The organism is Pseudomonas sp. NPDC085632, assembly GCF_044541255.1.
Classification (GTDB): domain Bacteria; phylum Pseudomonadota; class Gammaproteobacteria; order Pseudomonadales; family Pseudomonadaceae; genus Aquipseudomonas.
The window spans coordinates 1-104,966 of the sequence record NZ_JBITSX010000015.1; the positions used below are offsets into that span (position 1 = coordinate 1).

Below are 104,966 nucleotides of genomic sequence, written 5' to 3' on the forward strand. Positions count from 1 at the left end.
CAACGGATATCGGACTCCGGTAGCAATGGAAGCCTTGGCAGCATGAGAAATGACCTAAACCCTATAACCGTGTCCAGTATCGTTTGACCAGATCACCCCAGCCCTCTCCCCCCAAGGGGGCGAGGGGGAAAGGGAGCCGATCTTCATGTCATTCAAAACCTGAGTTCGGCTCGGTATTTCAGATCACGCCGATGCTTTCAAACCCTGAGTTCGGCTCGGTATTTCAGGTCGGTGTACCTCGAACAGACACCTCGGTCAGTCCCCTCTCCCTCTGGGCGGTCCGACGTTTCGGGAGGGTTAGGGTGAGGGGCTTCTAAAAGGCTCACCGTCGAGGCAATTCGATCACCACCTTCAACCCGCCCCACTCACTCTCGCCCAACACCAGCAACCCGCCCCAGGTCTCGACAATGTCGCGCACAATCCCCAATCCCAGGCCATGCCCGTGGGTCTGCTCATCCAGCCGCGTGCCGCGACTGAACACCTCTGAGCGCTGCTCTTCGGGAATCCCCGGGCCGTCATCCTCCACGCTCAGGGCAAAGCCATCCGTACGCTCGATCACGCTCAAGCGCACTTCGGCATCCGCCCATTTGCAGGCGTTATCCAGGAGATTCCCCAACAGTTCGAGCAAATCCTCACGATCCCACGGCAGTTGCAACCCTGCCGGCGCGACATAACTCAGCGCCAGATGCTCGCCATGAATCATGTTCAACGTCGCCAGCAACCCCGGCAGCTCCGCATCGCAATCAAACAGCGCACCCGGTAACGCATCACCGGACAGCCGCGCACGGTTCAATTCGCGATTAAGCCGTTGCTGCACCTGCTCCAGTTGTTCCTTGAGGACCTTGCGCAACTCGGGATGCGCATCGAGTTTTTCGCTGGACGCCAGGCTCAACAACACCGCCAACGGCGTTTTCAACGCATGCCCGAGATTACCCAAGGCATTGCGTGAACGCTTGAGGCTGTCTTCGGTGTGGGCAAGCAAATGGTTGATCTGCGCCACCAGCGGTTCCAGTTCCACCGGCACCTGTTCATCGAGTTGTGAACGCTGGCCCTGCTGCAGTTGCGCAATCTGTTCACGGGCCTTTTCCAGTGGTTTCAAGGCGCGACGCACGGTCAGCCGTTGCAGCAGCAGAATCAACAGCAACGCCGCCAGCCCCAGGCCCAGCCCGATCTGGCGCATGCGCTGAAAGCTCTCGCGCACAGGCGTGTAATCCTGCGCGACGCTGATCGAAATCGATTGGCCCAGGCGTCGATAGTCCGAACGCAGCACCAGCAATTGCTGACCGTCCGGCCCCAGTTGCAGATTGCTGTGCAGACCGGGATGGTCGAGCAGCGGCAGGTCCTGATCCCACAACGAACGCGAGCGCCAATGGCTGTCGGCAAAGTCGATCCGGAAGTAGTGCCCGGAAAACGGTCGCTGATAGGCCGGCGACAAATGCCGCTCATCCAGTTGCAGCCCCTGCGGCCCGCGCACCAATGCCACCAGCAGACTTTCGCTGTCGTTGCGCAGACCGGCTTCGAGGTAGCGCTGTAAACCCACTTCGAACAACCACAGGCTGGTTTGCGCCACTACCACGCCAACGATCACCATCACGCTGATCAAACCCAGGCTCAAGCGGCGCTGGATCGACCTCACGAAGCTTGCCCGCCGAACAGGTAACCCTGGCCGCGACGGGTTTCGATCACACTTTTGCCGAGCTTGCGCCGCAGGTGATTGACGTGCACTTCGAGCACGTTGGAGTCGCGCTCGGTTTCACCGTCGTAGAGGTGTTCGGCAAGGTGGCTTTTGGAAAGGATCTGCTCCGGGTGCAGCATAAAATAACGCAGCAGACGGAATTCGGCGGCGGTCAGTTGAATGTCGGCGCCGTCGCGCACTACGCACTGGCGGCCCTCGTCCAAATGCAGACCGGCAGCCTTCAAAGTCGGCTGATTGGCCTGGCCTTTGGAACGGCGCAGCAGCGATTGAATACGCAGTTGCAGCTCTTCAGGGTGGAACGGTTTGGTCAGATAATCGTCAGCGCCGGCCTTCAGGCCCTCGATGCGTTCGGCCCAGGAATCACGCGCCGTAAGGATCAGCACTGGAATCGCCAGACCACCGGCGCGCCACTGCGCCAGCACTTCAAGCCCCGGCACACCCGGCAGGCCGAGGTCGAGAATGATCAGGTCATACGGCTCGCTGCTGCCCTGATACAGCGCATCGCGGCCGTCGGCCAGCCAATCGACTGCATAGCCCTGGCGCTGCAGGCCGGCGAGCAATTCGTCGGCCAGCGGTACGTGGTCTTCCACCAATAGCAAACGCATCGATCAATCTTCCTTGTCTTTCACCAGTTCACCGGTATCGGCCTTCAAGTGCAGCTCACGGGCGACACCTTCGACGGTCAGCAACTCGACTTCATAAATGTAGACGTCGTGTTTTTCTTCCAGCTCGACTTCCAGCAATTTTGCGCCGGGATAGCGATCCATCGCCTGCTGCAGCACTTGCTCCAGCGGCAGGATCACGCCCTGCTTGCGCAGATTCAGGGCTTCGTCCGGACCGAGGTCACGGGCCATGGCCGTTGAGCAACACATCACCAGCGCCAACGCCGTGCGGCGGGTGACGCGAACATTAACCTTCATTACGTATCCTGATGATCCTTGAGAACCTGCCCAGTCACCGCGTCTAATTCCAGATCCCACTCCAGCCCCTGCGGATCACGCATTTCGATCTGGTAGATGTACTTGCCGTACTGCTCTTCCAGCTCGGTGTCGGTGATCGTCGAACCCGGGTGTTTTTCCAGCGCTTTGGCGTTGAGCTTCTCGAAGGAGACGATAGTACCAGCGTCGCGCAGGCGCAGGGCTTCGTCAGGGCCGAGATCGCGGGCATGGGCGAGGCTGGCAGTGAAGCCAATGATCGCGGCAATGGACAGGGCAGTCAGGGTTTTCATGGTGTCTCCGTATTTTTATGTGTTGCTTTACGGTGGGCACCTTAACGGGATGAACTTAACTGAAACTGAATTGCCATCATTGCTCCAGCGCAACACATGCCCCCGTGTAGGATTTTGTAACATGTGCTTATAATTGTTCGCTTGCTAACGATCGAGACCGGTATGACCGCCATCCACATCAAATTCCCCGCCCTCACCCTCAAGGCCGGCCCACGCGCCATGGCGCGCATTCGTGCCCAGGGCTTGAACGCCGCCGACGTCGGCACCCTGCCAGGCGCTGCCGGTGGGCCGAAGGCGTTGGGGATTCAGGGACTGGATCTGGCATTGTTCGGTGAATGGCTGCCGGGCGCGCCGCGCGAGCGTTCGCTGATCGGCGCCTCGGTCGGTTCCTGGCGCTTCGCCAGTGCCTGCTTGCCGGACGCCGCCGAAGGCATCCGCCGCCTCGGCCATCTGTACGCCGAGCAGAACTTCAACAAAGGCGTGACCATGGCCGAGATCAGTCAGAGCTCGCAGCGCATGCTCAACGACCTGCTCGACGGCCGCGACGCGAGCATCCTCGACAACGCGCATTACCGTCTGAACATCATGGTGGTGAAAAGTCAGGGGCGTCTGGCCGATGACCATCGCGGGCGACTGGGTCTGGCACTGGGCTCGGTGATTGCCGACAATCTGCGCGGCCGTGCACGGCTGTCGCGACACTTCGAACGGCTGATCATCCACGACCCGCGCCTCGCCCCGCCGGTCAATGCGCTGAACGATTTCCCGTCGCGCTTCGTCGCCCTGAATGCCGGCAATTTGCGTCAGGCCTTGTTGGCCTCGGGATCGATCCCGATGGTCATGGAAGGCGTGCGCGACCTCCCGGGCGCCGGCGCCGGTACGTTCCGCGACGGTGGTCTGCTCGACTATCACCTCGACCTGCCCTACAGCGGTGACGGCATCGTGCTCTATCCGCACTTCACCGACCGGGTCATTCCAGGTTGGTTCGACAAGACCCTGCCGTGGCGCAAGGCCTCGGTGGAGCGCTTGCAGGACGTGCTGCTGCTCGCGCCATCCAAGGAATATCTGGCGCGCCTGCCCTACGGCAAACTGCCCGACCGCAACGACTTCAAACGCTTCATGGGTGATGCACCGAGCCGGCAGAAATACTGGCACGCGGCGATGGACGAGAGCCGCCGCCTGGGCGATGAGTTCCTTGAACTGACTGCCAATGGTCGCCTCGCCGAGCGCTTGCTGACCCTTTAGTCAGCACGGCCAAACACAAGCTGGTAAACTCGCCGCCTGCCCGAATCGCTGCGGCGAACACCATCTGAACAGAGCCGAAAATACCGTGGAAATCTTCAAGGAATTTACTTTCGAATCCGCCCACCGCCTGCCGCACGTCCCGGACGGCCACAAGTGCGGACGTCTGCACGGTCACTCGTTCAAAGTGGCGCTTCACCTCAGCGGCGACCTCGATCCGCACACCGGCTGGATCCGCGACTTCTCCGAAATCAAGGCGATCTTCAAGCCGTTGTACGAGCGTCTCGATCACAACTACCTGAACGATATTCCCGGTCTGGAAAACCCGACCAGTGAAGTGCTGGCCAAATTCATCTGGAATGAAATGAAGCCATTGCTGCCGGAATTGAGCGCGATCCGTATTCACGAAACGTGCACCAGCGGTTGCATCTATCGCGGTGAGTAATTTCTGAGAACCTAACTATCCCTGTGGGAGCGAGCCTGCTCGCGAAAGCGGTTTGCCAGTCGACATTGATGTCGACTGGCACACCCTCTTCGCGAGCAGGCTCGCTCCCACAAGTAAACAGTGTTTTGCCAGAGAACAGCCCGCGAGGCTGTTTTTTTACGCCTATGCTTTTTGGCTCCCACCCGCCAAGAGGACAGGCCGATGACAGACTGGCTGCTGGATCAGGTCTTTGATTTCAATGGCCGACAGGTACGCTACGCCGTGCGCGGCGACGGCCCGCCGCTGGTGTTCGTGCATGGCACGCCGTTTTCGTCATATGTGTGGCACCGGATCGCGCCGCACTTTTTTGCCACGCATCGCGTGCATTACTTTGATCTGCTCGGTTACGGGCGCTCCGGGCAACCCGACGCGGACGTTTCTCTCGGCGTGCAAAACCAGCTGCTGGCGCAGTTACTCGACCACTGGAATATTCAAACCCCCGACGTCGTCGCTCACGACTTTGGCGGCGCCACCGTGCTGCGCGCGCACCTGCTCAATGGCAAGGATTATCGCAGCCTGACACTGATCGACCCGGTCGCGCTGACGCCGTGGGGTTCGCCCTTCGTACAACACGTGCGCCAGCATGAAGCGGCCTTCAGTGGCCTGCCCGACTACATCCAGCGCGCCATCGTGCCGACTTATATTCGCGGGGCGATCCACCGCGATATTCCTGAGGACGAACTCGCGCCCTACGTACAACCGTGGCTGGGCGATCCGGGGCAAGCGGCGTTCTATCGACAGATTGCGCAGATGGATGAGCGCTACACGCTGGAAGCTCAACCGCTGTACCCGACGATTCGCTGCCCGGTGCAGATTCTCTGGGGCGAAGAGGATCAGTGGATCCCCATCGAACGTGGCCGTGCCTTACACAAAATGATCCCGGGCTCGCAATTCCACGCCATCGCCAACGCCGGGCACCTCGTCCAGGAAGACGCCCCGGAAGCCATCGTCGCCGCCCTGCTGCGTTTTCTCTGAGCCAACAGCCATCCCTTGCGGGCGCGAGCCTGCTCGCGAAAGCGGAATATCAGCCACTGCAGATGTCGCCTGACACGCCGCCTTCGCGAGCAGGCTCGCTCCCACATTGGGCCTGAGTGCATTCAGGTGCACCGCTTTCGCGCCAATCCGCGCGACTCGTCTATACATAACCCGCGCCAACCGGCATTTGGCACGACCACTGCAACCCTTCCCCGCGTCTCCTCCACTCCTGCAAGGACCGCACCATGACGCAGAACGCTACCGGCAACGATTACCCCCTCAGCGAAGTCCCGATGCATGCGCGTAAAGGCCTGGCCTCCACGGCGATGGTGTTACTGGGCTTCACGTTTTTTACCGCGACCATGTTCGCCGGCGGCAAGCTCGGTGTGGCGTTCAACTTCGGCGAGATGATGGCGGTGATCGTCGTCGGCAATCTGCTGCTCGGTCTGTATGCGGCGGGCCTCGGCTATATCGCATTCAAGAGCGGCCTCAACTCGGTGCTGATGGGGCGTTTCTGTTTCGGTGAAATCGGCAGCAAACTCAGCGACCTGATCCTCGGTTTCACCCAGATCGGCTGGTATGCCTGGGGCACCGCGACCGCTGCCGTGGTAATCGGCAAATACTTCAATCTTGACGAAGGCACGGTGCTTGGTTTGATGGTGCTGTTCGGCCTGATGTTCTGCGCCACCGCCTACGTCGGTTATCGCGGGCTGGAGATTCTGTCGTACATCGCCGTGCCGGCGATGATGTTGCTGCTGATGCTGTCGATGTGGGTGGCGACGGTGAAAGTCGGCGGTTTCGAAGGCTTGCTCAGTGTGGTGCCGAGCGGTTCGCTGGACTGGTCAACGGCGATCACCCTGGTGTTTGGCACCTTCGTCAGTGGCGCTACGCAAGCGACCAACTGGACGCGCTTCTCGCGCTCGGCGCGCGTTGCGGTGCTGGCCAGTCTGATCGGTTTTTTCATCGGCAATGGCCTGATGGTATTGATCGGCGCGTACGGCGCCATCGTCTACCAACAACCCGACGTGGTTGAAGTGCTGCTGTTGCAAGGTTTCGCCATGGCCGCGATGGCCATGCTGTTGCTGAACATCTGGAGCACCCAGGACAACACCATCTACAACTTCGCCGTCGCCGGTTGCAACCTGCTGCGCACCGGCCGACGCAAAACCGTGACCCTTGCCGGCGCAGTGATCGGCACCCTGCTCGCCTTGCTCGGTATGTACGACATGCTGGTGCCGTACCTGATTCTGCTCGGCACGGTAATTCCGCCGATTGGCGGGGTGATCATGGCGGACTTTTTCTACCGCTGGCGCGGGCACTATCCGCGTCTGGCCGACGCACGGTTGCCGGCGTTCAACTGGCCGGGCCTCGGGGCCTATGCGGTCGGCACCGTCGCCGCGTTCAGCTCACCGTGGGTCGCGCCGCTGGTAGGGATCGCCGCTGCCGCGCTAACGTATGTCATCGTCACCGGCGTGCTCGGCGCTCGCCGCGCGACCGCGCCACTACAAGACCTATAAAAAAGGATTCGCCTGATGCACATCATCAACGCCCGTTTGCGCAACCAGGAAGGTTTGCACGAATTGCACCTTGAAGACGGCCTGATCCGCAGCATCGCCCGGCAGACCGAAGCGCCGACCCTCGGCCGGGATGACCTCGACGCCGGCGGTAATCTGGTGGTACCGCCCTTCGTCGAGCCGCACATTCACCTCGACGCCACCCTCACCGCCGGCGAGCCGCGCTGGAACATGAGCGGCACATTGTTCGAAGGCATCGAATGCTGGGGCGAACGCAAGGTCACCATCACCGAAGAAGACACCAAGACCCGCGCCAAGAAAACCATTCAGACCCTGGCCGCCCACGGCATCCAGCACGTGCGCACCCACGTCGACGTCACCGACCCGCAACTCACCGCGCTCAAAGCCATGCTCGAAGTGCGCGAGGAAAGCCGTCACCTGATCGATCTGCAAATCGTCGCATTCCCGCAGGAAGGCATCGAGTCGTTTCGCAACGGTCGCGAGTTGATGGAAGAAGCGATCCGCATGGGCGCGGACGTGGTCGGCGGCATTCCGCATTTCGAGTACACCCGCGATCAGGGCGTCAGTTCGGTGAAGTTCCTGATGGACCTGGCCGAGCGCACCGGTTGTCTGGTCGACGTACATTGCGATGAGACCGACGACCCGCATTCACGCTTCCTCGAAGTATTGGCCGAAGAGGCGCGCAGCCGCGACATGGGCGCTCTCGTCACCGCCAGCCACACCACGGCGATGGGCTCTTACGACAACGCCTACTGCGCGAAACTGTTCCGCCTGCTCGGGCATTCCGGGATCAGTTTTGTCTCCTGCCCGACCGAAAGCATCCACTTGCAAGGGCGCTTCGACAACTTCCCGAAACGCCGTGGCGTGACCCGCGTGAATGAGCTGCTCGAAGCCGGGATGAACGTGTGTTTCGGCCAGGACTCGATCGTCGATCCATGGTATCCGCTGGGCAACGGCAACATCCTGCGTGTGCTCGAAGCCGGGCTGCACATCTGCCATATGCTCGGTTACCGCAACCTGCAAAGTGCGCTGGATCTGGTCACCGACAACAGTGCCAAAGCGATGCACTTGGGCGAGCGTTATGGCCTGGAACAGGGACGTCCGGCGAATCTGCTGATTCTGTCGGCGGACAGCGATTACGAGGTGATCCGCAGTCAGGGCTTGCCGTTGTATTCGATTCGCGGTGGCAAGGTGTTGATGAAGCGGCAGATGCCGGTGGTGGAATTCAGTGCTGAGCCGAGCTGAGACTTGTGTTGAGGCCGATGGCCCCATCGCTGGCAAGCCAGACTCCCACAGGGTTTGATGCTGAACACAAAACTGAGTACAGCCACTCCTACAGGGTTATGTGTTTGAACATACTATTTGTGTTCACCACAAAACCCTGTGGGAGTCTGGCTTGCCAGCGATGGCGGTTTTGAATTCAGCCCATCAGCCGTGCCATACCCAACAATCTGACCCGCACTAATTCTCCGTCCGCCTCTTCCAGCAAAATCGGCGCCGTGCCACCGGGCATGACCACTTGCACTTCTCCCGCCGCGACCCAACCCACTCGCCACGCCGCGCAAGCCACCGCACTGGCGCTGGTCCCGGATGAAGCCGTCGGCCCTTCGCCACGCTCGAACACCCGGGCGAGGATTCGCTGCGGCGACTCCAGCACCGCCCATTGCAGATTGACGCCCGCCGGGCACGGATCACCGCCACCGGTGGGCATGGCGTAGGCGATTGCAGTCAACCCTTCGCTCAGGGCGGATTCACGCATCGGCTCGTTGCTCGGCAATGCCGCTACGTCGGCGAGCAGGGTTACGCAATGCGGGTTGCCGATGCGCACGAACTGGCTGTGCGCCCACTCGGAATCAAGTTGTGCCAAGGGCGCGACGTGGCTCACGTCCCGACCGTTGAACTGAAGGCTTCCAACCACCTGCGCGCCCACGGCATCCGGCCCGAATCGCGGTTGGCCGAGGTCCAGCCAAAAAACTTGAACGCCGTCGACTTCCGCCGGTTTTACCGAGGTTTCCACGGCCTCGCCCTTGTCGTGATGCACGCGCAACAACGCGCCCTCTTCCGGCATCAAGCCTTGCTCGGTCAGCGCCTGCGAGAAAATCGTCAGGCCATTGCCACTGCGCTCGGCGAGGGTGCCGTCGGTGTTGACGATCAGTACGTCGAACGGCGGCGACGCCTGGAACGGACCGATCAGCAGACCGTCGCTGCGGTGGGATTTGCTGTTCACCGGCCGCTGGCCTTCGGGCCAGTCACAGCAGAGTTTGATTGCTGCTGCGCTCCACGACTGACGCGACGAGGCGCATTCGGTGGCGCTGGCGGGCAAGGCAATGCCCCCGGCGCGCAGTGCCTGCGGCGAAATCACCCCGTAGATATTGCCCCGAGCATCGTAGAACTGCGTCATCACCGCCCCTTGCTGTTAAATCGCCTGAAGCCTCCACTGTAAAACGCAATCCCTTGTAGGAGCGAGCTTGCTCGCGAAAGCGGTGGGGCAGCCGATATTTTTTTCAGCTGACACTGCGCCTTCGCGAGCAAGCTCGCTCCCACAGGTTAGGATGTCGTCTGCGAATCCCCGAACACCCGCGATCGAACCTCGACGCCCTATCACTGTCCTTCGGGGACGCGAAGTTTTTTGCCAAGGATCGATATGACCAGCCTCACCCCCCAAGACACCTTCGTCCCCGGACGCCTGCAACAGATGTCCACGCGCATCGCCTTTTTCATCGCCGGGCTCGGCATTGCCGCGTGGGCGCCCTTGGTGCCGTACGCCAAGGCCCGTGCCGGACTGGATGAAGGCACGTTGGGGTTATTGCTGTTGTGCCTCGGCGTCGGTTCGATTCTGGCGATGCCGCTGGCGGGGATTCTGGCCACACGCTTCGGCTGTCGGCGTGTCGCCACCGGTGGCACATTGCTGATCTGCGCGGCGCTGCCATTGCTGGCCACGGTGTCGTCGATACCGGCGCTGATCGCCACGCTGTTCATGTTCGGCGCAGGCCTCGGTACGGTGGATTCGACCGTAAACCTGCAAGCGGTGATCGTCGAACGCGCCAGCGGCAAGAACATGATGTCGGGCTTTCACGGTTTGTTCAGTCTCGGCGGGATTGTCGGCGCGGCGGGCGTCAGTGCCTTGCTCGGCCTGGGTTTGACACCACTGGCCGCCATGCTGGTGGTGGTTGTCGTGCTGATCGCAGCATTGTTCAAATGCGTGCCGCACATGTTGCCCTACGGCAGTGAAAGCTCGGGCCCGGCATTCGCCATCCCGCACGGCATCGTGCTGTTTATCGGCGGGATGTGCTTCATCGTGTTCCTGACCGAAGGCGCGGCACTGGACTGGAGCGCAGTGTTTTTGGCGCAGGAACGCGGGATCGACACGGCGTACGCGGGGTTGGGTTACGCGGCGTTTGCCCTGACCATGACGGCCGGACGCTTGATGGGTGATCGGATTGTGCGGATGGTCGGTGCAACGCGGATCATTTTGTTTGGTGGTCTGTTGGCGGCTGCCGGTCTGTTTCTGGCGACGTTCGCGCCGAGCTGGGAAGCGGCATTGGTCGGTTACGCGCTGGTCGGTGCGGGTTGTTCGAACATCGTGCCGGTGCTGTACACAGCAGTGGGCAAGCAAACGGTGATGCCGGAAAGCATCGCGGTGCCGGCGATTACCACTTTGGGGTATGCAGGGATTCTGGCAGGGCCGGCGGTGATCGGTTTTGTCGCCCATGCCAGTAGCTTGAGTTTTGCCTTTGGCTTGATGGCGGTACTGTTGGTCGCGGTGGCCATCGGCGGTAAGACATTGAAAGTATGAAGATAAGCGCGACACCTGTCAGGTTTGACAGTAGACAGGCCTTGACCCTTTGAATCATGGTGATTTCCAGCCCCGCGGAAATGGAAATCTGTCATGAACATTCGAATTGGATCGGCTGTTGCACTTATCGCTTTTCTCCAGGGATGCGCCTCCGTCAATCGATACGACTGGGGCGAAGGCGAAGCCAATTTTGCTCCCGCCAAGCGGCTGGCCAATGCCAACGGACGTTATGCGCATTGGCAAGCCATTGGCCGTGTCGAAGTTGAAGGCGGCATGACCTGCTCCGGTACGCTCATTGACACACGAGAACCCGGTACTGTGTCGAATCCGGCTTATGTTCTGACCTCCGGACACTGCACACACCCGGAGACAGGCAATAACGAGGTCATCGTCAATCAGCCTGCAAAGGGTCGGGTTACGTTCAATTATTTTTTCGACACACAGCCGCACAGTCGCTCTTATGCGGTCAGCCGGATTGGCTGGAGCACGCTGCGTGGCCAGGACATCTCTATCGTTGAACTTGAACAGCCTCTGGCACAGTTGATCAGCGACGGTATCGAGCCTCTGAAACTGGCGCATGCCCCCTTGCCCCCCGAAGAAAACATTCTGATCACCGGCGCGCCCGTGGACGGCTTCATTCAGCGAATGGCATGCAAACAGGAACATTCGGCAGCGGTCATCGAAGGCCCGTGGCGATGGGTTGGACAATCGAGCAACCGTTGCCTCGATGTTGTCAGTGGATTATCCGGCTCACCATTGCTTGCGCGTTATACCAATGAAGTCGTGGGTGTGTTGGGCACTACCACGCGCGGAAGTGGCCGTAATCGATGTAACAAGGGCGCTCCCTGCGAAGTCGTTGCCGGGCAGGTGAACAAGCGAACTGACACCAACTACGCCTCCACAACCGAAGGCCTGGGTGCTTGCTTCACCAAGGGGCGTTTCGATCCGCGTCCGGGTAACTGCCCGCTGGGAGCGGCATGGTCCTTTCCGACACCATTGCAAAATAGTGATTACATCAAAGTCGAGCGTGACGAGCACGGACAGGTGGTGCCATGGCAGTGGGTACAAACCTTCGCATTGAGCGCTCCCTACTACCGCTATCGCTATACGCGCACGCTGGACGAATGCCAGTCACTTGCGGGGTACAGTCCACCCCAAGCCGCTCAGGCGGGTTCCGAGAATCAGTTGAGTCGTGAACTCAAAGAAGGTGCGGGGCTATATTTTCTCTGCCTGATTGGCCAACAGCAGCCTACGGACGTGCCAAAACAATCGGATGGAAAAAACCCCAGCGTCTATTGGCGGTGGTTTCTGGAAGCACCAGCGCCGTTGGCACCGACGTATACAATCGAATGGGTGGGTGGCGATGACTACGATGTCAGGGTTTTTCCGGTTTTCCCGGATCTGGATACCTTTCAACTTCAATACAAGTCCGGGCAGCCCGGGAGCATCAACTGCAATGACGGGCAGGGATTCCAACGCGTAACGCCCTCCACCGGCGTGTTCCATGTCTCCCTTGCAAATGGCCGGCAGAGCATTTGCCTCAAGGGCGCAGATCTGGCGGGCAATCCCGGACCCGTTATCAACTTTCTGATTCCCGAATAGCCTGAGAGCGCTTTTTGCTGAACCAGTGGAAACCGGTTCAGCAATGGCTTGAGCCTTAGAAACCTACGCTGGCCTGCACAAAGAACGTGCGCGGCGCGCCGACGTACATCCCCGAGTTGTTGTCGCTGGAGCGGGTGAAGTACTGCTTGTCGAAGATATTTTTCACCCCGGCACCCAACTTCAGGTTCGACACCTGCGGCCCGAAGTCATAACCCCCGCGCACGTTCCAGGTCACGTAACCCGGGATATCGCCATACTGCCCGTCCGCCGTGCCTTCGGTGATGTAGTTGCCGTTGAAACTGCCGTCGGCATTCACACCGGTGCCCGGCGAGCGCTGTTTCGACTGGGCAAAACCGTCGATGTTGTAGGTCCAGCGATTGATGTCATAACGCAAACCGACGGTCGCCACCTGCCGCGAATAGAACGGCAGATCACGGCCCTTGAAGCCCGGAATCTCGCCTTCATAAGTAGCGCGGGTGTAGGTGAAGCCAGCGTTGGCGGTCAAGCCGTCGAGACGCGGATCCAGCGCTGCCATGTCGTAGTGCACAGAGGCTTCGATGCCCTGGTGCTTGGTCGCACCGAGGTTGGTCCAGCCCACGTCATTGCTGATGTATTGCAGCTCGTCGTCGAAGTCGATGTAGAACAGCGTCACTTCACCGCCCCACACATCATCGTTGTAGCGCGTACCGATCTCGTAGGTCTTGGCCTTTTCCGGCTCCAGACCGTTGGCGGTCTGATCACCCGAACCGCCCTGACCGAGCTGGAAATACTGCAGGCTGCCGAACGAGGTTTCGTAGTTGGCGAACAGTTTCCACGCGTCCGACAGGTGATACATCACGCTCAGCGCCGGCAACGGTTCGTTGCTCTCGATGCTGCGGTTTTTCGCCTGTACCGGTTTGCCGGCCGTGTCGAGCACCGCGCGGTCATGCCAGTCGGTGCTGATGTGTTCGAAGCGAATGCCCGGGGTGATGGTCCAGTTGCCGACATCGATTTTGTTATCGATGTAAACCGAGTTGGCCTCGGTGCCGCCGGTGCGGTCCTGGAATATGTGGCCATCAGAGGTCGGCGTGAGCACCGGCTGGTTGTTGACCAGCGCCACGCGGCTCGATGATTCGTGCATCGCCTCTTTCAGGTAGCGATAACCGACGCTGACTTCCTGGGTAGTCGGGCCGACATCAAAAACCCGCGACACCCGTGGCTCGATACCCAGGGTGTAGTAGGAGCGCGGGTATGAGCTGAGGGTTTTCTGGTCGCGGGCGGCAATGGTGCTGCCACGGAAGCTGTCGGTGTAATAGGTGAGGATTTCCGCTTGGGTGCGCTCGTCGATCTGGCGGATCCACTTGAACGACACGTCTTTGCGCCGACCGGTGAATTGGTCGTAGTCGCGCACCGAGTCATACGGTTTGTCGTCGTACTGTTTCTGCGTCAGACCGCCGGGCATGTCGGCCGTGGCGTCGTAGTAGTGGAAGTTGAGGCTGAAATCGTCCTGATCGGTCGGCGCCCAATGAGTCTTGAGCAGCACGTCATCGATGTCATTGCCGTTGTTGCGCTCGCGGTAGCCGTTGCCGTTGACGCCGGAATACAGCAACGCCACGCCCATGCCATTGTCGGCAGTGCCGCCGAGGAACGCGGTGTCGATGTGTTTCCAGCCACCGTACTGGGTGGTTTCCAGCGTGGTGCCGATTTCACCGGTGGCTTTTTCCGGGATCGCGCGGGTGACGAAGTTGATCACGCCACCGACGTTCTGCGGCCCATAACGCACCGAACCGGCGCCGCGCACCACGTCAATGCTGTCGAGGTTGCCCGAAGAAATCGGTGCCATCGACAGTTGCGGCTGGCCGTAAGGGGCAAACGCCGCCGGCACACCATCGATCAACACGGTGGAGCGCGGCGACAGACGCGAAGTCAGACCGCGCACGCCGACGTTCAGGGAAATATCGCTGCCGCCGGTACCGTTGGAGTCCTGCACCTGCACACCCGGCACGCGCTTGAGCACGTCACTGACGTTCATTGCGCCCTGCTCGACCATCGCTTCGCGGCGGATCACCGTACGCGCACCCGGATGGTTCTGCACCACGGCAGCGTTGGCATCACCGAGCCAGTCGCCGACCACTTTGATGTCGGTCACGCCCAGTTCCAGCGGACCGTTGCTGGCGGCGGAAGTCGCGGCCGGCGACAGCGTTACCGAACCTTCGTTGATCTGATAATCCAGACCGCTGCCCTGCAGCAATTGGCGCAAGGCCTGCTCCGGCGAGATATCGCCATCGACCGCCGGGGCCTGTTTGCCGGCAACCAGATCCGGGCTGAAAAACACCTGAAGTGAAGTCTGCTGGCCCAGTTCGCTCAAGGCCTGACCCAGCGGCTGCGCGCGGATATGAATGGCTTCAGCCGCGAACGCCAGCGGCATCGCGGCGCTGACCGCCAGCGCCAGAGCGAGCGGCAGCCAAGGGGATTTTTTGTTGTTGGCAGGGGTGTTTTTCACGTCGTACGTAGTCCTGTGGATCGCAAGAGTGTGCGGCTGTTAATGCAAACCAGTTGCAGTTGAACAGGAAGACGATGAACTCGAAAAAAACCTGAATTTTATTTTGCGATTATTTCCTGACTGCCATCGGCAAGGGTGCGAACGGCCACCGGCAGGATGCTCGGCAAGGCTTTGAGCAAGGCATCGGTGTTGTCGGATTTGAACACGCTGGTCAGGCGCAGACTGGCCACTGCCGGATTGGCAACGGTCAGCGGCTTCTCACGATAACGCGACACTTCGGCGGCGACTTCACTGAGGCTGGCGTTGTTGAACACCAGTTTGCCGCTGCGCCACGCTGTGAGTTCCGCCGGATTGACCGCATAGGCCGTGGCGACTTTGCCTTGCGCATCGACATGGGTGCCGAGGCCTGCGGTCAGGTTGATGAATTCGTTATCCGGCGAGTTGTGGCCCTGCACCTTGACCGTGCCCTGCTCCACCGCCACGCGGGTTTGCGTGACATCGCGGCGTACATCGAAACGCGTGCCGGTGACCGTGACCTTGCCGCTGCCGGCCTCGACCACGAACGGTCGCGCAGTATCGTGCGCAACGCTGAACATCGCTTCGCCTTCGCTTAAATCAATGACCCGACGATCCTTTTCAAAACGCACCTGCAAGCGGCTGCGACTGTTCAGATCGATCACCGAACCGTCCGGCAGCGCCACATGTTTACGCTCGCCCAACGCTGTGGCGAATTCGGCGCTGTAGCCGCCCGGATGATTCAAGCCACTGAACAAGCCCAGCCCGAGCGCCACCGCCAGCACACTCGCGGCCACGGCATAACGCAACAACGGACGGCGATGGCGACGGTTCGGCGGGGTTTCAGCAAGGGCTTTGAGGCGTGGCGCCGGGAGCAGATCGGCTGCCGACCACAAGCCTTGCAGCAACTGAAATTCGTCACGGTGCTGCGAATGTTCATTCAGCCAGGCGTCAAAGCGCTGCTGCTCGTCGGCACTGATGGCCGGCTCCTGCAAACGCACAAACCAGCGAGCCGCGTCATCGCGCACCGATGTTTGCCCGCACGCGCAATCACGCGTATCCATCATGGAATGTCCTGTTGGGCTGGGGATGAAATGTCGCAGCGGCTCATGACTGCAACCCGTCGAGGCGATCACGCAGATGCCGCAGGGTGCGGATCATATACTTTTCGACCATGTTCTTGGACAGTCCCAGGCGTTCGGCGATTTCGGCCTGAGTCAGGCCTTCGATCTTCTGCCAGACAAAAATCTTCCGACAATTGACCGGCAACTCGCTGAGCGCCCGTTCGATGGAGTCAGCCAACTGGATCGCATGCATGTAATGCTCCGGGTCGCCGGATGACGATTCACTGTGATCAAGGGCCTGTGACTCCATGGCGCCGCGCCGATCCTCACGCCGATAACCGTCGACCGCAATATTGCGCGCGGTCTGGTGCAAATACGCCCGTGGCTGCTGCACCGCCGCCGAATCGGACTCAAGCACCCGCACAAAGGTGTCGTGCGCCAGATCCTCGGCCTGCGCGCGATTGCGCAGGCGACGAGTCCAGGTGCCGATCAACTCTTCGTAATGCTCGAAAAAGCCGGGTCTGCGGGGACGCATGGGGGTTTGGGCGGCGTGCTGAGGAAAGGGGTGTGAATAGTAATGCTTCGTATTAAGGCGAGGCAATGCATTCCTTGCGGTACCGACGAAGTCGACCGATCGTTATCGCCAAACCCAAAAAGCCTCTTCCAAAAAAGCAAGAGGCTTTGAACGATCTGTCAATTTCAAGCGGCCTGGTCGTGGAAATCCCGAGCGGTGTTTGCTGCCTGTCGCTGACGCGCAACCATCAACGCGACAAAGCTCACCAGTGCCGCCGCCAGCAGGTAGTACGCCGCCATCATCGGGTCACCGGTGTGGCGATACAGCAAGGTCACCAACGTCGGGGTAAAACTGCCGAACAGCACTACCGAACTGGCGTAGGCCACGCTGATCCCGGTCGAGCGCACGGCCACCGGGAACAACTCCGCCAATGCCGCCGATGCCGGTCCGGCGTACAGCACCATTAACATCGCGAGACCCGCCTGCAACAGCATCAATCCGCTGTCCTGCGGATTCTGCTTGAGCGCCAGGAATGCCGGATACGCCAGCAACAACACCCCTAGCGCCCCGAGCAACATGACGTTGTACCGCCCCCAACGATCCGACAACCAGCCGCCCAATGGGCTGAGCAAGGTAATGAAACCGACCAGGGTAATGCCGTAATAAGCCTTTCCGGCATCAAGATTGAGCATGGCCTGGGCGTAAGCCGGCATAAAGTTGATCAACTGGGTGCACACCGTCCACAGGGCAACGAATGCGATGCCCAACACAAGGCTGCGCCAATGCTGGAGGATTGCTTTCGCGGGGACTTCGATACCCTGTCGGGCGTGAGCCTGGAATGCGCTGCTTTCATCAATGGTGCGACGCACGTATACGCCGACGAAGTAGATCAGCACCCCCAGGACAAACGGCACACGCCATCCCCAACTGCCCAGCTGCTCAGGCGTCAAAACGGTCGCCAGGATGCTCGCAAACAGGCCACACAATAAAAACGAGCCTGCTTGTGCCACCTGCTGGATCGAGGTGAAAAAGCCTCGCCGCGAGGCCGGTGCCGATTCGCACAGGTAGGCCAGCGCGCTGCCAATTTCGCCACCCGCCGCCAGCCCTTGAACAATCCGCGCCGCCACCAGCAGCACCGTGGCGCCATAGCCCAGCACACTATAGCCAGGACAAAAAGCAATCAGCACAGTGCCGACAGCCATCATGTTCATGGTCAGGATCAACGCTTTCTTGCGTCCGTGGCGATCGGCGTAGCGGCCGATGAGAAACGCACCAAGCGGTCGCGCCACAAAACCCACCGCCAGGGTGACGAAGGTCGCCAGCAGCGACATCAGTTGATCCTGGGCAGGAAAAAAAGTCTTGGCGATGTGCAGGGAAAAGATCGCGAACAAGGTGAAATCGAACCATTCCAGGGTCGTGCCTATTCCTACAGCCAGCAGTATCCTGCGCTGCTGCCGCGGCGAATCCATATGCTTCATGGCGATGCTCTTCCAGACGTAGACGCGCAGGCCCGCGCGCACGGAATGCTTGGGTGCGGATGAGCACCAGACCCGTTCAGGCCTGGTGCACGGTCACTCCCGCAGGCTTACTGGACGCTGAACAGGCGCGAAGTGCGCTCCCATTCGCGTACGGTCTGATAGTCAGCATGGAGCACATTGCTGTCGGCATGGCTCATGAAGACGATACCGGGGCTGGAGAACAAGTCGACCGTCTTGACCACGGCGTCCCCTTCTTTTGGCGCACGCTGCAGCCAGGCTTTGCTCTTGAGGGTCTTGAGCAACTCTTCGTAGGAGGAACGAGTGACAACACCTTCCTGGCTGGAGATGAACTGCACCTGCCACAGCGGGTAATGGTGACCCTGCTGCGCATCGACAATGGAGTCGATGGCCGACTCCCCTTCCCTGACCAGCTTGCCCACCAGATCCAGCTGACTGGCGCCGACCGCGTAGTTGGCCGCCGGACGATTGAGCCCCCCCGACAGACGCGAGGCACATTCGATCAAGGTCGGGCCTGCCTCGGTCACGATCAACTCGGTGTGGTTGGCACCGTAGCGGATACCCAAGGCATTCAGTACGCCGTGGACGTACTCGACGATCTCCTTCATTTCGGGCGACGTCGGGTCGAACAGCACGGCACGGTCATAGATCCAGCCACCGTCCGGTGCCGGCAGCTTGTCGGCGCGCCAGATCTCGGTGATCACATGCTTGCCATGGCCGCTGACGCCATTGATGAAATACTCCGGCCCTACCAGCAAGCGCTGCGCCAGCACCGCATCATTGCGCTCGCCCAATTGATTGACGGTGCCGAAGAGCTTGTCGAAGCTGTCGACGAGCTCACTTTGATCGGCGCAGAAGGTCACCGAGTCGGTCCCGGCACTGGCCTGAGGCTTGATGACCACCGGCCAGCTGCCACTGGCGGCCCACTGACTCAGCCCATCGCGGTCACGGGCCAGATAGTGATCCATGCTGCGCAGGCCAACAGCCTTGAGGCGCTCGTGCATGGTGTATTTGTCGCGACGCGCCAGGCTGGTGGAGGGATCGTTGCCCGGCAGTTGCAAGGCCGCGGCGAGCAGGTCAGCGACAATCACCCCGCTCTCGGTGCCCGGCAACACGGCGCTCGGGTGCAAAGCGTTGATTTCATTGGCCAGGCGCTGGATATCACCGTGGTACTCGAAGTGCGCTATGTATTCGTCCTTGTGGTAGGTGCGCAGGTAGTACTCCGGCGGATTGGGTGAACTGCTCACGTGAATGCACTTCCAGCCAGACTCGGCCATCAGCGCCGGCAATTGTGAGCCTGATGAATAACCATCGACTACAACGAGGATTTTTTCCTTGGCTTGTGTCATTTGCTGTCTCCCTTGAATTTCATCCATGTGCCAAACACCGTAACCAGAGCGATCACGGAACAGCCCAAAGCAGAGGTCATCGACCACTGGATTCGGGCATCAAATACTTGAAAGACGTAAGTGAGCAACGGCGCCCACGCCAGCAACGCCGCCACGGTAAAGGGTTCCGAAAGAAGGATGCCGCGCTGCAGCAGCCACAACGGAATGATGACCCCGAGCAGCGTCGCAATGGCCAGGCCACCCAATTGCGTACTTGAGGCAAACGCGAAGCCGGGACCGCTCCAGGCAAGCACCGCCGCGACGATGATCAGCAAGTAGAACCGATGCGCCATGATCCGTGTGGCAGTCCAGTTGCGCTCGCCCAATTGTTTGGTCGCGATGGTGTTCAGCGCTTGGGATGCACCGCCGGCCGCGGCGGCGGCGAGGCCGATAATGGTGTCGCTGAAGTTGATCGGGCGAATCCCCGCCAGCCCCACCAGGGACGCCCACGCCAGCAACGCTGTGCCGGAAAGAATGCCCGCCGCGACCGCGTAGGTGTAAAGCGGCAACTGACGCCGCCGAACTATGCGCTCCAGCAGAATCGTGCTCACCGGCCCAAGCCCGCCCATGATGGCGCTGACGATGGCGGGTTCGATGTAGCGCAGGGCATAGAAGTAGCCGATCCAGTTCAGGGCGCTGGTGAAGTTCAGGACGGTCAGCGGGCCGGCAGCATCGGCACCGATTGCCAAGCCCTTGGTACCGGAACTCAGCAATAACCGCGACAGAAAGAAGCCGCTGGTGATTACAAAACTCCAGAACAGAAAGGTGAACGGATGCAGTTGCTGCAGCAGGTTGCCCGAGAACACCGCGTTGGCGTTGGCCAGAATCAGAAAGGCCACCACATACAGAATGCCGGCCCGCACCACACCACGGCTGACAGGCGTAGCCATGCCAGTAAGGCTGACTTCAGGCTTGTTCATTGACGGTCTTCTCCATGAATACACTCAGCGGGTCTTCCCGGTAATCAGCGAACGGGCCGCGATCGCGAAAACCTGCGCGGCGGTAGAGCGAAATAGCCTCCGGCTGGCTGACCCCGGTCTCCAGCAACAAGGTACGGGCACCATTGCGATGGGCGAGCTGTTCAAGCCGCTTGAGCAACCGCGCACCCACGCCACGTCGACGGGCATTGTCGGCGACAAACATGCGCTTGAGTTCTGCCTGCCCTTCGCCGATCGCCACCACCGCTCCGCAACCCAGCACTTCGCCGCTATCCAACTCGCGGGCGACCACGAAGCTCACCCCCGGAGCCTTGAGCTGTGCGACGTCGAGCATGTGCACGCTTTCATCCGGGTACAGGGAACGCGCGTAATCTTCCGAGCGTTGAAGCAGCTCGGCGGTCTGCAATTCCTCGGGGTCACCCTCGTCGATGCTGTAGCCAGTCTGCCCGGTGGCCGGCGGCGATGCGTAATCCTCCAGCACCATGGCAGCGCCTTTTTCGCCGATCATCAGGGATGCGGCGTTGGTATTGCCCGACACCATCGTCGGCATGATCGACGCGTCGATCACCCGCAAACCGTCGAGACCGCGCACGCGTAACCGATGATCAACCACGGCCAGCTCATCGTTGCCCATGCGGCAGGTACCCACGGGGTGATAAGAGGTGTCGCCCTGAGTACGGGCATACGCCAGCAATTCTTCATCGCTGGCGACCTGGGTGCCGGGGGACAACTCGTGATCACAGTAGGGCTGCAGGGCCGCTTGGGCAGCAATGTCACGGATAATGCGCATGCCCGCAATCATCCGCCGGCGGTCATCCTCATGTTCAAGGAAGCGCGACTCGATGACCGGTGCCTCGCCAGGGTCACTGGAGCAAATGTGAATACTGCCGGTGGATTCGGGCCGCAACGGATACAGGCCCACGGTCATGCCGGGCAAGGTGTCCAGACGACGACTGGAACCAGGGCCGTAACTGGCCGGGGCGAAATGAAACTGCAAGTCTGGCCGCGGCTCTTCCTCGCGTGATTTGACGAAGCCATGGCCCAGAGCAATCGGCAAACTGAGTACGCCGCGACGGCGAAAGACGTAGTTGAGCGTTTCCCTGAACAACGCGAAACCACGGGTGCGTTCGTTGAAGGTGATTTTCTGGCGAATGCGCCACTTCAGTCGGGACGCGAAGTGATCGCGGAAGTTCTCACCCACGCCAGGCAGCGCATGTCGCAGCGGTACGCCGGCCTTCTCCAGGACCGCTGGCGCACCAATGCCGGACAACTCGAGCAACTGAGGCGACTGGATGACACCGGCACTGAGGATCACCTCACGCCGGGCCGTGGCCGATTGCAACGTGCCCTTGAGGTACTCCACACCAACACAGCGCTTGCCTTCCAGACGCAGTTTTTGCACCGCGGCCTCGGTTATCACCGTCAGGTTTGCCCGCTTGCGCGCCGGCAACAGGTAGCGGCCATAAGCCGAGGAACGACGGCCCTGATCATGGTTGACCTGGTAATAGCCAAAGCCCTCCTGATCGCCGCTGTTGTAGTCGCGATTGCGTCGATACCCGGCTTCGCCGGCTGCCGCCAGAAAGGCATCGCACAACTCGTCATATTCGCGTGGCAATGCCACATGAATCGGCCCGTCCTGGCCACGACTCTCGCCGCTGACGTCCACGCTCGACTCCAGGCGTTTGAAGTACGGCAACACTTCCTCCCAGGTCCAGCCCGGGTTGCCTTGACTGGCCCACTCGTCATAGTCCTCGCGCTGACCCCGGACAAAGATCATCCCGTTGATCAGGTTCGATCCGCCCAACAGGCGCCCCCGGGGAATCTGCAGACGGCGTCCACCCAGCGTCGGGTCCGGGCGGGTCTCGAAGCACCAGTCATATTTCGGATTACCCATCAGCAGCACTTCACCGACGGGGATCGACAGCAATGGACTGCGGCGTTCGGCCCCCGCCTCCAGCAGCAGTACCTTGGTCGCCGGGTCCTCACTCAAGCGTGCAGCCAATACGCAGCCAGCCGCGCCGGCGCCGACGATGATGTAGTCATACTCGCTCATGCCCGTCGGTTCCTGTCCTGATTGTCGGCGGTGCGCGCACCGATGGTGGTGCGATGCAGCAGGCGACGATATTTGTCGTCATACACCGTGGCCTTGTGCATGGCGCTGCGGTTGTCCCAAAGAATGATGTCGCCCGGGGTCCAGCGATGCCGATAGGTGAATCGCGGCTGCACCGAGAACTCCTGCAGGAACGTCACCAGTGGCGCACTTTCCTCCAGCGGCAAACCTTCGATCCGCCACGGCACGTTGCCGCCGGCATACAGCGCCTTGCGCCCACTGACTTCATGGCGACGCACCAGCGGTTGCGGCACGTCGATCCACTCAGCCAGTTCCTGGGGAGATGGCGCAGGCCGGTCGGGGTAGTTGTAGGGCCGTGACTGAGTCCGGCTGATGACCACCTTGAGGTGTTCGATACGATCCTTGACCGCTTCCGGCAATGCTTCATAAGCGGCAAACATATTGGCGAACCACGTGTCGCCGCCTTCCGGCGGGATTTCCAGCGCATGCAGCATCGATCCGGCTGGCGGCACGTCCAGATAATGGCCATCGGTGTGCCAGACCCGACCGCTGACCGGCGAGCCGATCAGTTTTCCATCCTTGGTAATGTTCGACAGGATGAGGATTTCCGGCTGGGTCTGTTCGCTGAACTGCGAACGGGTATAGCTGACCAGCTCACCAAAATTGCGGCTGAACGCCAGTTGCTGATCGGGACTCATCGACTGGCCGCGAAACAGCAGGATGGTGCTGCTGATCCAGGCGTTGTAAAGCGCTTCGATCGTGTCGTCACTGAGCCTGGCATTGACGTCGATGCCACGGACTTCGGTGCCGATAAACTCAGTAACGGGGACTAACTCAAGCATGCTGCCTCCTTGGTCTTCATGGGATCAGACTTCCGTGCTGACCGTGTCTTACACCGCGATATCGTTGTCGACGATCCAGCGGTTCATCTCCACCAACTGGATCAGCAGATGCGCGGGACTGGCGCCGCCCGGCAGCATCGAAGCATTGAGCTGGTTCGCGGCGATCTGCTCGATCAGTGCGCTGAGACGCGGGGTGTCGAACATCCAGGCAATCGGCGATTTGGGATCAGTCGCGATCCAGCGCGCTTCGCTGATGAGTGCCCGGTCATATTCAGAGTCCTGAATGTGCGGGTACGCGCTTTTCTTCCGATTCAAGGTAGTCGGCGGCAGGATGTCGTGCATGGCAGCCTTGAGCAAACCTTTCACGCCGCCACGGGATTTCATTTCCCACGGCACGTTCCATACGTACTGGATCAGTTCCGGATCGCAGAATGGCACGCGCACTTCCAGGCCTTGCGACATGCTCATGCGTTCCTTGCGATCCAGGATCACCGACAACGGGCCGGACATGCCGAGGAACAGCACCTCGCGCATGCGCGCCGCGTCGCCGCTTTCGCCAGGCAGGCGTGGCACCTGACTCAGCCAATAGTCGTAACGGGCACGTTCGTCCTCTGCCACGCGCTGTGCACTGATCAGGCTCGGCGACAGATAGTGGGCCAGCTTCGGGCCATCGCCCAGCCACGGGAACTGAGGACGGGCCAGCAGTTCGGGTTTGAAATAATAAGGGTAGCCGCCGAAGATCTCGTCGGCAGCCTCGCCAGTCAGCGCCACGGAGCAATTGCCGCGCATGCGTTCGAACAGCAGGTACATCGAGGCATCGAACTGCCCCCAGCCAGGCAGGCCGCGGGCCTTGCGCGTAGCCGGAATGACGCCGAGCAGATCCTGCATGGTTGCACTGAGTGTCGTGTGACGGGTACCCATGTATTCGGCGGCCAGCGCGGCGAAAGGTGCATCGATGTCAGGCCGCAGTTCGGTGGAGGTGAAGGCATCCTCGTCACTGTCGAACTTCAGGCAGAAGGTATCGAGTGCTGCGCCGCCGCCCTGGCTTGCCAGTTGCTTCATGACCAGCGCGGCGACCGACGTGGAATCGATGCCGCCGGACAACATCGCCGCGCAAGGCACTTCATGCACGTACTGGCGCGCCACGACGCCTTCAAGCAGTTCGCGGACGCGGTCCTTGGTCTGCTCGAAATCATCGGTATGCGCGGCGCTTTCCAGTTTCCAGTAACGATGCAATTCATGCCCACGTTCGTCAAAGGTCAGCACACTGGCGGGAGGCAACTCGCGCAAGCCTTGCAACGGGGTTTCGCCAGGCAACGCCATGCGCGGCTGAAGCACGATGGCCAGCGCGCTCGTGTCCAGCCGGGCGGTAAAGTGGGGATGGGCTTTGATGGCGGTAGGTACGCTGCCAAAAATGACACCGCCGTCACGCAGGGTGTAGTAAAGCGGTTGCAAGCCGAGGCGGTCTCGCGCCAGCAATAATCGGCGCTTCTGGCCGTCCCAGATCGCGATGGCAAACATGCCTTCGAGGCGTTCAACGAACCCGACACCCCACTGGGCATAGGCACGGCGAATGATTTCAGCGTAGGACCAGCGATCAGGTGCCGGATCCAGGTCAGCGAGTTGCTGCTGCAACTGCGCAGCGTTGTACAACTGTCCGGTGTACATGATAGCCACGGTGGCGCCATGGATCTCGCCAATCCACGGTTGCTCGTCCCAGTCATAACGCGAAGTGACTGTACGGCAATGTCCCAGTGCAACCTCAGGCCCCAGCCATACCGCATGCCCGTCCGGTCCACGCCCGGACATCGCAACGATCATTGCCGAGACAATTTCGGCGACCTTCGAACGAGGAATGTTTGCTTGCTGCCCAACACCGTGACGCAGGTCGACCCAACCGGCCATGCCGCTCATATAACACTCCTTGTCGAATTACCTACGGGCAACGCCTTTATTGGCGAAACCTGTTCCATGTAGATCAATGTGCCGCCTGGACTGACTAAAGCAATTTCATGCTTCGTTTTTAATATCTCTGTTCAGCCGGGGCACAAGCTACTTCAAGCAATACATCCCTGACAAGTGCCTTGTTAATGACAAATAACCTAATTGAAGGTGCTTATTACCTAATGTAATTTGCGCAAACTCAAAGCAACTCGCAGGCGCACCAGAACGGCGCGAAACAGCCACACCACCTAGATCAACGCACCAAAAAAGCGCACAACTAAGCACCCTTGTTATTTCGCTCCTTATCATCCGGACGCGCGTAACACAGCCTGTCCCGAAGGCTCAAAACAAATCAATAAAAATATTATTCAGTAACCAACTACATAAAATATATAGAGTTTTTAGTTTCGCCATCGCCGTTCTTTCGGATCTTTGAGTTTTTTTTAGTTTTCCCTACTTGTCGTAAAAAAAAATTCGCTGTTATGCTCCACGGCAAGCAGCGTGGTGCCCTGTGTGCCACACCTTCACATGGAATGTGATTCAAGGAATGTATATGGATATTCATCTGCCGGTCATCTACCCGTCTTTATTGCTGCGCCGTCCAGTTGCCATCGCACCTGGACGTTAGTGCCAGCACGGCTATCGATCAGCCAGTCATTCCAGGTCAAGCCTAACTAATCAACGCACTTGGCGCGCTGTTACCGACATGCGCCGCGACTATTAGTCATGCGCGCCCGGAACATCGTCCAGTTACTGAGTCCGTGCTTACTTGCGCCTGTTTGCAGGCTGAGTGGGCGCTGCCGTACATCAATAAGTAGAGGGAGTAATGAGCGTGAATCGGTTCGACTATTCAGGCAATCTTGCCAAGGCCACCTCCTACCACGGTTATCGCTGCCCTTTCTGGCCGCCGGCGAGCAACTACAACCTGACCCTGCTTGATCTTGCGCCGACGAACCCTCGTCAAGACGCTGCCTGGCAAGAACGACTGGATGCGCTGAAGGCCGCCATCGATGAGCAATGGCGCAGCGCCAAGCTCGATGGCGTGGCAGAACGCACACGTTTCAGCAACCCCGGCGCAGTGGCGCAAGCCCTGCGTGCGCTGGAAAACGACCTCGAACGAGCTCATGATCGCCAAGCTGTACAGCTCAGGGCCAAGGCCATCGAATACGGCTACAGCGACGAGATACTCAGGACCCTGGCCGGCCTGCAAGAAGAGGTTTCCCTGGTCGCCGGGCAGATCGCTACCTGGTACGGCAAGCAACCGGGAGGACTGCCGACAGCCTTTGGCTGCCGACGCAATCCGGCGCGACAACAGGACGTGGAACTGGCCCTGAGCCTGGTGGATCAAATCCCCGCCTACCTCAAGCAGTTGCACACCAACCTGCGCCTGGGGGAGTTGCCGGCCTTCGCCGCCACTGATGTTTTTTTCATGGCCGGTGAAGGCAATCTGCACCCCAAGCATGTCGCCTACTTCCTGCCCGAAGATGAAGGCGTCAAACGTTCGCCGTTCAAGAAAACCTACTACTTCGCCAATACCCACGCGGCCATGGTCGAGCATTTGGCGGCGCCGCTGGCCCGGCAGTTCCTGTCAACCGGCAAACACTATGACCCGACTGGCGAACACCTGCGACGCATTCCTGCGTTGGGCGTGCTCAGCCATGAGCTGGGCCATTTCGTCCATCGCCCGGCCACCCAATACGGCCCGTTGAACACCCTTGACCGCTGGGCATCGGTGGTGCTGCAAGAGGTGGCAGCGGATGTCTACGGCATCCTCATTCTTGCCCAGGTATGGGCGCCTGCCCTGCAGATTCCGCCCGAGCAGGTGCTCGAGTACTACCTGGGCGAATGTCTGCGCTACCTCAACCGCGGACTTGGCCTTTTTCCCGATTGCGACGGCATGTACCTGCAGCTGTCGTACTTCGTCCAGCTCGGTGCCCTGACCCTGCGCCAGGACGACCCGCAACATCCACAACTGGTGGTCGATCACGGCGCCCTGCTGGCCGGTTTGCGTTCGCTGGCCAGAGTGCTGGCGGATGCCCTGCTCGGCGGCGACCCTGATGCCGCCGCTGCCTTTTACCAGTGCTACGGACCCGCTCGGCCCCAGCCGTTGCAGGCACTGGTTGCTGCGCTGGCCAACGCGCCGGCGCAGTCCATCGAATACGTGCAAGAGCCTGTGCGTGTACCCACGGACTGCGACGCAACTCGCGCGCAAGCCCGACTCTAGACAAGGAGAGACAGAGATGACAAAGCCGATGCAGGACCTCCAACAGGTGACAGATTACTACGGCACCTCCCGCAAGTTTGGCGACAGCAACGCCACGATCTATGAGATATGGGAACAGGGTGGGGCCTTCAACGACTCGATTACGCCTTCTACCTACAGCCCGGAATATCGCTCGCACCTGGGTCTCAAGCTGAAATCGCTCACCCAGGAAGGTGCAACGATTTTCTCCATTGGCTGCGGCAACGGATTTGTCGAGGGCGATCTGGTGGAGGCCAGACGTCAGGTCAGAGCCATCGACTTCAATGACGAAGCCGTGATCCTGAGTCGCAAAAAAGGCGTCGATGCGCACAAGGTTGACTTCTTCACGCTGGAGCCCGGCTCCCTCGCCGGGGTCAAGTCGGTCTACGCCGATGGCTTGCTGGGCCACCTCTTCCATCCCGAACTGGAACTCAAGCCGACCTTCGACAAGCTTAAGGAACTGAACCTGGACTCCGGCACGGTTCTGGTGTTCTCCAATGACTCGCCACGCGATCCCGAGGCGCTGTTTGCGGCCCACGATAAGGTCGATGGCTTCTGGTTCATTTCCAGGGACTATCTGCGTGATGCGCTGATCGAGGCCGGCTTCGAGATCCAGGAGTCGTACTACTTTCCCTACACGCGTCCGATCAGTGGCCTGCGCAATCGCACCATGTGCGTCGCTCTGGTGCCCTGAACCCGTCCGCCCCCTGCGCTGCGAGGAGAAACCTGCTGTGCCAATATCCGAAAGCTTTGCCCGACGTTTGCTCCCCCTGCTTGATGAGTTGACGACACGTTACCCGACGCCCTTTCATCTCTACGATGAGCGCGCCATCGTCCAGACTCATCGACGCGTCGCGCAGGCTTTCGCCGACAGCGCGTTTCGTCAGTACTTCGCGGTCAAGGCGCTGCCCACTCCGGCGATTCTGGCCCTGTTGCTCAAAGAGGGCAGCGGGCTGGATTGCTCGTCGCCGGTCGAGCTGATGCTGGCCGAGCGACTGGGTGCGCGGGGCGACGACATTGTCTTCACCTCCAACAATACGGCGCTCGGCGAGTACCAGATGGCGCTGGACGCCGGAGCCCTGATTACCTTCGATGACCGCAGCATGCTCGACCGAGTGAAGACCTTGCCCGAAATTGTAGGGTTGCGCGTCTCACCTCACGGGGTCATCGCCCGCTCGTCACAGATGGGCAATGCGCAACAATCGAAATTCGGCGTGCCCGATGCCGATCTGGTGCAAAGCTATCGCCAGGCCTACGACCTCGGTGCCCGACGTTTCGGGATCCACGGCATGATGTGCGCCAATGAGCTGTCACTGGAGGCTGCAGTGCAGGCCGGTGTGCAAGTCATCGAAGTGGCTGCGCGTGTAGCGCGCGAAGCCGACATCGAATTCGAGTACATCAATATAGGCGGAGGCCTGGGGATTCCTTACCGCACCGATGACCAGGCACTGGATCTGGACGCCTACGCCGCCGCGCTGAAACAGGCGCTCAAGCAAGCCTTCCCGCGCAACACGCCGAAACTTCTGATGGAGTTGGGCCGTTTCATTACCGGCCCGCATGGGGTGTTGGTGTCGCGGGTGATCAACCGCTGCAGCAAAGGCCGGGAAATCGTCGGTCTCGACGCCTCGATGTCCGCGCTGATGCGTCCCGGACTGTACGGCGCCTACCACCACCTGACATTACCTTTCGCCGGCCAACGCCCCGAAGGCGTGTTCGATGTGGTGGGTGCGCTATGCGAAAACTTCGACAAGTTCGCCATCGATCGCCCTTTGCCGACGCCGGCCATCGGCGACCTGGCACTGATTCATGACACGGGCGCCCACGGTCATGCCATGGGTTTTACCTACAACGGCCGGCTGCGCCCGGCAGAACTGATGTTGACTGACAACGGCGATGTCGTGGAAATCCGTCGCGCGGAAACCTTCGACGACCATACCGGCCCGGTTCAATGGCAACCCGTCGACGTCTTCAACCCTCACAAGGATCGTTAAATGAGTAACCGTGCATTGATTGAAGAAGCTTTTGAACGGCGTTCGCAACTGACGTCTGCCGAGTTGCTGGCGCTGGTGCCAGTCATCGAAGACGGCCTCGCCAGACTGGAAAGCGGTGAACTGCGCGCAGCGCGCCTGGAAGAAGGCCAGTGGGTCGCCGATACGTTCGTCAAGAAACTCATCCTGTTGTCGTTCCTCACCCGCGAAAATCATGTGGGCGAAACCGCTCCATGGCGGCCGAAAAGCTACGACAAACTGCCCCTCAAATTCGAGCACTGGGATGATGCCGCGTTCCGCGATGCACGTATCCGCGTAGTGCCCGGCGCGGTGGTCCGGGCGGGCGCATACATTGCTCCAGGTGCGGTGCTGATGCCCTGCTTCATCAACATCGGCGCCTACGTCGGCGAAGGCACTATGATCGATACCTGGTCGACCGTCGGATCCTGCGCTCAGGTCGGCGCACGTTGCCATATCTCCGGTGGCGTGGGTCTGGGCGGCGTGCTCGAACCGATCGGCAACAACCCCGTGGTCATCGAGGACAACGTGTTCATCGGTGCCCGCAGCGAGGTCGCCGAGGGGGTGATCGTGCGCAACGGTGCGGTGATTGGCATGGGCGTCTATCTTGGCGCCTCGACCCCGATCATCGATCGCGCAACCGGCGACGTGCGCTTCGGCGAAGTCCCGGCCAATGCAGTGGTGATCGCCGGCAACCGCGCCGACCCGAAATTGCCGGGCGTATCCCTGGCCTGTGCGGTGATCGTGAAATATGTCGATGAGCGCACTCGATCAAAAACCTCACTCAACGATCTGGTCAGAGAGCTCAGCCGATGACCCCCGCAGGCAATGCCTTCGCCAGACTGCAAAGCCTGCTGGATGACCTGCCGCCCGCGACCGGGCAGCCGGTCATCGCCCTGCACCTGGGCGAAACCCGGCTTGGGGACCCGACGCCATTGCTGGCACCACTGTGCGAACTCGACCAGTGGACGCGCTACCCGCCTCTGCCCGGCACTCCCCAATTGCGCGAAGCCTACAGTGGCTGGCTACGACGTCGCTTCGGCGCTGGCACCTGTCTCGATGAAGAGCGTATCGCCATCGAGCCTACGCCCGGCACCAAACAGGCCGTCGCGACTTGCATCGCCCTCGCCGTGACACGCGCACGGGCACGTGGCGTGAAAGCACCGGTGGTGGTCCTGCCCAATCCGTTTTATCCGACCTATGTCGCCGCCACCGATGCGGCCGGTGCGCAAGCGCTGTTTTATGACGTGAACGACGCTGACCTGTTGGCCAGCCTCGCCCGCCAACTGGATCAGGCCGGTGACAGCATCGCGGCGCTGGTGCTGTGCAACCCCGGCAATCCGCTTGGCAACATACTGCCTGCAAGCACATTGATCAGCCTCAGCCACATGGCCTTCCACGCCCAGGCGACGTTATTGGTCGACGAGTGCTACACCGATCTCGTCCCGCACTCACCACCCCCCGGCTACCTCAGCCTGGTGGAAGCCGATGCGGTTGCGTCCTGCCCGTTCGTGGTTCTACACAGTCTGTCGAAGCGCTCGGCGGCGCCGGGTTTGCGCAGTGGTTTCATTGCCGGCGATCCGTCTAGCGTCGCCGCTTATGCCGGCTTCAACCGCAGTTGCGGGGTCTCGCTGGCCTGGCCGGCGTGCAGCGCCAGCGCAGCGCTTTGGCACGACGAAACGCATGTGCAGCGTCAGCAACAGGCACTCCAATGCAATTGGGACTTGGCCGATGAGTACCTCGCCGCAGTGCCCGATTACCGGCGCGCCGATGCCGGTTTTTTCTTGTGGCTGGCGGTCGGCGATGGTGAAGGGATCGCGCGCCGACTCTGGAGCGAACAGGGTTTGCGCGTGATGCCCGGTCGCTACCTGTGTCATGAAGACGCCGAGGGCAGCAACCCCGGCAAAGCGTTCGTGCGCATTGCACTGGTTCATCAGAAACCGGTCATGCGCCAGGCCCTGCTGCGCCTCAGTGCCGGGCTTGCAGGTCGTTAACGTTCGACGGGCTGCAGGCGTTGGCGGGCCAGCGCGACCCAATAGGCAACGCCCAGTGGCATGATCTCGTCGTTGAAGTCATAACGCGGGTTGTGCAACGAGCAGCCCCCTTCAGCGGAGCCATTGCCAATCCAGATGTAAGCGCCGGGTTTGCGCTCGAGCATGAAGGCGAAGTCTTCTCCGGTCATGCTCGGTGCGACCCCGGTACCCACGTTTTCGCGGCCCGCCACAGCACTGGCTGCAGCCACGCAATGGTCCGCATGCTCGGCACTGTTGATCAGCGGCGGCGAGCCAAACTCGAAAAACTTCAGCGACGCTCGAACCCCCATCCCGGCGGCCAACTGCTCGACCATCTCGGCCATTCGACGCGATGCGATCTCGCCGGCCTCGGGGCGGAAGTAACGCATGGTGCCGCCCAGCCGTGCAGTGTCGGGCACAATGTTATGGGTATCGCCGGAGTGGAACTGAGTGACACTGAGAACCAGCGCATCGGCAGGGTCGATATTGCGCGAGACGATGCTCTGTAACGCGGTCACCAAATGGGCCGCGGCCAGCAACGGATCGGCGCCCTGGTGAGGCATCGCCGCATGGCAACCACAACCGCTGACAACCATTTCGAACGGCCTCGCCCCCGCCATCGCCGCACCGTGATGAACCACGAATCGACCGGTCGCAAGACCGGGCCAGTTGTGCAGACCGTAGACGCACTCAGCGCGAAATTTCTCGAACAGGCCCGCCGTCATCATCGCCTTCGCACCCGTGCCGATTTCCTCGGCCGGCTGAAACACCAGATGAACCTTGCCGGCGAAACTGCGATCTGCCGCCAGTCGGCTGGCAGCGCCCAACAGCATGGCGCTATGGCCGTCGTGGCCACAGGCATGCATCCAGCCGTCGTGGACTGAGCGATGGGCGAAGGTGTTTTCTTCCTGGATGGGCAGCGCATCCATGTCGGCGCGCAGTGCTATCTCGATACCTGGTTGCTCGCCTTCGATGGTGGCGACAACACCCGTACCGCCGATGCCGATATGCGGTTGCAAATCAAAGCTGCGCAATACTTCTGCGATGAAGGCGCTGGTCTTGCGCTCGGCAAAACCCGCTTCCGGATGTTGATGCAGCCAGCGACGCCAACCGATCATTTGTTCCTGCAGTGCGAAATCCGTTTCCGATGCCATCCTGACGTTCCTGTCCCTGGAGCTGCTCTGAGTCGCCACACTATTCTGTGTCATTGAACTTCGCAACTGGCACGGATGCACGTCATGAACACTGCCGCAGGGTGAGCTCACCACGCTGATGTGGGCGTCGGGCTTACCCGCTCCTGCAGGGTTTGGTGGTGGATGCCGATTCGCCTGCAACCACCACCCTTCGGGTTTAGCCTCTGTCGTCAATCCCCGCTTGCAGTGACTGGCCGTCCAGATGCCCGCTCAGCGTGACGGGGCCGACCTTCAGGTTGCCGTTTTCAAGGGAAACCTTCGGTGCGTTTTCTTCCTTCTTCTGTGGCAGGTCCAACCCGGCCTTCACACTGTAATCGAGGTTGCTCAGGTCAGTGCTGACGACCTTCGAGCCCCCCAGATCAACGTTGCCTTGCGTTGCCGAAATGCGTGCACCGGTCAGCTGCGTGGCACCACCGACCAAAAGATTCACGCCTTGGCTGGCGCTGATCGCGGACGCCTGCGCAACGCTGTCCTTGTGCGCATATTCGCCCTGTGCTGTCAGCGTTGGCTTGTAGTCGGTGCCGGCGAGTTTCTCCTTGTCGCTCGGCGGGTTTTTCTTCGCGGTCAGGCCCAGATCGACATCGACTTTCGCGTGGTTGTTCGAGTCCTGACGGCTTTCGATCGTCAGATCACCCGCGACCCTGCCGCTGACATTGTTAGCATCGATCCGCGCACCCGAAAGCTGTGCATCACCGGCACTGTTCAACACCACATGGTCAGCCTTGATCTGACTGTTCTGCTGGGCGCTGCCCTGCAAGTAATCCACGCCCACCTTGGCCCCGGCATTGAAGCCGTGATCGCTGCTGGCCTTCTCATCCTCGGCGGTCGGGGTTTTGCTGCTCAGGTTGCCGCCGGCGTTCAACGCGACACTCCAGTTATTGCGGTTGTCGGTGGACTGCGCCGACTCCTGCACATAACCGCCCTTCTGTGCGTCGATGCTGACGTTCGGTGCGCTGACTTGTGTGCCTTGCAGGTGAATCGAATCACCGCTCAGCGCGATGCCGTTCTGGCTGTTGAGCTGGCCACCGGTGAGGGTTTTCGAGCTCTCGTTGACCCGACCGATATTGAAATTGCCGCTCAGATCACCGCCCTGATCGCGGCTCTTCTCGCTGCTGGTTTTACTGCCGCCGCCCTTCAAGCCGCCGCCGAGGTTACTGCCGGTGGCGGTGTGCGTGTCGGTGGCCGCTTGCAGATCGAGCTTGCCGTCGGCGTGCAAATCGATGGCGCCGGCGCTGTCGATTTTCGCGCCTTGCTGGACTTGATTGCCGCCGCTGCTCAACTGCACCGGACCGTTGCCTGAGATGTTGGAAACGTGGGCCTGGGTGTCAGTGGTCTGCTTGCCGGTGTGATCGAGCTGGAACCCGGCGCCGAGGTCGACATTGGTGCCATCGGTGCCCGGCAAGGTGCCGACCGTCAGCGAGCCATTACCGCGCAGGCTGCTGTCATTGTTGCTCTGGCGGTCGTTGGCCTGATTCAGCGCCAGACCACCGCCGGTATTGATGCTCACACCGCCCTGCCCGCCGTCGAAACGGTTGCCTTCGAACTGCGCGTCACCACCGACCTTGATGTTCACACCCTGGCTGCCGGCATAAGCGCCGACCACGGCGGTAGAGCTGTCCTTGCTCGACGCACTGCTGCCACCCGCGCCGCTGCCAGCGACGTTCACGTCTTCACCGGTCTTGGTGTAGACGCGCACGTCGACCTTGGCATCCACCGCGTTAGCGCTGCTGTTGTGTGTGTTGCTCGCGGCATCGGCAAGCAGTTTGTCAGCGCTGATATTTACTGTGCCGGCGCTGGCGTTGTATTGAGTGCCTTGGTCGTGCAGCGTGCCGCTGGTTTTCACATCGACAGTGCCACCGTCAAAATGGCTGACCACGGCGTTGTTGTTTTGCTCGGTTTTGCTGGCACTGCCGTGACCGACTGCAACGTCGATCCCGACATTCGGCTGACCGAGGTTGGCCAGTGCGTCCTTGTCCGGCACCTTGCCGTTGAGCACATCCTTGACCGCACCGGCGATCGGCCGGGCGATGTCCTTGTACTCGACGTTGGCGCCGATGTCCGCCGACCAGTTGCTCTCGTTGTGCGTGCTGCTGTCAGTGTTGCTGGCCGCGCGATTGTCGATCTCGTTGGCAGCAACATTCAGACCGTTGCCGGCCTTGAGCTGCGCACCTTCAGTGGCGAGTTTCTCGGCATTGATCGTCAGGCTACCGTTGCTCTGCACACTGGTGGTTTGCGCAGTGGTTTTGCTGGTCGAGTCCTGCGCCGTGCTGTGGGCGAAATCGACGCCACTGCCGGCACGGTCAAGGCCGCCGGTGTAGTAGAAACCACCGCCGGTGCTGGAGCTGTCGGTGGAGGTTTTGTGGCTGTCGGCTTCGGCCAGCAACGAGACGGTTTTGCCGCTCAACGTCGTGTCGCCAGCGCTGGATTTCACCTCTGCGCCTGTGAGCGTGACGTCACCGCCAGCCTTCACCTGCACGCTGCCGCCGCTGAGGCTGGAGCCTTGCTGGGTGACGTCGTTGCGCGTCACGGTTTGCTGCTTGTCTTCGTAGTGAATCCCGGCGCGATACTGCTCCGGCGTTTGCTCTTTGGCGTACGCATCGAAGCCACGGGTTTGCGTGGTGTCACTGCTGTCATGGGTGTTCTGCGCGGAATGCACGTTGACGTCACCCGCTGCGTCGGCCGTCAACGCACCGTCAGCCTTGACCGTCGAGCCAGCGACTTCAATGTCCTTGGCACTCTTGAGCTTGAGGTTGCTGTCGGACACCAGTTCGCTGCGCACGGTGCTGCTGTCTTTGCTGTTCTGCCGCGACTCGTCCTTGGTGATGCCGAAGAACTTGCTGTCCTTGTCGTGATTGTTGCTGTGCGAGGTGTCCTGCACGCCATCGATGATCAGCGAACCTTGATCGCTGATCACGCTGGCGTCAGTGCCGCCACGTACTTGACTGCCGCTGATGCGCACGTCGTCAGCCTTGACGATCAACTTGCCGCTGGCGTTGACCTTGCTCCCCTGATGCTGAGTCTTGCCCTTGTCGGCGTCGCCAGTCTTGCCGAAGAAACCACCGCCAACCAAATCACCGGAATAGCGATTGTCGCTGCTGCGGTTGGTGTGCGTGGCGGTGGTGATTTCCACCTGTTTACCGGTCAGTTGCACGTCGCCGGCGCTGCTCAATTCAGCGCCTTCGGAGCGCAACAACGCAGCGGTTTGCAGGGCGATGTTACCGGCCTTCAATTGGCTGGTGATGCTGCGCTGCTCTTCGCTGCTGCTGTTCCAGTCGGCTTTCCACAGGTGCTTGCGGTGGTTGCCTTGATCAGTCTGCGTATGGCTTTCAGTGGCGGCGCTCAGGCGCAGATCGCCGCCGCTTTGCACGTCGAGATGGTTCGCTGCTTCGACTTTGGCGGCTTTCAGTTCAGTGTCTTTGCCGGACGACAACTTGGCGTCGCGGCTGGCGATAATCTGGCTGCCGTGCTGGCGCGACTCACTGTCGGTCTGGGTACGATCGTAGGTTTCCCAGGTGATGCCGATGGTGCTGTTGTTCCAGTTTTCGCGCTTTTCCTGAAGCTTGCGGCTTTCGACCGTGGACAGGGTCAGATTGCGTTTCGCGTTGACCGTGACGTCGCGACCACTAACGTCAGTGGCGGCCAGAATCAGATCCTTGCCGCTGTGCAAGCCGACATCGCCCTGACTGCTACGAATACCGGCGCGGGTCACGTCGAGGCTGTTGGCCAGCGCTTCACCGCTGACACTCAAGTCACCGGCGGAACGAATCTGCACGCCGTCACGCCCGGCCACCTGCACCGCGCCAACCCGCACGCCCGCACCTTCGGCGGTGCTGACAATGTTGATGCGCCCGGCCTGCATCGCGCCGAACAGGCTGGCGTCGATGCGTTGATCGCCAGTGTTGCCCGCCGGATCAACAGTTTTCACTTGGCCGCTGGCGTAATCGACCTGATTGCGCCCGACCGCGAGGTTCAATTGATCGCGTGCCGTGATCGCGCCCTGGCTGTCGATACGCGGCGCGATCAGGTTGATCGAACCCTCGCCGTTGCGCAGCCCGCCGCTGTGAATCTGCAACTGACCACTGGCGTCGCGGGTATTCAGGCTTTGCAATTTGCCGTCATTCAATTCCGGGCGACCGACCACCAGATTAGCGTTCGGCGTGTTGATGAAGCTGCCGCCATTCACCGAGATGCCGTTGGGGTTGGCCAACACGTAATCGGCAGGTCGGCCGAAGATTTCCTGTGCACCGTTGATGGCCGACGGATTGCGGCTGATCACTTCGTTGAGGATCACGCTCGCGGCCTGGCCTTGCAGTTGCGGGTTGGCCGCCAGTTGCCCGGCCAGTTGCGATTGCCCGGCCTGCAAGGCGTTGTTCAGCACCAGGCCTTGGCGGTCGACGTTGTAGTCGAGGAACTGGTTGTGCGACAGGCCCGAACCGTTGGGCGCGACGATGTTGACGATGGGCACACCGCCCTGGGTCTGCAATTGCGCAGTGCCGCCGGGGCCCGGTGCGACCACGACGCCGCCGGCGAGCGCGCTCGGCAGGTGCACGGCGAAGAACAGGCTGGCAATCGCCCAGCGCAATTTACCCCGAGGGGACAGATGAAAAGCAAAGGTGTGTGCTGGCATAAAAACGTCTCCATGTGAGTACGGCATCACGTCGCGCGTTTAGTCTTGGCCGTGGCTGACGCGCTCAGATCCGACGGCTGTTTGTTCACTGCGTTGTTCGTTGCGCTAGCGTCATATCTGTACCCCGACGCGCATCAGCCAGGTTTGCGGTTCGTGTTGCAGACCGCCCGGGGTGTTGAGCGCGCGTTGGTAATCGACATCCACTTGCAGATTCTTCCAGCCCAGATTCAGACCCACACTGGCACCGCTCAGGCGTTGGCCCTGCGCGCCGTGATCGGCCTTGATCCAGCCGTGGTCGAGGCCCACGCGCGGGGTGATCTGCACCGGCCATTCGCTGCGCAGCGGCAGGCGCAAGGTGTTGCGCCAGATCGCGCCGCTGGCGCCAGAGGCACTGCTGACCCGATAGCCGCGTACCGCCGAATCATCGGTGCCGAGCAACTGTTCGATCGCTGGCAGCGGGTCCGGGCTGTACTGCACATTGAGCTGGCTCTGCCACTGCCAGACCTGTGCGCCAAGCTGACCATTGCGCCATTGGCTGAGGCCGGCGCGGTACTTGCGGAACTGCGCCTTGGGCAGGTTGTTGATCTGCTGCTGCGAGTCATCGTCGGCGCCCAACCAGCGCAGACCCTGGGCGTAATTGACGTCGAGGTTCCACACCGCGCGATCGAGCAAGAACAGATTGAGTCCAGCCTCGGCCACGGTCAGGGTCGGGCTTTGAATGCCGAGGCGAACGTCTTGCAGATAGCTGTCGACATCCTTGTGCGCCAGTTGCAGGTTGGCGCTGAGCTGACGGCTCTGATCGCGCCACAGCACACGGTCGGCGCGCACGCTGACCTGGTCGGTGATGCCGGTGCTGTGAAAGGTCACGCTCGGCAGTTTGAATGGCGCGCGGTATTCGGCGTGACTGGCGAACACGCTGTATGTCCAGTAGCCGTAAGGGATTGCGTAATACAGGCTGGCGTTGCGGCTGTAACGATCGCCCTGGTTGAGGGTGTCGCTGGCGCTGAGGCTCAACAAGTCGTTGAGTTGCAACGGGCTGTCGAGACTCAGACTGATGGTGTCGCGATCACGTCCGGTGCTGGCGCTGCCGAGGTTGTCGATGCCGGCATTCAAGGCCCAGCGTGAATGCGCCGCGCTGCGCGAACGCAGGATGATCCGCGAGGCGCCGGGCTGGGTGCCGGGGGCGATGTCGGCGGTGAGATCGATCGAGCGCAGGCGATTCAATTGATCGAGGCCCTGCTCCAGATCACGCAGGTTCAACGGCTCGCCAAGCATTCCCGGGAACGCGCCGCCCAACGAAACCGGCAGACTTTGATCGGCCAGTTCGATGGACTCGATGTAGCCTTCGTCAACACGGATATCCAGCGACTGCCCCGCCGCCGGAGCGCTGACCAGATACGGGCGGCTGGCGATGTAGCCCTTGTCGACGTAGCTCGCGGTGATAGTCGCCAGCAAATGATTGATCTGGCCGACGCCCATGCACGGCGCCAACAGCGGTTTGATTCGTGCGTTGAGTGTGTCGCTGTCGATCAGCGTGACGCCGCCGATGCGCGTGCCGCTCAACGGCCAGCAACGTTCATCGGGGGCGACGGTTTGCGGGATGGCCGGCGTGACCGGTGCCAGACCAAACGCGCCGCGCTCCAATTGCCGTTTTCTTTGCTCAAGTTGCAGTTGTTGCAGATCGCGCTGTTGCTGTTGCTGCTGGCGCAGCACTTCCTGGCCCGGCGCTACAGGTTCGGCGGCTTCAATCGAGGAGGCACACACACTCAACACAAAGGCCGACAGCAGCGGGCAAAGCGGGGAACGACGGCGAAAAACAGCGCGAAACGGAAACGGCACGCAACTTCCTTGCGATCATCAAATGGCGTAATGCCATGTCATCAATAATCGTGATAGTCGGAGCCATCCCACACAAAAGCAAGACGCTTCCTACAGCGCTTACATTTCTTAAACAATTGCTTTGCCTGGCTTTATTGTCAGCAGCAAGGCCACGGCGCTGCACACTATCAGGGTTTCCCCGAGGGCTTGAAACCAGCCGGCGAGCATCAGTCCCGCGCCGATCAGCAGGTAGTACATCAAGCCCAACAACGCCCCGGCGGTGCCCAGTCGATCAGCGTAATCGGCCAGTGCCGAACCGAGTACGTTGGGGATCGCCAAGCCGAAGGCCAACACCACCAGCAGCATCGGCAGGACGAAAGCATCACTTTTTTGCAACGACCAGACACCCACGCCGCCCAGCAATGCGATAGCCGCCGCGAGGCGAATCAATTGCAAAGGTTTGAACCCGGCCTGCAATAAATACCGGTTGAGCCACGCTCCAAAACCTGAGCCCAGCGCAAGCAGCGCGCCGCTGTAACCGAACCAGCTGGCGGCCAATCCCAGCCGCTGAAAAATGAACGGGCCGAGGCTGTAGTAACTGAACAGCGCCACATTGAACGAAGCGATCCACAGGGCTGAGCGCCAAATGCCTGGGTCGCGCAACATTTGCCCGAGAGTTTCGAGCAGGCCGACAGAACGGACTGGCCGTGGCCGAGTTTCGGCCAGGGTGTACCAACTCCACAACCACAACACGGTTACCAGCAACAACAATGTGCCGAGAACGCCGCGATAACCGAACAGTTGCACCAAGCCGGCCCCACTGAACAAACCAAGCGCCGGACTGGCGGCCAGGGCGATGCCCACCAGGGAAAACACCTGCGCCAGTTCGGCACCTTTAAAGCGGTCGCGCAACACGGTTTGCGTGACCACCGAACCCACCGCCGCACCGAACGCCGCCACCACCTGTGCCACCAACAAGCCGTTGAAACTGCTGACCCGCAGACCGAACAGCGTGGCGGCTGCGTAGATCGCCAGGCCCGCAAGCATCGCCGGGCGTCGACCGATGCGATCGCACAGACGCCCCCACACCACCACACCCACGGCGAACGCCAGGAAATACACCGACAACGTCTGCGCCGCCGCTTGCGGGCCGACCTGAAACACTCGCCCGATATCACCGAGCGCCGGGCTGTACAGGGTTTGCCCGATCTGCGGAAACATCAGCAGGGCAATCGCCAGCCACAGGAAATGCCTGTTATTCATTCTTCTTCACTCCTCCCAGAAACCGCTGAGGAGTTTAAGAAACGGCGAGTGGCGTATTATCCGAATCCCGCCAACTTATCGTTGAAATCGGACAACCCATGGCCTGGCTTGATGCCCACGCAACGTTTGACGCTGATCGCTTTCCTGCGCCGGTGATCGGTATCGCCTCGACCTTGGGCGATCACGACTCCGGACTGCACCGTCATCAACGCGGGCAACTGCTGTACACGCGACAAGGCTGCACGCGGATTACCCTGGCGCAGCAATTGTGCCTGTTACCGCCGTCGCGGGCGGCGTGGATTCCGCCGGGTGTCAGCCATAGGGCGGTGATGCAGCAAAGTGTCGATTACCGCTCCATCTACTTGATCCCCGCACTGTGCGCCACGCTGCCACAACAAGTCTGCGTGATCGAAGTCAGCCCTTTGTTACGCGCCGTGCTGGAACCGATGGCGCTGGCGGATTTCGCCACGGATTGGCAGCGAGGCAAATTCGCCCATCTGCTCGGCCTGTGCCTGAGCGAAATCGCTGAAGCGACGCAGCAAAGAATGTTGTTGCCATTACCCGCGGACAAACGCCTGGCGCCCCTGCTACAAACACCCGAACGCCTGCCGCCGGAGCTGCAACTGCTGGAGCAGCAGATCGGCGCCAGCAGCCGCACCATCGGGCGAATCTTTCAGCGCGAAACCGGCATGAGTTATCAGCAATGGCGCCAGCAGTGGCGCTTGATGCGCGCGATGGAATTGCTCGCCACCGGGCGCAGTTTGAGCTACTGCGCTTTCGAAACGGGTTTTGCCAGCGACAGCGCCTTCATCGCCTTCTTCAAATCCATGACCGGCAGTACACCGGGCCACTGGCTCAAGTGAGCAACTGACGATCGGCGTCAGAAATCATTTGCGACTAAATATTACCTGCGTCATATTACAGCCGTAATAACGACCCGTTTACGCAGGTAATCCGCCATGACCAGCATGCCCACCCTCGAACCTGTTGTGGTGAAGACCAAGCCGCCCCTGCTTAAACGCTTGCTGCTCCCCGGCGCCGGATTGCTCGCGCTGATCTTCGCCGGGGTCTACGCCGTGCATTGGTGGGGCGCCGGGCGTTTTCTCGAAGAAACCGACGATGCCTATATTGGTGGCGACGTCACAGTGATCGGGCCGAAAGTCGCCGGTTACATCGACGAAGTGCTGGTCAGCGACAACCAGCACGTCAAGGCCGGCGATGTGCTGATCCGCCTCGACGCCCGCGACTATCGCGCCAACCTCGCCAAGGCCGAAGGCGCCGTTGCTGCCGAAGAAGCCCTGCTGGCCAACCTCGACGCCACCGAACAACTGCAGCATGCGGTGATCGGTCAGGCCCGCGCCGGCATCGACGCCGCTGGCGCAGAAACCGCGCGCTCGCGAGATGACAACGCGCGCTACAAACGTTTGGTGACCACCAACGCCGTTTCCGTAGAAAGCGCACAACGCGCTGACGCCACCTTCAAAACCGCGCAAGCCCTGAGCGCCCGCGCCCAGGCTGAATTGCTGGCCGCGCAACGCCAACTGGCGGTGATCGACACCCAGAAACAACAGGCCCGCGCCGCCCTTCAGCAAGCGCGCGCCGAACGCGATCTGGCGCAACTGAACCTCGGCTACACCGAATTGCGCGCGCCGGTCGATGGCGTGATCGGCAATCGCCGCGCACGGGTTGGCGCCTACGCCCAGGCCGGTTCACAACAGCTCTCGGTAGTGCCGGCCAGCGGCCTGTGGGTCGATGCCAATTTCAAGGAAGACCAATTGGCGCGGATGAAACCCGGGCAACGCGTGAGCATCCGCGCCGACGTCCTTTCCGGACAGGAATTCCACGGCCGCCTCGACAGCCTCGCCCCCGCCACTGGTTCGCAATTCAGTGTGCTGCCACCGGAAAACGCCACCGGCAACTTCACCAAAATCGTCCAGCGCGTACCGGTGCGGATCCTCCTCGACCCGGCTGACGGCGTGCTCGGGCACTTGCGTCCGGGCCTGTCGGTGACTGCAGAAGTCGACACTCGCGCACAACCGGAAACCAGTGCCATGGCCGTCGCGCCATGAGCACCGCCCTCACCGCAAATGCGCAGCCGTTCAACGCGGCGGACATGGCGACCGCGACCAAGGTGTTCGCCTTCGCGACCATGTGCATCGGCATGTTCATCGCGCTGCTGGATATCCAGATCGTCTCGGCGTCGCTGCGCGATATCGGCGGCGGACTGTCTGCCGGCACCGACGAAACCGCGTGGGTGCAGACCAGTTACCTGATCGCCGAAATCATCGTTATTCCGCTGTCCGGTTGGCTGTCGCGAGTGTTCTCCACGCGCTGGTTGTTCTGCGCTTCGGCGGTCGGCTTCACCCTCGCCAGCCTGCTCTGCGGCGTGGCCTGGAACATCCAGAGCATGATTGCCTTTCGGGCGCTGCAAGGTTTTCTCGGCGGCTCGATGATCCCGCTGGTGTTCACCACCGCGTTCTTTTTCTTCACCGGTAAACAGCGGGTGATCGCCGCCGCGACCATCGGCGCGGTCGCGTCATTGGCGCCGACCATGGGGCCGGTGATCGGTGGCTGGATCACTGATATTTCCTCGTGGCACTGGTTGTTCTACATCAACCTGGTGCCGGGGATTTTCGTTGCCGTGGCGGTGCCGATGCTGGTGAAAATCGACCAGCCGGAACTGTCGCTGCTCAAAGGCGCGGACTATCTGAGCATGGTGTTTCTTGCGCTGTTTCTCGGCTGCCTGGAATACACCCTCGAAGAAGGCCCGCGCTGGAACTGGTTCAGCGATCAGACCATTCTGACCACGGCGTGGATCAGTGGGCTGGCAGGATTGGCGTTCATTGGCCGCACCCTGCACGTGGCCAATCCGATCGTCGATCTGCGCGCCTTGAAGGATCGCAATTTCGCGCTCGGTTGCTTCTTTTCGTTCGTCACCGGTATCGGCCTGTTCGCAACGATTTATCTCACGCCGCTGTTCCTCGGCCGGGTGCGCGGCTACAGCGCGCTGGACATTGGTCTGGCGGTTTTCTCCACCGGCGTGTTCCAGATCATGGCGATTCCGCTGTATGCCTTTCTGGCCAATCGCGTTGATCTGCGCTGGATCATGATGGTCGGTCTGGGCTTGTTTGCGGTGTCGATGTGGGAATTCAGCCCGATCACCCACGACTGGGGCGCGGGGCAATTGATGCTGCCGCAAGCGTTGCGCGGGATTGCCCAGCAATTGGCGGTGCCGCCAGCGGTGACGCTGACCTTGGGAGGGTTGGCGCCGGCACGCTTGAAGCATGCGTCGGGGTTGTTCAATCTAATGCGTAATCTGGGTGGGGCGATTGGTATTGCAGCGTGCGCGACCATTCTCAATGACCGCACCAACCTGCACTTCACGCGGCTTGCCGAGCATCTGAACAGCAGCAATGAAGCGATGAACCAGTGGCTGTCGCAGGTCGGTGGCAACCTGGCGAATCTGGGCCAAAGCGGCGACGTCGGTGTCACCGCCAGCCTGCGCCAGTTGTGGTTGCTGACCTACCGCGAGGCGCAAACCCAGACCTACGGCGACACCTTTTTGATGATTGGAGTGTGCTTCGTCATCGCCACGGCGATGGTGCCCTTGATGCGCAAGGTGCAACCACCGGCGGCGCCGAGTGCGGATGGGCATTGACGCCCCCCAGTAGGAGCTGCCGAAGGCTGCGATCTTTTGATCTTGTCTTTTAAAAGCAAAGTCAAAAGATCGCAGCCTTCGGCAGCTCCTACTGGGGATTGTGGACAGCTTAAGCCTGCGGGGTTTTGCGGAAACCTACGGCCAGACGGTTCCAACTGTTGATGGTGCTGATCGCCACGGTCAGGTCGACCATTTCCTTGGGTGTGAACTGAGCGGCGACCACGTCGTAATCTTCGTCCGGCGCGTGGGTCAGGCTCAGTTGGGTCAGCGATTCAGTCCACAGCAGTGCGGCACGCTCGCGGTCGCTGAAGAACGGCGCTTCACGCCATGCAGTCACCGCGAACAAGCGGCGCGGGGTTTCGCCACCCTTGATCGCATCGGTGGTGTGCATGTCGATGCAGAATGCGCAGCCGTTGATTTGCGAGGCGCGCAGCTTGACCAGTTCGATCAGGGTCTTTTCCAGCGGCAGCTTCGAAACCGCAGTTTCCAGAGCGATCATCGCTTTCAGTGCGTCTGGGGATGCGGTGTAGAAATCGGTACGAGGTTTCATGGTGGCTCCGGGCAGCAAGTGAATGTGTGGCTACGTTAGTCCTCGCACCGGGTTCGGCAAATAGCCAATATTCCAGAAGATCAGGAGGCCACTCGGTTCTCCCGCTGACCGCTCGTCAGCCACTCGGCACCAAGGGTTCTGCGCGTCAGACCAATATCAGGTACATGCCCTTTCTGGAGACGGATCATGATCACGCGCAAACTCACCTCGTTACTGCTCGCGGGCCTGTTGGCCACGGCATCGGCCGCCAGCTTCGCAGCCAATGATGGCGCTGATGCCACCGGCACCAAATCCGGCGGACCGACCAGCACGACCACACCACCGGATAACACGCCCGGCGCGCCTTCGGGCGGTAGCGGTTCTTCGGGTATGGGATCCGGCACCGGCACCAATGGTGGCGCCAGTGGTTCCGGCTCGGGGGCTGGCGGCGGTACCGGATCGGCCGGCGGCGGCACTGGCGGTGCGGGCGGTGGCACGGGCGGCTGAACGAACAAGAGCCACCCCAATTAGACAAGTCCCAAGTGGGAGCGAGCCTGCTCGCGAAGGCGTCGTGTCAGATGACGTTTATCTGCCTGACACGGCCTCTTCGCGAGCAAGCTCGCTCCCACAGGGTTTGTGTCAGCGTATGGTTCAGCGGTCCGAGCGCATCAACTCGGCCAGGCCGCTATCCAGCGATAACACCGCCGCACGATTGCGACCGGCATTTTTCGCCTGATACAACGCCGCATCGGCGCGCTGGATAAACACTTCCAGGCTGTCATTGCCACTCGGGATAAACGAATAACAGCCCAGACTCACCGTCAAATACCCGGTTGGCGAGCCGCTGTGGATGATGTGTTTGTCGATCACGCTACGGCGAATCTGCCCGGCAATCGCCAGTGCGCCGTTGATGTCGGTGTCCGGCAACAGCACCGCAAACTCCTCGCCACCATAACGCACCGCCAGATCAGACTTGCGCTGACAGCAGGCCCGCAGCACCTGAGCGACCTGGGTCAGGCAGTGATCCCCCGCCACATGCCCATAAGCATCGTTGTAGCGCTTGAAGAAATCGATATCGAGCATGATCAGACTGACCGGGCTGACCTGTCGCGCGCCACGGGCAAATTCGATCTCCAGGGAGCGCTCGAACAAACGTCGATTGGCCAACCCGGTCAGGCTGTCGTGAGTGGCGATCTGCTCCAGCGCACGCTGGGCCTTGCGCAGGTTTTTTTCGATCCGTTCACCATCGCGCACCTGATGAATGAACACCCAGCCAAACAAGACAACGCCCAGAATCACCAACGCGACAATCACACTCGACTGGAATGCACGCTCGTACCAGCCCTTGAGAATTGTGTCGCGCGAGGTCGCAGACGAGACCACCAACGGATACGCCGACAAGCGACGATAACCGTACAACCGCACCACGCCATCGACTACCGAGTTGATCATCGCCGTGCCGGCCGCCGCTTCGGGCAGCAATGTGCGATAAATCCGCCCTTGCGCCAGCGACGTGCCGATCAGGTTTTCATCAAACGGCCGACGGGCGAGCAACATGCCGTCGCTCAAGCCGAGAAACATGATGCCTTGGTCATCGAGGCTGAAGCTTTCGAAGAAGCGATCGAAGTACGACATCTTGATCCCGGCCAGCAACACACCCTGAAAATTGCCGGCGTGATCATTGATGCGTTTGGAAATCGGGATGATCCACTCGCCGTTCTCGCGACTGCGAATCGCCGGGCCGATGTGCGCCATCGTCGAGGCGTTCTGCTGGTGAAATTTGAAGTATTCGCGGTCCGCCACGCCCTGGCCACGGGGCAGATCGGTGAACGAGGTAATCACCCACTGGCCCTGCGTGTCGAAGAGAAACATGCCATGCAACTGATCGAGTTGCTGCACGCGCCGGGCGAAGGTTTTCTGCAGCCGTGGTCTTTGCGCTGCGCCGTAACCGTCGTCTTGAATCCAGTCGACCAGACTGGTCATCACCAGATCGGCGGCCAGAAAGGTGTCCTCGGCCTGCTGCGCCATGGCCCGGGTCAGGTTGCTCGAGGCCATTTCCGCCACCGCCAGATCCTGACGGCGTGACTGCTCCAGTTGCAGGTACAGCAAACCGGACAGGCACAACCCCACCGCAACGATAAACAGCACCGCCGCTTTGCGCAGCGGCAGGCGTTTAAGGGTGCCTCCGGGGGCCTGATGCGGATCGTGAATGGGGATAGGCAAAAGCAAGTCCTGGGCAGGTACGGCAAGGGCGCCAGCGGGTAAACCCTTATGTTTGTGAGCGTAGCCCACCGCAATCTTCGGGGCAAACGCCCCGGTCCCGCCCAGGTATATCGGCGCGCAACGAGTTTGGATGATCGCTGTTCGCCGATTTATTTTCGATTGCTCCTTTACGGTTAGTCAGTTGTGAAGGGCCAGGCGCCGCATCGCACTGTGCAGGTGTGCCCGCGCACTGGCCGGATCGCCTTCGCGCATCTGCTCGTACGCCCGTTGCGCAATCGCATGGGGCACCGGTTTCAATTCCCGTTGCGTGGCCATCGCCAGCAGTTGCACCTGAGCGGCGCGCTCCAGGTAATAGAGATCGTCCCAGGCTTGGGCGATGGTCGGGGCGGCGACGATCACGCCGTGGTTTTTCAGGAACAGAATGTCGGCGTCGCCCATGACCCCGGCGATGCGATCGCCTTCGGACGCGTCCAGCGCCAGGCCGTTGTAGTCCTCGTCGACCGCCGTGCGCCCGTAGAACTTCAGTGCGGTTTGCCCCAGCCACAACAGCGGCGGTCCTTGCAGCAGACACAGCGCCGTGGCGTGAGGCATGTGGGTGTGGAAGGCGACTTTCACTCGCGGCAGCTGTTTATGCAGGCGCGCGTGGATATAGAACGCCGTAGCTTCCGGCTGGCCTTCACCCGCCACCACGTTGCCCTCGAAGTCGCAAACCAGCAGATTCTGCGCGGTGACTTCGGCGAAGGCATAACCGTAGGGATTGACCAGAAACAGATCGTCATGCCCCGGCAGCATCGCTGAAAAGTGATTGCAGGTGCCCTCCTCCAAACCGTGCAACGCGGCCAGTTGAAAGCACGCTACGAGTTCGCTGCGCGCGGTGATGATCGCTTCGGTGTCGAGATTCAGCGCTGTCGGGCGTGAGGCCCGCGCACTGGTGGTCAGGGTGTGAGCCATGAGGATTCTCCGTGATTACCAACCCAGGGATTTGAACAGCGGCAATACCTGATCAAGGCTGTTGAGGATCGCGTCGGGCTGATAGTCCGGCAGCAACTGGCGACCGGTGCCGCGATCGATCCACACACAGCGAAAGCCCATGTCCCGCGCCGCCGTGTGGTCAAGCATGGGACTGGCACAGATGTGCACGACTTCATCGCGGCTGATGCCCAATTGCTCATGAGCGTAGTCGAACAGGCGTGGCGCCGGCTTATAGGCGCCGGCCTGTTGCGCGGTGATCACGCGGTCGATGTGGCCGCCGAGTTGCGCGACGTTGCCGGCGATGATGTCGTCGTCGGTGTTGGAGACGATGCACAGTTTGAAACCCATGGTTTTCAATTCACGCAGGGTCTCGATCACCTCGGCAAACGGCGGCATCTTCGGGATCGCGGCAGCCAGACGCTGGCTGTCTTCGGGCAGGCTGGGCAGGCCCGATTCTTCCAGGGCCAATTGCAGGCCGAGGGTGCTCAGCTCGCGGAACGAACGGTGCGGCGGGGTTTGTTCGAGGCGATGTTCATGGCGGTCATAGACGTCAATCAGGTGCCCGACGTCGACCTGATGCTCGCCCTTCTCGCCGAGGATTTCGCCGACCACCGCTTTGAGGCCTTCGTCCCATTGAATCAACGTGCCGTAGCAATCGAAGGTCAGCCACTGCGGGCGTGGTGTGTGGATGAGTGTCATTGGTCGAATCCTCCGTCGTGAGGACTTCAGCTTATGAGCGCGCGGTGATAGTGTGAAATTAAATAAACAGCCAATAGTCAGTTGAAAAACCACTATCGAGAAACGCCGCCATGCTGGATCTGGAACTGTTGAAAACATTTGTCTGCGTGGTCGACGAAGGCAGCTTCACCCGCGCCGCCGAGCGCGTGCACCGCACTCAGTCGACAGTCAGCCAGCAGGTGCGCAAACTCGAAGAGCTGGTCGGCCACGCCCTGCTGCTGCGCGACCGTACCGGGCTGAATGTCGCCGTCACCGAGCACGGCGAACTGCTGATCCACTACGCGCGCCGTTTACTGGCGCTGTCAGCCGAAGCCACCGAAGCACTGGCCAGCGACCTCGATCTGGAAATCCTCCGAATCGGCATGCCGGAGGACTTTGACGCGCGGCGCATGGCGCTGATCCTTGCCGGCTTCACCCGCAGCCATCCGCAAGCAAGGCTGGAAACCCTCAGCGGCATGAGCCTCGATCTTCGCCAGCGTCTGGATGCCGGCGACATCGACATCGCCCTGATCAAGCGCGAACCCGACAGCGGCCCGGCGTGGGCGACCTGGCCGGAGCGGCTGGTGTGGGTCAAAGGTGCGGAATTTGATTCGTCGAGCGGCGTGTTGCCGTTGGCGTTGTTTCCGCAAGGCTGCCTGTATCGGCAGCGCGCCATTCGTTTGCTCGATGTTGCCCAGCGACCGTGGCGGGTGGCGTTCGGCAGCCACAGCCTGACCGGGATTCAAGCGGCAGTGGCGTCGGGATTGGGGGTGTCGGTGCTACCGGTGTCGGCGGTGTTACCTGAGCATCAGGTGTGTACGGATTTGCCGGAACTGGCGCCGACGGAGTTGGCGTTGGTTAGTCGTGATGGGGTGTTGAGCGGGTTGCAGCGCGGGTTGGTGGAATTTTTGCGTGGGGAGTTGGGGGTGGATGCCGGGGGATTCGCCTGAAATCCCCCTTGCTTCTGTTATCGGGGTTTGTTGATTTCCCGCAGCAGATCCGCGACGGGTATGTTCATGGTGTTGGAGTAGTAGGGTTTGTAGCCGTAGGCGGTGACGACGACTTTGCAGGGGATTTGTTGTTTGTTGGAGAGGAGTTGGTTCAGTTCTGACGCTGACAAGTCTCGCTGCGAACCCCCACCGTTTGAAAGTTCACTCATGAATGTACGGGTCAAGTAGGAGAACCCCATTTTACTGCTGGCGTCTTTTTCGGGTTGTATTACACCAAATGCAGTAAATCGCATAAATTTCTTAATAGAAAAATCTTGGTCATCCGACAAAGCGCACTCGAGCATGCCTGAAGCCATACCCACCCTTTCTCCTCGATCAAAAAGATTAAGGACATCGACATCCGACTGATACCGAATGACATACAGAAGCGAACTATCATCCCTCTCAATAGAGCGGAAGACCAAGTTCGCAGGAGGTTTTATATGGTCTTTAGCACAACCGGAACAAATACATAGAAATACGCAAAGTAAGAACTTACTCACCCGAAAACTCCTTCATGATGGATTCGAACAAGAAGTCGCTCGCCGATTTCCCGCCTGCTATGGGCGCATTGAATAGCCCGAATGCGTTGGCATGGTTCGTATCGACACTGACATTCACCGAGGGACCGCATGAAACAAGCCATTTCTCGCCAAAATCAGCCACCCCATCTGACGGGTCTCTCTGAGTGGGTGCAGCCTTGATATTTATCCAGTCATTGGTAATTGGCTCAGGTCGCTTGCGATAAATATCCGACCCCAGCCAAACCAAAGCCCCCTCTCCTACCGGATCAAGAGTGATCAGCATCTGAACCCGGTAGCCCCATTCCGACATTATTTTTGTCAAATGAGCGCCATTCCATCCACCGAGGCTATGTCCGACGATATAAACAGGACAACTCTTGTAAGGAATAAGGCTCAAGACATGACGCTGAATATCCTGTTTTCCTCTGACCTCGTTGTAGCCTAACCAATCTGACTTGTACCTACCCTGTTTTTGCAACTTTCGGGTGCGGTCATCAAATGTCACCCATGCCTCTCGGATATTTTTATACGGTCCGGAAAAGTAATATCTCTGTTTGTCGCCAGCCCCACCAATAAATAAAACAATCGCCTTGGTACTCTCCACCGGCACAGGCTTGTCACTGACATCCTTCTTGTCCGTCAGCGCATGTTCCTTGTGCAGCTTGTAATTGTTGCCCTTCGCGCACGTTACCGTTTCAGCAGCCATGCCTCACTCCTCCAAAAACAACTTGATGGTTTCAGGCAGGTGCGAGCTGACTTGGTGAGTAAATCCGTTCGCGTCAGACACCCCATGTTCCAGACGTCCGTCAGCGCGCTGAATAACGTAAGGATGATCAGGCATCGGCTCACCGGTTACGTCATTGACCAGTTTCAACCTGTCAGTGAAGTGCACCGGCATCGGTAACAAGCCACTGAAGGGAGCCGATGTCACCGTGTCACCGATGATGACCGTGCCTGAACCGCCGATGACGACGTTGCCGTGCCCACCGGTGCTGTCCAGTGTCGCGGCGTTCAAACCGTTGATGAACACCGTCGACGCAACAGCACCGATAATCGGGCTGCCGCAGGCGGATTTGTCAGTCATTCGCGCAGCCGCCAGACCGTCGAAATTGACATTCGGCGAGCCACTGGCTATGGGATTGGTGCCATGTCCCGGCAATGGACAGGCGATTGGATCTGTGACGCGGGCGGCGGGTTTTCCGCTCATGAACAGCTCCTTGCAATGTAACGTGGTCATCCTTTCGGGGGTGCAAGCATGCGGGAGTTCGCCGGGTACTTCAAACCTCCAGACCAAAAAAGGCGCCCGATCGGGCGCCTTTTTGATACGTGGAAACCGCTCACCTCAACGCGACGGTGGCACCCGAATATCCCCCGCCCGGCACTGGGTTTTCACACCCTTGCCACACGCGCCGAACTGCAGATCCTTGCCCATGCACACGCGTACTTCCGACAACTCCGGGCCGCTGCAAATGACGGCGATGCCATCCGCCGGAATGCCCGGGTTGGCCTTGCGGAACAGGTCGGCGATTTCCTGGGCTTCGAAGTAATAGGAACTGCTGAACGGTTGCAGTTCATCGGGGATTTTCACCGCCGCCACGGCTTTGTCCGCTTCATCCAGATAGCCCATTGCGCCGAGGCCGCTGCAGGTGCCGTGCTTGGACCATTCGTGGTCGAGCAGTTTTTTGGTCGGGAACAGCGTCAGGCCCTGGCTGGTTTGCGCCGCGTTCAACGTGGTCAGCGGTGGGCAGGATTCCGGCCAGCCACCCTTGGCGTATTGCGGCCACAAACCGTGCAGCACGAAGCCGTAGCCCTTGCCCGTGCACTGCGAGTCATCTTTGTGCGTCAAACAAAAGGTCGGCGACCAGGACAACGCCAGCAGGTAGTAATCGAACACCCCCGCCACCGATTCCGCCTGGGCTTTGCTCGACTGTGATTGGCGCGCCGAACTCAAACCGATGCTACCGACCGTCAGCGCAATCACTACCAAAATTGTAAACAGCTTTTTCATCTACCCGCTCCTTGGGACGCCTGCGTCCGTGGTTTTCGATCCTGACCAAACTTGGCCAGCGCTGATTTCGACACGCTTGTGTTGCAGGCGCATGACGCAAGGCAACGCCGCAGCCCGTTGAAAGGTCTACGATTAACAGGCAGACATCAAACCAAGGGATCCGAAATGAGTAAAGCAGACGAACTCGCCGCCAAACTCAAACTAACACGGCACACCCACGCGGATGCCGCGCTGGAGATCGATTGCTGGCCGGCGCAGGTGTACGACCTGTATCACCGCATCGAGGCGTGGTTGCAACCGGTCACCGAGGTCGGCCTGAAGATTCGCCGCAATCCGACCCACGTTTGCGAAACCTCGCCCGATGGTGAATCCCACGATTACGCCATCGACCAACTGGTGATAGAGGCCAACCATCAAAGCCTGACATTTGATCCCATTGCACGGTTTACCGAGGATGGCGCCGGACGGGTGCAGATCAGTCCGTCCGCCACAGATACTTATTTACTGCGTACCGTGGATGAGCACGGTGAAAGTCATTGGTGGATGCAGTCGATTGAAACGGGCCAGCAACTGGACGCCATCGCACTGACCGAAAACAATCTGTTGCTGGCGGTGCAAGAAGGTCTCGGCCTGTAAACTGCGTCACTGCCGCCGCGCGGAGCAAAACTCGGCGATCACCTGCGATACCGCATCGATCATCTGCTGATCAGCGTGAGGCGCGACAAACAAGCGGAACTGTGCATCCGGTAACGCCGGCAAGCCCTGTTCCACGCCGAGCGCGGCCATCCCCTGCCCCAACTGACTGACGGGCATCGGCGCCACTGCAAATCCGGACAGCGCCGCCGCGCGCAACCCGGCGGTGCTCGAACAGAGCATCGCGGTGCGCTGGGAAATGCCAGCCTGAGCCAATCGCGTCAACGCTGCCTCGCGATACGGACAAGGCTCGGGAAACAGCGCGAGCGGCAAAGGGATCGGCAACTGCGTGACAGGCTGGGCGGCCCACGCCCACACCAGTGGCTCCTGCCAGAGTAAACGCCCCGACTCGCCGGTTTCACACAGCGAACCGATGACCATCTCCAGATCGCCCCGCTGCATCTGGCCCAGCAACGTTCCCGGAATGTTCACCTGCACATCGATCTGCATACCCGGATGCTGCGCCGCACAATCGTGCAACGCGCGCAGCAACCGCGCCTCGACGAAATCTTCGGACACGCCAATCCGCACCCGCCCCTGAAACGGCGTGCGCGTGAGCTGCGCCCAGGCATCGCGGTTCAACGCCAGAATCGTCCGCGCGTAAGCAATCAGGCGTTCACCGTCGGCGGTGAGTTGCTGTGACCGCGTGGTGCGCTTGAGCAGCGGCTTGCCGACTTGCTCTTCGAGTCGGCGCAGATGACCGCTGACCGCCGACTGCGTCAGATGCAGTTTTTCCGCGGCACGACTGAAGCCGTCCTCATCGACAACGGTGACAAAGGTCTTGAGCAGCAGGGCGTCAAACATAGTGAGATATGTGATCAATAGCCTATTTATTCACGATTTATAGTTTGAAGCGCGCTATGTTGCAATACCTCGCACTCACTACCCGACTGCCGAGGCTTCACGTGACCACCCTTCTGCACATCGAATGTTCACCGCGCAAACAACGCTCCGCGTCACTGCAAGTGGCGCGCAGTTTTATTGATCGCTATCGGCACCATCATCCGCAGACCCACGTCGAAACCCTGGATCTGTGGAGCTTGCATCTGCCGGAGTTCGGCGAAGAGGCGATGAACGCCAAGTACGCTGGCCTCAACGGAATAGCGCGAACACCAGCCCAACAAACGGTCTGGGAAGAACTCGAGACACTCGCCGCCCACCTGCACCGTGCCGACATTCTGGTGATGTCAGTACCGCTGTGGAATTACAGCATTCCTTACAAACTCAAGCACTACATCGACCTGGTGTCGCAGAAGGACATCATCTTCAGCTTCGACCCGGTGCTTGGCCCGCAAGGATTGCTGCACGGCAAAACCGCTGTGGTCGCCTATGCCCGCGGCCTGGATTTTTCTGCGCAATCGACCACGCCTGCCGGGCGGTTCGACTTTCAGAAACCCTACATGCAAGCGTGGCTCGAATTTGTCGGGATCACTGATGTGCACGCGCTGATCGTCGAAAAGACCATTCTGGGGGAAGACCTCGACCGCAACTCGCGGCTGCTGGCCTCACAACAGGCGCGGGATCTGGCAGATCGCCTGGTGCGGGCTGGGTGACACCCACGAAAGCCTTTCACTACACTGGGCCACCGTCCTTCTCAGAAGCCCCGATCGCAATGACAACACTAAAAAGCACGATGATCCTCTGCGGCCTGCTGACCGTGGCCGCCGGCGCCCATGCCGAGCAAACCCCTTCACACCTCGACAGCATCCAGCAACAAGGCCAGTTGCGCGTCTGCACCACCGGCGACTACAAGCCCTACACCTTCAAACGCCCCGACGGCGACTTCGAAGGCATCGACATCGCCATGGCCCGCTCACTGGGCGACAGCCTCGGCGTCAAAGTGCAATGTGTGCAAACCACCTGGAAAACCCTGATGCCGGACATGCAGGCCGGGAAATGCGACATCGGCATGGGCGGTATCTCGGTGACGCTGGAGCGGCAGAAAAAAGCCTATTTCAGCAACACCCTCGACACCGATGGCAAGATCCCGCTGGTGCGCTGCGCCGATGTCAGCAAGTACCAGACCGTCGAACAGATCAACCAGCCCAACGTGCGCCTGGTCGAACCCGCCGGCGGCACCAATGAAGCCTTCGTCCACGCCTTCCTGCCCAAGGCGCAACTCGCCCTGCACGACAACGTGACGATCTTCCAGCAACTGCTCGACAACCAGGCCGATGTGATGATCACCGACGCCTCGGAAGCGCTGTATCAGCAGAAACTCAAACCGGGCTTGTGCGCGGTCAATCCGCATCAGTACATGCAATATGGCGAGAAAGCTTATCTGCTGCCGCGCGATGACATCAGCTGGAAACTGTACGTCGATCAGTGGCTGCACTTGAGCAAAGTCACCGGCAAGTATCAGCAAACCCTGAGCGAGTGGATTGCCGTACCTGCCGCGCAGTAATCCTCAATCGTCATGCAACATCCCGGAGCTGTACTGATTGAGACTGCTGCCGATACTGTTGCCACCAAACTTCAACGTATTGGCATTGCGCCCCTCCGGCGACTGACAGTCGCTGGAGAAACAACTGGTCGTGGTCAAGCCACCCGCACCCGAACAGGCACTCAACACCGATACCGCTGCAGTAATCAACAGCACTTTGACGACATTAAGGCGCATGGCACGATTCCCCTCGGGATGAACAGCGACGATCTTGTGCCAACATCCTAGGCCTGCACCGCACCCGGCAAGATGAAACTTTGCTGATCGACAGCGCCGGTTCAGAATCGCTACCCGCCGACAAGGACATCTCCATGCAATTCCTGCCCTTCACCGACGCCAGTCCCGCCATCCAGGCCCACGTCCGCACCCTGCGCAACCAGCCGGACGTGCGCAAATTCATGTACACCTCGCATGAAATCAGTGATCAAGAACATGCCGACTGGCTGAACGCTTTGCAGGGCAACCCACACCAGCAAGTGTTTGTGGTGATCAAGGATGGGCAAGCGGTGGGTGTCGTTTCATTGAATGCAATCAACGTTTTGCACAAGAGCGCGGATTGGGCGTTTTGTCTGGACGTGGGGTTGCAGGGGAAGGGTTTGGGCAGTGTGGTCGAGTTCTGGATGCTGGATTACGCGTTTGGCGTGGCGGGTCTGGAAAAGCTGAATTGCGAAGTGCTGGCGATGAACGCGGCGGTGGTGAAGATGCACCAGAAGTTCGGGTTTGAGATTGAAGGTGTTCGGCGTCAGAACGTGGTAAAGGATGGGGTTCGAGTCGATGTGGTGTTGTTGGGGATTACCAACGCTGAATGGCTCGACAAACGTCCGGCGCTGGTCCCCGTTATCGAGCGGATCCGTGCGAGCTGAAAGCGATCATCTCTTCAGCCACGCACTTGTCGGGATCTGCGCCAGCGATTTGAACGCGGGTTTGGCGAACCAGTACCCCTGCATCAGATAAATGCCGCAGTCGGCGAGAAAATCTCTTTCCTCGGCAACTTCTATGCCCTCGGCGATCACCTCTACACCCAACTCGGTACACATGTTCACCACGTTGCGCACGATGGTCTGACGAACCCGGTCACGGTGAATATCGCGGATCAGCGCCATATCCAGCTTGATCAAGTCCGGCTGAAAATCCGCCAACAAGTTAAGGCCGGAATAGCCCGCGCCAAAGTCGTCGATCGCCGTCTTGAAACCAAACTCACGATACTCACGCAAGATATTCATCAAGTGCTTATTGCTTTCAACGTGCTCGCCCTCCACCGCCTCGAAGATCAGGCGCTCCAGTGGGAAGCCGTGAGCACGCGCCGCCTCCAGCGTGCTGCGAATGCACATTTCCGGGCGGTAAACGGCATTCGGCAAAAAGTTGATCGACAGGTACTGCGTCATCCCTAACTCAGCCGCCGTGGAAATCGCCCGCACTCGACACAGTTGATCAAATCGATAACGGTTTTGATCGTCCACCTGCTCCAGAACTGACACGGCACCCTCACCCTTCACGCCGCGAACCAAGGCCTCATGGGCAAAAATCGTTTGATCACGCACATCCACAATGGGCTGAAAAGCGAAGGCGAAATCCATGTCCGGCACGCCCTTGTCCTGACAGCCCTGGCAGCCTCCGCGAGAGGCGAATGATTTTGGAAATTCGGTCATGACACCCCCTGATAACGGGTTGTAACCTTCCCTGGCTGTAGGTAAGAAACTGCTGTTGAACCGAGTCACCTGCTCACCACGCCCCAACGGTAGCCCTGCGATGCTTGAATGTTCGAAATCGCCACAGGTCCATCGTTCCAAAAAATGAAGTGCGCAATGTGCGCTGCAAGTCCTGCCCCAGTGGCGCCAATTCAACCCATTCGGGGGGCTTCATCCAAGGCGTGATACGAGATGCTCCAGCTGTCCGGGAAATGCAAATGCAGATGCTGTTGAAGCGTCGAAAAGGAACCCGACGCAAGATCGGCAGACAAAACCATCACGTCGCAAACAGAGCATCTGCACGCAGGAGTTATCGTTTCAGCAAAGGTATCTGGAGGGATGCTAGTAATTTTGCGAAAACTTGTACAACTTTATATTTTTGTGCAGTCGTTGAACTTTTACAGCTGCATGATGACGCATTGCCATCACTGTTTATGGCACAACGCTAATGGCGCAAAACGCAGCTGAAAACGCTGATTCAAACGCCTGGCGACTCAGTCTTTTGCTGGCTTGGGGATAGCAATACGGCTACCGGTCTTGACCTCGCGCAATGCCAGGCTGGACTGAATAGAAGCAATCCCCACCTGACGCCGGAGCACCTGCTCGATGAAATCGCTGTAGCTATCAAGATCCTCCGCCAACACCTGCAACACATAATCGGCATCGCCAGTGATCTTGTGGCAGGCCACCACCTGCGGCAATTGCGCAATCACCGCCTCGAACGCGTCCGGTGCGTGGTCCGCATGGGTGGAAAAACGAATGTGCACGAACGCCATGATATCCAGCCCGAGCATTCGCCGATCAAGGTTGGCCTGATAACCCTTGATGACCCCCGCCTCCTCCATGCGCTTGCGCCGCCGCCAGCACGGCGTAAGGCTCAGCGACAGCCGCTCGCTGAGTTCAGCGTTGGAAATACTCGCGTCCTCCTGCAACAACTCAAGAATCGCCAGGTCGGTCTCGTCGAGGCTGATGCGTTTGGATATTTTTTTCTGCATGACGCCATTCCTGAGTAAAAACGCCCGATTAATCCACCAAACCACGAACACAAAGCAAAGAAAGCGCAGCCCAGCCGGAACAGAATATTTGCACTGGCTAACAATAACGGATGCGCAGAATGTTTACAGTTTTCAGTGATTCCCACCGTTTGCACCACGGCACCGAATTGAAGGACGGCGTACTCAAGCCGTCGTTCGAACAACCGAGTCGGGCCGACACCGTGCACAACCGCGTCAAACAGGTCGGCCTCGGGCAGATCGTCGAACCGCGCGCCTTTGATCGCTCCTGCTACATCAACGCGCACAGCGAGCGCTACGTCAGCTTTCTCGAAAGTGCCTGGAGCGAATGGTGCGCAACCGGTCGCACCCACGACGCCTTGCCGCTGGTGTGGCCGGTGCGCGATCTGGCCAACGAGCACGTGCCGACGTTCATCGACGGCAAGCTCGGCTTCTATGCCATGGATGCCGGTTCGCCCATTACCGCGACGACCTGGCAAGCGGTGAAAACCAGCGCCGATATCGCCCTCACCGGCCTGACCCTGATCGATGAAGGCCACGACAGTGCCTTCGCCCTGTGCCGTCCGCCCGGCCATCACGCCGCGCGCGAATACATGGGCGGTTATTGCTACCTCAACAACGCCGCGATTGCCGCGCAACAAGCCATCACCCAAGGCGCCAAACGCGTCGCGGTGCTGGACGTCGACTTCCATCACGGCAACGGCACGCAGAACATTTTTTACCAGCGCAGCGATGTCATGTTCGTCTCGTTGCACGGCGAACCGGCGGTGTCCTATCCGTACTTCTCCGGGTACAGCCACGAAGTCGGCGCGGGTGTCGGCGAGGGGTACAACCTCAACTATCCCCTGCCGAAAAACACCACCTGGGAGAGCTACCGCAACGCCCTGCTCCACGCCTGCAAAAAGCTTCAGCAGTTCGCCCCTGAAGTGCTGGTGATTTCCCTCGGTGTCGACACGTTCAAGGACGACCCCATCAGCCACTTTCTGCTGGAAAGCGATGACTTCATTGGCATCGGCGAACTGATCGCCAGCGTCGGCTGCCCGACCCTGTTCGTCATGGAGGGCGGCTACATGGTCGATGAAATCGGTATCAATGCCGTCAACGTGCTGCACGGTTTCGAGAGCAAACGCAGCTGAGCCAGCCCTCGCTTCACAACCTTTCAATGACTGGATCGGAGAATAAGACCATGACGCTTTTTATTGATGTCGATGATGCTGCACGCCTGTTCACCCAAGTCGGTATCCGCCGCGCCATCCGCGAAATGGCCGGCTACATCGAAGCGGACTACGCACGCTGGGCGCAGTTTGATAAATCGCCGCGTACGGCCAATCACTCGACAGACGGCGTGATCGAATTGATGCCCACCGACGACGGCCAGCAGTACTCGTTCAAATACGTGAATGGTCACCCGAACAACGGCCAGCAGAATTTGCTCACGGTCATGGCCTTCGGTCTGCTGGCGGATGTGCAGAGTGGCTATCCGACGCTGCTCAGCGAGCTGACCCTGACCACCGCCGTACGCACCGCCGCAACCTCCGCGCTGGTGGCGAAATCGCTGGCTCGTCCGGATTCGACCTCGATGGCCCTGATCGGCAACGGTGCGCAAAGTGAATTTCAGGCGCTGGCCTTTCATGAAATGTTGGGCATCAACGAAATCCGTATCTTCGATATCGATCGCGACGCTTCACTCAAGTTGAAGCACAACCTCGCGGCGTTCCCGGACATCGACGTGATTCTGGCCAGCTCGGTGAAGGAAGCGGTCAAGGGCGCGGACATCGTCACCACGGTCACCGCCGACAAAGCCTACGCAACCATTCTGACGCCGGAAATGATCGAGCCCGGCATGCACATCAATGCGGTCGGCGGTGACTGCCCGGGTAAAACCGAGCTGCACGCCGACATCCTGCGCAACGCCCGGGTCATCGTCGAGTTCGAGCCGCAAACGCGCATTGAGGGCGACATTCAGCAACTGGCAGCCGATTCCCCGGTGATCGAGTTTTTCCGCATTGTGCAGGGCGAAGTCGCCGGACGCGAAAACGATGCGCAGGTGACGGTGTTCGATTCGGTGGGTTTTGCTCTGGAAGACTTTTCCTCACTGCGCTACCTGAAAGACCTGGCGCAGGCACAACAAATCGGCCAGCGCATCCACCTGGTGCCGACGCCGGCCAACATCAAAAACCTCTTCCAATTGCTCGATCCGCAACCGGCCAAAACCTCGCGTCTGCGCACCGTCAGTTGATCGGTAATGACCGCCCCCAAGCCACAGGGGGCGAATCACCTTGTGATCAGCCGCTGCACCTCCAACAAGAACGCTCGACACCTACTTTCTGCCAAAACTCAAAAACATAAAATCAAGAGGTTTTGCAATGAAATCGACCCCTTCCGGGCTGCTTGAACAGCCCGCGCTGCAGCGCACGCTCAGCAATCGTCACATCCAGTTAATGGCCATGGGCGGTGCCATCGGAACCGGCCTGTTCATGGGCTCCGGGAAGATCATCGCCCTCTCCGGGACGTCGATCATCCTCATCTACATGATCATCGGCCTGTTCGTGTTTTTCGTCATGCGCGCCATGGGCGAAATGCTCCTGCCTAACCTCAACTTCAAAACCTTCGCCGACTTCGCCGGTGCCTACCTCGGCCCGCGCGCGGCGTTCTTCCTCGGCTGGTCGTACTGGCTGAGCTGGAGCGTGGCGGTGATCGGCGATGCCGTCGTGGTCGGCGGATTTTTCCAGTACTGGTTCCCCGACGTACCGGCGTGGATACCCGCCGTCGGCATGCTCGCAACCCTGTTCGCCCTCAACGTGCTGACCGTCAGGCTGTTCGGTGAGGTGGAATTCTGGTTCGCGATCATCAAGATCATTGCCGTCGTGACCCTGATCGGCGTCAGCACCGTGCTGATTGCCAGCTCCTTCGTCTCGCCCAGTGGCGTCACCGCGTCCCTGAGTCATCTGGTGGACAAACAGGCAGCGTTCCCCAACGGCTTGTTCGGCTTCTTCGCCGGATTTCAAATGGCGATCTTCTCCTTCGCCGGCACCGAACTGATCGGCACCGCCGCCGCCGAAACCCGATCGCCAGAGAAGACCCTGCCCAAAGCGATCAACTCGATTCCGCTGCGGATCATCCTGTTCTACGTGCTGGCATTGACCTGCATTATCGCCGTGACCTCGTGGCAGCAGGTCTCCCCCGTCAAAAGCCCCTTTGTCGAACTGTTCCTCGTCGCCGGTTTCCCCGCAGCGGCCGGTATCGTCAACTTCGTGGTCCTGACCTCAGCGGCCTCATCGGCCAACAGCGGCGTGTTCTCATCGAGCCGCATGCTGTTCGGACTGGCCAATCAGGACAACGCCCCCAGCCTATTCCGCCGACTGTCGACCAACAGCGTGCCGCTGCTGAGCCTGGCGTTTACCACGCTGTTGATGCTGGTCGGCGTGCTGGTGCTGTTCATCGTGCCGGAAGTCATGACCGCATTCACCATCGTCTCCACCGTGTCGGCGATTCTGGTGATCTTCACCTGGTCGACCATCCTTGCGTCTTACATCGCCTACCGCAAAAAACGTCCGGAACTGCATGCGAAGTCGGCTTACAAAATGCCCGGCGGAGTGCCGATGGCTTGGTTCTCGTTAGCGTTTTTGGGGTTTGTGCTGGGGTTGCTGGCGTTGCGGCCTGACACGCGGATTGCGCTGATGGTGATGCCAGGGTGGTTTGTCTGGTTGGCGATTGCTTACCAGTTGACGCGGTTGAGGAAGCCGAAATCTGCGGTTGAGTCGGCTAGTCAGTTTGGCTAGATCTGCGAGAGAAAGCCGTCACCTTAAGGTGACGGCTTTTTTGTTATCAGTGAACGAGCATTTCACCTGCCCATGGCGGGACAGGCTTCACGCCTTCACCTCAACGTTATCCAACGCCTGATTCACCGCCAACTCCCCCAACATCACGACCTGCGCAATACCCAGCGCGGTTTTGCGGTGTGAGGGGTCGAGTGCTGCAGCGAAGTTGTTGAGCATTTCCGAGGCGGAACTCAGCGTTTCACTGGCATTGGCCAATAGGGATTCCGAGTCGTACTTTGGATTGGCGAGGTACATGCGCTCGGGCTCGTTGACGCTGGACATGATGTGGTCGGCGGGAAGGAGGTAGTGATCGAGAGCGCGCTCGGCGGCTTCGTGGAGTTTTTTGGGGTTGAGGGAATCGTAGGGGGATGCGGGATCGGTTTCTGGTGGGTTGGGCGTTACTTTGAACATAGATGGAACCTCTAGCGCGATTACTAAAAGGAGCCATCACCCACGCTACCAAACGATGGGTGGCGGCCATACGCGGGTTGGTAGACCGGTCGCACTAGAACCCGGCGCCCACGAATGGGCCCCACGCATGACCACCATGAAATCCAAGTCCTGGGAAAGCGACTGAATTTGGTGATGCTATGCATCTAGACACGAAGCGGGCTACCAAACCCGATCACTGGTTTTCAGTGATGTGGAGACGATAGAACCTGCGGGCTAGACGCACAAGCCGGGGGATTCTGTCTTAGGTGTAGGGGGGGGCGCAAGGCGATGTAGGTCTTGGATGACTGCGACAATGATAAATTAAACAAGTGGGTTTTTATGTTTAAAACAAGCCCAGAAAAGAGCTGGTTGACGAATTAGCGAATCTACTGCGCGCCTCACTCAAACCGGCGAAGGATTGAGAGCACGTAAGGAGAGAAAGTTACTCACCCACTGAAAATTCGAAGCAAGAAACCGCCCTCGGATTTCCGTTCATCCTCAATGAATGGAGCAGACGCCTTTTCGGCATTTTTCGTGGTGTATTTTTCTAGTACGCCACCACCGCGCTCGCCTACTGATCAGGGCGAAGAATTCAGTTCCCGCACCATCTTCCGATTGACAGCAGCCCGGAGAACACCGAAAGTCAGAAGGCACGAGTAATGGCGTTTCGATTGCAAAAAAAACCACTCAAGAACTAAGTCTGATTAACAATCTTTAAATTTTACCGAGATTTAATATATGGATATTGTAGAAGTAATCGACCAAAGCATCGGCGAAGTTAGAACGGAATCTCTAGATTTAAGCTTCGGCGAGATAGTCAACCTGCACTCTAGCAAAGAATTAATAATCCACCCAGACTATCAACGACTATTTCGCTGGTCCGACGACCAAAAGTCAAGATTAATTGAATCCATAATATTAGAACTTCCTGTACCCCAAATTTTTGTCATTGAAAATGAAAACGGAATACTTGAATTAATTGATGGACTACAGAGAGTCAGCAGCGTCATCCAATTCATGGAACCCGATAAGCTATCTATGGAGGCGCTTGTACTAACCGGATGCGATTTAATAAAGGAGCTAAATGGTAAATCCTTCTCCGACCTACCACTAACAGTTAGATTAAGAATAAAGCGCTCATCCGTAAGAACAATCATGATAAAACGGCAAAGCAAACCTTTCTTAAAATATGAAATGTTCAAACGTTTGAACACGGGTGGTGCCATACTCGCTCCGCAGGAAATTAGAAACTGCTCTGCGCGCATGATTGGAACAATGGGGGATAATTTCTACAGCTTCCTGAAAGACTGTGCAAATCTCCCTCAATTCAAAGCATGCACTGAAACACTTTCCCAATCCGACTATGACAAAAAGGGAGATGAGGAGCTAGTACTAAGATTTTTCGCCACCAAAAACTCCTCCCACACATTCAAAGGCAGTGTACGAGATTGGCTGGACACCTACATGGAGCAGGTACTTCTAGAAGAAATAAAGTTTAATTTTGATGAGGAAATAAAGGAGCTATCCAATTTATTTGAATATCTCGCAAACTCATTAGGACCTGGTGCCTTCGTAAAATATCGTGGTGAGAGTCCAGTTGGAGCATTGGCGCCCGCTTACTATGAAGCAGTTAGCATAGGGGTTTGGCGCGCACTTAAAGCTAATCCTGAGATCAACCCAGACACTGTTCGTCTTTGTGTAGTCCAGACAGTTCAAACTGAAGAATTCCGAAGTAACACAGGGCCTGGCGCAAACTCAAAAGAAAAGCTAGAAGGTCGAATTTCAGCAATTGAACGTGTAATTGGAGAGGCGCACCGTGCCTAGTTTATCCGACACATTAGAGTTGGATCTTAACTGGAGAGAGGGCGAGCTTGCTTCATTCAAAGCAGCCATACTTTCATCCGAGCGAAAAACGGTTCGTGAAAGTGCCCTACTCCGAGGTGCATGGGCAATTCTCTACTCACACTACGAGGGTTTCTGCAAGTTTGCTTGGGACTCATATCTTGACGAACTAGAAAAAAAAGAAGTCCCACGCTCACAACTTTGCAGCGATATGGCTGCGCTTTCTTTACGAAAGAGCTTCAAAACTCTAAGAGGCGCTCTCAGCGATAAAGACTTATGGGAATTTGGACACAAAAAATTCTCAGAACTGCAGAACACAGTTGCAACCTTTGAAGAGAAATTAGATACAGACTCCAACTTATGGCCAAACCTCTACAGGGAAAACGCTTACACCTTAGGCGTCCGCCCCACATATATCGATAAATATGCAACACAAATAAAAACCTTGGTTTCTAGACGAAACGACATCGCGCACGGCCAAAAAATGATAATAAAGGACATACAAGAGTACTCCGAGTATGAAAGCGCTGCACTCCTAGTCATGCACGATCTCGCATTATGCTTAATTGAAGCAGCCGAGTCAGAATCATACAAACTCAAGGCATAATTAACTTTTCAAAGAACAAATAAAAAGGGGACAGATACATGCCCCTTTTTTCATTCTGATTGAGAGCCGCTAATGGACTCCCACCATCAACTCATACGTCACATCATTCACAAATACAAATCAAATCTTCAAAAAATAGAAAGCCTCACGACATTATCGAACTAATACCAAAGGGGGACGAATTTATTTACTGCCAAGACCCATACCTATAAAGAAATCCGTCACTTTTTTCGTTGCCTGCTGTGCCTTCCGGCCGGGGGCAAGACCACCAGCGGCGCCGAGCTACCCCACATTACCCTCACCCGCGCCGATGGCAACCACCGGTAACTGCAAGCCGACCGTGATAGCTACGACGGCGTACGTGCCTACTCCTACGATGTGAATCGCGCCAAGAAACAGGAGGTTCGGCCTGGACCTGGAAAGCAAGTTGCCGGAGGATACGGTTGAGTATCTGGCAGAAGAGAATAAAGGTGAATTCACTGGGGTCATCGCGTACTACCGCGACCAAAAATCTGGTAAGAAGAAAACGGTGACAGCGGGCGACCAGAACAAACCGAAACGATTGCGGTGGTTGTATGCGAAAGAAAGAACAGCGAAACGGGCTTTAGACGGTCAGTAGGGACGTTTAAGAGCCTCCTGACATGCTCCAAGTCGATCAATCCAAAACCTTGATATCATTGCGCCACCCAAACTGACAGGCAACGGAAATGCAAATAGAAAACTTCGGTGTGAAGCATGCAGATCGGCTAAGCCACATCAAAGATTTGAATGAAGAAGACCAACACACATGGTTCAAAAACGAAAGGGGATACTGGGAGCAGATTTTTAATACTGCCAAGCAACATAGTGGAGAAATGCACCTCCGCGATCTTATACAACGCTATCTAACAACACTCGATGCTTTGATTCACGACTCTACAGACCTAACCAACCTGTATCAATTTCACAGTAGCAACTCACTACCGCTTCATGATGAGAAACCTCATGCAGACGCCATTAAAGAATTTGCACAACGAGGGCAATTCTACGCTGGACTTTACATATTTAAAACTTTACTCAGCCAGCAAAGCGCTTTATACACGGGCAAATACAAGTCTGAATTAACAGCCCTCGACGAGAACTTCAAGGCATCATTTTTCACTGAGCATGAAAAATTTGTAAATTCATTGTCAGAATCAAAGAACTCAATTGAAAAATTCGTTGAGACAACAAAAAAAGACGTTTCAGACCATCTATTTCAAAAGCTCGACGTGGCTACTAATGAAATTGCAAATACCGTAACCTCCGCGACCAACGCAATCCTCTCAGCCGAACCGGTTAAGTATTGGGAGGATCGGGAGGAAAAGCACCGCAACAAAGCTCGCTCATACCGGCGCGGCGTTATCGTCTCGGCGATTGCCTTCATAGCAACTATCGTATTTTTGACCTTGTCAGTTTATAAGAATGGAGAAACTTACTCTATCCTTGGCATACCTGTGACTTTACCTGCTGAAAAATTCAGTATTGCACTCTTGGTGATCTGTACTACAGCCATGATTTGGCTCATCAGAATACTGGTAAAACTCATGATGACAAATCTAGCACTGGAAATTGAAGCACTGGAAAGATCTACCATGATTAAGACATACATAGCTATAGATAGCACGAAGGCCGAGCAGGCTGCAGAAATCCGGATGTTGTTTTACACAACTTTATTTCGGCCTTCGAGTAACAGTCTAACGGATGACTCTACCTCACCAGAGTACATTCGAATTATCGAGGCGATGCTTCAGAAAAAAGCCTAACCAGCCCACAAACTACGAACCCTGATTATCGGACAGGGTTCGTCGAAGCGTTTTAATTCGATGACTGTACGAGTGCCTCAATTGTCCTCAATATATCTTTCCTTTGCTGATCATCCAATTTTGCCAGTAGCTGCAAAAAAGGTGCTCCAAAGCAGAAATCAGGGGCGAAATCAGGGGCCACGAAATCAGGGGCCAGACCACAATATTCAGTCGATTTGTTTCGCTTCAACTGCGAGCAAGAGCACGTGGTAAAGACGCGTAAGCCTCCGTCCTATCCCAATCCTGATAAACTCCCTCACCTTCGCCCCTCTGATCCAGATTCCCCCAATGCCTCTACAACCCGCCCCACTCTCCCGCCGCTTCTCCGTCGCCCCGATGATGGATTGGACGGACCGCCATTGCCGTTTCTTCCTACGCCTCCTATCGAAGAATGCCCTGCTCTACACCGAAATGGTCACCACCGGTGCGCTTCTAAACGGCGATCACGAACGTTTCCTCCGTCACAACGAAGCCGAGCACCCTCTCGCGTTGCAATTAGGCGGTAGCGTTCCGCTGGATCTGGCCGCCTGCGCCCGCATGGCCCAGGAACACGGCTACGACGAGGTAAACCTAAACGTCGGCTGCCCAAGCGATCGTGTGCAGAACAACATGATCGGTGCCTGCCTGATGGGTCATCCGCAACTGGTGGCGGATTGTGTGAAGGCGATGCAAGACGCTGTGTCGATTCCAGTGACGGTAAAGCACCGCATCGGCATCAACGGTCGGGACAGTTACGCGGAGCTGTGTGATTTCGTCGGCACCGTCCGCGATGCCGGGTGCACCAGTTTTACCGTGCATGCGCGGATTGCGATTCTGGAGGGGTTGTCGCCGAAGGAGAATCGTGACATTCCGCCGTTGCGCTATGACGTGGCGGCGCAGCTGAAGGCGGATTTTCCGGCGTTGGAGATTGTGCTGAATGGCGGGATCAAGACGATGGAGGCTTGCCATGAGCATTTGCAGACCTTTGACGGTGTGATGCTGGGGCGTGAGGCTTATCACAATCCGTATTTGCTGGCGGAGGTGGATCAGCAGTTGTTTGGCAGTTCGGCGCCGGTGATCAGTCGGGCGGAGGCGTTGGCGCAGTTGCGTCCTTATATAGCCGAGCATTTGCTGGCCGGTGGTGCGATGCATCACATCACGCGGCATGTGTTGGGCCTGGGCACGGGATTCCCGGGGGCGCGGAAATTCCGTCAGTTGTTGTCGGTGGATATTCACAAGGCCAAGGATCCGCTGGCGTTGCTGGATCAGGCGGCTGAGTTGCTTGAAGGTCGTTGATTGAAGGTTTGAGTGTGCGGGCGACGCATGAGCGTTGCCCGCTGTTTTGTTGTACTGACAGGATGTCTTTTGTTTATGCCCGCATTTAGTTTTTCTGCTTTCAAGCGTTTCACCCTCCTCGCCTTGTTCAGCTTCACTTCCGACGTTTATGCGCACTGTGATGGCTTTTGTATGGGCCGGACCGATACGCCGTGGGAGGTGACGCAGTTTTCCGGCTTCACCTTGGTGTCTTTAATCCTCGCGCCTATTTCGTCTAGCCAGGAAACGACCGACAGTCACAAGCGTGTTTACTCTGCTGAAGAACAGGAAGACGCGCGACTCTATCTCGCCAGCGACGGCATGCTGCAGGCCGCGTATTTCACATCAGCCTTGCAGCGCTACCGCCAGGAGTCGCCGGATTCAGCGTTAAACGATCTCGCCGTTGCGGCGTTGATCAGCGCTCAGTGATCAGGCGGCCGCAGCGGCGGTCCAGTTGACCCAGCCAAAGAGCCACGTTGCCAGAATCAACAAACCAAACGCGATCCGATACCAGGCGAACGCGGCGTAGCTGTGGTTGGCAATAAACTTGAGCAGGCCGCGTACGGCGATCATCGCGAAGATAAACGCGGTGACGAAGCCGAGGGCGAAGACTGGCAGGTCGTTGGGCTGGAACAGGTCGCGGTATTTGTAGCCGGAGTACACGGCGGCGCCGACCATGGTCGGCATGGCGAGGAAGAACGAGAACTCGGTGGCGGCTTTGCGCGACAGGCCGAAGAGCAGGCCGCCGATGATGGTCGAGCCGGAGCGTGAGGTGCCGGGAATCATCGCCAGGCATTGTACGAATCCGACTTTCAGTGCGTGGGACCAGCGCATGTCGTCGACGTGTTCGACGCTGATCACATGGCTGCGCTGTTCGGCCCACAGCATGATGATGCCGCCGACGACCAGTGCCACGGCGACGGTGATCGGGTTGAACAGGTATTCGTGGATGGCATCGGCGAACAATACACCCAAGACCACGGCGGGGAGAAAGGCGATCAGCAAGTTGAGGGTGAACCGTTGGGCATTACGTTCGGTGGGCAGGCCTTTGATGATGTCGAAGATCTTCGGTCGAAACTCCCAGACGACGGCAAGAATGGCACCCAGTTGAATAATGATGTTGAACGCCATGGCGCGTTCGCCGCCGAATTCCAGCAAGTCGGCGACGATGATCTGGTGGCCGGTACTCGAGATCGGCAAGAACTCGGTCAGGCCTTCTACCGCACCTAATATCAACACCTGGAAAAGGGTCCAGAAATCCATTAATCCTCCGTCAGAGCGCTCTTGATGAGCGACCGGGTAATAACACTCAGGGGTTGAGTATCTGCAGTGAGACCATTGACATACATAAACGCAAAAGTTCAGCAGCCACGAAGATTACGTCTTATTAAAAGACACACTCAAGCCATGTTAGTAATCGTCGGCTGACGAACTACGCAGAAAATATTTAGGCCTTCTTGCAGAAAAAAGTTGCTCTGCCAATAAAGTGTGATCAATATCACATTATTCCGAGATGGCCAGACAGTGGCAATTGGACATAGACAAAGCTATCGCATTCACCTCAAAATAGTGGCACCATTGCATATCGCCACCATCTAAGCAGTAGTTCACCCCTCCGAGAAAATCAACTAAAAGCTTGAAAAGCTGAATTATTGTTAGAAAACTCGCGAGACAAGTCTAAAATCCGCGCAAATGTTACCAATTGTCAGTCACAGATGAGAACCGGTGCTTTAACATCCCGATGTCAGCACTTAATTCGAGTCAATGCATGATGCTCTCAGGGAACTTAGCGACTAGAAGTCCGCGCCCGACAAACGACGAACCTGGTGTTCTTACTCTGGGTCGTACCCGTGGCGTGGCTGAACATTTCAAAGCGCTAGTCGCCCAGCATTTACGCAGTGATATGGCGCTCGAAGCCGATGCGTACACTAGTTCATATCAGTTGAATGAACAGTCTGGTTCGTATCGAGCCATCTTCCTGGTGATCGACAGCCCCCAGGCCCTCGAAGACAATCTGGCGCTGGTCGAAAACCTGCGCAGCGACAACTTGAAGCCGATCATTTGCGCGGTCATCACCGGTCGCGGCGCCTTCAACAAGATCAAATATTATCTGGCTGGCGCGGATGTTTGTATCAAGCTCAATACCCTTTCCGACGATGGCGCGGAGTTGCTGGGCGAGTTCTTCAACAGTGAAGAATGGCAACGCGATATCGATCTGACGCTTGACCCGACCCGTATCTGCCTGATGGGCACCAGCAAGAAACTCGATATCTCGTTTGCCGAAATGAAGATCCTCGAAGCCTTCGCGCAAACCAGTAATCACATCCTGAGCCATGATGAAATCGCCAGCATCATGGGCCTCAACAGCAATTTCTACGACCCTCGAGCGCTGGAAAAATCAATCAGTCGCTTGCGTGGAAAAATCAAGGACATGTATGGTACAAACGCGATTCAGAGCATTCGCGGCTATGGCTATCGCCTGCTGCGGGGTCTGATATCGACTGCCTGACTCTCGGGCAGCCTTCCCTTTTGCATACGTACGAAGGATCGTCTGATGCAACCATATAGCTCCCGTTCTGCTTCACGCCTGTTTCAAATCAAGCAATTGAATGAGCGCGACAACACGCCCCATAACAATAAAACTCCATAACATAGCAGCAGATCGAGTGGAATTTATCGAGGGCCAATCTTGGGCCCAGACCCTGCCTATCGATTACTTCCGAGGAAGTCATTGCTCGCCTGCCGATTTATCTTTTAGCCAATTTTGGTGTGTATTTAGGAGAGAGACATGGAAACTAGTACAACCCTCCCAAGGAAATATTTTGTTGTCGTGACTCACAGTACAACGTCGCAACGCGAACTGGAGAGCATGCTGTCCAGTGAACGTTTCAATTCGTTTGAAGGGGTTGATTCGCCCTCTTCCGCTCCAATGGTGATGGAGTTCACATATCCAGGCATCAGTCGCAAAAATGCTCCGCGCAGTATTGAACATGATACTCAGCGGATATTGGCCACGCTCGAGTCCGAATGGCGCGCAGCGCAATCGGCTAATCCTTTCCAGAATGTCCCGGCCATTACCGGGGAAACCCGCAACATGCCGCCTGCCGTTGAAGGTGATATGCCCGGCAATGAAACCTGGCATCTCGACCCTGATCAGGGCGCACTGGTCAAAGAAGGTGTCGAAATCAGCCTGACAGGCCTGGAAACAGCATTGGTCAGGAAAATGCTCAGCCATGAAGAGCGTGTTGTCAGTCGTGATGAGCTGATTCTCAGCATCGGCCGAGAGCCGGAACAATATCGCGGCCTGGAAATGTGCCTGAGTCGCCTGCAAGACAAATTCAAAAGCGCCAGTCATGGCGAACGACTGTTTCGTGCCGTCAGAAATCGCGGTTATTGCCTGATTCAGGAAATCGTCGCATAACCACGAAAATCTCCACGAACAGAACAAACAGATAAAAGTGCGATTACAAAAACAACAAGAGCACTCTGTTTGGTTTCATCTTCCTCCTTGATTTGAACACTCCCTGCCTCCACCCCTCCAACAGTAACAAATACAACATCATTTATTCACCCCTTCCTCTGCGACCTTTTCTAACACTCTTATATTTAATTATTAAAAAAGTTGGCACTGTGCCATCTTGTTAGAACTCGTCAGACACCATTCCCGGCAATAACTTAGTCTATTGACTGACGACAGTTCGGCATATCGATGTTGTTACCTCAGGACACTCGTTAGAACAAAAACAATAAGTCTGCATAACAACTCGGTTTTCAACTGTTGAAACCTGAATGGACGTCTTTTGGGGATACCGTATGGATCTTTCTTTAAGTATCAATCGAAGCACAGGCCTCAAGGGACTGACCTTTTGGGGCCAATGGGCGCTGGCACAGGGCTTTGTGGTGACGCTGCTGTTCATACTCGCCGAGCAGCACACCGGGACGGTCGCGTTTTACTACCGTATGTGTGCAACGCTGGCGGTACTGGCGTCGGTGCCGGCTTATACGTTTAGCGGTGTGTATCGCAAGCGTGACAATTACCTGACCGGTCTTGGTCGACTGTTTATGGGTTGGTCGATGACCATGGCGGCGCTGGCGTGCATCGCTTTTGTCTGCCAGGCCGATGAGCTGTTTTCGCGGCAGGTGATTCTGAGCTGGGCGGTGTATGGCTTCCTCGGTCAGGCGTTTCTTTACGCTCCGCTGCATGCGTTTTCCAAGTACTACCAGCGTTCGCGTAAAAGCGAACACAAGACGCTGATCGTCGGCACCGGCGAACTGGCGCTGGGCTTGGCGAAGAAGCTCAGCCAACTGGAAAATCTGCCGTTGGTAGGTCTGGTCAGCAATGGCGATGTGTCTGCTCTGGGTTCGGATGCACCGCGCGTTGTCGGCGATCAGGAACAATTGCTGGAGCTGATCGAAGCGCATGACATCCGTCGCTTGTACATCACCCTGCCGCTGTGTGAGGCCGCGAAAATCGAGGCGATTTATGGTGACTTGCTAGGAGCCAACGTTGATGTGGTGTGGGTGCCGGACTTGAACAGTCTGACCCTGCTCAATCACTCGGTGAGGGTTGTGGACGGCTTGCCGGCGATCTACTTGAACGAGAGCCCGCTGACCAGCCGCCCTACTGCTGCTTTGAGCAAGAGTCTGGTCGAGAAAACCGTGGCGTTTCTGGCGATCATTGCGCTGAGTCCGATACTGCTGATCATTGCGTTGGCGGTGAAGATCAACTCGCCCGGCCCGGTGTTCTTCAAGCAGGATCGTCATGGCTGGAACGGCAAGGTGATCAAGGTCTGGAAGTTCCGCTCGATGCGTGTTCACGATGACCGTGACGTGAAGCAGGCCAGCCGTAACGACTCGCGCATTACCCCGGTCGGGCGCTTTATCCGCCGCACTTCGCTGGATGAGTTGCCGCAACTGTTCAACGTGCTTCAGGGGCACATGGCTCTGGTCGGCCCTCGCCCGCACGCCGTCGCGCACAACAACTACTACTCGGGGAAAATCCTCGCGTACATGGCGCGTCACCGGATTAAACCGGGGATCACCGGTCTGGCTCAGATCAGCGGCTGCCGCGGTGAGACGGACACCCTCGACAAGATGCAGAAGCGTGTCGAGATTGACCTGCAATACATCAACAGCTGGTCGTTGTGGCTGGACCTGAAGATCCTGGTGAAGACGCCGTTTACGTTGCTGTCGAAGGATATTTACTGAGGTTTGAAGCTGCATACCGCAAGGGGACGAAAGTCCCCTTTTTTGTGCGTGGGATTTGGGGATGGAATCGGATCTTGGATGGATGCAAAAACTGTGGGAGCGAGCCTGCTCGCGAAAGCGGTGGGTCAGGTAACGGGGATGCTAACTGTGCCGACGCCTTCGCGAGCAGGCTCGCTCCCACAGGGATTTGTGGTTGGCTCAAGCCTTGTGGCTAGACACGTAACCTGTGGGAACTGGCTTGCCAGCGATGGCGGCGGGTCAGGCAACATCAAGGTTGCAAGTGCCGGCCTCATCGCTGGCAAGCCAGCTCCCACAGGGGATTTGTGCTTGGCTCAGGCCTTATGGCTAGACACATAACTGTGGGAGCTGGCTTGCCAGCGATAGCGGTGGGTCAGGCAACATCAATGTTGCAAGTACCGGCCTCATCGCTGGCAAGCCAGCTCCCACAGGGATTCGGGAATGGTTCGGGATTTGTGGTGTGACAAATAGCCAATGTGGGAGCGAGCTTGCTCGCGAAAGCGGAGGGTCAGGCAACAATGATGCTGGCTGTGCTGACGCCTTCGCGAGCAAGCTCGCTCCCACAGGTTTCAGAGGTGCTTCGGAGATCCGCGCTTACTCGGTGATCTTCTCGAAATTCCGATAAAACATGTCCCCTTCCCGGCTATCGGTCATCGAGTGCAGCTGATAGCTGCGGCTCAGTCGCGCACCACCGTCACGGGTCAGCGGGGCCCAGACCAGGTTGGCGCGGCGCATGGTCGACATGCTCATCATTTCGTCGAACGGGATCGACAGGTAGATGCCTTTGTCGAAACTACCTTCGCCATACTCCGCGCTGCCCGCCGTGGTGATCGTCGCCCATGCACCAAAGCGCACACCGTTGAAAAACTCGCGCGAGATGTCCAGCGTGCCGCCCCAATCCCCGGCCAGATAACGCCCGACACTGACAGCTGCCAGCGTATCGAACGGCAAATCGGTATACGCCGTGACATGCCCGGTCACCACCGAATAATCACGCAAGGCAAAACCCTGATCGAAATCACGCTGACGCACCCAGTTCAGATCCGCCCCCACCGACCAGCGCTCACCGGTCGGGCGGAACAACACTTCACCGCCGACACCGGCAAACATCGACTCCAGATAACCGCCATACACCATGCCATACCAGTCTTTATCCAGTTGCTCGGCATGGCTGACCTGGAACAACGGCATGGTGGTGTTGGACGTGGTCAGGTACTGACGCAAATCCGTGCGCACACGCGGCAGACCGCTCGGCGCGTCGTAGCTGAATTTGTCGAAGTTGTTGGCCAGGTTGGCACTGAGCAAGCCGCTCCACCAGGTGTTGCGATTGAAGCGGTATTCGGCGTCGGCATCAGCACTCAATTGATAGAGCAAGCCATCCGGACCGCCGACGTTCTGCTTGAAGCCCAGCCCCACGCCATAACTGAAATGCTGCGGCGCTTCGGTGTAGAGGGTCTTCTCGTTGTGCGGCATCGCCGGGTTGATCTCGGTGGTGCGGTGCAGCGATGCAAGTGGCTCTTCGTTGTTGATCACCTCGCGGAAGGTCTGGCGCGGCAAACTGGTTTCTTCCAACGGCAAGTCGTAGCGCTTGTTGACCACGGTGAACCAGTCGATGTCGTCGTTGACGCTATTGTCGAGAATCCGGCTCGCCCGGCCCACAGCCTTGGACGAATGGAAGTAACGCTGCTGCTCGCCATAGACGATCAGCTCGGAATCGCGCTGCACGATGCGCTCGACCTTGTAGCCGGCATTCTGCTGCAAACGCTGCGAGACGTTGGCCCAGTTGACCTGATCCATCGCCGTGGTCGGTGCCTTCGCCGGCAGCGGTTCCGGGGTCGGATCGTAAGTCTTCGCCGGTGCCTTGCGGCTGACAAAATTGGTGTGGAAGGTCACGCCGAACATTGCCGTATTACCGCGCTCCCACGCCGCGCTGACGTCGACCGAATCGGTGACTTTGAACACCGCGCCGAGGTTGATCGGCGAGTCCTGTTTGATCTCGTTGTCCTTCGGCTCGTGCTTGTAGTCGTTACCTTCGAATTCGAGTTTCAGGCTGAGGCGATCCCAAGGCGTCTGATAGCTCACGCCACCGAAGAACGACGGCCGACCACGAAAGTACGAACCCGAGTTGACGTCACCGGTGCCTTCGAGGGCCGGGCGGGTATCGAAGCGATCGCTGACGTAGCCCAACGGGTTGTCGATATCGCCACGGTTACCGAGGTAACCCCAGGCAATCCCGGCGCTGAAATCGAAGTTGTCGTAGCGCTTGTTGGCGACGAAAAACTCACTGGAGAACAAACCCGTACCGCCGACGTCTCGGAAGCCCAGCGCCACGTCGGGCAGCCAGTGACTCTCTTGCCACAGCCGGACTTTGACGTCGACCGCCTTGTCCTTATAGCTTTGACTGCCGCTGAGGGCCTCCGAGCCGTACGGCCGGTTGGTGATCGCGGTGTAGCGAAACGAGCCTTCGAGCCAGTCCAGCGGCTGCAACGACACGCTGTAGCGACTGTACGGATCAGTGCGGTTGGCGTTGACGCTCAACTCGCCGGCCGGGGCCATGCGCGCGGTCGGCGTCTGCAACAGACCGGTGCCACCGAAGTCATTCTGGGTAATGCGCGGCTCTGCAAGAGCCAAACCACACGGCAATAACAACACAGCTGCAAAACGTAACTTCAACGAACCACCTCGGCCAGCTGTGTGGCAATAAATTCAGCCAACTGCTGATTCAGCTCAGGGATAGGCGGATCAAGATCATCATTTTTCAACGGCACCAGAATCTTGCTGCCGGCCACGGGAAAGTGTCCGGACTCGCGATTCCAGTGGGCGATGCCGACACGTTGCGAAGCGCCGTTGGGCTGGATCAGCCACAGGTAATCGGCTTCGGCATCGCTCAGGATCGAACAGCCTTGCAAGTACTCGCGGGCCTCCTGCAACGGCTGATACGGCAAGTGGCACGGCTCGGCGACCGCGCCCAACACTTGCACTTCGTCGACGCGTTTCGGATAAACCAGACGATCACCGTCGTCGAGGCGAATGTTGCGCGCGAAGCCAACCTCCAACGCGACCGGATCGAGATCGGCAATCTGCCGTCCGGTCACCGGCATCTGCCGCACTTCTTCGGCAATACGCCGCGCCAGCGCCGCCCGACTCGGCCGGTCGAACAGCATCGACATGCGCTGCAGTACATCGAGATCAAACAGCACACCGACCTTGAGCCGCGTCTGCTCCTCAATCAGCGACTGCCGCAGCAAGCCGCCCGCCAGCCAGTAGCCTTCGGCATTCGGCACCGCTTCGCTGATCACATCGAGCAAACGCCCATTGGCTGGCAACGCGACCGGCCCGGGATGGGCGACATCGCCCGACACGGTGACGGCCGCCTGACTCACACTCGCGACCAGCATCAGGCCCGCCGACAACATTTTCAGGCGCATCACGGCAGGTGCCTGCGATCAGGGGTCAGTTGCACAAACTTGACGCGCAACTGCGACGTCAGTTGTTGCTCGCTCTGCAAGATGAACCCGTCACGCGGGTCGACCCAGTAACGATTGGTCGCGCTCAGGCCGATGGCCGGGGCGTCAATCTGCTCATCGACACGCAGCACGGTGTATTCCTTGTCGAGAATCTGCAGGGTCTGTTCCGAGCGGCGCGAGAAGCGGCTATTGACGATCACCCCGACTTCCTGGCCCTTGTAGAGGTCGATCCAGCGCCGCGTGGTGAAACCGTCCGCGACGTGATGCAGGCCTTGTTTGAACGGCGAGTCATCGGCCAGCCGCGTGCCATCCAGATCGCCTTCCAGACCGAGACCGATACTGCGAACGGCGAGGCCATTGCGCAGCAGCAGAACCTGTTTGCCCGAGGCGACCCAGAACTGCAGGTCTTCGCGTTCGCGCACCAGCGCCAGCACCCCGGAACCGGACGGCGTGGTCAGTTTCAGTTGCGGGTAATTGACCCCGGCCACTTCAGCCGCCGACACGTCGACTTCATCCGGGCCAACGACTGCCGCTTTAAGGTTGTTCAACGAAGCGCTCATCAGCGGGTTACAGCCGCACAGCAACGAGGCCGCCATCAGGCACAGGCCAACTTTCAAAATATTCAAAGTCGGCGGCCTTATTTGCTGTTGTTACTGTATTCGCTCCAGTTCTTCGCAGCGGAAGCGCCAGTGCCGACAATTGATGCCGACGGCACCAACTGGCTGATCAAGCGATTCCAGCGAGTCACGTTGGCAGGCCCGACGTACACCACGTCCTGCGGGCGGACTTCGAAGTGCGACGCGAGCGCCATGGCAGTCGGCGATTCAGCTTCCAACTGGTAGATCTTCGCCGGCTCGACATCGAGGTTTTCCACGCCACGAATGACGTACACCGCGTTGCCGTTGGAAGTGGTCTGGCTCAAGCCGCCGACCGAACCGAGCACGTCGGTGAGGTTCATCGTCGCGGTCTTGAAACTCAACGCGCGCGGCTGATTGACCTCGCCCATCACGTAAATGCGCTTGTTGTCGTTGTACGGCAGATACAGCTGATCGCCGCCCTTGAGGTAGACGTTCTGCAACTCGGCATCCTGCTGATTGAGCGAGTCGAGGTTGAGCGGATAAGTGCGGCCGTTGCGGGTCAGCAACAGCCCGGACAAATCGGCGTTGTTGGTATCGATACCGGCCGAACCGAGGGCTTCGACCACGCTCAGTGGATTGGTGGAAATCGCTTGCGGGCCGGCCTTGGCCACCGCGCCGGTGACCACGACTTTCTGGCTGGCGAAACGCAACACCGCGACATCGACTTGCGGCTCGGCGATGAACGCCGACAGCCGCTGTTCAATGTCCGAGCGCAGTTGCTGGATGGTCCGGCCGGTGGCCTGGACTTCCTTGATGAACGGGTAATACAGCGTGCCGTCGGAACGCACCAGTCGGCCGTTGGCATCGATCTGTTGTTGCGCGCCGGACGGGGCCGTCAGCTCAGGGTGATCCCACACCGTGATGTACAGAACATCGTTGTTGCCGATGCGGTATTCGGCCGGGGTCGCCAGCAGCTCCGGCGGTAGCGACTCACGCTTTTGCGTGGCGCGGTTCATGGCAATCAGCTTGGGCGTGATCGGAATCAGCTCGACCCGGCTGCTTTCGCTGGCGCCCTGGCGGGTGATGCTGCCGGTGCTGAGGTATTGACCGGGGGAAAACATGCAACCTTGCAAAGCGAGACTTGCCAACATTAAAAGATAAACACTACGAGTCATAATGGCACTACGCTATTCAAGGGCGAATCCAAAAACAAAGTCACCCGACTTACGTCGGGCGACCTTGTACTGCACTAACAGAACTTCCTGTTAGTTATGCGTGCCGGTGGTACCGGTGGTACCCGTCGTACCGGTGGTACCGCCGTTGGCACTGCCACCGCTGTTAGACGCCGCTACAGCACTGGCAACCATTGCAGTACTGGCTGCGGGCGCTTGAGAAGCCGCCACGTTGCCACCTACATTGGTTACCGCTGTCAGCGGTGCTTCAGCGGCGGCAGCCCAGTTGCTCAACATCGTCAACAGGGCAACTGCCATCACTTTTTTCATATCAACTCCTTTCTAACATTCGACCTGTTAAAAAACCGGCCTGAGTTAGCGGTGGTGAGTTCAAGTCCGCAAAAAGCGCGAACAAGATCCGTCGTTCTTTCACAGTCTTACCCAACTGATAAAAGTCGAACGGCAGGTTTATATCTACGGACTTGCAAAAGGCATTGCCAGTGTAATTTCCCGACGTTATCTAACAAGCTGACTGAAAATAACATTGGACTAAATGGCCATCATCCCAAGTAGCCTTTGGGGTGATTTGATTGCCAGCGCCAAGTGTCGGTGACCATGTCCTGCAAGTTGCGTGTGGCTTTCCAGCCCAGCTCTTGTGCAGCCTTGGAGGCGTCGGCCCAACTCTCGGCAATATCCCCGGAGCGGCGCGGCATCATCCGATACGGCACCGGTTGCCCGCAGGCCTGTTCGAAGGCGTGGAGCACTTGCAGCACGCTGTAGCCATCGCCCGTACCAAGGTTCCAGGTATGAATGCCGGTGCGTCCGGAGATCGACTGCAACGCCTTCAAATGGCCGTCCGCCAGATCGACGACGTGGATGTAATCGCGCACGCCAGTGCCGTCGACCGTCGGGTAGTCATTACCGAAAATCGACAGCTCTTGCAGGCTGCCGACCGCCACCTGACTGATGTACGGCACCAGATTATTCGGGATGCCGTTGGGGTCTTCGCCCATGTGGCCGCTATGGTGGGCGCCGATCGGATTGAAGTAGCGCAGCAAGGCGATGCTCCAGCGCGGCTCGGCCTGGCTGAGGTCTCGCAGGACATTCTCGACGATCAGCTTGGACTGGCCATAGGGATTGGTCGGATTGCCGGTAGGGAAATCCTCGCGGATCGGCATCTGTTCAGGCTCGCCATACACCGTGGCCGACGAACTGAACACGAGCCGGAACACCCCCGCCGCCGCCATCGCCTGGCACAGATTAATGCTGCCGCTGACGTTGGTTTCGTAGTACTCGAGCGGTTTGCGCACGCTCTCGCCGACCGCTTTCAGGCCGGCAAAATGCAGCACCGCCTCGATGTTGTGCTCGCGGAAAATCCGGTCGAGCAGTGCCCGGTCACAGACATCGCCGCGAATCATCCAGGCACTCTTGCCGCAAATGCCCTCAACGGCGTGCAACGCGGCTTCGCTGCTGTTACAAAGGTTATCCAGTACGACAACTTCATAACCTGCTTCAAGTAGAGCAAGTGTGGTGTGCGAACCGATATAGCCGGCGCCACCCGTTACCAGAATCTTCATAGTGCTATCCGTCTTTGGATGAGTGACAAGTAGCGTGTCAAGCCTGATTCGTTGAAGATGTGTCACACTCCACACAAACAGGCGACAACAACCGAAAACAAAACTAGTTCAATGACTGGCAATAAATATTTTTGCAGGTCACACTGTATTGCCCGCTACTTATTAGCACTCCCTGTGCACTCATCACTATCAACAGATACCGACTAAAAATAACTATAAAGCATTCGCCGACATCTCATAACATTGTCATGTTTTACCGGCCTAACTAATTGCCATTAACAACCTGACTCAGGTATTAAAGTAAGCCTTCAATCCAACATTGAAACTTACACGCCCTTTATTAGTGCGCGCATCCTTCGCCTGTGTTCCATGACTGTCCAGGATACTTTTATGATTCGTAAATGTTTGTTCCCCGCTGCCGGCTATGGCACGCGTTTCTTGCCGGCCACCAAAGCCATGCCGAAAGAGATGCTGCCGATCGTCAACAAGCCGTTGATCGAGTACGCCGTAGAGGAAGCGCGGGACGCCGGCCTGCAACACATGGCCATCGTCACCGGTCGTGGCAAGCGTGCGCTGGAAGACCATTTCGACATCAGCTACGAACTCGAACACCAGATCCGTGGCACCGAGAAAGAGAAATTTCTCGCCGGCACCCGCGAGCTGATCGATACCTGCACCTTCTCCTACACCCGTCAGGTGGAAATGAAAGGTCTGGGCCACGCGATTCTCAGCGGTCGTCCGCTGATCGGCGACGAACCCTTCGCCGTGGTGCTGGCCGATGACCTGTGCCTGAACCTGGAAGGTGACGGCGTGCTCACGCAGATGATTCAGCTGTACAAGAAATTCCGCTGCTCGATCGTCGCCATCCAGGAGGTCCCGGCCGACCAGACACACAAGTACGGCGTGATTGCCGGCGAACTGATGTCCGACGGCATTTACCGGGTCAACAACATGGTGGAAAAACCGGCGCCGCAAGACGCGCCGTCGAACCTGGCGATCATCGGCCGCTACATCCTCACCCCGGACATTTTCGACCTGATCGCCGACACCCAGCCGGGCAAGGGCGGCGAAATCCAGATCACCGACGCACTGATGAAACAGGCGCAGAACGGTTGCGTGCTGGCCTACAAGTTCAAAGGCCTGCGCTTTGACTGCGGTGATGCCGAGGGTTATTTGCAGGCCACCAATTTCTGCTACGAAAACGTTTATCTCAAGGGCCGCTGAGACGGCTCCCCCCACCCAACGAGGCCACCATGAACATTGCACAACATTCCGTAGAGATTGAACGCGAGGTGGGTAACCTCGGGGTGATGAGCTGGCTGTCACGCCATCAGCCGTTGCCCAGCGCCAACGAGTCCTGGCTGGGCACGATTCTGCTGGTGGAGCGGATCGGCGTATTTCCGGCGTCCGGCGATATTCGCCGGCCGCTGCGCGATCCGTATCCGCTGCTCGCGCATTTGAAAAAGCTGTATGGCGAGCAGGCGTTGGAGATGGATGACAGTGACGGGCTGAAAGTGATCTTCAGCGACTGGCGCTTCCGCGTGCGGATTTGCTGTAACGACCCGGCGATCATCATCAACGTTGAGACTCGATGCGATACGCGATTGATGCCGCAGAAGATTGCAGAGTTGTTGAGCCAGGTCGACAGTTTCACACCGGACGCCTGATCGTTCCCACGCTCCGCGTGGGAATGCCGCCCGGGACGCTCCGCGTCCCTTCGCTGAGTGACGCAGAGCGTCACAGGATGCATTCCCACGCGGAACGTGGGAACGATCATCGCGCCGGGGTTTGCGCGTTATTTCGTGGAGGCATCGCAGCGGTCCTTGGCGCCGGTAATCCATCCATAGAAGTAATCAGCAATCACCTTCCCGCCCGTGGCCGGCACCGGATGAATCTTGTCCGGGCCGATCATCGCCGCCGCGTAGCGCTTAACATCGGGGCCGAACGCGCATTGCAGGTTGGCATACCCCAGATGCTGCTCGCGCGCCCACGGTTCAAGCACCTGCGCGTACGCCGACATCGGATAGGCGCTGGAGCGTGTGGTGTCCTGACGCATGATCAGGTTGATGCTCGCCTGCGGTTGAATCTCACGCAGCATCCCCACCAGCCCCTGAACGTTCTGCAGATACTGCGCAGGCTTCACGCCAAAACCCTGATCATTGCCACCGAGCATGATCAGGTAAACGTCAGCGGGAATCTTCGACACAGCGGCCTTCCACTGCACCTGCCACTGCGGATCCTTGTGATAAAAATCTGCGGAGGCCGCCCCCGATGCCGCCAGTTTCGAGATCCGCACGCCGCTCTGATCGTTGCTCATCCACAGCCCGAACAACGTCGGCGCGCCCTTCACCACTTCCAGTTTGAAGGACCAGTCTTTCGCTGCCGAGAGGCCTGTCAGTGGCACTTCCTGAACGCCCGAACCCTCAAGCTTCAACGGTTGCCAGTCTTGCGCGGGAGACCAGCGGTAGCGGAGCTCGCTGGATTCGCCGTTACCCAGGTAAAGCAATTTCGCCTGAGTGACAGCGGTATCGATGCGCGGCGTCGGACTCGCATCCACTTGCAACCATGCGCCGGGCCGGCCTGTTACCGTGCGACTGTCCGGGCTCGCCTGGCCCAGGTCTGAAACCTTCCAGTCGCCGCCGAAGTACTTGTCACTGCTGCGGGTGTATTTGAAATGCGTGCCGCCCAACGCCGCGCCGTGGTTGAAACCGACGTAACCCGGCCCGGCAAAACCCACCTCCCCGGCCACGCGTTGCACCAGTTTGTTCAGGTAGAAATCCTGCCCGGCGCTGTAGCTGTCGCCGATCACCGAGACCGACAGCACCTTGCCGGCCTTGCCTTCACGCCACTGCGCAAAACGCTCACGGGCATCGCCCACCTGAACCACCGACGCCGCGACGGGTTGAGCGTCATCTACTGCCAACATGCAAAATTTCCTTCAGTCTGGAATGGCCCCTTCGCGAGCAAGCTCGCTCCCACAGTGGTTCTGCGACGTACACAAATCCCCCTGTAGGAGCTGCGGCACGCTGCGATCTTTTGCTGTTGCTTCTAAAGATCAAAAGATCGCAGCGTGCCGCAGCTCCTACAGGGGATCTCTATATCCACTGTGGGAGCGAGCCTGCTCGCGAAGCTTTTAGCTGCTTTGGGTTTGCACCACCGGAGTGACGGGCACCAACGGTTTCTTCTTCGCCGCCCGCTCGCCAAGGAACAACACCGAAGTGAAATTGAACCGGCTGAAAACCATCGACAACACCACTGGCCCCAACAAACCAAAGCTCAAGCCACCCAGCACCAGCAGGCTTTCATCCTTCACTCCCAACCGGCCGAGTACAACCCGCGACGTCGCGGCGAACAGCACATGGAACAGGAAAATCGCATAGGAATAACCGCCCAACCAGGTCAGCGCCTTCGAGCGCACATCACTCGACAGCAACGCGATGCAAGACACGCACCCCACGGTCAACCCGATCAGACTGCGGCGATCGACGATCAACTCACGATCAATCGCCGCCACATACAGCAACGTCAGCGAGATCAACACAAACACCAACGGCCCGATCACCTTCAACCGCTGCTTCAACGCGTCGACGTTCTCCTGGCCAATCATCCCCGCCACGAAAAACGGCAACAGATAAATCGCGCCGTTAATCCCAAACGCATCGAACTTGAACGGCGGCAACAGAAACAACAGAGCCGCAAACGCAAACAACCCATACAACCGCGTCGCCGAGCGCAGCATCCCGCGCCACTCCAGCAGCCCGACGAACATGAAAATAATGAACACCGCCTGCAGGAACCAGAAGTGATTGATCGGCACCCAGAACGACAACAACGCGTCGATCACGCCGACATCCTTGTTCACCCCCGGTCCCACCGCCTGCAACACCGAGAACGGCACGCCGACGCAAAACAGCGGCACGATCAAACGACGCACCTTGCCGCTGAAGAACGCGGAAAAGTCGTTGCCACGAATTTTGTAGATCGAATAGATGTACCCGGAGATGAACGTGAACAGCGGCATGCGCACATACACCATCGAATCGGCGAGCACCCGGAACGGCGAGCCGATGTCGATCTTCAGCCCGCCACCCAGCGGCCCGATGACGTGATAGAGCACCAGCAACAGGCACGCCAGGCCACGCAGGGTTTCAATCTCCAGGGACTTTTTCTTGCTCGACATAAAGCACCTGCCTCAATTCAGAATTCGTGATTCAACCTGCACCGGTTTGTTCGCCCGCAGCATCAAGCCCAGGCCGACAAACAACACCGGCACCACCATCGAGAAGTGCCGGGCGAAGGAGCCAAAGTCCGGCTCGAACAAACCCTGCACCAGCAGAAACGCCAGCGGGATCGCGATCAGTTCCTTGGGTTTGGTCTGGATCGGCGCGCCTTTGTAATCGGTCGAGGTGATGACTTTGAACAGCAGCAACGCGGTCATGATCATCAACGCAACAAAGATCACCTGCCCCGGCCCGGACAGCAGAATCAGCTCCACCGGGAACGACAAGCGGAAGAAGATGATCATCGAGTCCAGCGCCTGCGAAACGAAATCACTGCCCGTGAGCCACGAGACAATCAACGACTTCGAACCCTCCTCGCCTGCCGTGCGCAACTCGTTGTTGCTGGCGCGAATCGACGACACCGGAAACCCAAGCGCGAGCTGAATCGACATGGCCACGGCAAGGTAGAACAGGAACAGCATCAGAAAGAAGGTCGTGCGCGACACGTACTTTTTCATCACGCAGACGCCGACCCACGACAGCGAAAACAGAATCCAGTAAGGCCGGATCAGCACGCCGTAGATCACCGCCGAGAGAAAGAATCCGCCGCGATATTTGCGCGTCAGCGAGCTGAGCAAAATGCTCAACACCGCCACCGACACGATGATTTCCTTGGTCAGATTCTCAAGGAAAAACGAGCGAACAATGCCCCACAGACACAGCGTGCCGAAGATCGCCAACGGCATGCGCCGAAACACCACCACCGGAATCGCTGTGAGGAAAAAGTTGCAGAACATGCCGTAGGCCCAGGCATTGGTCAGGTTGATCCCGGTGGGCCGCAGCAGGAACGCCGAACACTCGTAGGACGAGCGATCCGGCGAGAACGGGTTCCAGAAATTGCAGTTGTCGGCACGGGCGTAAGACGACCACAAGGTCATCGCATCCGGGCCCGGATCACGGGGGATCAGCAGTGGCATCGCCACCGACAGAAACAACCCGGTGAAGAGGATCAGGAACGACACATACGAATCGAGTCGCCTGCCACGAAACTCGATGCACGGCAGTTTCAAGCCCATGACAATGCGGCCTTTTTCGCCTGGGTCGCACGGGTCAGCGCAGCAATCACCACAAGCTGCACAATGATCGCGAAGACGTTGCCCCACGCCGCGCCGTAAATCGAGTAATGCTTGATCAGCAGATAGCTGACCGGCACTGACACCAGCAGGCAAATCGCCGCACTGGCCAGCGACACCCGACTGTTTTTCGAGGCAATCAAACCGCCCCAGACAATGTCGCCAATCGCGCGCAAGGCGAAGGAAAAAATCAGCACACCGAGAATGGCGTTGTCCGGACGCGGCACGCTGGTGGCGACGTAATCAAGCACAACGTTGAAAAACACATAGATCGCCACCGCCACCGCAGCCGAGACCACGAGCGAGCGCATGACCCACTTGTTGATGAACAGTTGCTTGACCGTGAACGCCTGCTGATCGGCCTGAAAACGCTTGGCCAGCACTGGAATCCCGACCACCGCCACCACCGCGTATGACAACGCCTGCAAGGTGTTCGCCGCCGACCACGCGTACACGTATTGACCCAGTTTGGCGTACGGTTCGAGGTCGGCGATCAGAAAACGCTCGGCGTACTGACTCAACGCGATCAACCCGGTGCCGAGGTAAAACGGTAATCCCGCTTTCCACACAGTGGCGGTGGCCAGTGTCCCGGCTTCTCGGCCGTGATGAACGTTCACCACGATCAAGTAACCGGCGATGATCACCAGCACGTTGGCGGCCACCCACAGCCACAACACACTCGCGATTCCCGAGACCCACCCAAGCATCATCCCGCCCACGGCCAACACGGCCCACAGGCCGGTCTTGATGAAAAACAGCAGCGCGCCCGCCGTGGCTTTCTGCGCGGAAAACACGAACGAGTTGATCTCGAACGACAGGTGTTCAGTGAGCAACACCAGCGTCACACAAAGGATCAGCGCGGCAGTCGCTTCAACTGTCTGGAACAGTGAATAAATCAGTACCGTCACCACCGACAGCACCAGCCCCACCGCCAGATACAGCAGCAGGACTTTATCGACCACGCGGCGCGAACTGCCACCGACGCTGATCAAGCGATTGATTTCGGAACTGAAACCGACACTGTAAAACTTCGACGCAATCAGCGATGCAGCGACCACCACGCCGTAAAAACCCAGCGCCTCATACCCGAGGTAGTGGGTGATCGCCAACACCAGCAAAAACTTCGCGCCCAAGGCTCCGCCGCGAAGCAGCAGCCGAAATATCATCGAACGACACCCTTGATGATCTCGTCCATGGCCACGGTTTTCGCTTCGATTTCACGGCAGGTGTCGGTCAGGCGTTTACCGAAATTCGACAGCGCATTCGGCGCGTAAACCGTGTCAATAATCGTGTCGACGTTGATGTCGCCACCGTTGATCACCCAGTCTTCCACGCCCATGTCCTGATAGGCGCCAAAGCCTTTGCGTTCATAGCTGATGTGGTACGCCGGCACGCCGGAAAGCAGCGATTCGATGGCGCCGTGCAAGCGCACGGAAATCACCAGGTCCGGCTGATATTTGGCGATCGTCGCTTTCAACGACAACAAATCTTCGGTGATGCCCAGTTCGCGATAGAACGCACCGTCATCGTTACCACGCACGGCGCTCTGTACGGCGCAAACCACTTTGCTTTTGTTCTTCAGGCGCTGCAGCAGCAACTTCAGGTTGGCCACATAAGCGACTTTCTTTTCCTTGCTCCACTCCGGCGGCTTGCGCAGTACCACGCAAACCGTGGCCGGCGACGATGCGCAGCGAGTGAATTTCGCTTGCTGGAGGATTTTGCTCGCCAGCGACTGTACCGCCAGATCCGGCGCGCGGTAGACGTTGGCGCAGGCATCGAAAATCGCCGAAGAGCGGTTGTCGCGGACGAACACCGCGTCGGCACTGGCGTAGTGCTCGACGATCTTGCTGCTCTCGCCGTGGAACGGGCCGATGCTTTGCGGCAGGTACACCGACGGCACTTTGCTGAGGATCGCGGTTTCCAGTTGCTTGGCGTGGCCGAGCTTCAACTTGATGTGCTCGAAAGCACTTTTCGAACGCATGTAGCCGCCGCCGACGCCAACGATCAGATCGGTTTTCTTCAGCAGGTCAGCCAGTCCTGCGTAAGACTGATTGAGAAACACCGCTTGCTTGACTCGCCCCAAGCCCTTGGCCGCCATCACCGGCGCGTCGAAACGCGGGTGCGGCAAGTAGCTGAAAGAATCCGGATCGGACGCGACGACACTGATCGCGGTGTCTTCACCAAAGTTGCGCTGCACCAGCGCGATGGCCAGATCGACGAGCAGACCGTCACCGGAGTTGGACGCACTGTAGCCATGCAAAATCGTTACGTTCATATGCTTGAGTTCTACTTAAAAAGTGGGAGCGCGATACAGGTCGTAAGTCTGGCGAATCATCAACGCGGCGCTGAAACGCTCGCGGACGATGCTCCGTCCTTCGTTGCCGAGGTCGAGCAAGCGTGGCTTCTGGATGATCGTCAGCACATCGGCCAGCGCCTGGTGATCACCGGACGGGAAGACGTAGCCGGAGACTTCATTGGTGACCAGTTCAGGCAGCGACGTGCAGTTGCTGGCGATCACCGGCAAGCCCATGGCCATGCCTTCCAGAGGCACCATGGCGAAACCTTCCCAGCGGCTCGGCACAATCAGCGCATCGGCTTTCTGGTACAGCGCCTGCACCTCGCTCGGCGTGACCCATGGCAAATATTCAACGGCGTCCATCGGTGGGCATTCCACCGTATCCTCGTTGACCGCACTGCCAACAACGGTCAGTTTCAGGTCGTTGCGCTGCACTTTGGCGAAGGCCTTGAGCAACACGTCGAAACCTTTCTGGTAATCGAGACGGCCAACGAAGAGCAGATGAATCGGCTCGGGACTTGCCGCTTTCGGCGCGTCGTCCTTACGGTGAATGCCGTTGTAGATCAGCTTCATGCGCTTGCGCTCGATGCCGAACCGCGCGGCTTTATCGAGCTCGTACTGGCTGACGCAGATGATCACGTCGGTGACTTTCTGCAGCACCCGCTCGATCCACGCATAGACTTTCTGCTTGGTCGGCGAGCTCTCCATCAGGAACGAAAATGCGTGCGGGCAGTAGACGATTTTCGGCTTGCGCCACGGTCGCAACAGCACACACACGCACCGGCCGATCACCCCGGAAAAAGTGCTGTGCAAATGCACCACGTCGGGTTTTTCCTTGAGCATCACCTGAGTCAGGCGCCAGGCGAAACGCAGCAACGACGGCACATTGCGCCCGGTGCGGGGAAAGGTGCGGATCTGCTGCGCGCCGATGCCGTGCAACTCTTTGGCCTGATCCTCCGGGACCAGATACACCAGCTCGTAGTTCGCCGCATCGCCTTCAGGCGAAGCCGAAATCGTCCGGATCACCGTCGCGACGCCACCTTTGATCGTCTCTGCCACGTGCAGTATTTTTTTCACAAATCACCCACTTCAAACAGGAAAAAACAGTCGCTGACAGTCAGGATTTGTCGGACGCGTATTCGTAGTTGTAATAGCCGTTGCCGCCATTGCCGTAGTAACTGGCCGCGCGCTTCTCGACGCCGTTGAACACCGCGCCTTTGAGCTCGATGCCGTTCTGCGCGAAGCGGCGAATGGTCAGTTCGATCTCTTTGGCCGGGTTCACTCCAAAGCGCGTGACGATCAGGCTGATCCCGGCTTCACGGCCAACGATGGCCGCATCGGTCACCGCCAGCAGCGGCGGCGTATCAATGATCACCAGGTCATAACGCTCGCTGAGTTCCGCCAGCAGTTCGCGGAAGTTGGCGTGCATCAACAGCTCGGAGGGATTGGGCGGCACCTGACCGCGACTGATGAAGTGCAGGTTGTCGACTTCGACTTTGTTGATCGCCTGATCGATGCTGCAGCGCTTGACCAGCAAATCGGACAAACCGTTGGTGATCGGCGTGTTGAGGGTTTTGTGCAGGTGCCCTTTGCGCATGTCGGCGTCAATCAGCACTACGCGTTGGCCGCTCAACGCCATGACCGCGGCGAGGTTGGACGAGACGAAGGTCTTGCCGACCTGCGGGCTCGGCCCGGAAATCATGATGCGGTTATTGGTCGAATCGAGGCCGGCGAAGTGCAGGCAGGTGCGCAGGCTGCGGATCGACTCGATCGACAGATCGGTCGGGTTACGCAGCGCCAGCAGGTAAGCCGGTTTGTCGACGCCATCGCGGGCACGACCCTTTTTGTTGTCCTCTTCCTGCTGCAAGGCGCTGTAGGGAATCGACGCGTACACCGGCAAGCCGAGTTGCTCGATGGCCTCCGGGCCTTCCAGACCACGGCTCAGGGATTTACGCAGCAGCACCAGCGCCACACCAACGAAGGCACCGAGGAATGTGGCGATGATAACGATCAGGGCTTTTTTCGGTTTGACCGGGCTGGTCAGGTCGACATCCGCCGCGTCGACCAAACGCACGTTACCCACGGCACCGGCACGAACGATGTCCAGCTCTTGGGATTTGTTCAGTAACTGCGTGTAGATCTGCGAGGCGACTTCGACATCGCGGGTCAGGTTGAGCAACTCTTGTTGTGTCGCGGGCAGGTCGCCGACCTTGCCTTCCAGCGACTTCTGTTGCTGGGTCAGTTCGCCGATCTGGCTCATCAACGCGCGATAGGCCGGGTGCTGCTTGGTGAACTTGCGGTCCATCTCCGCCTGCTGCATTTTCAGCTCGGAAATCCGCGTTTCCAGGGCCACAGACTGACCGAGCACCGACTGGGTTTCCAGCGAGATGTTTACGGTTTTGCCATGGGTCTGGTAGGCGTTCAACGCATCGCTGGCCTTGGCCAGATCGCGTTTGACCTGCGGCAACTGGCTCTGCAAAAAGGCCAGGCTCTGCGCTGCTTCCGCCGAGGTACGACGCACGTTCTGATCCACGTACAGGGCGGCGATCTTGTTGAGAATCTTCACCGCTTCAGCGGCGTCGCTGCTGGCCAGCGCCAGGCGGATAATCCCCGATTCCTTGCCCTGCTCGGAGATGTCCAGCGCGTCCTGATAACCCTGAATGGTCACGATCCGAGGGTTGCGCACCACTTCGAAACGGGTGCCGGGGTTGGCCTGCAGTTGCGCGATCTGCCCTTCCACGCCGTCCTGCGCGAAGGCTTCGCCGGCAATACCCTCTGCCAGCAGGTTGTCGTTGTCATCGAGTAACTGGAAGTGCTTCTGCTCACCGGCGATCAGGGTGAGTTTTTTGCCGAGCAGTTCTTTCGGCAAATTCAGCCGGGCAAACTCCAGACGTTCACCGCCCCAGGCGTAGCTGTTCAAACCGAAACGCGGCACAGCGACACTGGTCTCGGTTTCGCCGCGATACCGCCGGGCGAGGAAACCGCCAATCATCGGGAAGGAGTTGGGGGTGACATCAATGTCCAGGCGCAGGTCGTCGACGGTTTTGCCGATCACCGCGCGGGATTTGATGATGCCGATTTCGGTCACCGACGGCGATTGCCCGCCGAGCATGCTGTTGAGGTCGGAGAAACCAAGCATGTCGTTCTTTTTCGGCTCGACCTGCACCAGCGCATTCGCCAGGTACACGGGCGTGGCCAATACTGCATAGGCCACACCGGTGACCATAAAGGCGCCGGTGAGCGCACCGACCAACCATTTCTGGTCGATCAAACTGCCGAATATGCCGAGAAGATCAATACTGTCTTGATCATTGTCGCGGGTGCCGATGACGGACGGTAACTGCATAAGTCTGTTCTTACCATTCATTGATCTGAAGAATATTCATCAACGCGCGAGGCGTTGCGCCCATGAGCTAACAGCATCTTCAATCAATGCATGGGCATGAATAAAAGCGGCCTTGCCTTGACGATACGGGTCTTGTATTTCGCGCTCGCTCTGCCACTTGCCGAGCAGAAACACTTTGCCTCTGGCGTGAGAGGCGATCTTCAGTACTTGATTAACATGCTGTTTTTCCATGACCAGAATCAGGTCTGATTCATTGACGATATCGGCGGTCAGTTGGCGTGCCATGAAGCCTTCGGCGCTATGCCCATGGTCTTCCAGCACTTGGCGTGCGGAAGTTTCGACACCCTCGCCGACCCGTGCCGACAGGCCTGCGGAGGAGACGGTGATGGCTGAGGGGGCCAGCGCGTTACGCAGCATCAGTTCTGCCGTCGGACTACGGCATATATTGCCTACGCAAACGACAAGGATCTTTCTGAACAAGGTTTTACGTTCCTGTGTAATGTCAAACGGCCAACATCTCGAGAGCTATTGAATGAACCCTCAAGATCTTCCTGCACTCAGAAATAGATTCGCCCTGTTAGTACCGAAGCATTAAGTACCACAGCGTTTAAAAGCGCCCCAACCACAATTAGCGGACTAAAAATAACTGTGATTTTCGGCTGATTGATTTCCGACAAAAAATAACATTCGCGCACTAAGTGCCATCACCTCACTCGAAAATTGAGTAACGAGATAAAACATTCGAAGTTGTCACTTCTCTTCGGGAGAGCAGACATGAAATCCGTACATCTCAAAAAACTCGGCGCCCTGGCGCTGATGGTGCTGGGTGCCACTCAGGTTCACGCCAGCGAACTGTTCCCTAACCTTCCCGCCAAGAACATCGGCGTTCAGGTGAAGATCCAGAACTTCACCGCGGCCGACGCCGCACAAATCAAAACGGCGGGTTTCGGCTTTGTCCGCTTCGGTGTGTGGAGCGAGAGCCTGACTGCCAAGGCTTATCAGCAACAAGTCAGCGACGCATTTGCGGCGGCCAGGTCCGCGGGGCTGGAGGTCCTGCTGACGGTCCGCGCGATCAAACCGTTGCCCGCTACTTCAAACGCCGAACTGGTCAGCGCCGGTGAAGGCTTCGCCAAAGCCGTGACCGGACTGGAACAAAAGTACGGCTCGCAAATGGTGGCGATTGAGTTATGGAACGAGCCGGACCTGGAAACCTATTGGCCGACGGGCAAGTTCGACACCACGTTTGTGCCGTTCATGAGCGCCGTGTGCAAGACCCTGCAAGGGCAACCGCCATCGACCCCGGTGATCGGTTACGGCTTCGCCCGGCCACCCAGCGCGGGCTCGGCCTCTACCGTGGCGCTTAATCGTATCGTCAGCGAATACCCGAAATGCCTGAGCGCGGTGTCCTATCACCCCTATGGCATGACCGCCACGCAGATCAGCAATGCACAGTCGTTTATTCAGCAGAACTTCCATCTGCCGGGGGTCATCAGTGAATGGGGGATTTCGGCACTCGCGTCCAATGGCGGGCCTGAAGGGCAAGCGAGCAAGATCAACGCGTTTATCGGCGATGTTAAAAAACTCAACATCCCGCTGACCTCCATCTATGAATGGAAAAACAGCGATAGCGGCAGCAATGAACGCGAGAAGAACTTCGGCCTGCTGACGTCCGACGGGCAACCGAAGCCGGCACGCATGTCGGTCGAAGCCCTGTTGAACGCCCAATAATGCGTGCACAACCGGCCTGTACGCAGGTCGGTTGCTTTGAACCTGTTGGCCGTTTTGGCATCGTATTCATCGATAGCCCGCCCCACCTTTCAAACAATCGTTTTCAGGTTGTTGCCGCAGGGGCCATCGATACACGTACACGCCCTTGAGTGACCGTCAGCGCTCGGGTAATGTCATCAGACCCATAGGATAGAGCACGCCCATGACTTCCAAGCTGGAACAACTCAAACAATTCACTACCGTTGTTGCTGATACCGGCGACTTCGAAGCGATCGCCCGAGTCAAACCGGTCGACGCCACCACCAACCCTTCCCTGCTGCTCAAAGCGGCGGCCATTCCCGCTTATGCCGAACTGCTGAACGCTTGCGTCAGCGACTGCAAGGGCGATGTCGGCCTGGCCAGCGACCGCTTTGGCGTTGCGGTGGGCCAGGAAATTCTCAAAGTGATCCCGGGCCGTATCTCCACCGAAGTGGATGCGCGCCTGTCGTTCGACAAGGATGCCGTACTGAAACGCGCGCATCGTCTGATCGAGCTGTACGACAAGGCTGGCGTTGGCCGCGATCGCGTGCTGATCAAGATCGCTTCGACCTGGGAAGGCATCCGCGCCGCCGAAGTGCTGGAGAAGGAAGGCATCCAGACCAACCTGACCCTGCTGTTTTCCTTCGCTCAGGCGGCCGCTTGCGCCGACGCTGGCGTGTTCCTGATTTCGCCTTTCGTAGGCCGCATCTACGACTGGTACAAGAAGGCCAACGGCAACGACTACACCGGCGCCGATGATCCGGGCGTACAGTCGGTTACCCGCATCTACAACTACTACAAGTCCAATGACTACAAAACCGTGGTCATGGGCGCAAGCTTCCGCAACCTCAATCAGATCGAGCAACTGGCCGGTTGCGACCGCCTGACCATCAGCCCGGACCTGATCGACAAACTGGCGTCCGACACCGGCAAGCTGGAGCGCAAACTGGCACCGGGCAACGCTGGTGAAGCCCGTCTGAGCCTCAACGAAGCGCAGTTCCGCTGGTTGTCCAACGAAGACGCGATGGCCACCGAGAAACTGGCCGAGGGCATCCGTCAGTTTGCTCGCGACCAGGAGAAGCTTGAGGCGCTGTTGCAGGCCAAGCTGTGATTTGAGTGGGTGAAATGCAAAAAGGGCGAACCTTCACAGGTTCGCCCTTTTTTATTCTGCATTGAGCGCCGCGTTGACTGAACTGGAGCCTTCGCGAGCAAGCTCGCTCCCACAAGGGGATTTTTGACCGACGCTGATCCAGTGTGGGAGCGAGCTTGCTCGCTAAGAGGCCGGCCCAGACAACATCACTTCATCAGATCAGTGTCTTTCCAGGGCATTGACCAGGTCATGGAACGCTTCACGATTGGAATCGTTCAGGCCCATGAGGATCTTGTGCGCTTCGAGCACCTTGATCCGCACCACTTCTTCCGACTGGTCCTGATCCGGCAGGTCGTCCAGACACTCCGGGCATGGCACCGGGTGGTTGACGATATTGAACACCTGCTCAAAACCCATCGATTGCAGCAGACGGGTGATGTCTTCGTGGGTGGTGACGACGGTCGGCAGCAGGCCGACCTTCTGCCGCGACAGGATCGACAGTTTGGCCAGCAGGCCCAACGTCGTGCTGTCGATGCTGCGGGTTTCGGTCAAATCGATCACGATCGCGTTGAAATTCAGCGCGGTGAAGATTTTCTCAATAGTCGCATCCAACGCCGAACACAGGGTCAGGCGAACTTCACCGACGTACTTCAGGACGAAGGTGCCGTCCTGCTCGGCGACCTGGATTCTACCGGTACTCATTAAAGATTCCTGCTCAACACCAACAGGGCGATATCATCCGGCATCTCCCCTAGCGTGGCCAATCCAAACACTTGCCGCAGACCATCCAGGCTGCCGCCCGCCGACTTCACCCGTTGAGGCAAAGCGGCTTCTTTTTCTTTGAGCGTAGGTTCTGGCAAAAGGTCCAGAATGCCATCAGACATCAGCGTCAGGCTGAACGTCGGCGGCAGCTCAAGCACGTGGTCTTCGTAGGTGGCTTCATTGAAAAGCCCCACCGGCAGACCACGTCCTTCCAGATAACGAACACTGTCAGGCGTGTACAACACAGGCAACGGCAGATGGCCGCCGATGCTATAGGTCAACAAACCGGTCTCCTCGTCGATGACTCCACCGACCATTGTGACGTGTTTACCCAGCTTACAACTGATCAGCCCCCGGTTGATATGACCAAGGACTTCCGAAGGCTTGAATTCCGGCAAGGTGCCGTTGCGCTTGGATTCGAACAGCAAGCGCGTGGTCATGAACTTCAGCAGCACGGTGACGAAGGCTGAAGAGGCGCCATGACCGGATACATCCGCCAGGTAAAAGGCGACCCGGCGTTCGTCGACACGGAAATAGTCGACAAAATCACCCGACAGGTACAGCGACGGGATGATCTGGTGTGCAAACTTGAACTCGTCAATGCTCCACGGGCTTTCCGGCAGCATGTTCATCTGCACCTGGCGACCGGCGTTCTGGTCTTCCTGAAGCAGGTTCAGGCTGGCCTCGAGTTCACGGTTGGCCTTTTCCAGCTTCTCGCGGTAACGCTGGTTTTCCAGCAGCAGGCGCGCGCGATCCAGGGCCCGGCGCACAGAGTGCTCGAGCACAGCCAGATCTTCGAGAGGCTTGATCAGGTAGTCCGCCGCGCCCAGGCGCAAAGCCTCGACCGCGTCGTTCATCACGCCGGCACCCGAGACCACGATCACCGGCGTTTGCGGTGACAGCTCGGTGACCTGACGGATCAGTTCGAGACCGCCCATCTGCGGCATGCGCAGATCGCAGATGACCAAGTCGGGCGTGTCTTGCTCGAATACCTGAAGACCCTGTTGGCCATTGCTGGCCTGCAGGACGCTGAAACCACTGTCTTCCAAATAGGCCGCGAGGCTCGCGCGCACTACTTCGTCATCATCGATTATCAGCAGCGTGGCACTGGTTTTTGGCATGTGGGCAAACGGCGCCAGAATTAGGTTGGCGTAGTTGGCGAGGCATTTGGCCCTGCGCAGACTACTGGATTCGCTTTCTAGCCTCTCTGCTGCACCGCTTTCGAGCATTGGCTCCAAACGCGGTTACACCAGAGGTGCCCTTCTAAGGCGCAGACGGTACTCCCATCCGCAGAGCGTTTCAAGCATGCGCCGATGGTCGCTTGACGACTTTACTTGTCAAATCACCGAGAGTTATAAGAACAGCTCAAACCGTAACCCAATGGAAGGACGAACCTATGAGTCAAACCGGTCGGGACTACAGCGAAAAGCGCGATTTCATCCGCATGCGGGTCGATGCCGATGTCGTGTTGATCCATGAGGGTGATGAGGTCTCAGGCGTGTGCATCGACCTCTCCAGCAGTGGCATGCAGGTCGAAGCGCCGCAGCCATTCGCGGTCGGCGACCGTTTGAGCGTACGTATCGACTCCGACCACGCTGCGCTCAGCGGCCTCGAAGCCGACACTGAAGTGGTCTGGGTCAGGTCTCAGGACGGTGGCGGCCAGAAGCTCGGCCTGACCATTCTGAAGATGAAATAGCTGCACACAAAAAAGGCGACCCTGAGGTCGCCTTTCTTTTTACCGGTCGAAATTAAAAATCGTCTTCGACCTGGCCGTCCTTCACCTTGAACTCGCGGTTCTGCAGGTAAGCATTGCGGATGAAGGTGTACTTGTCACCGCTGATCAGCTTCTCGCTCGACAGCAGGCTGGCGCGGGTGTCGACGATGTTCAGACCGAAGATCGAGTTACGCACCGGCACATCGTTGATGTAGCGGTACATGCCGGTGTAGCTGTCGACGTATTTCGAAGGCGCGTCACGCAGGGTGCTTGGGCCCATCAGCGGCAGCATCACATACGGACCGCTGCCCACGCCCCAGTAACCGAGGGTCTGGCCGAAGTCTTCATCACTGCGGTTCAAGCCCATCTTGGTGCCGACATCGAAGAAACCGAGCAGACCGAAAGTGGTATTGAAGATCAGGCGCGCCGTGTCGACGCCCGCGGCAGCCGGTTTGGCCTGCAGAATGTTGTTGGCAAGGTTGGTGACATCACCGACGTTGCGGAACATGTTGTGAATGCCGTCCTCGAGGAACTGCGGCGTGACAAACTCATAGCCCTGCGCCAATGGCTTCAGCGCGTAAGTGTCGACGAAGTCGTTGAACTGGAAGATTGGACGGTTGACGCTTTCCCAAGGGTCTTCTTCCGTTGCCGCCTGAGTGGCGAACGGAGCCAGCAACAGGCCGGCACATACACTTAGCTGAGCGAGCGGATTGCTCCAGCGCATAGAAAAACTCCTTGGAATGGTACTGTCGCGGACCTCTGGGCCCGGCTATTCAGGTCGCTAGTATAAGCGCAAAAGCCCGTTTGGACAGTCTGCGCAATGCAGCAGCCTGTAGGACGCTTCCTGCGTCGCCCTTCACACCGCTGTCATCCAACTGTCACCGACACGCCCTAGCCTGTTCGTTATTTCAGGGACGTTGCCATGACACACGCCGAAACCTTGCCCGTCGCTGCGCCCAGACTGACCGCTGTACTGTTTGGGCTCAGCGGTTGCCTGGTGGATTTCGGTGCGCGCGCCCGCCAGCAAAACATCGCCCTGCCTGCATACGCTGAAGCCACACCAGGCGCATTCGACAGTTTGCACAGTTTGCAGCGCCAGCAGATTCCCTGTGTCTGGCTGGATGAACTGCCCCCCGCCCTCGCCCGGTCCTTGGCGGCCTCACTGCCGACGTGGGTCAAATCTGCGCAACATTCGGCAACAATCAATCCATGGCCTGCGCCGAACGCTTGCTGGCAGGCCCTGATGGACCTGAACGTCAGCAGTCTGGACGGTTGCGTATTGGTCAGCGGTGAGCCGCGCTTGCTGCAATCGGGCCTTAATGCTGGGTTGTGGACGATCGGTCTCGCCTCCTGCGGCTCGCTGTGCGGTCTGCCGCCGGGGGAATGGCAAGCGCTGAGCCAGAAAGAACGCGAACAACTGCGTGGCAAGGCGACGATGCAGTTATTCGGCCTCGGCGTGCATTCGGTCATCGATCACTTGGGCGAGCTCGACACCTGCCTGGCCGACATCAGCCTGCGCCGGCTCAAAGGCGAAAAGCCCTGATCGGGATCATGCAGGTTTGACGGGAGTGGATTAATCTAAAGGTCAGCCATAGACCTTTGGCGCGCGGCTGCGGTCAATGCCAGTGCCTATTGATAAAAGGAAAACACCATGCCCGCCCAAGAACTGCAAAAACAGCTCGAAACCCTGCGCGAGCAGCTGGAGCAGAATCCGCCGCTGTCGGAAGTCGAGCGTGAGGATTTGCATGCGCTGATGAAGCAGATTGAATCGGAAATTCAACTGGAGACTGCCACACAAGACGCCAGCATCGCTGACGGCGTGAACCTGGCCGTTGAGCGCTTCGAAGTCGAACACCCGGCGATTGCCGGCACCCTGCGCAACATCGTCAATGCGCTGGGCAGCATGGGGATCTGATTCCCTCCGAAACGCAAAAAGCCCTGCCATCACTGGCAGGGCTTTTTCATTTCCGGGCTTGAAACACAGTCCCTTGTGGGAGCGAGCTTGCTCCGGATCTTTATTGACGTACGAGGCGGTGATTCGGCAGCTGTACGCTTTCGGTGCTGCGATACGGATTGATATCCAGACCACCACGACGCACGTAACGGGCAAATACCGTCAGCTTCTCTGGTTTCAGAAGACGCTGCAGATCGAGGAAAATCCGCTCCACACACTGTTCATGGAAGTCCGAATGCTGACGGAAGCTGACGATATATTCCAAGAGACTCGCATGATCCAGCGCCGAGCCGCGATATTCCACCACCACCGTGCCCCAGTCCGGCTGACTGGTCACCGGGCAGTTGGACTTGAGCAAATGGCTGTAAACCGTCTCCTCGACAATGCGTGACTCATCGCAACGCAGCAGTTCCGGACGCGGATGCTCGTAGTTGCTGACGCTGATATCCAGATCATCGATGCACACGCCGGGCAACGCCACGACGCCTTCCGCTTCAACGTCCTTCAAGCTGCGAACCCGAACGCCCACCGGCTTGCCGGCAGCGGCAGACAAATCCTTGACCAGCGTCGCTTCCAATGTCGCGATGTCGGCAAACGACGTCTGGTTCAACGAGTTCAGATAAAGCTTGAACGACTTCGACTCGATGATGTTCGGCGAGTCCGCCGGAATGCTGAATTCGCCAATCGCCACCACCGGCTTGCCGGACGGCAGCAGCCACGACAGCTCGAAGCAGTTCCAGAAATCCACACCTTTATACGGCAGGGTGTCGGCGGTCAGGCCCAGCTCGGCCCATTTCGCGGTGCGCGGAATCGGGAACAGCAGGGACGGCGTGTACGTGGCGATGTATTCGCTGGATTTGCCCAGCGGCGAATGTTCGGCTGCGGGATGCATGGCGGAAACCTGACTGAAGAATCAGCGGATTCTACCAGCCTTTGCCCGCGCCTTTGAGTGGTTACTGACTGACAGTCAGTTTGCCGACCATGCCCGCCTGATAATGCCCGGGAATATTGCAGGCGAATTCCAGACTGGTGGCCTTGCTGAACGTCCAGGTCAGCTCGGCAGTCTTGCCCGGCTCGACCAGCACGCTGTTGGGATCGTCGTGCTTCATGCCGTGACCCATCGCCGCGTGATCCATACTGGCCATGTCGTGGGACATTTCTTTCATGCCAGTAGGCGTGAGCATGCCGCTTTGCTGCATCTGCAACATTTCCTGCTGGTGTTTGGCATGCATCGCTGCGTCGCCGAGGTTGAATTCGTGCAACAACTGGCCTTTATTCACCAGGAAAAAACGAACGGTCTCACCGGCCTTGATCTGAATGGCTTTCGGATCAAACGACATATCACCCATCACCACTTCAATGCTGCGCGTGGCTTTGGCGGCAGGCGCTGGCTGGCCGAAGTCGTAAGTGTGTGCCGGCGCGGCCCACGCTGGCGAACTCAGCGCCAACAGACAGGCGGCCAACGTCAGGGATTGGCGTAAAAACATGATCGTTCTCCAACAAGATAAGGTTCAGCCTGTGGGAAACTTTAGCCGGCCTGCGCTGGCATCTACCTGACAGGCAGATTACAACTTTGTCAGGTTGGCGCTTGTCGCGTGCTCTCAAGGTATAAAGCTTTCGTTTCTACACCCCGAACAAACCCGAGTCGCCCATGAAACTGTTGATTGTCGAAGACCAAGCAAAAACCGGCCAATACTTGCGCCAGGGCCTGACCGAGGCCGGGTTCAATACGGAGCTGGTGGCCGACGGCAACAGCGGTCAGCAACTGGCACTGAGCGGTGATTATGCGCTGCTGATTCTCGACGTCATGCTGCCGGGGCGTAGCGGCTGGCAAATCCTCCACGCCGTGCGCAGCGCCGGGCTGGATACGCCGGTACTTTTTCTGACGGCCAAAGACGCCGTGGAAGACAGGGTTCACGGCCTTGAACTGGGCGCCGACGACTATCTGGTCAAACCGTTCGCTTTCTCCGAACTGCTCGCGCGGGTGCGTAGCCTGCTGCGTCGCGGCAGCGCTACGCCGCAGGAAACCAACCTGCAACTGGCCGATTTGCGCCTGGATCTGATTCGTCGGCGCGTCGAACGCAGCGGCCAGCGCATCGACCTGACCGCCAAGGAATTCGCGCTACTGGAAATGCTCCTGCGCCGCCAAGGCGAAGTACTGCCAAAGTCGCTGATCGCCTCACAGGTCTGGGACATGAATTTCGACAGCGACACCAATGTCATCGAAGTGGCAATCCGCCGTTTGCGCCTGAAAATCGACGACGAATTCCCCAACAAACTGATCCACACCGTGCGCGGCATGGGTTACGTGCTCGAAGAGCGTGGCGCCTGATGCGTCGGCTGTCATTGAGCTCGCGCCTGGCCCTGTTGTTTGCCGCTTGCACCGCCGTGGTTTCACTGTTCGCCGGCGTGCTGTTCAATCGCGCCAGCGAAGCGCACTTTATCGAACTCGACCAGCAACAACTGGACGGCAAGCTGATCGGCCTGCGCCGCGCCTTGCAGGATCTTCAACCCGCTCAACGTGAAGCACGGCTGGCGGATGAACTGAGCCGTCAGGCGGATCTGTCGCTGCGCATCACGGGTAGCGATGGCCAACGCTGGTACGACAGTTCGACGCAAATCCCCAAGGATTTACCGCAGCCACCCGGCCTGTCGACGATCAGCAACGACGGCACGGATTACCGTGTGCTCAACGCCCCGCTCTACCCGGACAAAGCCGATTCACCGCAACTTTCCTTGTTGCTGGACATCACTCATCACCAACACTTCCTGCAACGCATGCAACACCTGATCTGGCTGACGGTCGGCCTCTCGGCGCTGGCCACTGCCTTGCTCGGCGCCTGGGCTGCACGCAGCGGCTTGCGTCCGTTGCGGCGCATGAGTGCAGTCGCCCGTGGGATTTCCGCACAATCGCTGAATGCCCGACTGCCCGAAGCACAGATGCCGCCAGAACTTGCGGAAATGGCCCACAGCTTCAACGCCATGCTCGCACGCCTCGACGACTCGTTTCAGCGGCTCTCGGCGTTTTCCGCCGACATCGCCCATGAACTGCGCACACCGCTGTCGAACCTGCTGACCCACACTCAGGTCACCCTTACCCGCCCCCGGCCGATCGAAGACTACCGCGAAGCGCTGCACAGCAACCTCGAAGAGCTGCAATGGATGGCGCAACTGGTCAACGACATGTTGTATCTGGCCAAAGCTGACCACGGTTTGCTGATGCCCAAGCGTGAACCGCTGGAGTTGGCGGATGAGACCGATGTGCTGCTGGAGTTTTTTGCGCCCTTGGCTGAGGACGCCGGCGTGAAGCTGACGCGCGAGGGCTGTGCGCGGATTGAGGGTGATCGCAGTATGTTGCGCCGGGCCTTGTCGAATTTGCTGGATAACGCGTTGCGATTTACCCCGGCCGAGGGCCATGTGAACTTGCGGATCGTTGATCAACCGAGTGCTGTGCGCATTTCAGTCGAGAACAGCGGTGAGGGAATTTCTGCGCAGTTGCTGCCACGCTTGTTCGACCGCTTTTACCGAGCGGATCCGGCACGGCAGGAAGGCAGCAGTGAGCATGCGGGGTTGGGCTTGGCGATTACTCAGTCGATCATCCGGGCCCATGGTGGGCAGATTCATTGCGAATCGGAGGCGGGATGGACGCGGCTTGTAATTGAGTTGCCTAGAACCTGATCGTTCCCACGCTCTGCGTGGGAACGATCATGGCGTCGCTTACGAATATCTCAGGGCATGAGCCGGTTCGATCTTCGCCGCCCGCCAGGCCGGATATACCGTCGCCAGGAAGCTCAGGATAAAGCCCGCCGAACAAATCAACAGCACATCCCCAGCCTGCAATTCAGACGGCAGATTGCTGACGAAATACACGTCAGAACTGAAAATATGCTGCCCGCTCACGCGCTCGACCCAGCCAACCAGCTCGCTGACATTCAGCGCCGCAATCACGCCCAGCACACCGCCAATCAATGTGCCGACAATGCCGATCACCGTGCCCTGCACCATGAAAATCGCCATGATCTGCCGTGGCGTAGCGCCGATGGTGCGCAAGATCGCGATATCCGCGCCTTTGTCATTCACTACCATGATCAACGTCGCGATGATGTTGAACGCCGCCACCGCGACGATCATCAACAACAGCAGGCCGATCATGGTTTTTTCCATCTTCATTGCGCTGAACAGACTGCCCTGGGTGTGGGTCCAGTCGTCTGCCTTGAAGTCCGCCCCCAAACCGGCGGCGATGTCCGAGGAGACTTTCGGCGCGGCGTACAGGTCTTTGACCGCCAGACGCACGCTCTGCACCTGATTCGGTTCCCAGTGCTGCATGGTCGCGGCATCGGCGACGTGGATCAGGCCCATGGAGCCGTCCAGCTCGGCGCCGACCTTGAACACGCCGACCACGTTCAGGCGCTGCATGCGCGGGGTGATGCCGCCCGGTGCGGTGCTGACTTCCGGGACGATCAGGGTGATTTTGTCGCCGACATTGAGGCGGAATCGTCGCGCGGTGATCTCACCGATCACTACGCCGAACTCGCCCGGTTTCAAAGCGTCGAGACGGCCCTGCACAATGTGCTGGGCAACGATCGAGACCTTGCCTTCCTGCGCCGGATCGACGCCGCTGATCTGGATCGGCTGCATCAAGCCTTTATAGGAGAGCATGCCTTCCATTTCGGTGAACGGCACGGCGGCGGTCACTTCAGGATTTTTCATCGCGGCGGCAGCCACCGGCTGCCAGTCATCGATCGGCTTGAGGCCAACGATGGTCGCGTGCGGCACCATGCCGAGGATGCGCGAGCTCATTTCGCGCTGGAAGCCGTTCATCACCGACAACACCACGATCATTGCAAGTACGCCGAGGGCGAGACCGATCATCGAGGTCATCGAAATGAACGAAACAAAGCGATTGCGGCGCTTGGCGCGGGTATAGCGCGTGCCGATAAAGATCGATAACGGTCTGAACATTCGCTGGGGCACCGTATAAAAATAAAAGACCCGACGCCTTCGCAGACGCCGGGTTTCAGCCAATCAGATAGGCGTGAGGCAGCCTTCTTGCAGGTGCAAGACGCGGTCCATCTGGCGGGCCAGGTTCATGTCGTGAGTCACTACCAGAAACGCGGTGCGCATCGAGGTACTGAGTTCCAGCATCAAATCCTGAATGCCCTGGGCGGTGTGTGAGTCGAGGTTGCCGGTGGGCTCGTCGAGCATCACCAGACCTGGCTTGTTCACCAGCGCACGGGCGATGGCGACACGTTGACGCTCACCACCGGACAGTTCGGACGGTTTGTGCTCCAGACGATGGCCGAGGCCGACGCGCTCCAGCAAAGCCGTGGCGCGCTGACGGGCTTCCGGGATCGGCGTCTTGCCGATCAACAGCGGCATGCAGACGTTTTCCAGCGCGGTGAATTCCGGCAGCAAGTGGTGGAACTGGTAAACGAAACCGAGCGCACGGTTACGCAGCAGGCCACGCTTCTTCTCGCTCAGTGCCGACAGTTCTTCACCGTCGAGCCAGACGCTGCCCTTGGTTGGCGTATCGAGACCGCCCAACAGGTTGAGCAAGGTACTTTTGCCCGAACCCGAAGTGCCGACGATCGCGACACGCTCGCCCGGGTGCAACTCCAGTTGCAGGCCGGCCAGTACTTCTACCGACTCCGGACCTTCCTCGTAGGATTTGCCCAGGTTGCGGCAGCTCAGGATTGCTTGTTCACTCATGCCCGACTCACTCATAACGTAGCGCCTCCGCCGGCTGGGTGCGCGCGGCACGCCAGGCGGGATACAGGGTGGCGAGAAAACTCAGGACCAACGCCGCCGCACAGACCATGACCACGTCCTGGCTCTGCACCTGCGACGGAAGATAATCAATGAAATACACGTCAGCATTAAGGAATTTATGGCCGATCAGGCCTTCCAGTGCCGAGATCGCGGCGCTGACATTAAGCGCGGCGAGAATCCCGAGCACCGCGCCAATCGCCGTACCGACCACGCCGATCACCGTGCCTTGCACCATGAACGTGCGCATGATCGTGCCCGGCGTCGCGCCCAATGTGCGCAGAATGGCGATGTCGCCCTTCTTGTCATTCACCACCATCACCAGCGTGGAAATGATGTTGAACGCGGCAACGGCGACGATCAGCAGCAACAGCAGGCCGATCATGGCTTTTTCCATGCGGATCGCCTGATACAGATTGCCGTGGGTGCGCGTCCAGTCGCGGGCGTAGTAATGGTCTTCGCCAAGTTGCTGGGCGATGTTCCATGCCACGCGCGGCGCCTGGAACAGATCGTCGAACTTCAGGCGGATGCCCTGCACCTGATCAGGCTTCCAGCGGTGCATCTTCGCCAGATCCTGCAGGTTGGTGACGCCCAGATAACCGTCGAGCTCACCGGCGCCGACATGGAAAATGCCGACCACGGTGAAGCGCTTCATGCGCGGAAACATCCCGGCCGGGGTCACGCTGACCTCCGGCGCGACGAAGGTGACCTTGTCACCGATGCCGACGCCTAGCTTGGTCGCGGCCTTGTCGCCGATGACAATGCCGAAGCTGCCCGGCGTCAAATCGTCGAGTTTGCCCTGCTTCATGAAGTTGTCGATGATCGACACATTGCGCTCGAGCGCAGGATCGATGGCGTTGAGCAACACCTTGGACACCTGACCGTTATTGGTCAGCAGGCCCTGCATCTGGCTGAACGGGGCAACCGCCGTCACCTGCGGGTTCTGCTTGACCTTGGTCGCCAGGCTTTGCCAATCGTTGAACGGTTCAGTGGATTCAATGGTCGCGTGGGGCACCATGCCCAGCACGCGGGTGCGCATCTCATGATCGAAGCCATTCATCACCGACAGCACGACGATCATCACGACCACGCCAAGGGCGAGCCCGATCATTGAAGTCAGGGAAATGAATGACACAAAATGATTGCGACGCTTTGCACGGGTATAACGCGTGCC

General features: G+C 58.7%; 95 protein-coding genes and 1 pseudogene. 42 read left to right on the forward strand and 54 right to left on the reverse strand.

The window, feature by feature from the left end:
• Positions 1-322 precede the first annotated feature (322 nt).
• From ACIF4X_RS12700 to ACIF4X_RS12715, 4 genes are read right to left on the reverse strand one after another with little or no spacing between them, the layout of a single operon-like run.
• A complete protein-coding gene (locus ACIF4X_RS12700) occupies positions 323-1,636 on the reverse strand; it encodes a sensor histidine kinase (protein WP_397482381.1) in 1,314 nt (437 codons plus the stop codon).
• Positions 1,633-2,301: a response regulator transcription factor gene (locus tag ACIF4X_RS12705; RefSeq protein WP_397482382.1), complete on the reverse strand. Its 669-nt coding sequence runs from the start codon at positions 2,299-2,301 to the stop codon at positions 1,633-1,635. Before ACIF4X_RS12705 ends, ACIF4X_RS12700 begins: the two co-directional genes overlap by 4 nt.
• A gap of 3 nt (positions 2,302-2,304) precedes the next feature.
• Positions 2,305-2,616, reverse strand: a complete 312-nt coding sequence (locus ACIF4X_RS12710; RefSeq protein WP_397482383.1) for a PepSY domain-containing protein — start codon at positions 2,614-2,616, stop codon at positions 2,305-2,307.
• Entirely contained in the window at positions 2,616-2,924 is a 309-nt protein-coding gene (locus ACIF4X_RS12715; RefSeq protein WP_397482384.1) for a PepSY domain-containing protein, read from the reverse strand. The genes ACIF4X_RS12710 and ACIF4X_RS12715 overlap by 1 nt, the downstream gene beginning before the upstream one ends.
• Positions 2,925-3,086: 162 nt before the next feature.
• On the opposite strand from ACIF4X_RS12715, the gene ACIF4X_RS12720 reads away from it, so the two are divergent.
• The 5 genes from ACIF4X_RS12720 to codA all read left to right on the forward strand — a co-directional run bounded on the left by ACIF4X_RS12720 (position 3,087) and on the right by codA (position 8,402).
• Positions 3,087-4,166, forward strand: a complete 1,080-nt coding sequence (locus tag ACIF4X_RS12720) for a patatin-like phospholipase family protein (RefSeq protein ID WP_397482385.1) — start codon at positions 3,087-3,089, stop codon at positions 4,164-4,166.
• 85 nt (positions 4,167-4,251) lie between these two features.
• Positions 4,252-4,608: a 6-carboxytetrahydropterin synthase QueD gene (queD, locus tag ACIF4X_RS12725; RefSeq protein ID WP_007915588.1), complete on the forward strand. Its 357-nt coding sequence runs from the start codon at positions 4,252-4,254 to the stop codon at positions 4,606-4,608.
• A gap of 201 nt (positions 4,609-4,809) precedes the next feature.
• A complete protein-coding gene (locus ACIF4X_RS12730; RefSeq protein ID WP_397482386.1) occupies positions 4,810-5,622 on the forward strand; it encodes an alpha/beta fold hydrolase in 813 nt (270 codons plus the stop codon).
• Between the two features lie 245 nt (positions 5,623-5,867).
• Complete coding sequence (codB, locus tag ACIF4X_RS12735; RefSeq protein ID WP_397482387.1) at positions 5,868-7,139, forward strand: cytosine permease; 1,272 nt, start codon at positions 5,868-5,870, stop codon at positions 7,137-7,139.
• A 15-nt stretch (positions 7,140-7,154) separates the two neighbouring features.
• Entirely contained in the window at positions 7,155-8,402 is a 1,248-nt protein-coding gene (gene codA, locus ACIF4X_RS12740; protein ID WP_397482388.1) for a cytosine deaminase, read from the forward strand.
• Positions 8,403-8,577: 175 nt separating this feature from the next.
• On the opposite strand, the gene ACIF4X_RS12745 is transcribed toward codA, so the two are convergent.
• Positions 8,578-9,558, reverse strand: coding sequence for a diaminopimelate epimerase (locus ACIF4X_RS12745; protein ID WP_397482389.1), 981 nt, complete (start codon positions 9,556-9,558; stop codon positions 8,578-8,580).
• Between the two features lie 243 nt (positions 9,559-9,801).
• Between ACIF4X_RS12745 and ACIF4X_RS12750 the strand changes: the two genes are divergently transcribed.
• Positions 9,802-10,953, forward strand: coding sequence for an MFS transporter (locus ACIF4X_RS12750; protein WP_397482390.1), 1,152 nt, complete (start codon positions 9,802-9,804; stop codon positions 10,951-10,953).
• 93 nt (positions 10,954-11,046) lie between these two features.
• Positions 11,047-12,555: a trypsin-like serine peptidase gene (locus ACIF4X_RS12755; protein WP_397482391.1), complete on the forward strand. Its 1,509-nt coding sequence runs from the start codon at positions 11,047-11,049 to the stop codon at positions 12,553-12,555.
• A 55-nt stretch (positions 12,556-12,610) separates the two neighbouring features.
• On the opposite strand, the gene ACIF4X_RS12760 is transcribed toward ACIF4X_RS12755, so the two are convergent.
• The 9 genes from ACIF4X_RS12760 to asnB all read right to left on the reverse strand — a co-directional run bounded on the left by ACIF4X_RS12760 (position 12,611) and on the right by asnB (position 25,279).
• Positions 12,611-15,037 (reverse strand): TonB-dependent siderophore receptor, encoded by a 2,427-nt coding sequence (locus tag ACIF4X_RS12760; protein ID WP_397482392.1) that lies wholly within the window; start codon positions 15,035-15,037, stop codon positions 12,611-12,613.
• 98 nt (positions 15,038-15,135) lie between these two features.
• Positions 15,136-16,119: a FecR family protein gene (locus tag ACIF4X_RS12765; protein ID WP_397482393.1), complete on the reverse strand. Its 984-nt coding sequence runs from the start codon at positions 16,117-16,119 to the stop codon at positions 15,136-15,138.
• Between the two features lie 40 nt (positions 16,120-16,159).
• Complete coding sequence (locus tag ACIF4X_RS12770; protein ID WP_016984563.1) at positions 16,160-16,651, reverse strand: sigma-70 family RNA polymerase sigma factor; 492 nt, start codon at positions 16,649-16,651, stop codon at positions 16,160-16,162.
• A 164-nt stretch (positions 16,652-16,815) separates the two neighbouring features.
• Entirely contained in the window at positions 16,816-18,108 is a 1,293-nt protein-coding gene (locus ACIF4X_RS12775; protein WP_397482394.1) for an MFS transporter, read from the reverse strand.
• Positions 18,109-18,215: 107 nt separating this feature from the next.
• A complete protein-coding gene (locus tag ACIF4X_RS12780) occupies positions 18,216-19,475 on the reverse strand; it encodes an ATP-grasp domain-containing protein (RefSeq protein WP_397482395.1) in 1,260 nt (419 codons plus the stop codon).
• The gene (locus ACIF4X_RS12785) at positions 19,472-20,434 is read right to left on the reverse strand and encodes an EamA family transporter (protein WP_397482396.1); all 963 of its coding nucleotides are present in this window, start codon (positions 20,432-20,434) and stop codon (positions 19,472-19,474) included. Before ACIF4X_RS12785 ends, ACIF4X_RS12780 begins: the two co-directional genes overlap by 4 nt.
• On the reverse strand, positions 20,421-22,505 hold the full coding sequence (locus ACIF4X_RS12790) for a GNAT family N-acetyltransferase (RefSeq protein WP_397482397.1): 2,085 nt from the start codon (positions 22,503-22,505) through the stop codon (positions 20,421-20,423). The genes ACIF4X_RS12785 and ACIF4X_RS12790 overlap by 14 nt, the downstream gene beginning before the upstream one ends.
• The gene (locus ACIF4X_RS12795; protein ID WP_127929090.1) at positions 22,502-23,365 is read right to left on the reverse strand and encodes a TauD/TfdA family dioxygenase; all 864 of its coding nucleotides are present in this window, start codon (positions 23,363-23,365) and stop codon (positions 22,502-22,504) included. Before ACIF4X_RS12795 ends, ACIF4X_RS12790 begins: the two co-directional genes overlap by 4 nt.
• A gap of 48 nt (positions 23,366-23,413) precedes the next feature.
• A complete protein-coding gene (gene asnB / locus ACIF4X_RS12800) occupies positions 23,414-25,279 on the reverse strand; it encodes an asparagine synthase (glutamine-hydrolyzing) (RefSeq protein WP_397482398.1) in 1,866 nt (621 codons plus the stop codon).
• Positions 25,280-26,135: 856 nt separating this feature from the next.
• Between asnB and ACIF4X_RS12805 the strand changes: the two genes are divergently transcribed.
• From ACIF4X_RS12805 to ACIF4X_RS12825, 5 genes are read left to right on the forward strand one after another with little or no spacing between them, the layout of a single operon-like run.
• Positions 26,136-27,533, forward strand: coding sequence for a hypothetical protein (locus ACIF4X_RS12805; protein ID WP_397482399.1), 1,398 nt, complete (start codon positions 26,136-26,138; stop codon positions 27,531-27,533).
• A gap of 16 nt (positions 27,534-27,549) precedes the next feature.
• Positions 27,550-28,245 (forward strand): oxin biosynthesis protein, encoded by a 696-nt coding sequence (locus ACIF4X_RS12810; protein ID WP_322844178.1) that lies wholly within the window; start codon positions 27,550-27,552, stop codon positions 28,243-28,245.
• Between the two features lie 37 nt (positions 28,246-28,282).
• Positions 28,283-29,542 carry a diaminopimelate decarboxylase gene (locus ACIF4X_RS12815; protein ID WP_397482400.1) on the forward strand — a complete coding sequence of 420 codons (1,260 nt, stop codon included), beginning with the start codon at positions 28,283-28,285 and terminating at the stop codon, positions 29,540-29,542.
• Positions 29,543-30,373 (forward strand): 2,3,4,5-tetrahydropyridine-2,6-dicarboxylate N-succinyltransferase, encoded by an 831-nt coding sequence (locus ACIF4X_RS12820; protein ID WP_397482401.1) that lies wholly within the window; start codon positions 29,543-29,545, stop codon positions 30,371-30,373.
• Entirely contained in the window at positions 30,370-31,551 is a 1,182-nt protein-coding gene (locus ACIF4X_RS12825) for an aminotransferase class I/II-fold pyridoxal phosphate-dependent enzyme (protein WP_397482402.1), read from the forward strand. Before ACIF4X_RS12820 ends, ACIF4X_RS12825 begins: the two co-directional genes overlap by 4 nt.
• Here the strand turns inward: ACIF4X_RS12825 and ACIF4X_RS12830 are convergent.
• From ACIF4X_RS12830 to ACIF4X_RS12845, 4 genes are all read right to left on the reverse strand, one after another.
• Entirely contained in the window at positions 31,548-32,723 is a 1,176-nt protein-coding gene (locus ACIF4X_RS12830; protein ID WP_127929097.1) for a M20 aminoacylase family protein, read from the reverse strand. The two genes, ACIF4X_RS12825 and ACIF4X_RS12830, sit on opposite strands and share 4 nt — an antisense overlap.
• Before the next feature lie 196 nt (positions 32,724-32,919).
• On the reverse strand, positions 32,920-37,389 hold the full coding sequence (locus tag ACIF4X_RS12835; protein WP_397482403.1) for a hemagglutinin repeat-containing protein: 4,470 nt from the start codon (positions 37,387-37,389) through the stop codon (positions 32,920-32,922).
• A gap of 111 nt (positions 37,390-37,500) precedes the next feature.
• On the reverse strand, positions 37,501-39,228 hold the full coding sequence (locus tag ACIF4X_RS12840) for a ShlB/FhaC/HecB family hemolysin secretion/activation protein (RefSeq protein WP_397482404.1): 1,728 nt from the start codon (positions 39,226-39,228) through the stop codon (positions 37,501-37,503).
• 108 nt (positions 39,229-39,336) lie between these two features.
• A complete protein-coding gene (locus ACIF4X_RS12845; RefSeq protein WP_397482405.1) occupies positions 39,337-40,470 on the reverse strand; it encodes an MFS transporter in 1,134 nt (377 codons plus the stop codon).
• Positions 40,471-40,568: 98 nt separating this feature from the next.
• On the opposite strand from ACIF4X_RS12845, the gene ACIF4X_RS12850 reads away from it, so the two are divergent.
• The 3 genes from ACIF4X_RS12850 (at position 40,569) to ACIF4X_RS12860 (ending at position 44,128) form a co-directional block, all read left to right on the forward strand.
• A complete protein-coding gene (locus ACIF4X_RS12850; RefSeq protein ID WP_397482406.1) occupies positions 40,569-41,333 on the forward strand; it encodes an AraC family transcriptional regulator in 765 nt (254 codons plus the stop codon).
• Positions 41,334-41,429: 96 nt separating this feature from the next.
• Positions 41,430-42,539, forward strand: coding sequence for an HlyD family secretion protein (locus ACIF4X_RS12855; RefSeq protein ID WP_397482407.1), 1,110 nt, complete (start codon positions 41,430-41,432; stop codon positions 42,537-42,539).
• Positions 42,536-44,128 (forward strand): DHA2 family efflux MFS transporter permease subunit, encoded by a 1,593-nt coding sequence (locus ACIF4X_RS12860; RefSeq protein ID WP_397482408.1) that lies wholly within the window; start codon positions 42,536-42,538, stop codon positions 44,126-44,128. The genes ACIF4X_RS12855 and ACIF4X_RS12860 overlap by 4 nt, the downstream gene beginning before the upstream one ends.
• Positions 44,129-44,237: 109 nt before the next feature.
• Here ACIF4X_RS12860 and ACIF4X_RS12865 read toward each other — a convergent pair whose 3' ends face one another.
• A complete protein-coding gene (locus ACIF4X_RS12865; RefSeq protein WP_064120688.1) occupies positions 44,238-44,678 on the reverse strand; it encodes a carboxymuconolactone decarboxylase family protein in 441 nt (146 codons plus the stop codon).
• Positions 44,679-44,864: 186 nt separating this feature from the next.
• Here ACIF4X_RS12865 and ACIF4X_RS12870 point away from each other — a divergent pair, with 186 nt between their 5' ends.
• Positions 44,865-45,164: a hypothetical protein gene (locus ACIF4X_RS12870; protein ID WP_077573787.1), complete on the forward strand. Its 300-nt coding sequence runs from the start codon at positions 44,865-44,867 to the stop codon at positions 45,162-45,164.
• A 144-nt stretch (positions 45,165-45,308) separates the two neighbouring features.
• Here the strand turns inward: ACIF4X_RS12870 and ACIF4X_RS12875 are convergent, their stop codons facing one another.
• The 3 genes from ACIF4X_RS12875 to ACIF4X_RS12885 all read right to left on the reverse strand — a co-directional run bounded on the left by ACIF4X_RS12875 (position 45,309) and on the right by ACIF4X_RS12885 (position 48,551).
• The gene (locus tag ACIF4X_RS12875) at positions 45,309-46,880 is read right to left on the reverse strand and encodes a diguanylate cyclase (protein ID WP_397482409.1); all 1,572 of its coding nucleotides are present in this window, start codon (positions 46,878-46,880) and stop codon (positions 45,309-45,311) included.
• A gap of 177 nt (positions 46,881-47,057) precedes the next feature.
• Positions 47,058-47,831: an aldolase gene (locus ACIF4X_RS12880; protein ID WP_397482410.1), complete on the reverse strand. Its 774-nt coding sequence runs from the start codon at positions 47,829-47,831 to the stop codon at positions 47,058-47,060.
• Between the two features lie 15 nt (positions 47,832-47,846).
• Positions 47,847-48,551 carry a haloacid dehalogenase type II gene (locus tag ACIF4X_RS12885; protein WP_397482411.1) on the reverse strand — a complete coding sequence of 235 codons (705 nt, stop codon included), beginning with the start codon at positions 48,549-48,551 and terminating at the stop codon, positions 47,847-47,849.
• A gap of 110 nt (positions 48,552-48,661) precedes the next feature.
• Here ACIF4X_RS12885 and ACIF4X_RS12890 point away from each other — a divergent pair, with 110 nt between their 5' ends.
• Positions 48,662-49,519, forward strand: coding sequence for a LysR substrate-binding domain-containing protein (locus tag ACIF4X_RS12890; protein ID WP_397482412.1), 858 nt, complete (start codon positions 48,662-48,664; stop codon positions 49,517-49,519).
• A 17-nt stretch (positions 49,520-49,536) separates the two neighbouring features.
• On the opposite strand, the gene ACIF4X_RS12895 is transcribed toward ACIF4X_RS12890, so the two are convergent.
• The 4 genes from ACIF4X_RS12895 to ACIF4X_RS12910 all read right to left on the reverse strand — a co-directional run bounded on the left by ACIF4X_RS12895 (position 49,537) and on the right by ACIF4X_RS12910 (position 52,090).
• Positions 49,537-50,061 carry a hypothetical protein gene (locus ACIF4X_RS12895; RefSeq protein ID WP_397482413.1) on the reverse strand — a complete coding sequence of 175 codons (525 nt, stop codon included), beginning with the start codon at positions 50,059-50,061 and terminating at the stop codon, positions 49,537-49,539.
• The gene (locus ACIF4X_RS12900) at positions 50,054-50,788 is read right to left on the reverse strand and encodes an alpha/beta hydrolase (protein WP_397482414.1); all 735 of its coding nucleotides are present in this window, start codon (positions 50,786-50,788) and stop codon (positions 50,054-50,056) included. Before ACIF4X_RS12900 ends, ACIF4X_RS12895 begins: the two co-directional genes overlap by 8 nt.
• A gap of 3 nt (positions 50,789-50,791) precedes the next feature.
• Positions 50,792-51,289, reverse strand: coding sequence for a PAAR domain-containing protein (locus ACIF4X_RS12905; protein WP_397482415.1), 498 nt, complete (start codon positions 51,287-51,289; stop codon positions 50,792-50,794).
• 135 nt (positions 51,290-51,424) lie between these two features.
• A complete protein-coding gene (locus tag ACIF4X_RS12910) occupies positions 51,425-52,090 on the reverse strand; it encodes a ribonuclease T2 (protein ID WP_397482416.1) in 666 nt (221 codons plus the stop codon).
• 165 nt (positions 52,091-52,255) lie between these two features.
• Here ACIF4X_RS12910 and ACIF4X_RS12915 point away from each other — a divergent pair, with 165 nt between their 5' ends.
• Positions 52,256-52,726, forward strand: a complete 471-nt coding sequence (locus ACIF4X_RS12915; protein ID WP_397482417.1) for a hypothetical protein — start codon at positions 52,256-52,258, stop codon at positions 52,724-52,726.
• Between the two features lie 6 nt (positions 52,727-52,732).
• Here the strand turns inward: ACIF4X_RS12915 and ACIF4X_RS12920 are convergent, their stop codons facing one another.
• Positions 52,733-53,587, reverse strand: a complete 855-nt coding sequence (locus ACIF4X_RS12920) for a LysR family transcriptional regulator (RefSeq protein WP_397482418.1) — start codon at positions 53,585-53,587, stop codon at positions 52,733-52,735.
• Between the two features lie 101 nt (positions 53,588-53,688).
• Between ACIF4X_RS12920 and ACIF4X_RS12925 the strand changes: the two genes are divergently transcribed.
• Entirely contained in the window at positions 53,689-54,336 is a 648-nt protein-coding gene (locus ACIF4X_RS12925; RefSeq protein ID WP_397482419.1) for an FMN-dependent NADH-azoreductase, read from the forward strand.
• A 59-nt stretch (positions 54,337-54,395) separates the two neighbouring features.
• Positions 54,396-55,187 carry a transporter substrate-binding domain-containing protein gene (locus ACIF4X_RS12930; RefSeq protein ID WP_397482420.1) on the forward strand — a complete coding sequence of 264 codons (792 nt, stop codon included), beginning with the start codon at positions 54,396-54,398 and terminating at the stop codon, positions 55,185-55,187.
• A 3-nt stretch (positions 55,188-55,190) separates the two neighbouring features.
• On the opposite strand, the gene ACIF4X_RS12935 is transcribed toward ACIF4X_RS12930, so the two are convergent.
• Positions 55,191-55,403, reverse strand: a complete 213-nt coding sequence (locus ACIF4X_RS12935) for a hypothetical protein (protein WP_007915535.1) — start codon at positions 55,401-55,403, stop codon at positions 55,191-55,193.
• A gap of 134 nt (positions 55,404-55,537) precedes the next feature.
• Between ACIF4X_RS12935 and pseH the strand changes: the two genes are divergently transcribed.
• On the forward strand, positions 55,538-56,089 hold the full coding sequence (pseH, locus tag ACIF4X_RS12940) for a UDP-4-amino-4,6-dideoxy-N-acetyl-beta-L-altrosamine N-acetyltransferase (RefSeq protein ID WP_397482421.1): 552 nt from the start codon (positions 55,538-55,540) through the stop codon (positions 56,087-56,089).
• A gap of 6 nt (positions 56,090-56,095) precedes the next feature.
• On the opposite strand, the gene ACIF4X_RS12945 is transcribed toward pseH, so the two are convergent.
• Positions 56,096-56,875 (reverse strand): EAL domain-containing protein, encoded by a 780-nt coding sequence (locus ACIF4X_RS12945; protein WP_397482457.1) that lies wholly within the window; start codon positions 56,873-56,875, stop codon positions 56,096-56,098.
• Between the two features lie 533 nt (positions 56,876-57,408).
• Positions 57,409-57,909, reverse strand: a complete 501-nt coding sequence (locus tag ACIF4X_RS12950; protein WP_103306326.1) for an Lrp/AsnC family transcriptional regulator — start codon at positions 57,907-57,909, stop codon at positions 57,409-57,411.
• 119 nt (positions 57,910-58,028) lie between these two features.
• Here ACIF4X_RS12950 and ACIF4X_RS12955 point away from each other — a divergent pair, with 119 nt between their 5' ends.
• The 3 genes from ACIF4X_RS12955 (at position 58,029) to ACIF4X_RS12965 (ending at position 61,709) form a co-directional block, all read left to right on the forward strand.
• Entirely contained in the window at positions 58,029-59,063 is a 1,035-nt protein-coding gene (locus ACIF4X_RS12955) for a histone deacetylase family protein (RefSeq protein ID WP_397482422.1), read from the forward strand.
• A gap of 50 nt (positions 59,064-59,113) precedes the next feature.
• Positions 59,114-60,166 (forward strand): ornithine cyclodeaminase, encoded by a 1,053-nt coding sequence (locus ACIF4X_RS12960; protein ID WP_397482423.1) that lies wholly within the window; start codon positions 59,114-59,116, stop codon positions 60,164-60,166.
• Between the two features lie 127 nt (positions 60,167-60,293).
• Positions 60,294-61,709, forward strand: a complete 1,416-nt coding sequence (locus ACIF4X_RS12965) for an amino acid permease (RefSeq protein WP_397482424.1) — start codon at positions 60,294-60,296, stop codon at positions 61,707-61,709.
• Between the two features lie 87 nt (positions 61,710-61,796).
• Here the strand turns inward: ACIF4X_RS12965 and ACIF4X_RS12970 are convergent, their stop codons facing one another.
• Positions 61,797-62,159: a DUF6124 family protein gene (locus ACIF4X_RS12970; RefSeq protein WP_397482425.1), complete on the reverse strand. Its 363-nt coding sequence runs from the start codon at positions 62,157-62,159 to the stop codon at positions 61,797-61,799.
• A 759-nt stretch (positions 62,160-62,918) separates the two neighbouring features.
• On the opposite strand from ACIF4X_RS12970, the gene ACIF4X_RS12975 reads away from it, so the two are divergent.
• The 6 genes and pseudogenes from ACIF4X_RS12975 to ACIF4X_RS13000 all read left to right on the forward strand — a co-directional run bounded on the left by ACIF4X_RS12975 (position 62,919) and on the right by ACIF4X_RS13000 (position 68,174).
• Complete coding sequence (locus tag ACIF4X_RS12975; protein WP_397482426.1) at positions 62,919-64,004, forward strand: DUF262 domain-containing protein; 1,086 nt, start codon at positions 62,919-62,921, stop codon at positions 64,002-64,004.
• Positions 63,997-64,629, forward strand: a complete 633-nt coding sequence (locus tag ACIF4X_RS12980) for an MAE_28990/MAE_18760 family HEPN-like nuclease (RefSeq protein WP_397482427.1) — start codon at positions 63,997-63,999, stop codon at positions 64,627-64,629. The genes ACIF4X_RS12975 and ACIF4X_RS12980 overlap by 8 nt, the downstream gene beginning before the upstream one ends.
• A gap of 234 nt (positions 64,630-64,863) precedes the next feature.
• Positions 64,864-65,248: pseudogene (locus tag ACIF4X_RS12985) on the forward strand (hypothetical protein); the annotation flags it as partial.
• A gap of 88 nt (positions 65,249-65,336) precedes the next feature.
• Complete coding sequence (locus tag ACIF4X_RS12990) at positions 65,337-66,413, forward strand: DUF6161 domain-containing protein (RefSeq protein ID WP_397482428.1); 1,077 nt, start codon at positions 65,337-65,339, stop codon at positions 66,411-66,413.
• Positions 66,414-66,740: 327 nt separating this feature from the next.
• Positions 66,741-67,727 (forward strand): tRNA dihydrouridine(20/20a) synthase DusA, encoded by a 987-nt coding sequence (dusA, locus tag ACIF4X_RS12995; RefSeq protein ID WP_081265266.1) that lies wholly within the window; start codon positions 66,741-66,743, stop codon positions 67,725-67,727.
• Between the two features lie 27 nt (positions 67,728-67,754).
• On the forward strand, positions 67,755-68,174 hold the full coding sequence (locus ACIF4X_RS13000; protein ID WP_397482429.1) for a DUF2388 domain-containing protein: 420 nt from the start codon (positions 67,755-67,757) through the stop codon (positions 68,172-68,174).
• Here the strand turns inward: ACIF4X_RS13000 and ACIF4X_RS13005 are convergent, their stop codons facing one another.
• On the reverse strand, positions 68,175-69,008 hold the full coding sequence (locus ACIF4X_RS13005; RefSeq protein ID WP_099756770.1) for an undecaprenyl-diphosphate phosphatase: 834 nt from the start codon (positions 69,006-69,008) through the stop codon (positions 68,175-68,177). It abuts the gene before it with no gap.
• A gap of 505 nt (positions 69,009-69,513) precedes the next feature.
• On the opposite strand from ACIF4X_RS13005, the gene ACIF4X_RS13010 reads away from it, so the two are divergent.
• The 3 genes from ACIF4X_RS13010 (at position 69,514) to ACIF4X_RS13020 (ending at position 72,953) form a co-directional block, all read left to right on the forward strand.
• Positions 69,514-70,254, forward strand: coding sequence for a winged helix-turn-helix domain-containing protein (locus tag ACIF4X_RS13010; RefSeq protein ID WP_397482430.1), 741 nt, complete (start codon positions 69,514-69,516; stop codon positions 70,252-70,254).
• Positions 70,255-70,533: 279 nt separating this feature from the next.
• Positions 70,534-71,166 carry a winged helix-turn-helix domain-containing protein gene (locus tag ACIF4X_RS13015; protein WP_095114323.1) on the forward strand — a complete coding sequence of 211 codons (633 nt, stop codon included), beginning with the start codon at positions 70,534-70,536 and terminating at the stop codon, positions 71,164-71,166.
• A 392-nt stretch (positions 71,167-71,558) separates the two neighbouring features.
• A complete protein-coding gene (locus ACIF4X_RS13020) occupies positions 71,559-72,953 on the forward strand; it encodes an undecaprenyl-phosphate glucose phosphotransferase (RefSeq protein ID WP_397482431.1) in 1,395 nt (464 codons plus the stop codon).
• Positions 72,954-73,565: 612 nt separating this feature from the next.
• Here ACIF4X_RS13020 and ACIF4X_RS13025 read toward each other — a convergent pair.
• The 6 genes from ACIF4X_RS13025 to galE form a co-directional block, all read right to left on the reverse strand.
• Entirely contained in the window at positions 73,566-75,644 is a 2,079-nt protein-coding gene (locus ACIF4X_RS13025) for a YjbH domain-containing protein (protein WP_397482432.1), read from the reverse strand.
• Positions 75,641-76,399, reverse strand: a complete 759-nt coding sequence (locus ACIF4X_RS13030; RefSeq protein ID WP_397482458.1) for a capsule biosynthesis GfcC family protein — start codon at positions 76,397-76,399, stop codon at positions 75,641-75,643. The genes ACIF4X_RS13025 and ACIF4X_RS13030 overlap by 4 nt, the downstream gene beginning before the upstream one ends.
• Entirely contained in the window at positions 76,399-77,064 is a 666-nt protein-coding gene (locus ACIF4X_RS13035) for a YjbF family lipoprotein (RefSeq protein WP_397482433.1), read from the reverse strand. Before ACIF4X_RS13035 ends, ACIF4X_RS13030 begins: the two co-directional genes overlap by 1 nt.
• Before the next feature lie 11 nt (positions 77,065-77,075).
• Positions 77,076-78,137 carry a polysaccharide biosynthesis/export family protein gene (locus tag ACIF4X_RS13040; RefSeq protein ID WP_397482434.1) on the reverse strand — a complete coding sequence of 354 codons (1,062 nt, stop codon included), beginning with the start codon at positions 78,135-78,137 and terminating at the stop codon, positions 77,076-77,078.
• Between the two features lie 144 nt (positions 78,138-78,281).
• Entirely contained in the window at positions 78,282-78,518 is a 237-nt protein-coding gene (locus ACIF4X_RS13045) for a hypothetical protein (protein ID WP_007910552.1), read from the reverse strand.
• A 230-nt stretch (positions 78,519-78,748) separates the two neighbouring features.
• Entirely contained in the window at positions 78,749-79,765 is a 1,017-nt protein-coding gene (gene galE, locus ACIF4X_RS13050; RefSeq protein WP_397482435.1) for a UDP-glucose 4-epimerase GalE, read from the reverse strand.
• A gap of 390 nt (positions 79,766-80,155) precedes the next feature.
• Here galE and galU point away from each other — a divergent pair, with 390 nt between their 5' ends.
• Together galU and ACIF4X_RS13060 are read left to right on the forward strand one after the other, a co-directional pair.
• On the forward strand, positions 80,156-80,989 hold the full coding sequence (galU, locus tag ACIF4X_RS13055) for a UTP--glucose-1-phosphate uridylyltransferase GalU (protein ID WP_064117882.1): 834 nt from the start codon (positions 80,156-80,158) through the stop codon (positions 80,987-80,989).
• A gap of 29 nt (positions 80,990-81,018) precedes the next feature.
• Complete coding sequence (locus ACIF4X_RS13060; RefSeq protein WP_397482436.1) at positions 81,019-81,432, forward strand: mannose-1-phosphate guanylyltransferase; 414 nt, start codon at positions 81,019-81,021, stop codon at positions 81,430-81,432.
• A 128-nt stretch (positions 81,433-81,560) separates the two neighbouring features.
• Here the strand turns inward: ACIF4X_RS13060 and ACIF4X_RS13065 are convergent, their stop codons facing one another.
• From ACIF4X_RS13065 to ACIF4X_RS13100, 8 genes are all read right to left on the reverse strand, one after another.
• Positions 81,561-82,691, reverse strand: a complete 1,131-nt coding sequence (locus ACIF4X_RS13065) for an SGNH/GDSL hydrolase family protein (protein ID WP_397482437.1) — start codon at positions 82,689-82,691, stop codon at positions 81,561-81,563.
• Positions 82,692-82,898: 207 nt separating this feature from the next.
• On the reverse strand, positions 82,899-83,945 hold the full coding sequence (locus ACIF4X_RS13070; protein ID WP_397482438.1) for an acyltransferase family protein: 1,047 nt from the start codon (positions 83,943-83,945) through the stop codon (positions 82,899-82,901).
• Positions 83,946-83,957: 12 nt separating this feature from the next.
• Positions 83,958-85,061, reverse strand: a complete 1,104-nt coding sequence (locus ACIF4X_RS13075; protein WP_397482439.1) for a hypothetical protein — start codon at positions 85,059-85,061, stop codon at positions 83,958-83,960.
• On the reverse strand, positions 85,052-86,284 hold the full coding sequence (locus ACIF4X_RS13080; RefSeq protein WP_397482440.1) for a polysaccharide biosynthesis C-terminal domain-containing protein: 1,233 nt from the start codon (positions 86,282-86,284) through the stop codon (positions 85,052-85,054). Before ACIF4X_RS13080 ends, ACIF4X_RS13075 begins: the two co-directional genes overlap by 10 nt.
• Positions 86,281-87,393, reverse strand: a complete 1,113-nt coding sequence (locus ACIF4X_RS13085) for a polysaccharide pyruvyl transferase family protein (protein ID WP_034156412.1) — start codon at positions 87,391-87,393, stop codon at positions 86,281-86,283. Before ACIF4X_RS13085 ends, ACIF4X_RS13080 begins: the two co-directional genes overlap by 4 nt.
• 15 nt (positions 87,394-87,408) lie before the next feature.
• A complete protein-coding gene (locus tag ACIF4X_RS13090; RefSeq protein ID WP_397482441.1) occupies positions 87,409-88,491 on the reverse strand; it encodes a glycosyltransferase family 4 protein in 1,083 nt (360 codons plus the stop codon).
• 40 nt (positions 88,492-88,531) lie between these two features.
• Entirely contained in the window at positions 88,532-90,760 is a 2,229-nt protein-coding gene (locus tag ACIF4X_RS13095; protein WP_397482442.1) for a polysaccharide biosynthesis tyrosine autokinase, read from the reverse strand.
• A gap of 39 nt (positions 90,761-90,799) precedes the next feature.
• Positions 90,800-91,240: a low molecular weight protein-tyrosine-phosphatase gene (locus ACIF4X_RS13100; RefSeq protein WP_397482443.1), complete on the reverse strand. Its 441-nt coding sequence runs from the start codon at positions 91,238-91,240 to the stop codon at positions 90,800-90,802.
• Positions 91,241-91,534: 294 nt separating this feature from the next.
• Here ACIF4X_RS13100 and ACIF4X_RS13105 point away from each other — a divergent pair, with 294 nt between their 5' ends.
• Together ACIF4X_RS13105 and tal are read left to right on the forward strand one after the other, a co-directional pair.
• Complete coding sequence (locus ACIF4X_RS13105) at positions 91,535-92,488, forward strand: cellulase family glycosylhydrolase (protein WP_397482444.1); 954 nt, start codon at positions 91,535-91,537, stop codon at positions 92,486-92,488.
• Positions 92,489-92,690: 202 nt separating this feature from the next.
• Positions 92,691-93,617, forward strand: coding sequence for a transaldolase (gene tal / locus ACIF4X_RS13110; RefSeq protein WP_397482445.1), 927 nt, complete (start codon positions 92,691-92,693; stop codon positions 93,615-93,617).
• Positions 93,618-93,815: 198 nt separating this feature from the next.
• Here the strand turns inward: tal and rssC are convergent, their stop codons facing one another.
• Positions 93,816-94,298, reverse strand: coding sequence for an anti-sigma factor antagonist RssC (gene rssC / locus ACIF4X_RS13115; protein ID WP_397482446.1), 483 nt, complete (start codon positions 94,296-94,298; stop codon positions 93,816-93,818).
• On the reverse strand, positions 94,298-95,479 hold the full coding sequence (gene rssB / locus ACIF4X_RS13120) for a two-component system response regulator RssB (RefSeq protein WP_064392805.1): 1,182 nt from the start codon (positions 95,477-95,479) through the stop codon (positions 94,298-94,300). Before rssB ends, rssC begins: the two co-directional genes overlap by 1 nt.
• A 275-nt stretch (positions 95,480-95,754) precedes the next feature.
• On the opposite strand from rssB, the gene ACIF4X_RS13125 reads away from it, so the two are divergent.
• Positions 95,755-96,054: a PilZ domain-containing protein gene (locus ACIF4X_RS13125; RefSeq protein WP_397482447.1), complete on the forward strand. Its 300-nt coding sequence runs from the start codon at positions 95,755-95,757 to the stop codon at positions 96,052-96,054.
• A gap of 52 nt (positions 96,055-96,106) precedes the next feature.
• Here the strand turns inward: ACIF4X_RS13125 and ACIF4X_RS13130 are convergent, their stop codons facing one another.
• Entirely contained in the window at positions 96,107-96,796 is a 690-nt protein-coding gene (locus tag ACIF4X_RS13130) for a VacJ family lipoprotein (protein ID WP_397482448.1), read from the reverse strand.
• A 198-nt stretch (positions 96,797-96,994) separates the two neighbouring features.
• Between ACIF4X_RS13130 and ACIF4X_RS13135 the strand changes: the two genes are divergently transcribed.
• Entirely contained in the window at positions 96,995-97,615 is a 621-nt protein-coding gene (locus tag ACIF4X_RS13135) for an HAD family phosphatase (RefSeq protein ID WP_397482449.1), read from the forward strand.
• A 108-nt stretch (positions 97,616-97,723) separates the two neighbouring features.
• Positions 97,724-97,987, forward strand: coding sequence for a DUF4404 family protein (locus ACIF4X_RS13140; protein ID WP_397482450.1), 264 nt, complete (start codon positions 97,724-97,726; stop codon positions 97,985-97,987).
• A 100-nt stretch (positions 97,988-98,087) separates the two neighbouring features.
• On the opposite strand, the gene queF is transcribed toward ACIF4X_RS13140, so the two are convergent.
• Positions 98,088-98,918, reverse strand: coding sequence for an NADPH-dependent 7-cyano-7-deazaguanine reductase QueF (gene queF, locus ACIF4X_RS13145; protein ID WP_397482451.1), 831 nt, complete (start codon positions 98,916-98,918; stop codon positions 98,088-98,090).
• 61 nt (positions 98,919-98,979) lie between these two features.
• Positions 98,980-99,513 (reverse strand): plastocyanin/azurin family copper-binding protein, encoded by a 534-nt coding sequence (locus ACIF4X_RS13150; RefSeq protein WP_397482452.1) that lies wholly within the window; start codon positions 99,511-99,513, stop codon positions 98,980-98,982.
• 164 nt (positions 99,514-99,677) lie between these two features.
• On the opposite strand from ACIF4X_RS13150, the gene ACIF4X_RS13155 reads away from it, so the two are divergent.
• Together ACIF4X_RS13155 and ACIF4X_RS13160 are read left to right on the forward strand one after the other, a co-directional pair.
• Complete coding sequence (locus ACIF4X_RS13155; RefSeq protein ID WP_397482453.1) at positions 99,678-100,358, forward strand: heavy metal response regulator transcription factor; 681 nt, start codon at positions 99,678-99,680, stop codon at positions 100,356-100,358.
• Positions 100,358-101,704, forward strand: a complete 1,347-nt coding sequence (locus ACIF4X_RS13160) for a heavy metal sensor histidine kinase (RefSeq protein ID WP_397482454.1) — start codon at positions 100,358-100,360, stop codon at positions 101,702-101,704. The genes ACIF4X_RS13155 and ACIF4X_RS13160 overlap by 1 nt, the downstream gene beginning before the upstream one ends.
• 39 nt (positions 101,705-101,743) lie before the next feature.
• Here ACIF4X_RS13160 and ACIF4X_RS13165 read toward each other — a convergent pair whose 3' ends face one another.
• From ACIF4X_RS13165 to ACIF4X_RS13175, 3 genes are all read right to left on the reverse strand, one after another.
• Positions 101,744-102,988, reverse strand: coding sequence for a lipoprotein-releasing ABC transporter permease subunit (locus tag ACIF4X_RS13165; protein WP_397482455.1), 1,245 nt, complete (start codon positions 102,986-102,988; stop codon positions 101,744-101,746).
• Positions 102,989-103,051: 63 nt separating this feature from the next.
• Positions 103,052-103,750: a lipoprotein-releasing ABC transporter ATP-binding protein LolD gene (lolD, locus tag ACIF4X_RS13170; protein ID WP_095121059.1), complete on the reverse strand. Its 699-nt coding sequence runs from the start codon at positions 103,748-103,750 to the stop codon at positions 103,052-103,054.
• The coding region (locus tag ACIF4X_RS13175) for a lipoprotein-releasing ABC transporter permease subunit (RefSeq protein ID WP_397482456.1) at positions 103,743-104,966 on the reverse strand (1,224 nt) is incomplete at its 5' end. The genes ACIF4X_RS13175 and lolD, both read right to left, overlap by 8 nt.

Bases quoted from the DNA above. Each gene is read 5' to 3' on its own strand.
- ACIF4X_RS12705 (WP_397482382.1), bottom strand. From the start codon at position 2,301: ATGCGTTTGCTATTGGTGGAAGACCACGTACCGCTGGCCGACGAATTG.
- ACIF4X_RS12710 (WP_397482383.1), bottom strand. From the start codon at position 2,616: ATGAAGGTTAATGTTCGCGTCACCCGCCGCACGGCGTTGGCGCTGGTG.
- ACIF4X_RS12715 (WP_397482384.1), bottom strand. From the start codon at position 2,924: ATGAAAACCCTGACTGCCCTGTCCATTGCCGCGATCATTGGCTTCACT.
- ACIF4X_RS12720 (WP_397482385.1), top strand. From the start codon at position 3,087: ATGACCGCCATCCACATCAAATTCCCCGCCCTCACCCTCAAGGCCGGC.
- ACIF4X_RS12730 (WP_397482386.1), top strand. From the start codon at position 4,810: ATGACAGACTGGCTGCTGGATCAGGTCTTTGATTTCAATGGCCGACAG.
- codB (WP_397482387.1), top strand. From the start codon at position 5,868: ATGACGCAGAACGCTACCGGCAACGATTACCCCCTCAGCGAAGTCCCG.
- codA (WP_397482388.1), top strand. From the start codon at position 7,155: ATGCACATCATCAACGCCCGTTTGCGCAACCAGGAAGGTTTGCACGAA.
- ACIF4X_RS12745 (WP_397482389.1), bottom strand. From the start codon at position 9,558: ATGACGCAGTTCTACGATGCTCGGGGCAATATCTACGGGGTGATTTCG.
- ACIF4X_RS12750 (WP_397482390.1), top strand. From the start codon at position 9,802: ATGACCAGCCTCACCCCCCAAGACACCTTCGTCCCCGGACGCCTGCAA.
- ACIF4X_RS12755 (WP_397482391.1), top strand. From the start codon at position 11,047: ATGAACATTCGAATTGGATCGGCTGTTGCACTTATCGCTTTTCTCCAG.
- ACIF4X_RS12765 (WP_397482393.1), bottom strand. From the start codon at position 16,119: ATGATGGATACGCGTGATTGCGCGTGCGGGCAAACATCGGTGCGCGAT.
- ACIF4X_RS12770 (WP_016984563.1), bottom strand. From the start codon at position 16,651: ATGCGTCCCCGCAGACCCGGCTTTTTCGAGCATTACGAAGAGTTGATC.
- ACIF4X_RS12775 (WP_397482394.1), bottom strand. From the start codon at position 18,108: ATGAAGCATATGGATTCGCCGCGGCAGCAGCGCAGGATACTGCTGGCT.
- ACIF4X_RS12780 (WP_397482395.1), bottom strand. From the start codon at position 19,475: ATGACACAAGCCAAGGAAAAAATCCTCGTTGTAGTCGATGGTTATTCA.
- ACIF4X_RS12785 (WP_397482396.1), bottom strand. From the start codon at position 20,434: ATGAACAAGCCTGAAGTCAGCCTTACTGGCATGGCTACGCCTGTCAGC.
- ACIF4X_RS12790 (WP_397482397.1), bottom strand. From the start codon at position 22,505: ATGAGCGAGTATGACTACATCATCGTCGGCGCCGGCGCGGCTGGCTGC.
- ACIF4X_RS12795 (WP_127929090.1), bottom strand. From the start codon at position 23,365: ATGCTTGAGTTAGTCCCCGTTACTGAGTTTATCGGCACCGAAGTCCGT.
- asnB (WP_397482398.1), bottom strand. From the start codon at position 25,279: ATGAGCGGCATGGCCGGTTGGGTCGACCTGCGTCACGGTGTTGGGCAG.
- ACIF4X_RS12805 (WP_397482399.1), top strand. From the start codon at position 26,136: ATGAGCGTGAATCGGTTCGACTATTCAGGCAATCTTGCCAAGGCCACC.
- ACIF4X_RS12810 (WP_322844178.1), top strand. From the start codon at position 27,550: ATGACAAAGCCGATGCAGGACCTCCAACAGGTGACAGATTACTACGGC.
- ACIF4X_RS12820 (WP_397482401.1), top strand. From the start codon at position 29,543: ATGAGTAACCGTGCATTGATTGAAGAAGCTTTTGAACGGCGTTCGCAA.
- ACIF4X_RS12825 (WP_397482402.1), top strand. From the start codon at position 30,370: ATGACCCCCGCAGGCAATGCCTTCGCCAGACTGCAAAGCCTGCTGGAT.
- ACIF4X_RS12830 (WP_127929097.1), bottom strand. From the start codon at position 32,723: ATGGCATCGGAAACGGATTTCGCACTGCAGGAACAAATGATCGGTTGG.
- ACIF4X_RS12835 (WP_397482403.1), bottom strand. From the start codon at position 37,389: ATGCCAGCACACACCTTTGCTTTTCATCTGTCCCCTCGGGGTAAATTG.
- ACIF4X_RS12845 (WP_397482405.1), bottom strand. From the start codon at position 40,470: ATGAATAACAGGCATTTCCTGTGGCTGGCGATTGCCCTGCTGATGTTT.
- ACIF4X_RS12850 (WP_397482406.1), top strand. From the start codon at position 40,569: ATGGCCTGGCTTGATGCCCACGCAACGTTTGACGCTGATCGCTTTCCT.
- ACIF4X_RS12855 (WP_397482407.1), top strand. From the start codon at position 41,430: ATGACCAGCATGCCCACCCTCGAACCTGTTGTGGTGAAGACCAAGCCG.
- ACIF4X_RS12860 (WP_397482408.1), top strand. From the start codon at position 42,536: ATGAGCACCGCCCTCACCGCAAATGCGCAGCCGTTCAACGCGGCGGAC.
- ACIF4X_RS12865 (WP_064120688.1), bottom strand. From the start codon at position 44,678: ATGAAACCTCGTACCGATTTCTACACCGCATCCCCAGACGCACTGAAA.
- ACIF4X_RS12870 (WP_077573787.1), top strand. From the start codon at position 44,865: ATGATCACGCGCAAACTCACCTCGTTACTGCTCGCGGGCCTGTTGGCC.
- ACIF4X_RS12880 (WP_397482410.1), bottom strand. From the start codon at position 47,831: ATGGCTCACACCCTGACCACCAGTGCGCGGGCCTCACGCCCGACAGCG.
- ACIF4X_RS12885 (WP_397482411.1), bottom strand. From the start codon at position 48,551: ATGACACTCATCCACACACCACGCCCGCAGTGGCTGACCTTCGATTGC.
- ACIF4X_RS12890 (WP_397482412.1), top strand. From the start codon at position 48,662: ATGCTGGATCTGGAACTGTTGAAAACATTTGTCTGCGTGGTCGACGAA.
- ACIF4X_RS12900 (WP_397482414.1), bottom strand. From the start codon at position 50,788: ATGGCTGCTGAAACGGTAACGTGCGCGAAGGGCAACAATTACAAGCTG.
- ACIF4X_RS12905 (WP_397482415.1), bottom strand. From the start codon at position 51,289: ATGAGCGGAAAACCCGCCGCCCGCGTCACAGATCCAATCGCCTGTCCA.
- ACIF4X_RS12910 (WP_397482416.1), bottom strand. From the start codon at position 52,090: ATGAAAAAGCTGTTTACAATTTTGGTAGTGATTGCGCTGACGGTCGGT.
- ACIF4X_RS12915 (WP_397482417.1), top strand. From the start codon at position 52,256: ATGAGTAAAGCAGACGAACTCGCCGCCAAACTCAAACTAACACGGCAC.
- ACIF4X_RS12920 (WP_397482418.1), bottom strand. From the start codon at position 53,587: ATGTTTGACGCCCTGCTGCTCAAGACCTTTGTCACCGTTGTCGATGAG.
- ACIF4X_RS12930 (WP_397482420.1), top strand. From the start codon at position 54,396: ATGACAACACTAAAAAGCACGATGATCCTCTGCGGCCTGCTGACCGTG.
- ACIF4X_RS12935 (WP_007915535.1), bottom strand. From the start codon at position 55,403: ATGCGCCTTAATGTCGTCAAAGTGCTGTTGATTACTGCAGCGGTATCG.
- pseH (WP_397482421.1), top strand. From the start codon at position 55,538: ATGCAATTCCTGCCCTTCACCGACGCCAGTCCCGCCATCCAGGCCCAC.
- ACIF4X_RS12945 (WP_397482457.1), bottom strand. From the start codon at position 56,875: ATGACCGAATTTCCAAAATCATTCGCCTCTCGCGGAGGCTGCCAGGGC.
- ACIF4X_RS12950 (WP_103306326.1), bottom strand. From the start codon at position 57,909: ATGCAGAAAAAAATATCCAAACGCATCAGCCTCGACGAGACCGACCTG.
- ACIF4X_RS12955 (WP_397482422.1), top strand. From the start codon at position 58,029: ATGTTTACAGTTTTCAGTGATTCCCACCGTTTGCACCACGGCACCGAA.
- ACIF4X_RS12960 (WP_397482423.1), top strand. From the start codon at position 59,114: ATGACGCTTTTTATTGATGTCGATGATGCTGCACGCCTGTTCACCCAA.
- ACIF4X_RS12965 (WP_397482424.1), top strand. From the start codon at position 60,294: ATGAAATCGACCCCTTCCGGGCTGCTTGAACAGCCCGCGCTGCAGCGC.
- ACIF4X_RS12970 (WP_397482425.1), bottom strand. From the start codon at position 62,159: ATGTTCAAAGTAACGCCCAACCCACCAGAAACCGATCCCGCATCCCCC.
- ACIF4X_RS12975 (WP_397482426.1), top strand. From the start codon at position 62,919: ATGGATATTGTAGAAGTAATCGACCAAAGCATCGGCGAAGTTAGAACG.
- ACIF4X_RS12990 (WP_397482428.1), top strand. From the start codon at position 65,337: ATGCAAATAGAAAACTTCGGTGTGAAGCATGCAGATCGGCTAAGCCAC.
- dusA (WP_081265266.1), top strand. From the start codon at position 66,741: ATGCCTCTACAACCCGCCCCACTCTCCCGCCGCTTCTCCGTCGCCCCG.
- ACIF4X_RS13000 (WP_397482429.1), top strand. From the start codon at position 67,755: ATGAGCGTTGCCCGCTGTTTTGTTGTACTGACAGGATGTCTTTTGTTT.
- ACIF4X_RS13005 (WP_099756770.1), bottom strand. From the start codon at position 69,008: ATGGATTTCTGGACCCTTTTCCAGGTGTTGATATTAGGTGCGGTAGAA.
- ACIF4X_RS13010 (WP_397482430.1), top strand. From the start codon at position 69,514: ATGATGCTCTCAGGGAACTTAGCGACTAGAAGTCCGCGCCCGACAAAC.
- ACIF4X_RS13015 (WP_095114323.1), top strand. From the start codon at position 70,534: ATGGAAACTAGTACAACCCTCCCAAGGAAATATTTTGTTGTCGTGACT.
- ACIF4X_RS13020 (WP_397482431.1), top strand. From the start codon at position 71,559: ATGGATCTTTCTTTAAGTATCAATCGAAGCACAGGCCTCAAGGGACTG.
- ACIF4X_RS13030 (WP_397482458.1), bottom strand. From the start codon at position 76,399: ATGCGCCTGAAAATGTTGTCGGCGGGCCTGATGCTGGTCGCGAGTGTG.
- ACIF4X_RS13040 (WP_397482434.1), bottom strand. From the start codon at position 78,137: ATGTTTTCCCCCGGTCAATACCTCAGCACCGGCAGCATCACCCGCCAG.
- ACIF4X_RS13045 (WP_007910552.1), bottom strand. From the start codon at position 78,518: ATGAAAAAAGTGATGGCAGTTGCCCTGTTGACGATGTTGAGCAACTGG.
- galE (WP_397482435.1), bottom strand. From the start codon at position 79,765: ATGAAGATTCTGGTAACGGGTGGCGCCGGCTATATCGGTTCGCACACC.
- galU (WP_064117882.1), top strand. From the start codon at position 80,156: ATGATTCGTAAATGTTTGTTCCCCGCTGCCGGCTATGGCACGCGTTTC.
- ACIF4X_RS13060 (WP_397482436.1), top strand. From the start codon at position 81,019: ATGAACATTGCACAACATTCCGTAGAGATTGAACGCGAGGTGGGTAAC.
- ACIF4X_RS13065 (WP_397482437.1), bottom strand. From the start codon at position 82,691: ATGTTGGCAGTAGATGACGCTCAACCCGTCGCGGCGTCGGTGGTTCAG.
- ACIF4X_RS13070 (WP_397482438.1), bottom strand. From the start codon at position 83,945: ATGTCGAGCAAGAAAAAGTCCCTGGAGATTGAAACCCTGCGTGGCCTG.
- ACIF4X_RS13075 (WP_397482439.1), bottom strand. From the start codon at position 85,061: ATGGGCTTGAAACTGCCGTGCATCGAGTTTCGTGGCAGGCGACTCGAT.
- ACIF4X_RS13080 (WP_397482440.1), bottom strand. From the start codon at position 86,284: ATGATATTTCGGCTGCTGCTTCGCGGCGGAGCCTTGGGCGCGAAGTTT.
- ACIF4X_RS13085 (WP_034156412.1), bottom strand. From the start codon at position 87,393: ATGAACGTAACGATTTTGCATGGCTACAGTGCGTCCAACTCCGGTGAC.
- ACIF4X_RS13095 (WP_397482442.1), bottom strand. From the start codon at position 90,760: ATGCAGTTACCGTCCGTCATCGGCACCCGCGACAATGATCAAGACAGT.
- ACIF4X_RS13105 (WP_397482444.1), top strand. From the start codon at position 91,535: ATGAAATCCGTACATCTCAAAAAACTCGGCGCCCTGGCGCTGATGGTG.
- tal (WP_397482445.1), top strand. From the start codon at position 92,691: ATGACTTCCAAGCTGGAACAACTCAAACAATTCACTACCGTTGTTGCT.
- rssC (WP_397482446.1), bottom strand. From the start codon at position 94,298: ATGAGTACCGGTAGAATCCAGGTCGCCGAGCAGGACGGCACCTTCGTC.
- rssB (WP_064392805.1), bottom strand. From the start codon at position 95,479: ATGCCAAAAACCAGTGCCACGCTGCTGATAATCGATGATGACGAAGTA.
- ACIF4X_RS13125 (WP_397482447.1), top strand. From the start codon at position 95,755: ATGAGTCAAACCGGTCGGGACTACAGCGAAAAGCGCGATTTCATCCGC.
- ACIF4X_RS13130 (WP_397482448.1), bottom strand. From the start codon at position 96,796: ATGCGCTGGAGCAATCCGCTCGCTCAGCTAAGTGTATGTGCCGGCCTG.
- ACIF4X_RS13135 (WP_397482449.1), top strand. From the start codon at position 96,995: ATGACACACGCCGAAACCTTGCCCGTCGCTGCGCCCAGACTGACCGCT.
- ACIF4X_RS13140 (WP_397482450.1), top strand. From the start codon at position 97,724: ATGCCCGCCCAAGAACTGCAAAAACAGCTCGAAACCCTGCGCGAGCAG.
- queF (WP_397482451.1), bottom strand. From the start codon at position 98,918: ATGCATCCCGCAGCCGAACATTCGCCGCTGGGCAAATCCAGCGAATAC.
- ACIF4X_RS13150 (WP_397482452.1), bottom strand. From the start codon at position 99,513: ATGTTTTTACGCCAATCCCTGACGTTGGCCGCCTGTCTGTTGGCGCTG.
- ACIF4X_RS13155 (WP_397482453.1), top strand. From the start codon at position 99,678: ATGAAACTGTTGATTGTCGAAGACCAAGCAAAAACCGGCCAATACTTG.
- ACIF4X_RS13160 (WP_397482454.1), top strand. From the start codon at position 100,358: ATGCGTCGGCTGTCATTGAGCTCGCGCCTGGCCCTGTTGTTTGCCGCT.
- ACIF4X_RS13165 (WP_397482455.1), bottom strand. From the start codon at position 102,988: ATGTTCAGACCGTTATCGATCTTTATCGGCACGCGCTATACCCGCGCC.
- lolD (WP_095121059.1), bottom strand. From the start codon at position 103,750: ATGAGTGAGTCGGGCATGAGTGAACAAGCAATCCTGAGCTGCCGCAAC.